This is a genomic window from Rhizobium sp. BK456 (genome assembly GCF_014194045.1).
Classification (GTDB): domain Bacteria; phylum Pseudomonadota; class Alphaproteobacteria; order Rhizobiales; family Rhizobiaceae; genus Rhizobium; species Rhizobium redzepovicii.
The window spans coordinates 658,677-772,080 of sequence record NZ_JACIAO010000001.1; the positions used below are offsets into that span (position 1 = coordinate 658,677).

Below are 113,404 nucleotides of genomic sequence, written 5' to 3' on the forward strand. Positions count from 1 at the left end.
GAGGACGCCGGTCTCGCCGAGGATGCGGAGCCGGAAAGCGACGGCGGCGCGATCGACGGCAGCGCGGATGAGTCCCACGAGCCTGCTGCGATCATCGAGGACGACCTTGCCTCCGTCACGCAGACGGTGGAAACGGCGACGACGGCGGAACCGCCTGTTGAAGCCGGCGAAACGCCGGTCGAAGAGGCGCCGGAAGCCGTTCACGAAGAGCCCGTCGTTGCACCGCCTATGGTCGCCGACGCCTCCCCTGCTCCTGAGCTTGCGGCTGCGCCAGGCTTCGTCTTCAGGCCGAACAGCCGCGCCACGCGCTTCGTCTGGAAGATCGACGCCGAGGGCCGGTTCAACGAGGTCAGCCATGAATTTGCCGAGGCCGTCGGTCCGCATGCCTCCGAGATTATCGGCTCTGCCTTCGGCGATGTCGCCGCCCTCTTCAATCTCGATCCCGACGGCAAGCTTGCCGAAGCGCTCGCCCGCCGCGACACTTGGTCGGGCAAAACCATCCTCTGGCCGGTCGAAGGCACAAGCCTCGTCGTTCCCGTCGATCTGGCGGCCCTGCCGACCTATACCCGCAACCGCGACTTCGATGGCTTCCGCGGTTTCGGCGTCGTCCGGCTTTCCGATGCGCAGGAAGATCCGCTGGCGCTCGGCCTGACGCTCGGCCCGGATGGCGTCGGCCATGATGCGGCAAGCCTCGGTCCGGTGACCGAGACCGTCGCCGAGGCGGTACACGAGATGCCGGCAGTGCAGGAAGAGGTCGCGAGCGAACCCGCCCTGACGCAAGAGGTCGAGGAGCAGGCGCCTGCGGCAAGCGAGCCGCAGCCGGAGACGGAGCTGGCGTCTGAGGAGATTGCAGCCGAGCAGGCGTCCGACGAACCGCCTTTCCAGCAAAACGCTTCGGAAAAAGCAGACGATAGCGCCGATGCCGGCGATATCTCCGCCGCCGAACCGGCAACGAAAACGTCGAACGAGCCGCCGGCGCTTCGCATTTCGGAAACGCCCAACCGCCGCTTCTCCGACAAGATCGTTCAGCTCCATAACAGCGGCGCCGCACTGACGGCCGCCGAACAGGCCAATTTCCGCGAGATCGCCAAGCGTCTCGAGGCCTTCGGCGCCAGCAAGGACGAAGCTGCTGCGCCGGCGCGGAGCGAACCCGCCGCCACGGAAACGGCCAGCTTCGAAGAGGCTTCCGGGGCCGAAGAGTTCAAGGCCGAAACACCCATTGACGACGACACGGAAGCGCCATCGCTCGAGGAGATCGTGCCACAGGAGGCGATTTTCGAGAATGCCGCCGACGCCCAGCGCGACGACGATGGTGCCGAGGAGCCCGATGTCATCGATGAGGACGAGGTGACGGAAGGGCTGGGGGAGACGGTCAGCCAGATCGAGGTTCTGACAAGCTTCATCCCGCCGCGCGTCAAGATGACGGACGGGCTTTCGCTGGGAACGGTCGACCAGCTGCCGGTCGCCGTGCTTATCCATGTCGGCGATGCGCTGATCCATGCCAATCCGGAATTCATGCGGCTGACCGGCTACGCGTCGCTCGATGCTTTGCGCGAGGTCGGCGGCATCGAAGCCCTGCTGCAACGCCGCGAACTCGAGGAAAAAGCCGCCGGCTCCGGCACCATGATGCTCGTCAAGGCAGACGATAGCCTAGTTCCGGTGACGGCGCGGCTGCAATCGGTGCGCTGGGAAGACGCCAACGCGCTGATGCTGGCGCTCATGCCGGTGGAAGGCAAGGAAGACGGCCGCGGCGACGCAAGCCGCTCCGAGGGCCGGACAGAAGCGCGGCCCGAGCGGATGGTCGAGAAGGTCGCCAAGCTTCAGGTCGAAGTGGAGGAATTGCGCTCCATCCTGGAAACGGCGACCGACGGCGTCGTCGTCATCGGCACCGAGGGCGACATCCGCTCGATGAACCGGTCGGCGAGCGCGCTTTTCAATTACGACGAGCAGGAGACGCGCGGCAAACCCTTCGTCATGCTGTTTGCCCATGAGAGCCAGAAGGCGGTGCTCGACTATCTGAACGGCCTCTCCGGCCATGGCGTCGCCAGCGTGTTGAACGACGGGCGCGAAGTGATCGGCCGCGAGGCCGCCGGCGGCTTCGTGCCGCTGTTCATGACGATGGGCCAGCTCACCTCCTCCAACGGCTATTGCGCCGTGATCCGCGATATCACCCAGTGGAAGCGCACCGAGGACGAACTGCGCAACGCCAAGGGCGCGGCCGAAACCGCCAATGCCCACAAGACCGATTTCCTCGCCCGCGTCAGCCACGAAATCCGGACGCCGCTCAACGCCATCATCGGCTTTTCCGACATGATGGCCGGCGAGCGCTTCGGGCCGATCGGCCATCCGCGTTATATCGAATATGCCAACGACATCGGCCGTTCCGGCCGGCATGTGCTGGATATCGTCAACGACCTGCTCGACATTTCGAAGATCGAGGCGGGCGAGATGGATCTCGATTTTGCCGCCGTCGGCCTCAACGAGGCGGTCTCCGAGGCGGTCGCCCTGGTCCAGCCGCAAGCGAACGGCCAGCGCGTCATCATCCGCACGGCGCTGTCGCATGCGGTGCCTGAGGTCGTGGCGGATCTGCGCTCGATCAAGCAGATCGCGCTCAACATCCTGTCGAACGCCATCCGCTTCACTCCGTCAGGCGGGCAGATCGTCGTTTCCACTTCCTATGAGGCGAATGGCAGTGTCGTGCTGAGGGTCCGCGATACCGGCATCGGCATGACGCGCAGCGAACTCGATCAGGCGATGAAACCGTTCCGGCAGGTTTCCTCGACCCAATCGCGCCATCGCGGCGACGGCACTGGGCTCGGCCTGCCGCTGACCAAGGCGATGGTCGATGCCAACCGCGCGGTGTTCTCGATCAATTCGGCGCCGAACGAGGGCACGCTCGTCGAGATCACCTTTCCATCGCAGCGGGTGCTGGCCGGCTGAGCCATAAAGAAAAGGCAGCCGAGGCTGCCTTGAATTTGGTGCTGTTCAACAAGAGCTCAGTCGATCACCATCATGTATCGAAAGCCCTGCTGCATGATTGCGCGTCTAAGACGCGCGGCGCTGTAGGGCTCCAGGCCGCCTCGTTCATACACGGCCCCCAAGTTGGCTTTTAGATTTGACAAACCTTTCTTAACGAAAGGTTTCCATGACAGTGCATCGATGAGTGATAAAAGATTGTAGCTTCCAATCCGCTATCAATCCTTGAGCTCCGCCAGCCCGGCAAAGAGCCGCAGCGCCTCGGGATTGGCGAGCGCTTCCTGGTTTTTCACCGGCCTGTTGTGAACGACCTCGCGCACCGCAAGCTCGACGATCTTGCCGGACTTAGTGCGGGGAATGTCCGCAACCGCGATGATCTTTGCCGGCACGTGCCGCGGCGAGGCGCCGGTGCGTATCCGCGTCTTGATCGCCTTGACGAGATCGTCCGTCAGCGTCACGCCTGATGCAAGGCGGACGAAGAGGATGACACGGACGTCGTCGTCCCACTCCTGGCCGATGCACAGTGCCTCGGCCACCTCCTCCATCTGCTCTACCTGATTATAAATCTCGGCCGTGCCGATGCGCACGCCGCCGGGATTGAGCGTTGCATCCGAACGGCCGTGGATGACAAGGCCGCCATGCTCGGTCCATTCGGCAAAATCGCCATGGCACCAGACATTGTCGAACCGGTCGAAATAGGCGGCACGATATTTGGCGCCGTCGGGATCGTTCCAGAACATCACCGGCATCGACGGGAAGGCCTTGGTGCAGACGAGTTCACCCTTCTCGCCGCGCACCGGCTTGCCGTCGTCGTTCCAGACATCGACCGCAAGGCCGAGGCCGGCCCCCTGGATCTCGCCGCGCCAGACCGGCTGCAGCGGATTGCCGAGCACGAAGCAGGAGACGATATCGGTGCCGCCGGAGATCGAGGCAAGCTGCACATCTTGCTTGATGCCCTCGTAGACGAAGGTGAAGCCCTCAGGCGACAGCGGCGAGCCGGTCGAGGTCATCAGCCGCAGGCTGGAAAGATCGTGGCTGTTGCGCGGCGTCAGCCCGCTTTTGCGCACCGCATCGATATATTTTGCCGAGGTGCCGAAGATCGCGAAGTTCTCGGCCGCGGCATAATCGAACAGCACGTTGCCGTCGGGCGCAAAGGGCGAACCGTCGAACAGGCAGAGCGTGGCGCCGCTGGCAAGGCCGCTGACCAGCCAGTTCCACATCATCCAGCCGCAGGTGGTGAAGTAGAACAGCTTCTCGCCGGCCTCCAGGCCGCAATGCAGCCGCTGCTCCTTGAGGTGCTGCAAGAGCGTGCCGCCGGCCGAATGGACGATACATTTCGGCACGCCCGTGGTGCCGGAGGAAAACAGGATGTAGAGCGGATGGGCAAAGGCGAGCGGCTTAAACTCGACCTCTTTTACCTGATAGGGCGCGACGAAGGCCTCCAGCGTCGAAGCATCAGGCGTTTGCCGCGCGACCGCCTCGGCATCGCCGGCATAGTGGACGACGATCGCCGGCACGCCTAAGCTTTTCGCCACCGCGGCGACCTTGGGGCCGACATCCTGCAGCTTGCCGGAATACCAATAGGCATCGCAGGAGATGAACAGTTTCGGGCCGATCTGGCCGAAACGGTCGAGCACGCCCTGTTCGCCGAAATCTGGGGAGCAGGACGACCAGATGGCGCCGATCGAGGCGGCCGCCAGCATGGCGGCGACGGTCTCCGGCATGTTCGGCATCATCGCGGCAATGCGGTCGCCCTCACCGATGCCCTGCGCCTTGAAAGCCTGCTGCAGCTTCGAGACCAGCGCCCGCAGCCGGTCCCACGACCAGCGGTCGTCGGCTTTGTCCTCGCCACGGAAGATGATGGCATCCCCCTCACCGCGCCCCGACAACAAGTTCTCGGCAAAGTTCAGCGTGGCATTCGGAAAGAAGCGAGCCTCCAGCATCCGGTCGCCATCGATGAGCACCTCTGCGCCGCGCTCTCCCTTCACGCCGCAGAAATCCCAGACGGCCGACCAAAAATTCTCGCGCTCGGCCACCGACCAGGCATGCAGATCTTCAAAGCCGGAAAGCGAAAGCCCGAAATCGGCATTGCAGCGCGCCATGAAGGCGTGGATCGGGCTTTTTGCGACGGCTTCCGCCGAGGGCACCCAAAGTGGTCTGTTATCCTGCATTCAATCCTCCTCCCAATCCCGCCTTTATATCATGCTGCATTGCATTATAAAGTGCGGAACCGACGCGATCCCAGCCTATGCATTCAGAAGGTCGATGCGTCGCTTCGAAGGTCTGCAGCATGCCTCGGCGCGTCTGAATAGGGGCGCGGTGCTGCAGGGGATTTGCATATGCCCGATATTTCCTATATCCGGCGAAATCAGCGCTTAACGGGATAACCGGCGGAATTGCCGGCGGAGATCATGAGCACGTCAAGACATCGCAGGTGGCGCAGGAAGATCGGACCCGTTTCGCGCTGGCTTCCGGCCTTCGCCCGTCTGTCGACGGTGTTTCTGCTGATCGCGCTGGGGCTGTTCGTAGCGCTAAGGGTCGCCGCACCCTATCTCATCACCACCGGCTTCGTGCGCTCGGGTATCGAGGATGCGCTGTCAAAATGGACAGGCTACCATGCCGAGATCAAGGGCAGTCCGGTTCTCGAATTCTGGCCGACGCCGCGCATCACGCTGAACCAGATCACCATCCGCCAGCCGCGCGAAAGCGGCGACAAGCTGCTCGGCAGCATTGACAGCCTGTCGGCCGATTTCAGCCTCATCGACGCGCTGAGAGGCCGCACCAGCTTCCACGAATTCCACCTGGTGCGCCCCAACCTGGCGCTGACGCGCGACGAGAATGGCCTGATCGACTGGAGTTATGCCGGCCTGCTTGCCCGCGCGATCAGCGGCGTGCGCACCGAAAACGGCGCCGAGGTGCTCGATCCCGATCTCGACGCCGAGATCGGCGCGGTGACGGTCGAGGACGGCACGCTTGCGGTGACCGACATCAAGACCGCCAAAACCTATCGTTTCGACAGCGTCACCGCAGATATCGCCTGGCCGAGACTGTCCGGCGCGATCTCGGCTGTTGTCATCGCCCGCATCAACGGCGAAGACCTGAAGGTCGATTTCGCCTCGCGCCAGCCGCTGCTCGTCTTTGCCGGCCGGAATGCCGAGACGCGGACGTCGCTGACATCGAACCTCTTGACGGCGCACTTCCAGGGAATTGCCAACATCGCCAGCCTTTTGGCGCTTTCCGGCAATATCACCGCCAGCATTCCCGATATGCCGGCGCTTCTTACATGGTCGGGCAAATCCATCCCCGGCATCGCCACGCTGAAGAGCGCCTCGCTGGAATCCGACATCATGTCGTCGGGCAACGGTCTGCGCTTCAACAATCTCAGCCTGTCGCTGAACGAAGCGAGCGCCACCGGGGTGATGGACCTTCTCACCCAACCCGGCAAACGGCCGAAGATCGGCGGCACGCTCGCCTTCGACCAGATGAACCTCAAGCCGTTCCTCGACGCTTTCGCGCTGAGACTCGCCGCCGGCGAGGCGGAGGAAATCTCCGCCGGGATAAACGGGCCGCTGCGGCTGCTCGATGTCGATGTCAGGCTTTCGGCGCGGCGCGCCCAGATGGGTCTCTTCGAGCTTTCCGATGTCGGCGCCAGCATGATCGTTGCCGGCGGGGAAGCGAAATTCGACATCGGCGACAGCCGGTTCGAAGGCGGCGAGATGACCGCGCATCTGGAAGCGACCCAGCGCGACTTCGACGGCGGCGGCAAGCTGCAGCTGTCGATCCGCGATGCCGATTTCGCAGCCCTTGCCGAGCGCCTGCAGCTGAAGGGACCGCTGCCGCTGGCGACCGGATCGCTCGATCTCGACCTGCAGTCGCCGAAGGCGATCTGGACGACCGGTCTTGCCGACGTCACCGGCAGGCTGCACTTCTGGACAAGGGAAGGCACGATCCCCGGCATCGATGCCGCGGCACTGAGGACCCAGGCAGCCCAAAAGCCATTCTTTCCGCTGAGTGCTGCGGCAGGCGGCGCCTTCGCTTTCAACCAGTTGAACCTGCAGGCCGATTTTGCCAACGGATCCGCCGAGATGCACGATGCCCGGATCGCCGGCACGGCCGAGACGCTGACGCTATCCGGCGTCATCACCTATCAGTCGAACGGGCTGGCGCTGTCTGGATCGCTCGAAGCGACCGATCCGGCCAAGGCGGCGGATCTGCCGCTTCTGCCGTTCTTCATCGGCGGATCCTGGCCGAACCCGGTGATCTCGCCGGTGCCGCTCTTGGGCACCACCCCTCACGCGCAGTAGGATCAAGCGCCGGCGGCGGCCGCGCGTTCGTCCCGTTGGCGCTGGATTTCGCGGCGCTTGGTGACGATCGAGGCGCAGATGACGCCGACCGCGACGATGCCGATCAGGATGGTGCATACCGCGTTGATCTCGGGCGTCACGCCGAGGCGCACCTGGCTGTAGATCCGCATCGGCAGCGTGGTGGCGCCCGGCCCCGAGGTGAAGCTGGCGATCACCAGATCGTCGAGCGACAGGGTGAAGGCCAGGATCCAGCCTGAGACCACGGCCGGCGCGATGATCGGCAGAGTGATCTCGAAAAAGGTGCGCACCGGCGGCGCGCCCAGATCCTGCGCCGCTTCCTCGATCGAGCGATCGAAGCTTAAGAGGCGCGACTGCACGACGACGGCGACGAAGCACATGGTCAGCGTCGTATGCGCCAGCGTGATCGTCCAGAAACCGCGATCGAAGCCGATCGCGACGAAGAGCAGCAGCAGCGACAGGCCGGTGATGACGTCGGGCATGACGAGCGGCGCGTAGATCATGCCCGAAAACAGCATGCGGCCGCGAAAGCGGGTGTAGCGCACCAGCGTCAGCGCCGCCATCGTGCCGAGGATGGTGGCGAGCGTCGCCGACAGCAGGCCGACACGGATCGTCACCCAGGCGGCGTCGAGCAGGCCCTGGTTCGAGAGCAGCGAGACATACCATTTGGTTGAGAAGCCGCCCCAGACGGTGACGAGCTTCGATTCGTTGAAGGAGAAGATCACCAGAAGCACGATCGGCAGGTAGAGGAAGGCAAAGCCGAGCGTGACGGAGACAATGTTGAAACGGGTCCATTTCAGCATGGCTTATTTCCCCCGCTCTTCGGCCTTGGCCTGGGCGTTCTGAAAGAAGACGATCGGGATCACCAGGATCATCAGCAGGATCGTCGCCACCGCCGAGGAGACCGGCCAGTCGCGGTTGGCGTTGAACTCGTTCCAGAGCGTCTTGCCGATCATCAGCGTCTGCGAACCGCCGAGCAGGTCGGGAATGACGAACTCACCGACAGCGGGAATGAAGACCAGCATGCAGCCGGCCACCACACCGGGGATCGACAGTGGAAAGGTGACGCGCCAGAAAGCCCGGATCGGCGTGCAACCGAGATCCTGTGCGGCCTCGATCAGCGTACCATCCATCTTTTCCAGCGCCGAATAGAGCGGCAGCACCATGAACGGCAGATAGGAATAGACGATGCCGATATAGACGGCGGTCGTGGTGTTGAGGATGATCAGCGGGCTGTCGATGATTTGCAGCGACTGGAGAAGCTGGTTGAGAAGCCCTTCCGGCTTCAGGATCGCGATCCAGGAATAAACCCGGATCAGGAAGCTCGTCCAGAACGGCAGGATGACCAGCATCACCAGCGTCGGGCGGATCGTGCGCGGCGCCTGCGCCATGCCATAGGCGATCGGATAGGCGATCAGCAATGTGAGGAAAGTGGCGATCCCGGCAATCACCACGCTTGAGATATAGGCATTGAAATAGAGCGCGTCGTCGGTGAGGTAGGCGTAATTGTCGAAGGACAGTTCTCCGATCTTGCTCCAGAGCCCCGCCCAGCCGTCGGCAAGCGAGAAGACCGGCTCGTAAGGCGGCATGGCGATTGCCGTCGTCGACAGCGAAATGCGGAAGACGATGAAGAACGGCGCCAGGAAGAAGAGCAGCAGCCAGGCATAAGGGATGGTGATGACGAGCCGGTTGTAGAGGCCGGAGGTGAGCTTGCCCATGATCTCAATCCTTCAAGAGAACGCCGGCGTTCTCGTCGAACGAGATCCAGACTTCCTGGTCGTAGGTGAAGGGGTCGTCGACGGAGCGCTGCGCATTGAGGGACGATGCTTTGACGATCTTGCCGCTCTGCAATTTCACGTGGAAGACGGTCATATCGCCGAGATAGGCGATATCCCAGAGTTCCCCGCTGGCGGCGTTGACCGAAGCGTTGGCGGGCGCTTGACGCAAGACCCGCATCTTTTCCGGCCGGATGGCGAAGCCGACGGCGCTGCCTGACGGCGGTGCCTCCGGCGCGGCGACGCGCACGCTGAAGCCGCTGTCGACCGATATCTCGACGGTGCCGTTGCCGGATGAGGCGACCTTGCCGTCGAAGATGTTGACGTCGCCGATGAAATCCGCAACGAAACGGGAATTCGGCGCCTCGTAGATCTCGGCCGGTGTGGCCACCTGCACGACCTTGCCGTGGCTCATGACGGCGATGCGGTCTGCCATGGTCATCGCCTCTTCCTGGTCGTGGGTGACGACGACGAAGGTGAGGCCGAGGCTCTGCTGCAGATCCATCAGTTCGAACTGGGTTTCCTCGCGCAGCTTCTTGTCAAGCGCGCCGAGCGGTTCGTCGAGCAGCAGCACCTTCGGGCGCTTGGCGAGCGAGCGGGCCAGCGCCACGCGCTGGCGCTGGCCGCCGGAAAGCTGGTTCGGCTTGCGTGAGGCGAACTGCTCGAGCTTGACGAGCTTCAGCATCTGCGCGACGCGGTCGGTCATCTCATCCTTCGCCATGCCGTCCTGTTTCAGGCCGAAGGCAATATTCTTCTCGACCGTCATGTGCGGGAAAAGCGCATAGGACTGGAACATCATGTTGACCGGTCGCTTATAGGGCGGCGTGCCGGCCATGTCGGTGCCATCCAGCACGATCTCGCCCGCGGTCGGCTGCTCGAAGCCGGCGAGCATGCGCAGCAGCGTGGACTTGCCGCAGCCCGAAGCGCCGAGCAGCGCGAAAAACTCGCGGTGATAGATATTCAGCGACAGATTGTCGACGGCGGTAAAATCGCCGAAGCGCTTGGTGACATTCTTGAAAGCGATGAAGGGTTTTGCAGAGGGATCGGTCCAGGGCGCGAAAGCGCGGCGGATATTGCCGAGAGACTTCATATTATTCCCCGAATACAGGTTTTTTCCGGCCTCCACCCGGGCCGGTAATTGAAAGGCCCGGACGTTTCCGTCCGGGCCTAAGGCTGCATTACTGGCCGGTGACGACCTTCGTCCAGAGGCGCGTCCCCAGGCGCTGCGTTTTCGGATCCCACGGCTTGACCGTGAAGAGGTTCTTCATCACCGCCTCTGTGGGATAGACGGCCGGATCTTCCAGAATGTCCTTGCTGACGAACTGCTGCGAGGCCTTGTTGCCGTTAGCATAGAAGGTGTGGTCGCTCGCCTTGGCGATGACCTCAGGCTTCATCATGTAGTTGAGGAATTCGTGGGCTTCGGCGACGTGGGGCGCATCGGCGGGGATGGCCATCATGTCGAACCACATCTGGGCGCCCTGCGGGGGAACCGAGTAATTGACCTCGACACCATTCTTGGCTTCGGCCGCGCGGTCGCGCGCCTGCAGCATGTCGCCGGAATAGCCGAAGGCGATGCAGATGTCGCCGTTGGCAAGCGCATTGATGTATTCGGAGGAATGGAACTTGCGGACATAGGGGCGCATAGCCGTCAGCAGTTCTTCGGCCTTCTTGAAATCCTCAGCCTTCGTGGAGTTCGGGTCGAGGCCGAGATAACGAAACGCCGTGGTGATGACGTCCTTCGGCGTGTCGAGCACGTAGATGCCGCAATCCTTGAATTTTGCGGCGACCTTCGGATCGAAGATCACTTCGAGGCCGGGCTTGGCATCGGGACCGAGGATTTCGGCGACCTTCTTGACGTTATAGCCGATGCCGTCGGTGCCCCACATGTAATCGACCGCGTGTTCGTTGCCCGGGTCGTATTCGGCGGTCCGCTGCTGGATCAGATCCCACATGTTGGACAGGTTCGGCAGTTTCGACTTGTCGAGCTTCTGGAAGACGCCGGCCTGGATCTGGCGCTGCAGGAAGTCGGCTGTGGGAACGACGACGTCATAACCGGTGCCGCCGGCCAGCAGCTTGGTTTCCACGGTCTCGTTGGAATCGAAGGTGTCGTAGACGACCTTGATGCCGGTTTCCTTGGTGAAGTCGGCAAGGATGCTGTCGTCGATATAATCCGACCAGTTGTAGACGTTGACCACGCGCTCCTGCGCAAAGGCCGGCGCGGCGGCGAGCAGCGCGGCAACGGCGGCGGCCGTCACACTTGCAATGATTGACCTCATGACTTCTCCTGTTTGTTCAAAGAGCCCGCATCCCCGGACATCTTTTCCCTCTGGTTTTGCCAGCAGACTAAGAAGGAATTTCACAGCCCACAAGCGCAAAATCCTGCGCCTTCAATGATTTCACAATCACTGGAAATCGAAGGCGCTGAGCCCGGCCACCATCTCGTCGAGCCCGAGCGGCCGCGTCACCGGCGGCTCGGCCCGGGAAAGGCAGCCGCGCCGCTCGCAGAGGCGACAGGCAGGGCCGATCGCCACCGGCTCGAGCGCTGTCGCCTGGCCATAGATCAGCGCCTCGCCAAGCGCGGCGTCGCAGCCGATCAGCATCGCCGTGCGCCGCAGCCTTTCACCGAATTCGACGCTAGGCCCCTCCAATGTGCGGGCGACCGTCAGGAACGAGGCGCCATCCGGCATGACCACCGTCTCTGCCAGGACCTGGCCCGGCTGCAGGAAGGCGGCGTGGAGATTGAGCTTCGGACAGCCGCCGCCGAAGCGCGCCTGTGGAAAACCCTGGGCGCCTGCCCGGCGCAGCCGATGGCCCGCCGCATCGATCTCGATCAGGAAGAAGGGAATGGCGGCGGCACCTGGGCGCTGCAGCATCGTCAGGCGTGCGGCGGCATGGCCGAAGGAGACGCCGAAGCGGGCGCGCAGAATGTCGATATCGTAGCGCGTCGACTTCGCCGCGGACAGAAAGGCTTCGTAGGGCATGGCCAGCGCCAGGGCGGCGATGCGGGCAAGCTCGAAGCGGGCGATGCGGCGCGCCTCGGCGGAGGAGAGCGAGAGATCGTCGAGTTCGGCGTCGATGGCAGGCAGCAAGGCAAGCGTCGCTGCCTCAACTGATATCTCGTGGGCGCGGTCGGCCGGCGACAGGCGCTCCGAGATGAAAAGCCGCATCGAATGGCGATCGAAACGGCGGCGCAGATCCGGCATGACGTGCACCGGCAGGACCCGTACCGCGATGCCGCGCTCGGCGCGCAGCCAATCCTTCAGGCCGACAGCAAGATCGAGGCCGCCGGGAAGCGTTGCGGCAAAGGCTTCCGCCGCCGTCTCGATCCGCCCGAAATAGGCGGAGCGGCGTTCTAGCGTCTCGCGCACCTCGTCGAGCGGCAACCGGCCGGCGGCGACGGGCGCATGGCCTTCGGCGGCCATCAGCGCCGTCAGATCGGACAGTCTTGCCGCCTGCTCGCGATAGGCGCGGTAGAGCTTGATCATGCCGCTTGCCGCATTGGGCGCGGCTTCGGCCACCTCGACCAATTCCTGGTCGCCGGGCAATTCGCCCGCAAGCAGCGGATCGGCGAAGACCTCCTTGAGCTGGCCGAGACTGCCGCCGGTCTGCCCGCGCAACTCCTCCAGATCAACCCGGTAGACGGCGGCGAGCTTCAAGAGGAGCTGCACCGTCAGCGGCCGCTGGTTGCGCTCGATGAGGTTCAGGTAGGAGGGCGAGATCTCCAGCGCCTCGGCCATGGCGGTCTGGGTCAGCGCCAGCGCATTGCGAATGCGCCGCAATTTCGGGCCTGCGAATATCTTGCGTTCCGCCATTGTCACACCCTTTGACAGGCCCGCGGCGTCAACATTTACAAAATTTTACAAATTCACAGCGCCGCTCTGTCAATCCTCGTCATCTTAACCTCTTTCCCACCTGGAAATCAAAGGTTTTCCTGGTCATGCCGGGAGATATTGTCAATCTTGTCATCAACACCCGCAATATCGTTTTTTCGTGAGGAGATCAGCATGACCGATTTTTACAAACTTGTTCCCAATGCGCCGGCAGGCCGCTTCGACGGCATCGACAGGCCCTATTCGGCCGATGACGTGCGGCGGCTCAGGGGCTCGGTGGCGCTGACCCATACGCTGGCCGAAATGGGGGCGGACCGGTTGTGGCGGCTGCTGCGCCAGGAGGATTTCGTCAATGCGCTCGGTGCGCTTTCCGGCAACCAGGCGATGCAGATGGTGCGCGCCGGGCTGAAGGCGATCTATCTCTCCGGCTGGCAGGTGGCGGCCGACGCCAATACGGCATCGGCAATGTATCCCGATCAGTCGCTCTACCCCGCCAATGCCGGGCCGGAGCTTGCCAAGCGCATCAACCGCACGCTGCAGCGCGCCGATCAGATCGAGACCTCGGAGGGCCAGGGGCTTTCCGTCGACACCTGGTTCGCGCCGATCGTCGCCGATGCCGAAGCCGGCTTCGGCGGGCCGCTCAACGCCTTCGAGATCATGAAGGCCTATATCGAGGCGGGGGCGGCCGGCGTCCACTTCGAGGACCAGCTTGCCTCGGAGAAGAAATGCGGCCATCTCGGCGGCAAGGTATTGATCCCGACCGCCGCCCATATCCGCAATCTCAACGCCGCCCGGCTTGCCGCCGACGTCATGGGGGTCGCGACGCTGGTGATTGCCCGCACCGATGCGGAAGCAGCAAAGCTGCTGACCTCCGATATCGACGAACGCGACCAGCCCTTCGTCGATTATGATGCCGGGCGCACCGTCGAAGGCTTCTATCAGGTCAGAAACGGCATCGAACCCTGCATCGCCCGGGCCGTCGCCTATGCGCCCTATTGCGACCTCATCTGGTGCGAGACCTCGAAGCCGGACCTCGATCAGGCGCGGCGTTTTGCCGAGGGCGTGCACAAGGTCCATCCCGGCAAGCTGCTCGCCTATAATTGCTCGCCGTCCTTCAATTGGAAGAAGAACCTCGACGAGGCGACGATTGCAAAGTTCCAGCGCGAACTCGGCGCGATGGGCTACAAGTTCCAGTTCATCACGCTCGCCGGCTTCCACCAGTTGAATTACGGCATGTACGAACTGGCGCGCGGCTACCGGCAGCGGCAGATGTCGGCCTATTCAGAGCTGCAGCAGGCGGAATTCGACGCCGAGGTCAACGGCTATACCGCCACCAAGCATCAGCGCGAGGTCGGCACCGGCTATTTCGACGCCGTGTCGCTCGCCATCACCGGCGGCCGGTCATCGACCACGGCAATGCACGATTCAACCGAACATGCGCAGTTCAAACCGGCTGCGGAATAGAGCGAAGAAGAGGAGAAAGTCATGGCATCCATTTCACGCGTCAGGGAACGGGCCGAGGAACAATCGACCAGCATGAGCGAGGATCAGCAGACGACGATCCGCATGCTCGCCAATGACCTGCATCGGCTGAACCAATCGGTCATGAAGGCCGTCGAGGCCGGCGTCTCGGTCGAGCTGGTGCGCTCGGCCCGCCATCACGGCGGCGACGGCAACTGGGGCGACCTGCTGATCCCCGTCGTCGTCACCAACCGGCATTGAAGAGAACGCCCGCGCATCTTAAGAAATGCGCGGGCGCTTCATCGTAATTTCAGCCGCGGCTCGGCCGTTTTCCGGCAAAGAGATCGGCATAACTTCTGATCAGCTTGGTCATGCGGTCGGCGACGGTGCGGATCTCCGGGCGATGGCGGTCCTCGGCGTTCATCACGATCCATTGCGCATGGCGCAATTCCGGCAGCTCGCCGCCAAGGCGCTGCAAATCGGGATGGAGATCGCCGACAAAACAGGGAAGCACCGCCTTGCCCGCGCCGGCGCGCACCAGATCGGGCAGCGACCGCGGCCGGTTGACGCTGGCGACGATCGCGGCTGCGGCATTGGCGTGCGGCCAGCGCAGATAGGCGGAGATCGCCTCCTCCTCGGCAACGGCAATCCAGCGCTCATCGGTCTCGGCGGCGTTGCGTCTGATATAGACGGCATAGGCCACCTCGCCGAGCCGGCGGGCGGCAAGATTGGCCTCTTCCGGCTCGAAGGCGCGAATGCCGATATCGCTCTCGCGATAGGCAAGGCTTGCGCGCGCCTCGCCGATCGTCAGCGAAATGGCAAAACCATCGCCCGGCATGCGGATGGCGGCGAAATTCTCCGTCAGCAGCCAGGCGACCCAGGTGCCGGCGGCGATCCTGACGGTCGTGCCGCCCTCGCCCGATTGCCGCCATGCCTCCACCTTGCGGGCGGCGGCCTCCATCTCCTGAAGGTGATCGAGCAGTGCCTGGCCGTCCTGGGTCAGGCGATAGCCGGTCTGGCTGCGTGAAAACAGGGCGCGACCGACCTCCTGTTCGAGATCGAGCATGCGCCGGCCAACCGTCGCGGGGCTGAGCCCGCTTGCGGTGCTTGCCCCCGTCAGGCCACCGAGACGGGCGACCTGCAGGAACAACTGGTAGGAATCCCAATTCGCGTTTTTCATCAATGAAAAACATAGCGGGGTTTTCCCTGTTTATGAAGAGATATTCGATGCCTAAATCAGGAGATGTCTTCTACAGAAAGGACATCGCCATGATCGATCTGATCACCATCGCAGCGACCCAGGGATATCGACACACTTGCAGGCCGGGCAGAGGCAAGACCGACGAGGATCGGTTCTATGCCGAGTTCGGCGACAGCGGTCTCGTCAATTTCGCCGCCTGGCTGACCTCGCTCGATCTCAGTCTCAGACGACGCCGCAAAGCTGCAGCGCAATCCAGCGGCGGCTGCGCGCCTCAAGCGACCTTCCTGGCCCCAAGATGAGCGGCGGCGGGCTCGGCAATGATCCGGAACCGCTCGATCAGCGCCATCAGCGTATCGGCCTCGCCGGCAAGCAGGCGGCTTGCCTGCGTGGTCTCGGCCACCATCGAGGCGTTTTTCTGGGTCATCTGGTCCATGGCGTTTACCGAACCGTTGACCTCCTGAAGTGCTGCCGACTGATCGCGGCTTGCGGTGGCGATGGTCTCGACATGGCCGCTAATCGCGATGATCTCATGGCTGATCGCTGCGAGGACGCTGCCGGTCTTCTGAACCAATTCGGAGCCCACCGTCACCTCGCGGCTGGATGTCTCGATCAGCGATTTGATCTCGCGCGCTGCATCGGCCGAACGCTGGGCGAGTTCGCGGACTTCCTGGGCGACGACGGCAAAACCCTTGCCCGCCTCGCCGGCGCGCGCCGCCTCGATGCCGGCGTTGAGTGCCAGCAGATTGGTCTGGAAGGCGATGTCGTCGATCACCTCGATGATCTGCTCGATGCGCTGCGAGGCCTCTTCGATGCGCTCCATCGCGGCGATGGCATCGCCGACGACGGCGCCGGAATTGTCGGCGGTCTTCTTGGTCGCGGCGACGACGCTGTTGGCTTCGCGGGCGCGCTCGGCGGAAGAGCGAACCGTGACGGTGATCTCCTCCACCGCCGCGGCGGTCTCTTCGAGGCTTGCCGCCTGCGCCTCGGTGCGTTTCGAAAGCTCACTTGCTGAAACCGAGACGGCGCCGCTGTTGCGCTGGATGGTCGAGGCGCTGTCACGGATACCGGAGAGCGTATCCTGGAGCCGCAGCAGCGAAGCGTTGAAATCGACGCGCAGCTGCTCCAGCCGGCCGACGAAGGGCGTGCCTATCGTTTCCGAGACATCGCCCTGCGACAGGCGTCCGAGGCCGGCGGCAAGCTGGTTGACGGCAAAGTCGATCTGGCTGTCGAGCGAGCGCTTGTCAGCATCGTTCCTGGCGCGTTCGGCATCGCTCAAGGCGCGCTGTTCGGCGGCCTGGGTTTCCAGATCGCGCCTGGCACGGGCGCTGTCGCGGAACAGCGCCAAGGCCCGGCCGATATCGCCGAACTCATTCTTCTTCGCGACGCAGGGGATCGCGCCGTCGAGATCGCCCGAGGAAATCGCGTGAACGCTCGCGGTCAGCGCCTGCAACGGCTTCACCGACAGGCGGATTGCATAGAAGGCGAGAACGCCGACGATGAGCATGACGATGGCGCCGACGCCGAGGACCAGCATCTGCAGCTCATACATGCGCTGGTAATAGACCTCCATCGGAATGCCGATGAAGAGAATGCCGACATTGGCATTCGATGCATTCTTGACCGGGAAATAACCGGTCATGAACTTGCGGCCGAAAAGCTCGGCCTGGCCATAATAGGCTTCGCCCCTGGCGAGAACCGGCTGGGCGGGGTGCTCGGCGACCAGCTTGGTGCCGACGGCGCGGTCGCCGTTTTCCTTCTTCACGTTGGTGGAGATGCGGACGTAGTCGCCGCCCTGCTTCTGGAAGATGGTCGCGACGCCGGCGATCGACTGCGCCGTGCGGTCGACCAGCGAATGATCGGCAAGGGCGGGGATGGCGTCTTCCGTTACGGTCGCGAGTTGGTTGTCCTTAAGCTCGACCCTGGCGCCTTGATCAGCTGCACCGTAAAGGACAGCCATGGCGCGGGTGGCATCCCTGGCATCGGAGACTGCCCCGTCCATGACATAGCGGCTCAGATTGTAGTAGGTCGCGCCGACGATGGCGGCCGTGCTGACGGCCAGCAGACAAAGCGTGATCGCAACGATCTGGCGGACGATTGACGTAGAAAAAAGGCGCAGCATCAAAAACCCCCGGCAGAAAACAAGGGTTAAATTAGACGAAAAGCGTTAAGGAAAATTTTCCGTATATCAGGGCCGCAGGCAGCGCGATTTGAACGCAAAACGGCCCCGGAATAAAACCGGGGCCGTTCGATTGAGGGCAAATCGGGCGGCGATCAGGCGGCGCGGTAGACCGGGCTGGCTGCCGCCTCGCCGTCGATCTTGAACTGCTGGATCAGTCTGCGCAGGGAATCGGCCTCGTCGGCCAGTTCGCGGCTGGCGGCAGTCGTTTCCTCGACCATGGCGGCGTTCTGCTGCGTCATCTGGTCCATCTGATTGACCGTCGCGTTGACGCTCTGCAGCGCGTTGGACTGGTCGTGGCTGGCGCGGGCGATCATCTCGACATGCTGGCTGATCGTGACGATCTGGGCGCTGATCTTGGCAAGCACCGTGCCGGTCTCCTGCACAAATTGCGAGCCGGAGCTGACCTCGTGGGTCGACTTGTTGATCAGGCCCTTGATTTCCTGCGCCGCGGCTGCGGAGCGCTGAGCGAGTTCGCGGACTTCCATCGCCACCACCGCAAAGCCCTTGCCGGCTTCACCGGCGCGCGCCGCCTCGATGCCGGCGTTCAGCGCCAGCAGGTTGGTCTGGAAGGCGATCTCGTCGATGACGCCGATGATCTGCTCAATCTGGCGCGAGGCATCCTCGATGCGACCCATCGCATCGATCGCATTGCTGACGACGACGGCAGAATCGTCGGCGCTGCGCTTGGCCTGGCGGACGATCTGGTCGGCATCCTTGGCGCGTTCTGCCGAAGAGCGGACGGTGACGGTGATCTCATCGACGGCGGCCGCGGTCTCTTCGAGCGAGGCAGCCTGCTGTTCGGTGCGCTTGGACAGATCCTCTGCCGACTGGGCCATCTGGTTGCCGTTGCCCTGAATCAGTTCGACATTGTCGCGGATCTGGCTCATTGTCGCCTGCAGGCGCACCATCGACCCGTTGAAATCCTGGCGCAGCTGTTCGAGGCGGCCAATGAAGGGCGTTTCGATCGTCGTCGAGATATCGCCCTGCGACATGCGTTCGAGGCCGGCGGCGAGCGCATTGACGGCGAATTCGATCTGGCGATCCATCTCGCGCTTTTCGGCGTCGTTGCGCTGGCGCTCGTGTTCGGCGGCGGCGCGCTCCTCGTCGCTCTGCTCCTCGATGCGGATCTTCGAGATGGCATTTTCCTTGAAGATGCCGAGCGCGCGGGCCATGTCGCCGATTTCATCGTGGCGCTGCTCGCCGGAGATATTGGTCTCCAGCGCGCCTTCGGCGATACGGCGCATAGCCCCGGTGATCTGGCTGATCGGGCGCTGCAGCGTCAGCACCAGGGCAATGCCGCCGAGGATCGACAGGAGAATGCCGAGACCGGTGGTCATGACGGAGATGCTGTTCGCCTGGGTGCGCTCGGTGCCAGCCGTCTGCTTCTGCAGCTCGGCGAAATCGGTCAGCTTCGTCCAGATCTGGTCAAGCTCCTGGCGGGCTGCGGCATAGGCCGTGACGCGCTCGGCGATCGTGTCGACGATCTTCGAGCCGCCGCCGGAGATGGCGTCGAGCGCGGGCTGGATCGCGCCCGATATGCCTTCGGCAAAGCCCATGCCCTTGGCGCTGGTGATCAGCACCTGCATGTCCTTGCCAAGTGTGCCGGCCTGCTGCTGCAGGCGCACGAGGTTGTCCTTGCTTGAATTGGCGAGGAAATCGGAAAGCACGATCTGCAGCGCATAGACGGAATTTTCCAGACGCCTGGTATCCTGAAGGACGGAGTTGGTCTGGCCGATGCGGCCCTCGAGGTCGGCGAAACGCTGTGTCGCCTCGCGCATCTTCTGGGTTGCGGTCAGCTGCGTATAGGTCGAGGTCTGGCGGAAGCGCGACACGAGCCGGCCGAGTTCGGCAATGTTCTCATCGGTCGGAGCGGGCATCGCCGCGATCGCCTTGATGCTGTCGATGGTCGCGGCCAGTGCGTCGATGACGTTCTTCTGGTTGGTCGGAACCGAAATGGCGATCAGGCGCTGGGATTTGATGATCGCAGGCATCTGTTCGTTGATGTAGGCGATCTTTTCCTGCGGCGTCTGCGGCTTGCTGTAGCCGCTGGCAACGGTGCCGAGGAAGTCGCCGCCCTTCAACAGGCGGTCGGCCGTGCGAAGCGTGATGGTGGCGGCGCCCTCGTCCTGCTGAAGCGCGGTCTGCAATTCCTCGGCCTGATAGGAGACCGTGAAGCGAGTGCTGATCAGGCTCTTTTGCGCTGCGTCGATCTGCTCATGCAGTGCCTGCTCCTGCTCATGCAGGCCCCAGAGCTTGTCGACGACGCCGGATATATCCTTGGTGCGGCGCGATGCTTCGGCCAGGCTATCGCGGCCGGCAGCCTCTTCACCGACCTGGTTCAACGTCGCATCGAGTACGCCCTGCTGGGTCTTCAGATCCGCAAGCAGCTTGTCGCGCGCCTGCTGGCTGGTGATGCGCAGGAAATCGTCCATCGAACCGTAGAGATCCTTGAACCCGCTCAACGACTGCAAGACGCTGTTGGATATTTCCATACGCCCCTGCAGCAGTCCCGAAGCGTAAAGGCCCGTCAGGCCGACCGCCGAAATGGTGACGACGAAAGGCAGAACGAAGATCAGGACCTTCGTCTTGATCCTGAAGCGGGAAAGAATCTTGTCAATCAACATGGCGTTCCGGGCCTTTCATACACCACTCCTCCCGCAGGCGGCCATCTGGCGCCAGCCGGGTACACATCGAGCTGTTCGTAATTTACATTGGGGAACCCGGAAGCCAGGCGGCAGTCATTGCCAGTTCATGTCCAAACAACTTTGGAGACGCCCAAATAATCGCGGGCAATTGTGTCAGATTAGATATTAATTTTCGGATAAGCGGTTGCGGCGAATGAAGCCAAGGCAGTGAAATAGTTGCAATTTTGTAGGCCGTGGTGCAGCGGGGCGGCGCAATTGCACCGCGACCTTCGTTGCGGGCCTGAAGACAGGATCAGAGGACGTGCGAAAGAAGCAGCGCGAGGCTGGCGGCGGTAGCGCCGGCTGCGAGCATCAGATAACGCAGGGCGACCATGCGGGCGTTCGGCTTCGCCTCGGCAATTGCGATGGCGCGGGCGCGTCGTGTGTTTCCGGTCATGCTCGAAACCTCACTTCTGTCTGACACGACAATCCAACAAAACGGCTTGCTGGTAAAGCTTATTTAGGAAGAGCTTTGCAGATCGCCAATTGAGACAGGATGGCGCACCTCTCTTAAGAAGTCTTGAATCGGTATTACCTAAAGAGCCTCGCATCGAATTTGATTCAAGCGATGCGCCACAGACCTTGTTTTATGCATGTCGTTGTTCCGGAACCGCTGCACACTTCCGGGCGACATGCATTGGATTTACGCATATTCGCCGGCGGCAAATCCGGAGGCCCAGGCCCATTGGAAATTATAGCCGCCGAGCCAGCCGGTGACGTCGACGCATTCGCCGATGAAATAAAGCCCGGGCACGGCCTTGGCCTCCATGCTGCGGGAATCTAGCGCTGCCGTATCGATACCGCCGAGCGTCACTTCAGCGGTGCGGTAGCCTTCCGAGCCGGACGGCTTGACCGTAAAGTTCTGCGCCGCCGCGGCAAGGCGCAGCAGGGCCTTGTCGGGCAGGTCGGCCATGTTGCCGGCGATCTTTTCGCGCTCGACGAGAAATTGGGCCAACCGCTTCGGCAGGATGTCGCCGAGTGCCGTCTGCGGCGACTGGCGGCCATTCAGCTGCTTTGCCGTCTTCAGATGTGCTCCGATGTCGATATCCGGTTCGATCGAAACGACGATCTCGTCGCCTTCGCGCCAATAGGAGGAGATCTGCAGGATGGCGGGGCCGCTGACGCCGCGATGGGTGAACAGCAGCGCTTCGCGAAAGGCGGTCTTGCCATGACGGATTTCGGCCGGGGCGGAAATGCCGGCAAGCGGAGCGATGGCCTCGAGCAGGCCGGGATCGAGCGTCAGCGGCACGAGGCCGGGGCGGGTTTCGAGCACGGGAAGACCGAACTGCTCGGCCAGGCGATAGGCAAAGCCGGTGGCGCCCATCTTCGGGATCGACTTGCCGCCGGTGGCGACGATCAGCGCAGAGGCTTCAAAAGCATCTTCACCGGTCGAGACGCGAAAACCCGCCTCCACCTTTTCGACACCTGTTATCTCGGTGCCGAGATGCAGTTGCGCGCCGGCGCTGCGCATCTCCGTCAGCAGCATGCGGATGACGTCTTTGGCGCTATCGTCGCAGAAAAGCTGGCCGAGCGTCTTTTCATGCCAGGCGATGCCGTGCCGGTCGACCATGGCGATGAAATCGGCCGGCGTGAAACGGGCAAGCGCCGACTTGCAGAAATGCGGATTGGCGGAAAGGAAGTTCTTCGGCCCGGCATGGATATTGGTAAAATTGCAGCGGCCGCCGCCCGAGATGCGGATCTTCTCGCCGGGCGCCCTTGCATGGTCGAGGACCACGACGGAGCGGCCGCGATTCCCCGCCCGGATGGCCGCCATCATGCCCGCCGCCCCGGCGCCGATGACGATGACGTCGCTTTTGCGCTGCAAACCCGTTTCCCCGATCAAGACAGCGCCTTCTTTTTCCATCAAAGGGCGAAAGTCAACGTTCTCAACCTCTCGCCAATTGGCAAAGTCCGGTTATGATGGCGCCACGATCAACCAAACCGGTGTGTCATGTCTCCAAAAAAGACGACGCTGAAGCCTGCCAGAAACGTGCCCGCCTCGAAGAAAACTCCCCCGGACCCCGGGTCTCTGCGCGGCGTTGCGAACTGGAAGGAAGCAGCGCGGTGGCTGAGGGACAGGGGCATCGAAGACATCGAATGCATCACGCCGGACCTTGCCGGCGTTCCGCGCGGCAAGATGATGCCGAGCTCGAAATTCACCTCGAACACCTCGCTGGCGTTGCCGTCGGCGATCTACCGGCACACGATTTCGGGCGAGTATCCGGAGGAGACCGAAAGCTTCCGCTACGAGCCGCGCGACAGCGATCTGAAGCTGATGCCCGATCTTTCCACGCTTTCGGTCGTGCCCTGGGAGACCGACCCGACGGCACAGGTGATCTGCGACATCGTCGATTCCGACGGCGGCGAAGTGCCCTATACGCCGCGCAACGTGCTGAAACGCATCCTGAGCCTCTATCACGACCGCGGCTGGAAGCCGATCGTGGCGCCGGAGATCGAATTCTACCTGGTCGCCAAGAATGACGACCCCGACTATCCGCTGCACCCGCCCAAGGGCCGGTCCGGCCGCTCGATCCTCGGCGGCCAAGGCTATTCGATTGCCGGGATCAACGAATTCGACGAACTGATCGACGACATCTACCATTTCTCGGAGAAACAGGGCCTCGAGATAGATACGCTGATCCACGAAGAGGGACCGGCGCAGCTCGAGATCAACCTGCGCCACGGCAATCCGATCGAACTTGCCGACCAGGTGTTCCTGTTCAAACGCACGATCCGCGAGGCGGCGCTGAAGCACGACATCTATGCGACCTTCATGGCCAAGCCGATGCAGGCCCAGCCGGGTTCGGCGATGCATATCCATCAGTCGGTTGTCAATATCGAGACGGGCAAGAACGTCTTCTCTAATGCGGACGGATCGGCCTCGAAGGAATTCTTCCATTTCATCGGCGGCATGCAGAAATTCGTGCCGAGCGCGATGGCGATGCTGGCGCCCTATGTGAATTCCTACCGGCGCCTGCAGCCTGATATGTCCTGCCCGGTCAACAATGCCTGGGGTTACGACAACCGGACGACGGCCTTCCGCGTTCCGGTATCCGATCCGCAGGCCAGGCGCGTCGAAAACCGGCTGCCGAGCTCGGACGCCAATCCTTATCTGGCGCTTGCAGCCTCGCTTGCCGCCGGCCTGCTCGGCATCATGAAGCAGATCGAGCCGACGGCGCCGACCGAGGATTCGGCCAATGAAGGCTCGATCGACCTGCCGCGGGGCCTGTTGGAAGCCGTGGCGCTGCTCGAGGACGAGCCGGCTTTCGAGGAGATTTTCGGCAAACAGTTCATCGGTCTCTACGCCGGCGTCAAGCGCGGCGAGTTCGAGACCTTCATGCAGGTGATCAGCCCCTGGGAGCGGGAATTCCTTCTGCTCAACGTGTGAGGCAGCGCCATGGCATCGCAGGAGACGTGGCAGAGCCCGATCTCGCCGGGCCTATCCTGGTATCAGGCAACCGTCGGGGAGCGGCCGAGCTATGCCGCTCTCGACGGCTCGAGAACATGTGATGTCGCCATCATCGGCGGCGGCTATACCGGCCTGCAGGCCGCCTACAATCTGGCCAAATCGGGCGTCTCCGTGGTGCTGATCGAGGCCTGCCGCTTCGGCGACGGGGCGTCCGGGCGCAATGGCGGCCAGCTCGGCACCGGCCAGCGATGGTGGCCGGAAGAGCTCGAGGAGAAGATCGGCTACGAGCGCTCGAAGGCGCTGTTCGATCTTGCCGAGGCGGCCAAGCGCCATCTCCTCGATTTCGCCAGGGAGCATCAGATCGAGATCGATTATGTGCCCGGCCAGCTCAACGTCGCGCACAAGGCGAGCTATGAACGCGACTTTCGTGAGAACGCCGAAATCGCCGCGCAGCGCTACGGCTATCCGCATATCAGCTTCATGGACGAGACGGAAACGCAGGAGCGGCTCGGCTCCAAGCGTTTTTATTGCGGCGTGCGCGATGTCGGCACCGGCCATATCCATCCGCTGAAGCTATTGATCGGCCTGGCGCGGGTCGCAGCCAACGCCGGTGCTGCGATCTTCGAGATGACAAAAGCAAAGGCGATCCGCCAGGGCGGCGGCAAGGTGACGATCGAAACGGACAAGGGAACGATCACCGCCAGCCGCGCCCTGATCGCCTGCAACGGCCATATCGGCAATCTGGAGCCGGTGACGGCAAGTCATGTCATGCCGATCCGCTCCTTCATCGGCGCCACAGCTCCGCTCGACCGGCATCCCGACGTGCTGCCGGGGGGCGAGGCTGTGGCCGATTCGCGCTTCGTCGTGCGTTACTTCCGCCGATTCGAAGGCCGGCTGCTGTTTGGCGGGCGCGAGGCCTATACTGCAGACAATCCGCGGGACATTTCGCAGCATATCCGCCGGCAGATCGCCGAGATCTATCCTGAACTGAAAGACATCGAGATCACCCACGCCTGGGGCGGCACTGTCGGCATCACCATGCCGCGCCAGCTGTTCGTGCGCGAGGTGATGCCCGGCGTCACCTCGATCGGCGGTTATTCCGGCCATGGCGTCATGCTGTCAAACTACTGTGGCAAGCTCTACGCGGAAACAGTGCTTGGAAAAGCCGGCGATCTCGATCTCTTCGCGTCGCTCGATATTCCCGCCTTTCCCGGCGGGCCCAGAATGCGAGCGCCGCTGCTTTTCCTCGCCTTGTCGTGGTTTGCGCTTCGCGACAAGTTTTAGTCTGATTGCGGATTTCCTCTTCCGGAAATTCGCACTAAAACCGGTGCCTGACAGATTCATTGCACTGCACACTGGCTTTTTTAAATCGATTAGATTAAAAGGGCCGCCAACCAGCCTGATTGAGAGACAAGCTCATGAGCAGCCAGATTATTCCCGTTGAGCCTTTTGATTACGTCGTCTTCGGCGGCAGCGGCGACCTTGCCGAACGCAAGCTTCTGCCCGCGCTCTACCATCGCCAGATCGAGGGCCAGTTCTCCGAACCGACCCGGGTGATCGGCGCTTCGCGCAGCCCGCTTTCCCATGAGGAATACCGCAAATTCGCCAAGGATGCGTTGAACGAGCACCTGAAGAAGGGCGAATATGACGAAGCTGAGGTGGAGAAGTTCTGCGCCCGCCTCTACTACGTCTCGGTCGACGCCCGCACGGACACCGGCTGGGACCAGCTGAAGAAGCTGCTCGACGAAGGCAAGGAGCGCGTGCGCGCCTTCTACCTCGCGGTCGCGCCCGGCATCTTCGGGGATATTTCGCAGAAGATCCACGACCACAAGCTGATCACCAAGTCGACCCGCATCGTCGTCGAGAAGCCGATCGGTCGCGACCTCGCCTCGGCACTGCAGCTCAACGACACGATCGGCCGCGCCTTCAAGGAAGAACAGATCTTCCGCATCGATCACTATCTCGGCAAGGAGACGGTGCAGAACCTGATGGCGCTGCGCTTCGCCAACGCGCTCTATGAGCCGCTGTGGAACGCCAACTATATCGATCACGTGCAGATCACGGTGGCTGAAGCGGTCGGCCTCGAAGGCCGCGCCGGCTATTACGATACGGCCGGCGCGCTCCGCGACATGGTGCAGAACCACATTCTGCAGCTGCTTTGCCTGACGGCGATGGAAGTGCCCTCTTCGATGGATTCGGAAGCCGTCCGCGACGAGAAGCTGAAGGTGCTGCGCGCGCTGAAGCCGCTCAATGCCTCCAATGTCGAGCAGGCGACGGTCCGCGGCCAGTATCGCGCCGGCGCCTCGGGCAGCGGCCCGGTCAAGGGCTATCTCGAAGAGCTCGAAGGCGGCGTCTCCAACACCGAGACCTTCGTCGCCATCAAGGCGGAGATCAACAACTGGCGCTGGGCCGGCGTTCCCTTCTATATCCGCACCGGCAAGCGCCTGACCGGACGCATGTCCGAGATCGTCATCACCTTCAAGCCAATCCCGCATGCGATCTTCGACCAGGCAGCCGGGCGTATCGTCGCCAACCAGCTGATCATCCGGCTGCAGCCGGATGAGGGCGTCAAGCAGTCGCTGATGATCAAGGATCCGGGGCCTGGCGGCATGCGCCTGCGCAACGTCTCGCTCGACATGAGCTTCGCCCAGGCCTTCAACGTCCGCAACCCCGACGCCTACGAGCGCCTGCTGATGGACGTGATCCGCTCTAACCAGACCCTGTTCATGCGCCGCGACGAAGTCGAAGCCGCATGGAAATGGGTGGATCCGATCCTGAAAGGTTGGGAAACCACCGGCCAGCAGGTGCAGGGCTATACCGCCGGCACCTGGGGCCCGAGCCAGGCCATTGCGCTGATCGAGCGCGACGGCCGCACCTGGCATGACGATATCTAAGGGGAAACCGATGGCATCGACCCTGCATTCCTTCGCCAGCCCCGCAGATCTCGCCGGCAGCCTCGCCGACAAGGTTGCCGATACGCTTTCGGCGGCGATCTCAGCCCGTGGAACGGCGTCCATCGCAGTTTCCGGCGGCTCGACCCCGAAGGCCTTCTTCCAGGTGCTGTCGACGCGCGACATCGCCTGGGACAAGGTGACGATCACGCTTGTCGACGAACGTTTCGTGCCGGCCGACAATGCGCGCTCGAACCATATGCTGGTCGATGCCAATCTCTTGCAGAACAAGGCGAAGTCGGCGCGTTTCGTGCCACTTTACCAGCCGGCCGCCGCCGTCGAGGAAGCCGCGCGGCTTGCGACGGAAAAGAGCGCCGAAATCGGCATTCCCTTCGATGTCGTCATCCTCGGCATGGGCGGCGACGGCCACACCGCCTCGTTCTTTCCCGGCGGCAGCAATCTTGCCACGGCGCTCGACGCATCGACGCCGCGCGGCGTCATCACCATGGAAGCGGAGGGGGCCGGCGAGCCGCGGCTGACCTTTACCTTCTCCAGTCTTCAGGATGCCGCACTCCTGGTTCTCCATATTGAGGGCGAAGGCAAAAAAGACGTTCTCGCCAAGGCAGAAGGCAGCGGTGAGGAGGCAGACATGCCGATCCGCGCCATTCTGCGCCGGGCCACTTCCCCGGTCGAGATCTACTGGGCTCCCTGATACGGCCTCACAGCCGCCGGAGCCGGCGAACACATTGAGACGAACCAGAACAAGGCAGGGATCTTCCATGTCCTCTCACGCACGCATTTCTGCGATCACCGATCGCATTGTCGAACGCTCGAAACCAACCCGCGAGCGGTATCTGGAGCGCCTGCGCGCCGCCGCTTCCAAGGGCGTCCAGCGCTCGGTGCTCGGCTGCGCCAACCTGGCTCACGGCTTTGCGGTCTGTTCCCCCGCCGATAAGGATGCGCTCGCCGGCGACCACATCCCCAATCTCGGCATCATCACCGCCTATAACGACATGCTCTCGGCCCACCAGCCGTTCGAGACCTATCCGGCGATCATCCGCGAGGCGGCCGCAGAGGCAGGCGGCGTGGCGCAGGTGGCGGGCGGCGTGCCGGCGATGTGCGACGGCGTCACTCAGGGACAGCCGGGCATGGAGCTTTCGCTCTTCTCTCGCGATCTGATCGCCATGTCGGCGGGCGTCGGCCTGTCGCACAACATGTTCGATGCCGCCCTCTTCCTCGGCGTCTGCGACAAGATCGTGCCGGGCCTCGTCATCGCAGCCTTGTCCTTCGGGCACCTGCCGTCGATCTTCGTTCCGGCCGGTCCGATGACGACAGGCCTGCCGAACGACGAAAAGTCGCGCGTACGCCAGCTCTTCGCCGAGGGCAAAGTCGGTCGCGCCGAGCTGCTGGAGGCTGAATCGAAGTCCTACCACGGCCCCGGCACTTGCACCTTCTACGGCACCGCCAATTCTAACCAGATGCTGATGGAGATCATGGGATTCCACCTGCCGGGCTCCTCCTTCATCAATCCCGGCACGCCGCTGCGCGAAGCGCTGACGCGCGAAGCCGCCAAGCGGGCGTTGGCTATCACCGCGCTCGGCAATGAATTCACCCCGGCCGGCGAGATGATCGACGAGCGCTCGGTCGTCAACGGCGTCGTCGGCCTGCATGCGACCGGCGGCTCGACCAATCATACGCTGCACCTCGTCGCCATGGCGCGCGCGGCCGGCATTCAGCTCACCTGGCAGGACATCGCCGAGCTTTCGGAAGTGGTGCCGCTGCTTGCCCGCGTCTATCCAAACGGGCTTGCCGACGTAAACCATTTCCAGGCGGCCGGCGGCATGGGCTTCCTCATCAAGGAACTCCTGAAGCATGGCCTGGTGCATGACGACGTGCGCACCGTCTTCGGCCAGGGTCTCGAAGCCTATACGGTCGATGCGCGGCTCGGCGAAAACGGCACAGTCCAGCGCGAGCCGTCGCCGGAGAAGAGCCATGATCCGAAGGTTCTCTCCAGCATCGAAACGCCGTTCCAGGCCAATGGCGGGCTGAAGATGCTGCGTGGCAATCTCGGCAAGGCGGTCATCAAGATTTCAGCCGTCAAGCCGGAGCGCCACATCATCGAGGCGCCGGCAATCATCTTCCACAGCCAGCAGGAGCTGCAGGACGCCTTCAAGGAAGGCAAGCTCAACCGCGATTTCATCGCCGTCGTGCGCTTCCAGGGACCGAAGGCGAACGGCATGCCGGAGTTGCACAAGCTGACGCCGCCGCTCGGCGTGCTGCAGGACCGCGGTTTCCGCGTGGCGCTGTTGACCGACGGGCGCATGTCGGGGGCCTCGGGCAAGGTGCCGGCGGCAATCCACGTGACGCCTGAGGCGGTCGACGGCGGCCCGATCGCCCGCATCCGCGGGGGCGACATCATCCGCCTGGACGCGATCAAGGGCACGCTCGAGCTGCTCGTCGATGCGGCCGATCTGGCCGAGCGCGAGCCGGTGACCGTCGATCTCTCCGACAATGAATTCGGCATGGGCCGCGAACTCTTCGCGCCGTTCCGCCGCGCCGTCGGCGCTTCGGATCAGGGTGCGAGCGTGCTCTTCCACCACTGAGCGTGGTCGCTGGAGACAAACAAAAACCCGCGGGCGCGCGAAGCACCCGCGGGTTTTGCTATCCAGTCTTTATCCGTCAGGCGCGGATATCGAGCACGTAGTCGCGATGCGCCGGATGGGTGCTGTAGACGAAAATCTTGTTCAGCTCCTTTTGCGTCAGCAGACGCAGGAAGCGGACTTCGATCGTATTGTTGGCGTTGACCTTCATCAGTATGCAACCGACCTTGGTGATGCGGGCATCCGGAATATCCAGATAGAACTGCTTCGGCAGGTTGAACTGGGTGAGGATCGCGAGTGTGGCGCTGCTCATCGAGATCCGGACGATATCGCAGCGGCGCGAAGCCGCGTGCATGACACCCTTTTCCGTATATTCGATGCGCGCGGCATTCATCGTGTCCTCCATCTTGAACCGCTGCTCGCGGTCATACATGAAGGATTCTTCCTTGCTCAGGAAATGAGATTTTGGCTGTGACGGATTGGAAGCGGCCACGTGCTTATCCCCCTCATAAATTGACCGGGAAAAGGTAGCAGCCGATCTTTAACAGAAAGTAAGAATCCGGTCCGTCAAGTATAATTCTCGGGATTATTACCCCAAAAATGGCTCTCTCATCTCCGGTAGCTATGGCCGGTCGCATCAAACAGATGCAACTTCTGCCTGTCGGCGGCAAAACGCATCCTCTGGCCCTTCTTCACATCGTAGATGCCGGGCAGCTTGACGACGATCGGCTCGCCCGGAACCAGGCCTTCGATATAAAGCAGCGTGACTTCGCCGAGCGCTTCGACGATCGACACCTCGCCCTCGAAAAGATAGTCGGCGCCGTCGGCGATCCTCAGATCCTCCGGACGAACGCCGAAGCTTGCCTGCTTGCCGGCTTCGGAAGCGCCGGTCGCTACATCGAGGGTCACCGACATGCCGCCGGTCAGCGTCACTGTCGTCTGGTTTCCGGTCGCAGCGACCGTCGCCGGGATGATGTTCATCGCCGGCGAGCCGATGAATTTCGCGACGAAGAGGTTGGCCGGGCGCTCGTAGAGTTCCAGCGGCGCGCCGACCTGCTCGATATTGCCGGCGGAGAGAACGACGATGCGGTCGGCAAGCGTCATCGCCTCGACCTGGTCGTGGGTGACGTAGATCATCGTCGTATCGGCCATCTGTTCGTTCAGGCGGGCGATCTCGATGCGGGTGGCGACGCGCAGCGCGGCGTCGAGGTTGGAGAGCGGCTCGTCGAACAGGAAGACCTTCGGATCCCGGCAGATGGCGCGGCCGATCGCCACGCGCTGACGCTGGCCACCGGAAAGCGCCTTCGGCAGGCGGTCGAGATATTTGGTTAGCTGCAGGCTCTCGGCCGCCGCCTTGACGCGGCGGTCGATCTCCTGCTTGCTTTCGCCGGCGATCTTCATGCCGAAAGCCATGTTGTCGAAGACGGTCATGTGGGGATAAAGCGCATAGGACTGGAAGACCATGGCGATGCCGCGCTTGGAGGGCGGCACGTCATTGACGAGATGGCCATCAATATACATCTCGCCGCCGGTGATCGCCTCGAGACCGGCGATCATGCGCAGTAGCGTGGACTTGCCGCAGCCGGACGGGCCGACGAAGACGATGAATTCGCCTTGCTTGATATCGAGGTCGATGCCGTGGAGAACGTCCACGGAACCGTAGGATTTGCGGATATCCTTCAGCGTCAGTCCAGTCATGTCTCTCTCCCCTGCTGATCCTTAAGCGAGACGGGCGAAATACGCCCCCCAGGCCGGAATATCGATCTTGTCGCCATAGTTGTTGCTGATAAAGCCATGCCCCGTCAACGCCTGCCATTCTCCCGCAGGCAAAGTGACCCCGGTTTCGGCCGGGCTCATGTTGAAGATGCAGAGCAGCTTCTCATTGCCGTATTCGCGGGTGAAGACCAGCGCGTCGCCCTGCGGCTCCTCGAATTCGATCTCGCCCTTGGCAAAGGCCGGGTGCAGCTTGCGGAAAGCGATGAAGCGGCGATAGTGCTCCAGCACCGAAGCCTCGTCGCCCTGCTGGACGCTGACGGCGCGCAGGATATGCTCGACCGGCACTGGCAGCCAGGGTTTCACCGTCGAAAAGCCGCCCTGGGCGACCTGGCTGTCCCAGACCATCGGCGTGCGGCAGCCGTCGCGGCCCTTGAACTCCGGCCAGAACTGGATGCCGTAGGGATCCTGCAGATCCTGGTAGGCGAGATCAGCTTCAGTTAGCGCCAGTTCCTCACCCTGATAGAGGCAGACGGAACCGCGCAGCGTCATCAGCAGCGAGGCATAGAGCTTGGCGAAGGCGTCGTGATCGGCGACCAGCCCGCCCCAGCGGCTGACATGGCGCATGACGTCGTGATTGGAGAAAGCCCAGCAGGCCCAGCCATCGGGTGCTGCGGCTTCGAAATCCTCCATCACCTCCTCGACGCGCTCGGCGGTGAGCGGATCGGGGGCGAGGAATTCGAAGGCATAACACATATGCATCTTGTCATTGCCGGAGGTGTATTCGCCGACGATTTCGAGGCCGCGCTGGCTGTCGCCGACTTCGCCGACGGCGGCAATCGCCGGAAATTCTTCCAGAACGGCGCGGAAGCGCTTCAGGAAGGCAAGGTTTTCCGGCCGGTTCTTGTCGTAGACATGCTCCTGGAAATTATAGGGATTGACCGCCGGCGCCGTCGAGGCGTTGCGGCGCTCAGGCGCAAGTGCCGGATTGTCGCGCAACAGCGGGTCGTGGAAATAGAAATTGATGGTGTCGAGGCGGAAGCCGTCGACGCCGCGATTGAGCCAGAAGCGCACGACGTCGAGCAGACGGTCCTGCACCTCAGGATTATGCAGGTTCATATCCGGCTGCGAGGTCAGGAAGTTGTGCAGGTAATATTGCATGCGCGTCGGATCCCACGCCCATGCCGAGCCGCCGAAGATCGACAGCCAGTTGTTCGGCGGCGTGCCATCCGGCTTGGCATCGGCCCAGACATACCAATCGGCCTTGGCATTGGTCTTGCTGGAACGGCTCTGCACGAACCAGGGATGCTGATCCGAGCTGTGGGAGATGACCAGATCGATCATCACCCGGATGCCGAGGCGATGGGCCTCAGCGATCATCGTGTCGAAATCCACCAGCGTGCCGAAGATCGAATCGACATTCTCGTAGTCGGAAACGTCGTAACCGAAATCGCGCATCGGCGAGGTGAAGAAGGGCGAAATCCAGATCGCATCGACGCCGAGGCTTGCCACATGCGGCAGGCGGGCGGTGATGCCCTTCAGGTCGCCGATGCCGTCGCCGTTCGAATCCTGGTAGGAGCGCGGGTAGATCTGATAGATCACCGCGCCGCGCCACCAGTCTTTATCGGGGGTCGAGATCGATTGGGGAGCCACGGTCATGGAATATCCTGTCTGAAGTCACGTTTGGAAATTGTCAGCCTCCCTTGACCGAACCCGCCAGCAGGCCACGCACCAGATAACGCTGCAGCCCGAAGAAGACGAGCAGCGGCACGATGATGGTGACGAAGGCCGAGGCCGTCAAAATCTCCCAATTGCCGCCGCGCGAGCCGAGCAGCGCGTTCAGGCTGCCTGTGAGAACGAGGTGGTCCTTGTCGGTGCCGAGGAAGACCATAGCGACGAGCAGGTCGTTCCACACCCACAGGAACTGGAAGATGGCGAAGGAGGCGAGTGCCGGGAAGGACAAAGGCAATACGATGCGGGTGAAGATCTCGAAGTCGCTGGCGCCGTCGACGCGGGCGGATTCGATGATCTCCTTCGGCAGGCCGGCGATATAAGCCCGCAGGAGATAAATGGCGAGCGGCATGCCGAAGGCGGTGTGGGCGAGCCAAATGCCGGGATAGGTCTTGGACGGCTGGCCGAGCAGGTTGCCGATTTCGTTATAGAGGCGCAGCAGCGGGATCAGCGACATCTGCAGCGGCACGACAATGAGGCCGACGACGAGCGCAATCAGCAGCGCGCGGCCAGGAAATTCCATCCAGCTCAGCGCATAGGCGGCAAAGGCGGCGATCAGGATCGGGATAATCGTTGCCGGGATCGTCACGGTCAGCGAGTTGATGAAGGACTGGCCGATGCCTTCGCCCCGCAGAACCGTGTTGTAGTTCTGCAGCGTGAACTCTGGCGGCGCGGAAACCGACGCATAGATGCGCCGCGGCCTTTCGTCGGGCGAAAAGGCGGCGTTCTTCATGTAGCGATAGCTGCCGTCGCTGTTGATCAGCAGGCTTTCGCCGTCGCCGAGATCGGCGGTCTCGCCTGCCTTGAAGGCGGCCGGCTGCTGGACGCGGTTGCCGAAGGCCTTCACCGAACGGCCGGTCTGTCCCTCAAGCACGTTGCCTGTGATGACATAGGTTGCGCCTTCCTGCTGCTGTTGGTCCGGCGTGCCCAGGCGGACGGCGACGGTCTGCGTCGAGCCGACAAAGGCTGTCCACCAGCCGGAGACGACGATCTGGTCCTTGTCGCGGAGCGCGCTGACGAAGATGCCGAGCGTCGGGATCAGCCAGACGATGACGATCAACAGAACAGCGGCGTGAACGAAGAGACGGGCGGGGCCGATCTTGAAGTAGCTTCCGACAGCGGTCATCTCAGTGGCCCTTCAGTTCGCGGTTGGCGCGGCGGACGTTCCAGACCATGATCGGCGTGACGGCGAGCATGATGATGATGGCGATGACAGCACTTCGGCCGGAATCGCCGCCGCCGCGGAACAGCCAGTTGAACATCAGGTTCGCCAGCACCATCGACTGCCACTGGCCGTTCGTCATGGTCAGCACGATATCGAAGACCTTAAGGACGAGGATGGTGATCGTCGTCCAGACGACCGCGATCGAGCCCCAGACTTGCGGCACCATGATGCGCCAGAAGATCTGCCAGCCGTTGGCGCCGTCGATGACGGCGGCCTCGATGGTCTCCTCGGGAATGCCGCGCAGGGCGGCCGACAGGATGACCATGGCAAAACCGGTCTGGATCCAGATCAGGATGACCATCAGGAAGAAATTGTTCCAGAAGGGAACGGAGATCCACACCTCGGGCGTGCCGCCGAACGTCTGGACGATGGCGTTCAGCAGGCCGATCTGGACGTCGTTGCCGCCGCGATACTCATAGATGAATTTCCAGATGACCGATGCGCCGACGAAGGAAATCGCCATCGGCATGAAGACGATGCTTTTGGCGATATTGCCCCACCAGATGCGGTCGGTCATCACGGCGATCACGAGGCCGAAAAAGGTGCAGGCGGCCGGCACGACGGCGAGCCAGAGGATGTTGTTGAAGATCGACTGGCGGAATTCGCGGTCGCCGAGTGCCCATTGATAGTTGGCGACGCCGACGAACTGCTGGCCGGCGCGGTCGTAGAAGGAGAGGATGAAGGTCGCAACGACCGGATAGACGAGATAGACGACGAGCAGGAAGAGCGCCGGACCGACGAACAACCACGGCCGCACGAGGGCACGGCGGTTGAGATTGCGCGAGGCGGCGCGGATGTCGCCATCCTTGACCGGCAAAGCGAGATCCAGGATCTTGTTCGAAAAATAGAAATAGGCCGAGCACGCGAAAACGGCGACGACCACGACGCCCAAAGCGGACACTATCTGCGACAGCATTTCGTCCCTCCCCTGCTTCCCCTGATCTTATTGCGACCGGTTGTTATTCTGACGGGTCAGCGCCGGTCATCGTCAATCTGTTGTATTGCCCAATCACAATATATCCTGCGATGGCCGGGCTCTTTGCGAACCCGGCCAGCCATGCAGGCCATGCCGCCGGCAAGCCGGCGGCATCATTTTGGAAATTACTTGATGCCGTCCCAGGCGCTCTGGATTTCGCCAGCAGCCTCCTGAGCCGACTTGCCGCCGACGAAATCAACCATGCCCGTCCAGAAGGCGCCGGCGCCAATCTTGCCCGGCATCAGGTCGGAACCGTCGAAGCGGAAAGTGGTGGCGGAGGTCAGGATCTCGCCTTCCTTCTTCATCTGCGGGTTGGCATAGGCCTCGGTGCTGACGCCCTTATATGGCGTCAGGAAGCTCGACTGTGCCATCCAGACCTCATGCGCGATTGGGGTCTTCAGGAAGTCGATGAAGGCGCGAGCCGTCTTCGAGTCCTTGGCGATCGAGACGAGCGTGCCGGCGCCGAGAACCGGCTTGCCGAGTTCGGGATGCGACGCATAGGTCGGCATATAGAAGAAGTCGGCATCCTGGCCGAGCTTCGTGCCCTCAGGGAAGAAGGACGGAATGAACGAGGCCTGATGGTGCATGTAGCACTTCGGTGGAACGGAGAAGAGACCCTTCGGGCTGTCGCGGAAGTCGGTCGAGGCCACGGCCGCGACGCCGCCATTGACGTATTTCTCGTTCTTGGCGAACTTGCCGAATTCGTCGATCGCGGCAACTACGGCCGGATCGGTGAACTTCAGCTCGTTGGTCGTCCACTTATCATAGGCCTCAGGCGGCTGCATGCGCAGCATGAGGTCCTCGACCCAGTCGGTCGCCGGCCAGCCGGTGGCACCGCCGGAACCGAGACCGATGCACCAGGGAACGCCGCCATCCTTGACGATCTGATCGGTCAGGGCATGCAGCTCTTCCATGGTCGTCGGGATCTTGTAGCCGGCTTCCTCGAAGTTCTCAGGAACATACCAGACGAGCGACTTGACGTCGGCCTTATAGGGGAAGGCGTAGAAGGCTTCCTTGCCGTCCTTGCCCTTATAGGTGCCGTACCCGACCCAGCTGTCGCCGGCGCCGTAATTGTCCTTGATCCACTTGGAGTTTTCGTCGCCGAGCGGCGTCAGGAAGCCCTTGCTGGCGAGATCGGCAAGGAGGCCCGGCTGCGGCAGAACGGCGATGTTCGGCGGCGAGCCCGCCTGCGTGTCGATGACGATCTGCTGTTCGTAGTTTTCGGAAGAGGAGTATTTGACATCGATGCCGGTGGCTTCGGTGAAATAGGCCAGAACGCTCTGGAAGAACGCCTCGTCCTCGCCGCGCCACGGCCCGAAGATCGTCAGCGGCTGACCCTTCAGATCGGCATGAGCGGCCTTGAATTCGTCATAGCTCTTCCAGTTGAACTTGGAATCCTGTCCCGGGGCAAATTTCAGATCGGCCGCGGATGCAGCACCGGCAAAAAGCGCTGCCACGGCAACGCCCATCAAAAATGACTTTTTCATGTGATCAACCTCCCATCACAATCCCAACCGCGCCGAATTCCCTTTAAAAGAAATTTCAAAGCGCTTTGACACCCAACTCATTCCACTTTCGGTGGAATGGAGTCAAGTCATTTCACGAAAACCCGCCGTGAACCTGGCCATTATCACGGTGCAGCAGCGGCTATCGGGAAATATGGAGCGATTTTTCTTGAGTCAAGCGCGCCAGATGCTACATAATTGAAAGCGCTTTGGATGCCACTGGGAGGCGGCAGGCCTTTAAGAAACGGCCGACGGGCGGGCCGGGAGGAAGCATAGCAGGTGAATCTCAAACAGCTATCGGAAATGCTGGGGCTGTCGCAGACGACGGTGAGCCGAGCGCTCAACGGTTATCCCGAGGTCAATGAGGCCACCCGGGAGCGCGTGCTTCAAGCCGTCAAGGAAACCGGGTATCGCCCGAACAAGGCGGCGCAGCGGCTTGCGACCGGCAAGGCCGGCTCGATCGGCCTTGTCATGCCGACGGCGCCCGGCCACCAGTCCGACGTGCATTTCGGCGAATTCCTGGCCGGGCTCGGCGAAGAGGCCGTGCGCCACGACTTCCACTTCGTCATCATGCCGGCCGACCCGGATGACGAAGTTGCAGCGCTCAGACGCCTGGCGATCAGCGGCAATGTCGATGCGCTGTTCGTCGCCTATATGCGCGGCCACGACCCGCGGCTTCCCATGTTGAAATCGCTCTCCATGCCCTATGTCGTACACGGGCGATCCTTCGGTTCCGAGCCGGACTATCCCTATCTCGACATCGACAATGAAGGCGCCTTCTACGATGCGACGCGGCTGCTGCTGCAGCTCGGCCATACGCGCTTTGCGCTGATGAACGGGCCGATGCATCTCGATTTCGCCATCCGGAGGAAGAACGGCGTCATATCGGCGCTGGCCGAGCGCGGGCTGGCGCTCCACGAGGATTGCATCAGCCATGCGCTGATGACGGATGAGCAAGGGTTGCTGGCAATGGAACATTTCCTGCAGCTGCCGGCGAGGCCGACGGCGATCCTCTGCGCCAGCACGGTGCTGGCGCTCGGCGCGATCCGCGCGGTCAACCAGGCGGGATTGCGGCTCGGCGAGGACATCTCGCTGATCGCCCATGACGACGTGCTGCCGCTGTTGAAGCCGGAAAACTTCTCCGTGCCGCTGACGACGACGCGCTCTTCGCTGAGAGCCGCCGGCGTTCGCATCGCACAGCGGCTGATCGGCACGGTGAAGCAGGCAGGCCCCTTTCCCGAACAGGAACTCTGGAAAACCGAACTGATCGTCAGAGCCTCGACCGGCCCTGCCCCGCAGCAGCTCTAAAGCGCGTCGCGATCTTTCAGATTCGCTCCTCGCGCTTTAGCCTTTTTTGAGCATGTCGTTTGCGGCAAAAGCGCTTAGCGCTTTGCCTGGGCAAAACCGCCCCACACTTTGGTGCGACGCGCTTTAGCTCTTTATTTTATGCATGTCCTTATCCGGAACGGCTGCACACTTCCGGGCGACATGCATTGATCAAAACTGCGGCGGGGTCTGCCCTGCGGCGCGATGGGCGGCGATGACCGTGTTGGCCATCAGCATGGCGATGGTCATCGGCCCGACGCCGCCGGGAACCGGGGTGATGGCGCTGGCGACTTCGGAGACCTCAGCGAAGGCGACGTCGCCGACGAGCCGGGTCTTGCCCTCGCCCCTTTCGGGGGCTGGCACGCGGTTGATGCCGACATCGATGACCGTTGCGCCCGGCTTGACCCAGTCCGCTTTGACCATTTCCGGCCGGCCGACGGCGGCGACCAGAATATCGGCGTTGCGGCAGACCTCGGCGAGGTTCTTGGTTCTGGAATGCGCGATCGTCACCGTCGCATTGGCATTGAGCAGCAATTGCGCCATCGGCTTGCCGAACAGGTTGGAGCGGCCGATGACGACGGCGTTGAGGCCGGAGAGATCCTCGCCATGGGTGCGGCGGACGAAGACCATGGCGCCTGCCGGCGTGCAGGAGACCAGTCCGGTCTTCAGGTCGCCGATGGCGAGCTTGCCGGCATTGGCAATGCTCAAGCCGTCGACATCCTTTTCCGGCAGGATCGCCTGGATGATCGGCTCGCTGTCGAGCGGCTTCGGCAGCGGCAGTTGCACCAGGATGCCGTGGATCGACGGATCGGCGTTGAGGGTGGCGACGAGGGCTGCCAGATCCTCCTGGCTGGTCTCTGCCGGCAGCGTGTGCTGGACGGATTTGAAGCCGCATTCCTTGGCCATGCGGCCCTTGGAGCCGACATAGGCGTGACTTGCCGGATCGTCGCCGACGATGACGACCGCAAGACCGGTGGTGACGCCGCTGCTCTTTTCCAGCGCTGCCGTCGCACTCTTGACCGTCTGAATGACCGATGCAGCTACGTTCTTGCCGTCGATTACTGTCGTCACGCGTCTCTCCGCCCTGTTTCGCGCCAATCTATGGATAATCGGCGAGCGTCAAATGCCCGCTAACGCCCTATCCTGTCGGAAAGCAGCAAGGCAATATCAAAAATGCAAGGAAATGACCGTTCAGCGCAGCGGCTGCCGCGCCTCGAGGCCATGAACAAGAAGCCGGTCGCGCAGGCCGGAGATTTCGGAGCGCAGCGCCTCCATCTCGTCGACCTCGGCCGGGACCGGCTGCGGTAAAGATAGCGGTTGAGACAGCGGCATTTCCTCTTCGGCTGCGGCCACGGGTTTACGCAGGCGCAACAGGAAGGCCGCAGCAAGACCGGCGGCGAGACCCGCGGCAGCACCGGCCAGCGAGCGGCTGGTCAGGCCCTCGGGCGCCGATACCGCCGTCGCCAGCGCCGGCTTCATCAGAGTGATATGGCCGTCGGCGGCCGTTCCCACCGAGGCGGAGGCCGCATCGTCCAGACGCGAACGCGCGGCGGCCGCCTTCTCGCTGAGCTCGGTCAGCCGGGCAAGATCGACGCCGGTATCCCGGCTTTGCGCAATCAGAGTGTTGCGCCGGTCGTTCAGGCCCTTGCGCGCATCGACGGCGGCCTTGGCGGCGACGTTGGCGGCCTGGGCAAGGCGGGTAAGCTCCTTGCCCATGTTCTCCTTCAGACCATCGATTTCGGCCTGCTGCTGCAACAGCCGCGGATGGCGCGGGCCGAGTTCGGCTGAAAGCTGCGCCAGCGCCGTCCTGGCGACCGCATATTTATCGCGCCAGTCCTGCAGCGCCGGCGAGAGCACATCGGAGGGGAGAGAACCATCGAGCACGCTGGCGAGTTTTGCGGCTTTCAACCGATCGGTCGGCGCCTTGGCCTCCAGAATAGTCTGGTCGGCCTGTTTTAGATCGGCATCGAGCCTGTCGATCTGGCGGCGAAGATCGACCGCCACCTTGACGTTGCCCTCGCCGCTCTTTGCCGTGAAGGCTGCAAGTTCCGCTTTCGCCTCGTCATAGGCCTTGCGCAAGGCGGCGTCGCTTTCGGTGTTGCCGCCGGTACCGTTCGCCGGGGAAACCGCTTCGGCAAGCCTTGCGGCGATACGCATGGATTTGCCGCTGTCGCCGGTCGTCACCCGCACGAGGATCGTGCCGGCAGCGGCATCGGGCAGGATCTCGACCGAACGCTTCAAGCTTGCCTCGGCGCGCGAGGCCGGGTCGGCAGCAGCCCCGGTCGCCGACAGCAGATCGAGCGCAACCCCGAGCGCATTGGCCTTCTGACCGGCAAATTCTGGATCGTGATCGAGTTTCAGAGCGGCGACCGTCGAAGCAACCACCCGTGCCGACATCAGTCCTTTCGCCGCAGCTTCGGTGAAGGCGGCCCGGCTTGCGGCATCGGTCTTCACCGCAAGCGTTGCTTCGGCACGGTAGAGGGCCGGCGAAGCCGGCATCAGCATCGGCAGACCGGCGCCGATCATCGTCGCTGCGGCGACCGTCATCACAAGTGCGCTGCCGCCGACGCGCCGCCGCGGCGCTGCTGTGCGAGGCTCCGCCGGTTCCTCACGGATCGCTGCCAGCGGTTCGGGCGAGATCATCGGCTCGATGGCCGGAGCAGCCGGTTCCTCACGGCGCGGATGTTCCTGCGGAAGCGGATGGCCGATGTCGTTGGCGGCCCGCAGGTGATTGCCAAGGATGGTTTCGATGCGATCGACCAACGGTGGCGTGCGCGCGGCTTTGGCGCGTTGCTCTTCCAGCGCGCGACCGATGGCGCGCAGCAGTTCGGCCTCGGGCGGTGCGATATCGGCCCGGTTCGACCGGGGCACGCCGCCAGGCAGTCCATAACCATCGCCATGGGCGCGCGCCGGTGCGGCCGCCGCCGGCCGGGTGGCTGCGCGATCGTGAAAGCTGCTTCTGGCCCTGATATCGTACATTTGCGCCACATCTCATGCACATGATGGCCGAATTCGCTCATCCGCACGGATGCAGATGATTAAGCCAGTCTAAATATTCATGGCAAAGAAATGGTTAACCGCAGCGTGTCAGAACTATGCATAGCTCCTCAAATCGGAATCGATCCAAGGATACATTCCAAAGTCCTATAATGTCTCGGAAAGACGCGAGGGTCAGCTTGCCTTCTTGTGTTCCGACCGTGGCTGCAGCGGGGTGTTGTGTTCTTCCGGATGGCTGAGGATTCGCTCGCGCCGGCGGAAGCGGTAGCGCAGGACATGGAAAAGGAAGACCGGGATGCCAACGACGTAGCGGCGCCAGAGGCGCGTCGGCTCCTGCAGCAGGCGATAGGCCCATTCCAGCCGCATCATCCGCACCGTCCTCGGCGCACGCGGGACGGCGCCGGAGACGAAGTCGAAGAGAGCGCCCACCGTCAGCACCAGGCGCGCATGATCGGCACGGATATTGTCGTGGACCCATTTTTCCTGCAGCGGCGTTCCCATGCCGACGATCAGAATGTCGAGCTTCTGGCGCTCGATCTCCTCGGTGACCTCAGTGGAATCGACCTTGTCGAAATAACCGTCGGAAACCACGACGAATTCATGCCAGGGCGTATGCCTACGGAAATTTTCAGCCGCCGCCTCGACGACCGAACGCGTGCCGCCGATCAGACCGATGCGGCGCGGAGCCTCCATGAAGGTGAGGAAGGCCGGCACAAAATCGGTGCCGTTCAAATTGGCGGGAAAGGGCGAACCATGGGCGATCTGCGATGCGATGTTGAGACCGATGCCATCCGGCAGCACCAAATTGTGCGACATGATCCGGTAGTAGTCGTCATCGTGAAGCGCGGTCAGCATGTTGTGGGCGTTGACGAAGCAAACCACGGTCTGGCCGACGGGAATGGAGGCCAGCTCGTTGATGAAAACGAGGGCATCGTCCCAGCCGAGATCGCAGACCGGCAGATCGAAGATCGTCCGCCGCGATGCGAGCACCGCGAAGTTCGCAATCAGATTCATTCCTACCTCCTGCCTAGGATGCTTCATGCGCCCGACATCCCGGAAAACAAGCCCACACCTCCGCACCGGGCCTCGAAAGCCCCGGTCGCGTCCCGCGTGACGGCGTCGCCCCGATTTCGGAAGCGGCACATGTCAAGCTGTGACAGCTGGTATAACAGGACGGTTTCAAACAACCCTTAGGAAAATTCCTTGAATTTCCCTGCTCGCATAAGTGGTTTGTTAACCACCAGCGCCAATGGAAAACGGCGCCTTCCGGCGCCGTTGTTCGTCGATATCATTGTCGTGCTTAGTGAGCGGCTGGCGCCGGCGCTTCACCCGCCGGTGCGGTCTCGACGATCTTGACGGGCGTGCCCACCTTCTTCGGCGCCCCGGCCGAGCTTTCCTTGACATCTTCCTTGGAGAGATAGTCGAGCTGCTCCAGCATCACGTCGGCGACATATTCGCCGCCGAGGCGCTCGTTCATGCCCTTCTTGATCTCTTCGCGGAAGGCCTTCGGATCGAAGGATTTGATGTGGGCGATATCGACCATCTTGTTGCCGACGAGCAGGCTGAAAAGCTCGTCGGTGGTCATTTCGGCCAGCGGCAGCGTCACGCCTTTCAGCATCTCCTTGTTCATCATGAAGGAAACGCGGCCGAGGAAGTAGCCGGTGATCGCACCATTGCCGATGATGGGTACCGTGATGGTTTCACCCTTCACCAGTTCAAGCGCGCTCTGTTTGGAATCCGTTGCCGCGGGCGCCGGCGCGGTCGCCAGGTACACGGAGAAATAGACCGATGCCAAGGTGATGGCGCAAACCCAGACACCGGTGAGGACGAGCTTGATCATCAGTTTCCACGCGCGGCAAATTGTTCTTGGGAATAGGTCCCGTCGGCATCGGCGTCCTGAACGGCGTTCTTCAGCAGATCGGCGACAGCGCGGACCGCTTCGAGATGCGCCTCGACCCGACGGGCGTTGAGAACCAGCTTCTTCTTCAGCCCGTGCAACTGATCGAGATGGGCAGCGGCAAGCTCGGCCGGATCGGTGTCGCGGAAAAGCATCGACAGCTCATAGAGGCAGCGGCTTTTATGCGCATTGGAGACCTTGAGATCGAACTGCGGATCGCTGCCGATCCGGGTGTTCTCATTGTCGATGATCATTTCGAGGCGTCCGAGAACGGATTTGATTCTGTATTCGTTCGAAACTATTTCCATTGTACCCTCGATTATGCGTCGCTTGGAGCACCATGCCGAAAACTGTGCGCGGATTTCGCGCGACATGACGCTCTAACTATTTCATTGAGAACAAGATTCAGGTTTTAGGCCAACGGGCCTCAAATCATCCTGTTCTGTCGGCCTTGGCTTCAGCGGTGGGCGTGCCGAATGTCTTGCGCTGGAAGTCGTCGATCATGCTGAGCGCAGTGTTGCGGTCATCATTATCGGTTGAGGCATTGACGATCTTGCCTTCCTGTCGGCGCAGCTGCTCGGCGTACATCTGCTTGGCGATGCCGATGCCGTCGCCCTTGGCCATGGTGTTGCCGAGCTGTTCGGCCATCATGCCCTTCCAGATATCGCCGGTCGCGCCCTTGCCGTAGACGTCTTCGCTTTCGCTCGGCAGCATGGACTTGACGAAATTCTGCAGCACCATGGCCTCGAATTTCCGGTAGCTTTCCGGCACTTCCTCGGCCTTCGTGCGGTTCTGGATGTTGTTAAGGCCGCTTTTCTGGCTGATATGGTCGAGGACGTCGACCGTATTGGAGAAGCCCTTGCCATTTTCGGCGAGGCTCGTTGCGGCAAAGGCCGCACGATTTGCCTTCAATTTTTCCTGGGCCGCCTGAACCTCCATGGGGTCGGCAGCTTTGACAACGTCCAGGACCAGATCACTGGGAGGCGAAATAGCCACGTTACAATCCTCTAATTTAAGATCGTAACGACTATGGGTTTCGAAGCTTGCTGGAGGCTGGCGTTGCGAATTGCTGATCGATGACATCGTAGACGGCATTGTCGTCGGCCTCGCGGCGCTCGGCCTCGAGGGCTTCTTTCATGCCTTCTTCGAAACGGTCGCCCTTGGCGCGCTCACGCGCCAGCCGCATTTCGTGAACCTCCTGCATGCCGGTCAGCTGCAGGTCCTTGATCGAAAGCCTGCCGAATCGGTCGGCGTAATTCTGCGAAAAGGCATGGTGGACCGGGTCCATCGAGCCGAGTGCAAGGATCACGTCATCCATCGCCGCATTGACCTCGACGCGCTGGCGGCTGGTTTCGGCCAGATCGTTCTCGGCCATCCTTTCGATATGCCGTTGCACCGAGAGCAGTCGCTTAAGCTTCTGGGAGCGGTTCTTATCGATCATCGCCTCATCGCCCGATATAGATCGAGCCGAAGGACTGGCCGAACTGGCTGACCAAGGCCGCAATCGAGAAGTAGATCAGGAAGAGCCCGCCCATCAGCAGATAGGGCGTCGAGATGAAGTAGACCGGGATCTGCGGCGCCAACTTGTTGATGAAGCCGATCGAGACGTTGAAGATCAGGCCGTAGATCAGAAAGGGGCTCGACAGCCGCAGCATGATGTAGGTGGTCTGCTCCAGCGTGTCGCTAAAGGAGATCAGCGTCGCCCGCATCTGCATCAGGCCGCCGAAAGGCATGGTCGTGTAGGAATCGATCAGCGCCCGAAAGACGATGTGATGGAAGTCCATGATGAAGAGGATCATGATGCCGGCAAAGGTGATGAAGCCGGAAAGGCTGCTCTCCGGCGTGTCTTCGATGATATCGGCCGAGCCCGGCTGGGTATAACCAACCATGGTGGCAATGATCGTCGCGGCGAACTGCATGCCGAGCGTGTAGATCCGCGCCAGCATGCCGTACATCACGCCGATCAGCGATTCGCTGACGATCAGGCCGATATAGGTTCCGGAACCGGTGTGGACGGCCGGATAGACCGTGTCCCACAGCAGCGGCATGACGGCGATCGACAGCGCGACGGCGATGAAGACGCGCAGCTGTTCGGGCACGCGCGCCGAGGAAAAACCCGGAAGAGCCAGCACACAGCCACCGATCCGGCAGAAAACCAGAAACAGTGCGAGAACGGTCCCTTGCGGGTCTGTTATCATGAAATAGAGCCCAAAATCTTTATCTCGATGCCCTTGGCCAGTTCGACATGCGACAGGACCGGCAGCGTGGCGAACAGGCGTTCGATGATCATGCGCACATAGGAGCGTGTTTCCGGCGAGGTGACAAGTGCGAATGGCAGACCGCGATCCATGAACTCACGGATAACTTTGGTGGCCTGTTCGCTGAATTCTTCCAGGTTACGCGGATCGATGTCGAATTCGATCACCTCGCCCTTGGCGTCGCGCTTCAGCGCCTGGTGGAAAGCGAGATCCCATTTGCTGCCCAGCCTGAGGACGCGCAGCACGCCGTTGTCGGCAAGGTCGCCGCAGAGCTGCTGGGCCATGCGGATGCGGACATGCTCGACGATCTGCTCGGTCTTCCTGACATGCGGGGCGAGTTCGGCCACCGCTTCGAGAATGAGGTGCAGGTTGCGGATCGAGACGCGTTCGGCAAGCAGGAGCTTGAGCACCGCCTGCAGGCCCGAATAGGACATATGCGACGAGCAGATCTCGTCGGCGAGCTTCTTGTATTCGGGGTCGAGCCGGTCGATCAGCACCTTGACGTCCTTGTAAGACAGAAGCTGCGGCAGATTGTTGCGGATGACCTCGCTCATATGGGTGAGCACGACGGAAACGTTGTCGATCGGCTGGAAGCCCTCGCGTTTCAGATCGTCGGCAAAGTTTTCGAGGATCGAGACGGCCGGCATGCCGAAGGCGGGTTCGCGGATTTCATCGCCGGGGATGCTCGGCCGGCGGCCGGCGCCGGTGACGACGAGGACTTCGCCGACGCGCAGCAGGTTGGAGGCGACCGTCGTGCCGTGGATGCGGATCTGGTAGGACTTCTCGGCGATGGCAATGTCGTCGGTGACCTTGATCTCGGGCACGACGAAACCGTATTGGGTGGCGAACTTCTTGCGCATCTTGCCGACGCGGAAGGCGAGTTCCTGGTGGGCGCCGAGTAGACGGGTCGAGACCATCTTGCCGAGCGCAAGCTCGATCTCGGAGGTCCGCAGCACCGACTTGACCGAATCCTTTTCCAGCTCCTTGCTCTGGACGACCTTCTTTTCCTCCTGCTCGCGGCGAAGCTTGTTTTCAGCCTCGACCTGACGCGGGATAAACCAGGCGCCGAAGGCAAGAAGACTGCCGAGGATCACGAAGGGGACGAAGGGCAGTCCCGGCATCAGCGCCAGGACGAACATCAGCACGGCCGAGACCGAGAGTGCGCGGGGGTAACCGCTCAACTGGTTGACGACCGCCTGGTCGGTGGAGCCGGTCGTGCCGCCGCGCGAGACGAGAAGGCCGGCGGCGAGCGAGACGATGAGGGCCGGCATCTGCGAGACGAGGCCGTCGCCGACGGAGAGCTTGACGAAGACGTCGGCTGCTTCGCCGATCGGCATGCCGTGGCGGAAATAGCCGATGATGATGCCGCCGAAGACGTTGATGGCGGTGATGATCAGGCCGGCGACGGCATCGCCGCGCACGAATTTCGAGGCACCGTCCATCGCACCGAAGAACGAGCTTTCCTCTTCGAGTTCCCGGCGCCGGCGCTGGGCTTCCCTTTCATCGATGATGCCGGCCGAAAGATCGGCGTCGATCGACATCTGCTTGCCGGGGATGGCATCCAGCGTGAAGCGCGCGCCGACTTCGGCGATACGCGTGGCGCCCTTGGTGATGACGATGAAGTTGATGGTGATGAGGATCAGGAAGACGATCAGACCGATGACGAAGTCGCCGGACATCACCAGGCTTGCGAAACCGGCGATGACGCCGCCGGCCGCGTCATGGCCTTCATTGCCGTGGGACAGGATGACGCGCGTCGTCGCGATGTTCAGCGCCAGACGGGTCATCGTCGCGATCAGCAGAATGGTCGGGAAAGACGAAAAATCGAGCGGTTTCTGGATCCACAGCGCAACCATCAGGATAAGCACCGAGAAGGCGATCGAGAAGGCCAGCCCCATGTCGATCAGAAATGGCGGGATCGGCAGGAAGAGAATGCAGATGATGCCGATGATGCCGAGGGCAAAACCGACATCGCGCAGGCTCGGGGCGACTTTCGGAAGGGGGATTGCAGGTGGTTGCGCCATATCAGTTCCGTCTCTTCATGAGAGGAGGCGGACTCGGTCCGCCCAATTCGGATCGAGAGTTAAATGGCGAAGCTTGCGCGAAGGTGGCTCAGAAACCGGACTGGATGCGCGAAAAGACGAGATTGGTGAAAATCGAGATCTGCGAGCCGACGAAGGGTGCTGTGACGCCGACGGTGATCAGCACGGCGACGATCTTCGGCACGAAGGTCAGCGTCGCTTCCTGCACCTGGGTCAAGGCCTGGATCAGGGCGATGACGAGACCCACGACCATCGCAGCAATGACGGCCGGACCGGCGGCAATCAGGACGGTCCAGATCGCAGCCTGGAACAGATCCAATGCATCAGCTTCATTCATCTGAAGGCAACCTCATATCGCCTCGAAGCAGCCCGCCGTGGCCGGGCCGCTATTGATTGGTGTCCCCCGGCGCGTCGGCGCCGTGGTATCAGGTATCGCTGTCGCTGGTCGGCGCCTTGTCGGCAACAGTGATTCCCGCCTGGACGAGTATATTACCGCCATCGGTGGTCGTCGCAATGATGCCGTCGGAATAAACCTTGACGGATTCGATGGTGCCTTTGACGGTGCCGTCTGCGCTTTCCATGTATTTGCCGACGTAGCTGCTGGCCTGGGTGAGGCTTGAGCTTGCCAGCAGCGTATCCAGCTTGGTGTTGGTCTGGATCGTCTGCTCGACCTGCGAGAAGCTTGCCAGCTGCGACATCTGCTCGCTGGCATCGACCGGATCGGTCGGATCCTGGTTCTTCATCTGCGCAATGAGCAGCTGAAGGAAATTGTCGTAGTTCAGCGTCGCCTTGCTCTGGGCCGAACTGGTCGAGCTCGTCGTACTCGTCGTGCTGACGCTTGATGTCGCATCTACCGCCATGGTGCAATCTCCCTGCGAATCTGCTCGACCATTGTCGGCGGCATCTCGTGGTTGTTGAGGATATTGTCTTCGATCGCGTAGAGGCCACGGATCGCCTTCAGCGCATCGAAAGCGCGGCCGGTCGAGACGAGCGCATCGATGCGCTTCAGTTCGGCGAGGATTTCCTCGTTTTTGAAGCAGCTGAGCAGCATGGTGATCGACTTGCGGAACATCGCCGTCGAGTGGTCCTTGCCCTCGGGATTGATGAGGATCATCTGTGCGATGAAATACAGCTGACGCAGGGGCGTGGTGGCGCCTTCGGGCTGGAGGACGTGGTTTTCGAGAAGGAACGTCACATCATTCAGGAATTCCAGCGCGACCTTGCGGTCGACACGCAGGACGGCGCCGTTGATGAAGATTCTTTCTCCGGCTTTCAGAGAAATGCGAAGTGTACTTTTCATTTAAGTCCATCCCTGATGATGGTGGTAACGTCGATGATGCCCTGGTAGTTATTCGACAGACGTTTTCGGATCCTGTCGCATTCCTTCAAAATCCAGATCGCGATCGAGATGAGGTTGGCCCTGAGCTCGATCTCCAGCTGGTTGTCGGGATGCTTCAGATCCTCGATGAAGCTGATCCATACCCTGCGCGTATAAAACAGGGCTTCGATGGCTTCCCGGCCGTATTTTTCCTTTTCGCGCGCCAGCGACAGCAGATCTATGGACCGGTCAAGAACCTGCCATTCCCGCTCTTTCGCGTCGGCCACCGAGTCCTGCATGACTTCGGCATAAGAGAACTGATACATTCATGCATCCTTCTTAGTCTTGCGCGCCTTTGCTCATCAAAGGTAGTTTACGAGACTCAACTGCTGGATCTTCGAGACGATCGTGTAAGCCGTTTCAAGCTGCGTTTCCAAGGTCTTGACGAGGGTCGAAGCCTCGTAGGGATCGACGCCCTGAAGGTCGACGAGCTTGTTCTTGATGATGTTCGACTGGGCGTCGAGGGCGTCGTTGGACTTCTTGACGCGCTCCTGGGAAAGACCGAGCTGGCTTGCCTGCGTCACGAGGCCGCTGGTCGCCTTCGTCGTGTAGCTGATTGCCTGCTTCGACACCGTGCTCATCGCGTCGCTGCTCAGGTCCTGGCCAAGCAGCGCCGAGGTCATCACCGAGGCGAGCGCCATGTAGCGCATGCCTTCGGAATTGGCGTTGGTCGAGGATTCGATGACTTCCGAATTGCTGATGCGGCTCGTCATGTTCTGGCTCGATGCCTGCGACCAGCCGGTCGTCGCATTGGTCCAGTTTGCCTCGCTGAACATCGGCTCGACCATCGTCGTAATGAAGGTCTCCATTTCGTCGCCGGTGAGATCGCTGACGCCCTTGCCGAGGCCCGTCGCATATGTATTCAGCGCGGTGACGATATCCGCGCTCGTCGCCGTCGTCTGGTCAGTCAGCGGCTGCACATCGGTGTTGATGCCGGAGAACAAGTATTCGCCGTTCACCATGGTATTGGCCGTGTCCATCATAGTGGACAGCGCGCTGGTCGCCGACTGGATGGCGACGGTAATGCTGCCGGGATCGTGGCTGCCCTGGAGCGCCGTCAGCTTCGAAACGAGACCGTCGCCGACGTCCTTCATCTTGGACAGGCCGAGTTGCGAGGATTCCATGCGCGCGGTGACGAGCGAATTGCTCGATTTGATCGTGTCGATCCTGTCGACCTCGCGGCTGAAGTCGACGCTTCTGGCGGCGTTGCCGCCGAGCGAGACACCGATGTCGGCATAGACACCCGTCGTTGCCTCCATCGTCGCCTTCGTCATCTGGTTCTGCCCCTGACGAATGGTCAAGCGCATCGCATTCTGAATGGCTGAACTTGAAATAAATGAGCTCTTCATGGCTTAACTCGCAATATCCAGCAATGACTTCAACATTTCGTCGACAGCGTTCAGGATTTTGGTCGCCGCCTTGTAAGATTGCTCTATGTCAAGGAGCAGCGTCAGTTCCTCGTCGAGGTTGACACCCGTCTCGTTGGAATAGGCTTCGTCCGAGCGCGACAGCGCCGCCGAGGTGTTTTCCGCCGCGGTCGTGGCATTGCTGCGATACTGCTCGAGCCAACCGAGGGAATTCGTGGCGTATTCCATGATGCTGACGTTCGAATCGATGCCCGTCGAGGTGTCGAATCCGGCCGTCGTCCCCGTTGCCGGATCGAAATCGATATCGGAGCCCAAGGCATTATAAAGACTATCGAGGTCCGTCGTATAACCACTGAGGTGGGTAGGATTGTTGACGACGCCGTCAGCGTTGACGCCGCCATCGCGCAGGCGCATCGGGTCGCCGCCCTGCGAGGTGATGACGGTGCTGCTGACGGTGATGGTCGACGCCATACCGGCAACCGCGGTGCTGCCGGCCTCGACCGTGTCGCCGCTCCAGGTGAAGAGACCTGTCACATAGGCCGGGGTCCCCGACGTGCTCTGCTCCTTGAAGAGCGATACCAGGCCGCGGGCGATTTCATCGAGCTGCTTCTGGAAGTTGGGAGCGATCTCGTCACGGACCTGCAGGAGCGACTGAAGGCTTCCCTGCCCCGTCGCCGTCGATCCGCTGCCACGCGGAAGCGCGACACCGTCGATATAGACCGAATTGCCGGCGATGGTGGCATTGTAGGCATCCTTGGCCTGGAACGTCACCGTGCGCGGGATCGTCTCGAAGAGAATCGTCCCGTCAGACGTGCTCAGCACCATGTCGTTGTTGTCGCGCGTCGTGGCGCTGACGCCGACGATCTGCGAAATCTGCTTGAGGGCCTTCTCGCGTTCGTCGAGAGCGCTGGAGGGATCCGCGCCCGTGGCCGTGGCGGTCTTCACCGCATTGTTGGCGGTCTCGAACTGGCTGAGCAGCGTATTCAGCGTATCGACCGCGGTAGCGATCTGCTTGTCGGCGCTGGCGCGGACATCCTGTACGGAAGTCGACGCATTGTTCAGCGAGTTGGCGACGTCCTGGGCGGCGGTGATCGCGCCCTGGGCGGCGACGGTGCTGCCGGGCGTCGTGCGGAAGGCCTGAAGTTTCTGCTGGAAAACACCGAGATAGGTGGATGGCGACGTCTCGTAGTCGTTGCCACCCATGATCGACTTGAGGTCCTCGAGACCGCTGAGCAGGGTTTGCTGGGCGCTGTCCTGGGAGGACGACTTCAGATATTGGCGCAGCAGCGCATCTTCCTGCGCCCGGTCGATCTTGACGACCTGCGCGCCGTTCAGGGACGTGGTGAGCATCGCCTGCCGGCGCACGTAATCCTTGTTGCCGGCATTTGAAATATTGTTCGATACGACACTGCTCTGCGTGCCGGTATTGTTGAATATTCCCTGCGCGGTATTAAGTGCGGACGTGAGCGACATGGCTTACCCGTTACCCTGATTATCTCTTGAGGTTGACGAGGACGTCCATGATGTCGGACCCCGTCTGGAACACCTTGGAATTGGCGGTATAGCTGCGTTGGGATTCGATCATCTCGGTGAGTTCGCCGGCAAGGTCGACGTTCGAACCTTCGAGAGCACCCGACTTGATCGTGCCGAGGCCGTTGGTCTGCGGGAAACCGGTGACAGTGACGCCCGACTGGCCGTTGGCGCTGTAGACGTTTCCGCTCATCAGCGTCAGCTTGTCCGGACTTGCGACATTCGCGAGCGGAATGCGGTAGAGCGGCTTGGTACTGCCGTCCTCGTATTTGGCGTAGACGATGCCGTCGCCGTCGATCGTTACGTCCTTGACCGGGCTTGCGGCTTGACCGTTCGGCGTGCCGGTGCCGGCAAACTCGGCGCCGAGCTGCGTGAAGCCCGTGAGATCCATGTCGATATCCAAACCAGTTACCGGATCGGAGATCGTGACGGTGCCCGTTGAGTTGGTGATCTTGCCGGTTGAGTCGAACTCGAGCGTGGTCTCTGCCACGGTGCCGCCGGTGGGGGTGGTGGTACTGTAGGGGAAGGAGGTCGTTCCGCCGGTTGCCGCATCGGCGTTGCGGAAGATCGCAACCTCCCAAGTGCTGGCGGTGCCGGTTGCCGGCGGTGGTGTAGTAACCGAGGTCTTGGTGAAGTAGAAGTCGTACATCACCTTGTTGCCGAGCGTGTCGTAGGCGACCATCGAGAACTTCTTGGTGTCGGTTGTCGGGGTGCCGGTTGCGCCGTTGTCGCTCGGAAGCGTCGCAGGAGCGACCGGAGCAACGTTAGCGTTGGAATTAAGGTTGCCCTTGAAGACGCCTGACGTCGAGGCGATGGCAGTTAATCCTTCCTGGTTGACATTGACGGGAACGAGGCCGTCGAAGCCGTTGACGACGACGGCGGGAGCGCCGGAGTCGTAGGAATAACCCATCAGGCCGAAGCCGGCGGCGTTGACGAGATTGCCTTCGTCGTCCTTCGTGAAGTCGCCGGCGCGGGTCAGGACAGGCGTGCCGTCGGCGCCCTGGACGATGAAGAAGCCGTCGCCCGAGATCGCAAGGTCGGTGGTGGAGGTGGTGTAGGAAATATCGCCCTGGTCGGAGACGGCCTGGCGGACGGAGGTCTGAACGCCGCCGGAATTGTAGTTGCCGCCCGAGGATGGCAGAACCAGCGACGAGAAGCTCGTCGACACGGCCTTGTAACCGGTCGTGTTAACGTTGGCGATATTGTCGGAGACCGTGCTGAGGCGGTTCGCCTGCGCATTCATGCCCGATACCGCCGTCTTCATGCTGCCGAAAATGCTCATCTGAAAACCTCGTTTTACCTGTTAAGCTCGAGAGTATTTGTCGGGCCTTGCGTGAAGCTGTCTGTGATGGCGCGCTGCGAGGCCAATATCGAGGTTCAGCCGGGCGTCGCCGCCCGGCCGGAAAAATCAGGCCCAATCGATGCAGTAGCCAAGGAAGCGCTTGGAATCGACCGGATCGACGCCGAGCTTCTTGCGCAGCTTCTTGCGCAGCTTCGAGATATGGCTTTCGACGACATTCTCCTCGACCTCCTCATCGAAGATGCCGTAGATGGCGTTGAAGATCTGGGTCTTGGTGACCCGGCGACCGCGATTGGCGATCAGATATTCGAGGATGCGGCGCTCGCGCCGGGGAAGCGCGAAGACTTCGCCGTTGATCTCAGGGTCGCGGCCGTCCGAGAAGACGCGGATCCCGCCGATTTCGGTGTAGTTGGCAATCGCCTTCAGCCGGCGCCGGATCGCAGCCGCCCTTGCCAGGATTTCGCGCGGATGCACCGGTTTGCGCACCACATCGTCGACGCCACAATCGAATAGCGCAAGGGTGTTTTCGAGCGAGGGCTGGTCGCTGACCGCAATTACCGGCGCCATCGACCGGTCCCGGATCGCCCGGGGGAGTTCGAGGCTGCGCTGGCCCTGACCGATCAGGAAGGCCTCGACTGCCGCAATATCGGAATCGGCGGCGGTCTGTACCCACTCGCCAAATTCCGCTGGATCAAAGCCGGTGGAGGGAATGCCCTCACGACCAAACAGAGATGTGTATCCATCTTTCACGAGCTCACGCTCATCAACCACGACGATCATTCGTCCGCCTCCGAATCAGTGTGGCACTTCGATGATCTATGGGTACGAATCGCACGAATCGGCGACAACTCGTTAAAGTTAATGGCAGAAACTAATAATTGATTAAGATCTGGGTAGCGATTTGATCTATATCTAGTGGGTCTAGCTGTTTATGCACACCAAAATTTCGTGGAAAAGTTAACGGCCCCTTAATTATGACTTGCGCAGGGGATTCATGCCGGATTCCTGCCATATTGTGACACAGTTTCGTCACAATGGGCCCATTCCATCTTTGGTTGAATTAATTTCGGCAAAAGTTACTCGCATTGGGAGTCCACTTGCCGTAGCCCGTGGCGACCAGATTGGCGATGACGCGGCAGACATATTGCTTCTGCGCGGGGTCATTGTTGGGGCCAGCATGGTATCTGGCTACCGCCATCGTCCAAGTCTCGTGACGGTCATGCAGGTCGCGGAGGAATTTTGCTGCATACTCGACGTTGCGATGCGGGTCGAACATATCCTCGGCCGAGCCAAAATTTTCGCCATGATAGTAATGGTTGATCTGCATGCAGCCGATGTCGATGAGCTTGGCGCCGCTGCTGCGGGCGACATCGAACTGCCGCATCGCGTCCTGTTCGGAGGGCGGAAAGATCGCCTTGCCTTCGACGTTCATTGCATAGGGATAGAGCGAGCCCTTGCGGCCGGTCTCCGTCAGGCCGACCGAATAGAGGATGCCTTCCGGGATACCGTATTTGGCAGCTGCCGAGTGGATCTCACGCTCGCAGGCGCCGGTGGAGGCTTTGACCTCAGAGGTAAACGCCGCCAGTGCCGCCGCTGCGGCCAGCATTAGCGTCTTCAATACCGGTCTCGCCTGCACCATTGAAGCCTCCGTCCGCCCGCTGTGCCGTCTGATTGTGACGCTCGCGCGCCTCGCCGCCCTGCCCCTGCTGGGCGAGCGACTGCTGCTGGGAGGCCTGGCCTTGACTGCCTGCCTGGTTGCCGGCGTCGCTACGCTCGACCGGCGCCATGCTGATGGTAACGTTGTCGACGGCGTAGCCCTGGCTGCGCAGTGCTTCGAGAATCTTGCCGTGATCTTCCTTCATCTGACGGTAGGCCGCGCCGGTTTCGACCTTGAGGTCGACATTCAGGGCGTCGCCGGACAGGCGCATGGTCGCCGTCACCATGCCGAGATCGAGCGGATTCATCTGGATCTTCAGCGTATTAACCACCTTGCCGGTGCTTGTCCATTCCGCCGCATTGGAGAGCGCCGAGCTCGGTTCCATGGCGCGCGCCCATTCTGAATCGCCGGAGAGAGCGGCAGTGAGGGCGGCGGAATTCGAATTCTGCATCAGGCCGATATAGCGGCGCGACTCGAGAACCGAAACGTTTTCGACATCGGCTTTCTTGGCGCTGTCCTTAGGCCCGGCCTGATCGGTGCCGAGGTGAACATCCATCGACACGCCACGGCCATCGGCGCGGCTGATCCTGAACGTCCTGCCGTCGGCGGCTTCGGCATTCTCCGATCCCGGCACCTTGACGTCACCTACCATGCCACTGTCGACGTTGCCGCTGACGGCCGCCAAGGCGTCGGACGCATGGCCGCCTGCCTTGGCTTCGATATCCTCGATCTTCTTGTCGGCTTCATCGGCTTTGGCGGACGCATGATGGACGCCTGCGGTCACCGGCAAACCAACGGCGCCGTCGGCAGGTCCCTGCTTCAGCAGGCCGAGGACATCGGAAATGCCGCCGTCATTATCCTCACTGTCCTTGTCCGTATCGGTATCCAACGCGTCGGCTTTGGCATGCTTGCCGCCTTTGGCCGCCTCGGTCGAGCGGTCTTTCGGGTCGACCTTGCCGAAGGCGATATCCGCCTGCACCTTGACTGCAGCCTTTGCGGGCTTTGCCGCGACGACATTTGCGATGGTCTCCGGCGGCCCTTCAGCCTGCGCCTTCAAAGCGGCATCGCCGAGATCGATCAACGGCTTTGCGCCATTGCGGCTGCGGATGGTCCGCGCCACTTTCTCGGCGCCGGCATCGGCAACTGCACCCTGATCCGGCTGCGCATCGTCGGCGTCGTCATTGACGGCGCCGTTGCTTGCCTTGGCAAGCGCGTCGGAAAAGCCGTTCTTTTGGCCGCCAGCATCGTCTTTGCCCATCGGCCGTGCAGATTTCACAGCCGCGGCAGAATCAGGACCGGCGGCTCCGCCCAAGACGCTCATATCCATCATTGTTCGTTGCCTTCCTGCGCCAGAAGACCGTCGATCTCGTCGAGCTTAGACCGATTGGTCGTCACAAATGCGTTGAATGAGGGGTCGGTACCCTGGCTCTGGCCAGTCGATGCCACACCTCCCGGAACAGGCTCGGAAAGCGCGCCTGGCGCTCCCGGTTGCGGAGCTATAGCCGCAGCCTTTTCAGAAGTGATTTCTTGATCAGAAGTGTTAGGGCCCGAGGCTTGCGTCAGGCTTGCCGGGTCGGGAGCGCGCAGGATCTGCTCGGCAACCGATCGTGCCGCCTCCTGCAACGCCTGATCCCGCGGCGAAAGCGTGTCACCGGCGATGCCGCTGACATTCTTCGCTGCCCGGTCGATATCCTCTGTGGTAAGGCCGGCCATGCCGCCATAGAAATCCGCAAGAGGACCGAAGGCATTGTCAGTGCCGGCGCCAAGCGACTGCACACGGTCGACCGCCATATGGGCCAGCTGCGGCTTTCCCGCGATCGCCGCAGCGCGGGCGATGCGCAGATAGACCTCGCGCTGGCGCGGCGCGTCCATGAAGGACAGGATGTCGATGACATCCTGCGGCTTCACGTCGTGATCATGGCCGACGACGAGTGTCACGAAAAGGTCGGCGAACTGGCTGGCATAAGGCGAATGCAGGAAGCGCCTGATATAGCGCTGCGAATAGGCCATGCCCCTGTCGAGCATCCCCTTGTCGACGCAGATGGCGACGGAGCGGCGCAACGCCGCTTCCTCGACGATCGTGCCGGGTGCCGCAAGGCGCGCCTGGTCGTAGAGATCCAGTGCGTCTGTCGGCTTCGTCGCGATCAGCACATTGCCGCCGATCAACGCAAGGTATGGGCCGATCTTCTTGTCGCGGTATTCCCTGGCCGTCTCCTCCAGGGTCTTGGCGACGAGCAGCCCCTTACCGCTCAGATATTTTCTGAGCACATCGGTGACACGGTTGTCGAAATAGCCGTTGACGTCGTGGGCGATCAGATATTCGAGCGTCTGCGGATTGCCGCCGCTCATCGCGTAGATCAGCGCTGCATCGACGTTGCGGTCGTCATCGAAGACCGAAGTATCGACGCTGCGCAGCCGCTCGTCGATCGTTCCCAGCATGAAGCGCTGCATCTCTCCGGCCGAATGATCCCCGGAGACGACGGAATCCTGCACAAACTGCAGCGACCGCAGCATCTTGTACGGTGCAAGATCGTCCGGATCCTGCGCCTTGGCTGCGGCCGGCGAAAGCATCGCCAGACCGAGAGCCACAAATCCGACATAGCGATGCTGCCGACGCGCCATCCTGTTATCCTCGATCCGCCTCCACCAGGATCTCGATCCGGCGGTTGGTCGCGTTGAACGGGTCGGACGGCAGCTTCAGCCGGCGGTCGGCAAAGCCCGAAACCTGGGAGATGCGTTTTTCGTCGAGCCCGCCGCGCACAAGCATATAATAAGCGCTCTGGGCGCGGTCCATCGAAAGCCGCCAGTTTTCATTCTGCGCGCCCTTATACTGGCGCCCGTCCGTATGGCCGCGGATGGCGACCGCGCCGCCCCTTTCCTTCAGGATCGCGCCGATCTTTTCCATGGCGAGCACCATCTCCTGGCGGGGAACCGCGGAACCGATATTGAACATCGAGTCGTCGCTCTGGTCGGAGATGCTGACGAGCAATCCGCCTTCGGATGCCGTTACGGTCAGGCCTTCGGCAAGCTTGCCGGCAATGCCGCCGATCTGCTGAGCGATCTGCTCCTGCAGTTGCTCGGCTTGTTTCTGCTGCTGCTGTTCGGTCTCGGCCGCGCTCTTGTCCGCATCCTTCTGATGATCGGCGTCCTTCTGCGCTGCATCCTTTTGCGCTGGGGCCTTCTTGTCCTCAGCCTTCTTATCGCCAGACTTCTTGTCATCCGGCGCCTTGCCATCCTTGGCCTCGGCCGCGCCCTTGGCTTCCTGAGCGGCCTTCTGATCGGTGGTCAGCGGTGTCGGCTTCATATCCTCGACCTTGGCCATCTCGGTTGTCGCGCTTTCGGCCGCCTGCTCGTCGCTCTTGCCGGGAGGCGCGGACTTGCCGGCTGTCGTGACCTCAACCTGCTTCGTCCAGAAATCCGGATCGAAGGGATCACGATAGGCTTCGCCGCCATCGGCGCCGGTGGCCGGGCCGGAATCGGCGGCACCGCCATCGCCCTTGGCGCTGACATTGGCCTGCTGGCCGACTTCCTGCGCGATCTCGGCCAGAACCGAATACGGATTTTCGAAGAAATCGGCCTCGGAATAATTGGTCTGGTCGCCTGATGTCGATGTCTGGTCGTCACCATCCGCCGAAGCCTTGCCGTCGTTCGGATTTTCTTCCTTCTGTTTCGACTTCTCCTGCTTCTCCTCGCCTTCGGCGTTGTCGACGGGCTTCTTCAATCCCTTCTCGGTCGGCTTTTCGTCGGAAAGCTTGATCGGATTGAAATAGGTCGCGACCGAGGCCTTGGTCTCCTCGTTGGCGGCATTGACCAGCCACATGACCAGGAAGAACGCCATCATCGCCGTCATGAAGTCGGCATAGGCAATTTTCCACGCACCGCCATGGGAGCCATCGTGATCACCGCCGCCATGTCTCTTGACGATGATGATCTCGTTCTTGCCGTGGTGGTGGTTTTCGCCTTCGCTCATTCGAGAACTTTCTTCAAGCTGGCTGCCCAGGCGGACATACGGGTGACGATGACGGAGTCGCCGATTTCGACGGCAAGATCGATATCGTCAGTCTCAATGTGTCGAACCGCCTCGGCATGTTCACCGAGCTCGGCGGCTAAGAGTTCGAAAAGCCGGCTTGGCCCGCGGACGACGATCGGTCCGGCAGCGCCCTCGAGGATCGAGTCGCGCAGCAGCACGGCGAGGCTTTCGGCTGCCCTGGCGGCAAGCGCTTCGGTCATCACGGGCGCGATGGCGATAGAGGCACCGGCACTGACCAGCTGCGCGACCTCTTCGGCAATATCGCGGACGCGGGATGCAATGACCGCTGCCGCCTCGACTTCGTAGCGAAGCCTCAGCTCGGCGAGCTCACGCGCGTGAGCCTCGGCCAGCGTCCGCGTCTCGCGTTCGTATTTTTCGGTCAAATCAGCGGTCGCTGCGGCATGACCTTGCGCATAGGCATTGCGGCGCTCCGCCTCGACGTCGATTACCGGTTCGCTCGGCATTTCGGGAAAACCGTCGCCGCCGAAATCGTCCATCTCGATGATCGGCGCTGACGGTTCCGGTTCACCGAAATCCTTCAAATACCGGGAAAGCGTAATGCTCATAAAAAACCATCCAGCATTCGGGAGGCATGCAGCATATCCACCCCCGCTCAAAACGAACTTGCGCGCCGGCACGTCGCTTCGAACGGGCAAGGGCTTCACCTTGCACCGGCACGGATTCGGACGATGCCTTCATGCCGGAAACTAGGAAGTCAAACTTGCGCGAGGATGAATGGCACCGCCATCCGCGATCGCGCCCACCTTTATTCCAGCAGGATCAAAATCTTGCTCGAAGCCGTGTTGAGGATCGAGATCGCTTCGACGGCCATCTGCTTCTGGGTTTCGATCGCCTTTTGCCGGATCGAAGCCTCGTCCATGTCGGTATCGACGAGCGCGCCGACGCTCTTGTCGATCGAATCGGAGAGATCGGCCGTATAGTCCATCTGATCGTCGATACGCGTTTTCATCACACCGATGGAAGCGGCCGTCGTCGTCAGCGAGGAAAGCAGCGAGTCGGTCACATCGAGCATATCGGTGAGTTGCGCATCGGTCGTATTCTTGTCGATCGCAATTTCCGTGCCCGTCGCCGGCGTGGTCGAGCTGGCGTCCAAAAGGTAATAGTTGCGCGCCGTCGCGCCGCTGTTGTTGATCGCATTGGCATCGACCGCCTTGGTAAACAGTCCGCCGCTCGCATCGTTCTTATCGATGAGGATGGTTTGCGACGAGGGGAAATCGATGGTCTGAGCTTGATATTCGCCAGTCGGCGCGCGCACGAAACTCGAAATCACCGACCATGTCGGCGGCGCGGCGGTGTCGCCGTTCAGCAGCCAGTTTTCGCCGGCAAACGACGTCGATTCAACGACGGTCTTCAGCTGCTCCTTATATTCGCTGATCTCAGCATTGATCTTGTCCTTGTCGGTGCCGGGCTCTTTTGCCGCAACCAGCTTGGCGCGAATCTGGCCCATAAGATCAATCGCCGAGGTCATCGCCGTGTAGGTCGCATCCACCTTGGCAGCGCCGAGTCCAAGCGCATCTCCGATCGTGCCCAGATTGGTGCTGTCTGAGCGCATGACGGTTGCGATCGACCAGTAGGACGCATCGTCGGAGGCCGTCTCGATACGGTAACCCGAGGAAACTTGCTGCTGTGTCTGGTTGGCTTCTTTGTTGATGCTGCGTAGCACCGCAAGCGCATTCACCGCGGCCGCGCTGGTAATCTTAACGGTCATCGACAGGTCTCGGAATAAGGTCAAGGGGCAGGCCGGAATGCCGGCGGCGACTGAAGTGGCGTCATGCCTCCGGTAGAGTTTCTACCGGCGTGTCGCAAAAGCAAATCAACTGAAAGCGAAGGTAACTCGATATCAACCCGTTGGGCAAGAGCGCAGCGCCGAACGCGCCGCGTCGATCGCGACGCAATTCAAGCCATTGATATAAAAGAAAAAACCGCGCCGTTTCGGACGCGGTTCGTAGGCTTTTCGCTTGTTGCCGGACGAAGGCGCAAGATTCGGTCCAGCTTCAGCGCCCGATTTAGCTGCGGAACAGCGTGAGAATGTTCTGAGCGCTGGAGTTGGCGATCGACAGCGACTGGATCGCCAGTTGCTGCTGCGTTTGCAACGCCGTCAGCTTACTCGATTCCTCCTCCATATCGGCATCGACAAGGCGGCCGACGCCCGAGTCGATCGAGTCGCTGAGCGCGCCGACGAAATTTTCCTGCAGTTCGATTCGCGTGGAAATCGAGCCGAGCTGCGATGCGGCCTTGGTCATCGCGTCCAAGCCGGCCTCGATCGAGGTCAGGGCCATGGAGATCTCAACCGAGCCGAAGGTGCTGATGTCCATCGAGTAGATCGAGCCGATCGTACCGTATGATGTGCCAATAATGCCGGAGCTCGTCTCGATCGAGCCGACCGAGTCCATGCCGAAGAGGACGTTGCCCGTGGAGCTTGAGTCCAGGATGTAGTCCGTCGTCTTGACGGAGACATTGCCGTTGCCATCGCGCACGAAGGTGGAAACCACGCTCTTGGTGCCGTCAGCGCCGGCAACCCAGTTTTCACCGGAAAAGGAAGCCGATTGGGCAATGCTGAGCAACTGCTGCTGCAACTGGCCGATTTCTTCCTGGACCTTGGTCTTGTCGACGCCCTTTTCGGTCGCGGCGACGATCTTCGCCTTGATTTCGCTGATGACGTCGATAGCGCTGTCCATGGCGGAATAAGCGGTATCGACCTTGGCGGCACCGAGGCCGAGAGCGTCGGAGACGGCGGAAAGTGCCTTGTTGTCCGAACGCATGGTCGTTGCGATCGACCAGTAGGCGGCGTTGTCGGACGCTTTTTCGACGCGATAACCCGACGATACGCGGTTCTGCGTAGCCTCGAGGCCGTCATTGATTCCGCGGAGTGTCTGAAGGGCGGCCATCGCCGCAACGTTCGTCAAAATGCTGGTCATGAAATGATTGCCCCTTGTCGGCAGTTGATAAAAAGGGACATTCCGGAAGCTACCGGGAACGGGGACCAGCCTCATGCCTGTTAACCGGTTCTTAAATTTGGTTAACCCGCCGTCTCGTTGACCTGAGAAAACAGCATTATGGTTAATCAACCGTTAACAGACATTAAAAAAAAGCCGCGCTCCATTGAAGCGCGGCTCGTTTCCGAAGTCCCGCCGGAGACCGGCGGGCCGATATTTCCGAGGGTTATTAGCCGCGGAACAGCGTGAGGATGGTCTGCGAGGAGGAGTTCGCGATCGACAGTGACTGGACGGCCAGCTGCTGCTGGGTCTGCAGAGCGCTGAGCTTGGAGGATTCTTCTTCCATGTCGGCGTCGACGAGACGGCCGACACCGGAGTCGATCGAGTCGCTGAGAGCGGATACGAAGTTTTCCTGCAGTTCGATGCGCTTGGAGATCGAGCCGAGAGCAGCGCCGGCGCTGGTCATGGACTTCAGAGCCGCTTCGACATTGGTCAGAGCCGTCTGGATCTCGCCGAGGGTGAAGTTGGTGATGTCCATCGCGTAGACAGAACCGGTGGCGCCGTTCGACGTGCCGAGGATACCCGTGGAGGTTTCAACAGCGCCGCCGCTCATGCCGAACAGAACATTGCCTGCGGAGCCGTCGTCGAGAACGTAGTCGGTCATCACGACCGAGACAGCGTTGGAGCCGTCACGAACGAAGGAGGCAACGACGTTCTTGGTGCCGTCGGCGCCGGCAACCCAGTTTTCACCGGAGAAGGAAGCCGACTGAGCGACGCTCAGGAGCTGCTGCTGCAGCTGGCTGATTTCTTCCTGGACCTTGGCCTTGTCAACGCCGTTTTCAGTGGCGGCAACCAGCTTGGCCTTGATGTTCCCGACGACATCGATGGCGCTGTCCATGGCGGAATAAGCGGTATCAACCTTGGCGGCGCCGAGGCCGAGAGCGTCGGAGACGGCGGAAAGCGCCTTGTTGTCCGAACGCATGGTCGTTGCGATCGACCAGTAAGCAGCATTGTCGGAAGCCTGGCCAACGCGATAGCCGGACGAAACGTGAGCCTGGGTTGTCTGGAGACCCTGGTTGATGCCACGGAGAGTCTGGAGGGCTGCCATCGCAGCGTTATTGGTGTTGATGCTCGTCATAGTTTGTTTGCCCCTTGTTGGCAGATTTTAAAAAGGGACATTCCGGATTTTCGGCCGGCCCACAGCGATCAGCATCATGCCTGTTAACCAGTCTCGTTAAGGTTAACTCGCCGTTTCGATGGGCCTAGAAAACAGCAAGATGGTTAAGGAAAGCTAAATTCAAAATGGAAATAGCGTAAAAATATCTGACACTTAGAAGGTTTTTCATTAACCTTATGTTAAAACATTTCGCGGCCGGGAATGACCCGGCCGCGAAACTTGAAAACCTTTGCCGACCGCTCTTAGCGGAAGAGCGACAAGATGTTCTGCGAAGAGGAATTCGCAATCGACAGCGACTGGATCGCCAGCTGCTGCTGGGTCTGCAGGGCGCTGAGCTTGGAGGATTCTTCTTCCATGTTGGCGTCGACGAGACGGCCGACACCGGAGTCGATCGAGTCGCTGAGAGCGTTGACGAAATCGTCCTGGTTGTCGATACGCTTGGAGAGCGAGCCGAGAGCAGCACCGGCGCTGGTCATGGACTTCAGAGCCGCTTCGACGTTGGTCAGAGCCGTCTGGATCTGGCCGGCGGTGAAGTTGGTGATGTCCATCCCGTAGATTGAACCGGTGGCGCCGTTCGACGTGCCGAGGATACCCGTGGAGGTTTCGACCGAGCCGCCGCTCATGCCGAACAGAACGTTGCCTGCAGAGCCGTCGTCGAGAACGTAGTCGGTGGTGGTGACCGACACGGCGTTGGAGCCGTCGCGGACGAACGAGGAAACGACGCTCTTGGTGCCGTCGGCGCCGGCAACCCAGTTTTCACCGTTGAACGAAGCCGACTGAGCGATGCTCTTCAGCTGTTCCTGCAGCTGGCTGATTTCTTCCTGGACCTTGGCCTTGTCAACGCCGTTTTCAGTGGCGGCAACCAGCTTGGCCTTGATGTCGCCGACGACGTCAATGGCGCTGTCCATGGCGGTGTAAGCGGTGTCGACCTTGGCAGCGCCCATGCCGAGAGCGTCGGAAACGGCAGAAAGCGCCTTGTTGTCCGAACGCATGGTCGTTGCGATCGACCAGTAAGCAGCGTTGTCGGAAGCCTTTTCGACGCGGTAGCCCGACGAAACGTGGTTCTGCGTGCTGTTCAGGTTCTGGTTGACGCTGCGTAGCGTCTGGAGAGCGGCCTGTGCGGAAGAATTGGTGTTAATGCTTGTCATAAATCTGTCCCCTGGAAACTAGATACAAAAAGGAGGACATACCGGACTATAGTACCGGCGATGACGGACCAGCTTCATGCTACTCGGCGCCTTTTTTTGTTTGGCCCAAACCCGTCATGTCCAGGGCAATCTCGCAGCCAATGCTTGCCAACTTCTTAAAAACAGAGGCCCCGTGCCGGCTCCTTACATCGCATAGTTAATGCCGGCTGAATCTATTCCTTCGCATGCTAACATGCCGAGAAAGAAACCGTTTTCTCTCATGAAGGAAGCGCCTTCATGCGGCACACCGGTTTCAAGCAAGGTTCACCTGGCAGTGTGGCAGGCGCCGGGATAGCATCATCGGATCGATCCGCCCGTTTTCGGGGAGGACGGCTCGGGCGTGCGTCGGCGATCGACAGAAATGCCAGAACATTTCCTTCACGGAGTTGGGTTTTGAACAGCAAAGTTTCGTTCTCTGCGGCATCCAGAGATTACCAGGCGGGCCGCTACACACAGTCCCTGGCGACGCTCAACCAGCTCATGGATATCCAGCAGGACGCCAAGACCTATGCGCTGCTGGCCAAGAACCTCCTGCAGCTCGGTTTCAAGGCCGATGCCGCGAAAGCCTATGGCTTGGCCGGCAACTGCGAAGGACCGAATGCCTACGAATACCAGAAGCAGGCTGCCAAGCTGCATTATGAGATCGGCAACGAGGATGATGCTCTGCTGATCGCCATGCGAAACCTCGCCAAGGCCAAGGACGACGCAGAACTCGCCTTCATCATCACGGCGATCTATCTGAAGCGCCAGCAGCGGGATATCATTCGCCCGTTCAAGACGGTGCTGTCACAGAGTGCCAATCCCGATCATATGCGCCTGGCGGCCCTGCTGCTGAGCGACGATCTGAACGACGCAACCAACCAGAGCCTCTCGCGCAACCTCTTCAAGCGGTTTCCGGGCAATCTCGCATTCCGCTTCCTGCATCTGGTTTTCGCCCGCGAATTCAACGAGTTCGAAGAGGCCAGCAAACATCAGGCGGTGATCGACGCTGCACTCGCAAAGGGCGATATCGAGATCCTGCGCAAGGACAACCCGTTCTATCATCTGCACTGGTGCGGCAACGAGGATTTCAACCGCTATGCCACGATCGGCACCACCCCCCTCAACCCCGAACGGGTGGCCTTCCGCCGCAACCAGCCGCACACGTGGTCCGACAAGATCCGGATCGGCTACATGTCATCGGACTTCTGGGATCGCCATGCGACGATGAAGCTCCTGCAGCGGATCCTGGAACTGCACGACAGGGACCGGTTCGAGGTGACGCTGTTCTGCCATACGGGTCCGGAATACCTGAAGCACAACGTTACCGACCGCAGCCGCTGGGGCCGGATCGTCGACGTTCACGGCTTCTCCGATCAGGCGGTGCTGGCAGTCGTGCGCGAGCATAATATCGACATCATGGTCGACCTGAAGGGCCATACCTCCGGCAGTCGCGCGACAGCCTTCAACCTGCCGCTGGCGCCAGTACACGTCGGCTGGCTTGGTTTCCCCGGCAGCACCGTCAATATCGATCTCGACTACGTCATCGGCGACCATTCGGTACTGCCCGAGGTGGCCAAGCCCTTCTACCATGAGAAATTCTGCCGGTTGCCGGAAAGCTATCAGCCGAACGACCCGATGCATCGCCCGAAGCCGCGCCCCGTCACCCGCGAGCAGCTCGGCCTGCCGAAAGAGGCCTTTATCTTCGCCTCGTTCAACGGCAACCGCAAGATCACGCCGGAGACGATCGACAGCTGGTGCCGCATTCTCAAGCGGGCGCCGAACAGCGTGCTCTGGCTGATGGCGAACACGCCGCGCAACCAGGCGAATCTGTTGAAGCACTTCCAGACGGCAGGCATTTCGCCCAAGCGGATCATTTTCTGCCCGCGCGCGCCCTACGAACAACATATCGACCGTCAGCAGGCGGCCGACCTCGGCATCGATACCTTCCCCGTCAACGGCCATACGACCACCTCGGAGCAGCTCTGGGGCGGCCTGCCGGTTCTGACCTTCAAGGGCACCAACTTCGCCTCACGCGTCAGCGAGAGCCTGCTGCGGGCCATCGACCTGCCCGACCTCGTCGCAAGCGACCTGCAGGCCTATGAAGATATGGCCGTCGAACTGGCGCAGAACCCCGGAAGGATCGCCGAATACAAGGCGCATCTGAAAGAGAAGCGCTATATCGCACCGCTCTTCGACGCCGAACGTTTCTGCAATCATCTGGAGCAGGCCTACGAAATCATGGCCGAGCGCGGCAAGCAGCGTCTCGCCCCCGAGCACATGGACATTGCGGCGCTGCCGCCGCGCACGGTGCCGTTCGGCGCCGAGTGAGCCTTTCAATCGTCACGAAAACCCGCCGGAGCGATCCGGCGGGTTTTCTCGTTGGCGAAGATGGGAACGGGCGAAGATAGGAGCGGCGGCGGGTCAGTTGAACGAGCGCACCAGACTGCCCACCAGCAGGTTCCAGCCGTCGATCAGCACGAAGAAGAGAATCTTGAACGGCAGCGAGATCGACGTCGGCGGCAGCATCATCATGCCCATCGCCATGGTAATGGTGGCGACGATGAGGTCGATGACGAGGAACGGCAGGACGACGAGGAAGCCGATCTCGAAGCCGCGGCGAATTTCCGAAATCATGAAGGCCGGGATCAGCACGCGATAGTCGATCGGATCCGTCGTCTGGATAGTCTGGCCGCGTTCACGCGCCAGATCGACGAATAGCGCCAGATCCTTGTCACGGGTGTTGGCCGCCATGAAGGTGCGGAAGGGTTCGGCAATCCGCTGGACGGCCTCGGTCTCGTTGATCTGATTGGCAAGCAGCGGCTGCACGCCGTTCTGCCAGGCCTGATCGAAGGTCGGCGACATGACGTAGAAGGTCATGAACAGCGACAGCGACAGGAGGATCATGTTCGAAGGCGTCGACGAAAGGCCCATCCCCGAGCGCAGGATCGAGAAGGCGATGATGAAGCGCGGGAAGCTTGTCACCATGATCAGGATGCCCGGCGCGACCGAAAGGATGGTCAGCAGGCCGAACGTGCGGATGATCCAGGCGGCGACGGAGCCATCGACGGGTACGTTCAACAAGTCAGTCGGCAGCTGCTGTGCCACCGCCAGTTCCGGTACCGCCATCATGGCGGCAAGGAAAACTATGAGACGAATCATTCGATGACAAATGTCCTGAACATGACCTTCGATACCCGCCCTTGCGAGCGAAGGTCAACACGTTCCTGTATGTCATCCTTGAGATATTGAAAGCCCCGCGGCCCCTCGATCTGCTGCAGGGAAACGGTCCTGATATAGGCGAGGATATCCTGGTGGATATCCTCGGAAACCTTGACATCCGGCGGTCCGTTGAACAGCAGCGCGACTTCGAGTCGGACCCAGTTTTCCGAGGGGTAGGCGAGGTTCGAGGTGATCGGCTCGAGCTGGACAACGTTGTTTGCCTCGGTCGAGATGTGGGCCAGGCCTTCCTCGGCCTTTTTCTTGGCCTCGGCGTCCTTGGCCTGCTCGGCCTCCTTGGCGCCCTTGATGTTGGGCGCGACGATCGTGCCGACCGCCCAGCCGCCGCCGGCGCCGAGCAGCGTCAGGACAGCGATACCGATGATCGTCATCAGCGTGGCGGATTTCTTCTTTGGTTGACCTGTGCTTGCGTCTGGCTCTGCCATCGTCGTTCAGCCTCAAAGCGGCGAGAAAAGATCGACGGCCTGCTGGCCGCGCGGAGGCTGCTGCACTTCCATCAGGCGGCCGCGGCCACCGTAGGAGATGCGGGCCTCGGCGATCTTGTCGTAGGAAATCTGGTTGTCGGCATTGACGTCCTGCGGGCGAACGATACCGGCGACGTTCAGGATCCGCAGTTCCTGGTTCAGACGGACTTCCTGCGAGCCCGAGATGACGAGGTTACCGTTTTCGAGAATGCCGGTGACGACGGCGGCGACCAGAAGGGTGATCTTGTCGGTGCGCTCGATCTTGCCCTTGCCGTCGGTGCTGGTGTCGGAACCATAGGTGAGGTCGGTCTTGGACTCAGGCGTCCAGCCGAAGATCTGGGCGTTGACGTCCCAGTTCATGCCGCTCGAATTGGTGCGGCTGCGGTTGGTCTCGTTGTCGAAGGAGGCCTTGTCGTTGATCTGGATGTCGACGGTCAGGATGTCGCCGACATTGAGCGCACGCGCATCCTTGAAGAGCGCCGCCTGCGAATCGCTCCACAGGGAATAACCCTGCGCCACGGCGCGCGGCTGCTTCGGATAAAGCGCCATCTGCGGCGTCTGGCCATAGGCCAGGCCGCTGCCGATCGGGCTCATGGCCGGCGCGCGGCCGATCTCGCTGACTGCCGTCGGAGACTGGCAACCTGCAAGGAGTGCGAGGGCGGCGATCGCGGCCGGGAAACGCATATTCATGAAGGATCCTTCGACGTATTGGGATCGGACGCACTGGCGATGACGCTGGCGATGGCCGCGGCCTTCTTCGGGTCCATCTCGTTGAGGATGAGGCTCGACTGACGCGGGCCGAGCCGCATGATCACGGCGGAGGCCACCTCGATCTTCATGTCCTGCAGTTGCAGTGCGGCCGAATCCGGCTTCATCTTCTTGTAGATCTCAGTGAGGCCGGCTTCCGCCTGCTTCAGGAAATCGTCGCGCCGCTTCAGCCAGTCCTGGTACTCGGCCTTGCGCTTATCCATTTCCGCCATGCGGGCGTCGATGTCGGCGCGAAGCTTTTCCAGCTCCTGCTTCTGCAGGAGGTAACGCTGGTCGCGGGCGGGGTCGGCAATGTTGGTGCAGAACTGCTTGACTTCGTCCTGGGAGGTGATGTCGCCCGCCGGCGCATGCTCCTGCGCGAAGGCGCCCGGGATCGACAGAAGAACGAGGCCTGCTGCCGGCAGCGCCAGCCGGCGCGCCAATTGCGGGACCGTCATGTCTTTGATGATCTTTATCATTGCAGCACAAGCTCCGCCTGCAGGGCGCCCGCCGACTTGATGCCCTGGAGAATGGCGATGATGCCATCCGGCTTCACGCCGATATTGTTGAGGCCGGCAACGAGGGTCCTGAGGTCGGGACCGTCGATGATCGCGACGCGCCCGCCGGTCTGCTCAGCCGCGATATCGGTCTGCGGCTGGACCGCGGTGCGGCCACGCGAGAAAGGTTCGGGCTGGATGATCTGCGGCGTCTCGGTGACCTGAACCGTCAGGGTGCCGTAGCTGACGGCGACCGGCGAGACGCGGACGTCGGAGCCGATGACGATCGTTCCGGTACGCTCGTTGATGACAACCTTGGCCGGCGTATCGGTTTCGACGATGAGATTTTCGATGTCGGCCATCAGCCGGGTGAGATCGGCCGTGCGCGGCTTCTGAATCACCACTTCCTGCGAATCCTTGGCTTCGGCGACCGGGCCGCCGAAACGTGCTGAGGCATAACCATTGACGATGTCGGCGATGCGGATCGCCGTCGAGAAGTCGGGATTGCGCAGCTGCAGGACGAGATTGACCGAGTCCTTGAAGCGGGACGGCAGTTCGCGTTCGATGATCGCGCCGCCGGGCACGCGGCCGGCGGTGGTCACACCTTCGGTCACGGTCGCCGCCTGGCCCTGGGCCTGGAAGCCGGTGACGATGGCAGCGCCCTGGGCGACAGCGTAGATCTGGCCGTCGGCCCCGGAAAGCGAGGTCATGACGAGTGTGCCGCCGCGCAGCGATGTTGCGTCGCCGAGCGAGCTTACCGTTACGTCGATGCGGCTGCCGGGGCTTGCGAAGGGCGGCAGGTTGGCGGTGACCATGACGGCCGCCGTGTTCTTGGCGTTGGACTGGCCGCCCTGCGTCGAGATGCCGAGATTCTGCAGCATAGCCCGCATCGACTGCTCGGTGAAAGGCGAAGCACGGAAGCCGTCGCCGGTTCCTTGCAGTCCGACGATCAGGCCGTAGCCGATCAACTGGTTGTCGCGTCCGGCCTGAAGGGAGGCGATATCCTTGATGCGGGATGTCAGCGCCCAGGCGGGCGCGACGTCGACGAGGCTCATGGCAAGCACCGCGACAAGGGTCAAGAACCGGAAGAACAATTTCATTTTGCCCTCACATGGACCGTGCCGTCCGCAAGCACCGTGCCGCTGACGATGACGCCGGAATCCATATTGCGCGCGCGGATCAGCTGCCCTGTGGCGCCGTCTTCGAGCGGCGAGCCGGCGGCTGAGATGGTCATCGCGCCGAGCGAGAAGACCAGGCGGATCGAAGAACCGCGGGTCACCGTATAGGGCTCACGCAGACCCGAAACCGAAATCGTGCGGCCCGGCAAAAGCGTGCGCTTGGAGACCAGGCCTTCGACCTGGGAGATGGATTTGGCGAAATCGCCGGAAAGGTTGGGGTTGGTGACCTCGACCTCCTGAAGCTGGCTGGCCGACAATGTGTCGCCGGGGTAGATGATCGTCGTCGGGACGACGGCATAACCCATGCCGGCATCCACGTCCGCGGGCAAGAAAATGCCCGTGACTGCGATCGTGGCTGCCGCCACCCATCCTGAGATGTGTCCTGCCCGGCAAAACATCATGTTTCGGCCCTTCCCTTTACTTCAGGTTCTTGCTGACGATGGAGGCCATTTCATCAGCGGTGGTGATCACCTTGGAATTCATCTCGTAAGCGCGCTGGGCCGAGATCAGCTCGGTGATTTCCTTCACCGGATCGACGTTCGACGATTCCAGATAGCCCTGCTTCATGTAGGCGAAACCTTCCTCGTCAGGATTGCCCACGACGGCTTCGCCGGAGGCTGCCGTTTCCTGGAAGAGATTGTCGCCGAGCGGCTGGAGACCAGCCTCGTTGACGAAGTCGGCAAGCGTCAACTGGCCGAGCACGGTCGCATCCGCCGCACCCGGCAATTTGGCCGAAACCTGGCCGGAGCGGCTGATCGTCAGCTCGGTCGAGCCCGTCGGGATGGTGATGCCGGGCAGGACCTCGTAGCCGTCGATGGTGACGAGCTGGCCCTGGTCGTTCTTGTTGAAGGCGCCGGCGCGGGTGTAAAGCGTCGTCCCGTCGGTCGACTGGATCTGGAAGAAGCCCTTGCCGATCAGCGCCACGTCGAGGTCGTTGCCGGTCTGGGTCAGTTCGCCTTGGAGATGCAGGTTGCGGACCGCCGATGTCTGGACGCCGAGGCCGATATTGGCGCCTTCGGGAACGACGGCCTGGTTGGCGCGGTTGGCGACGCCCTTGGCGCGTTCGGTCTGGTAGAGAAGATCGGAGAATTCGGCGCGGGCGCGCTTGAAACCCGTCGTATTGATGTTGGCGATATTGTTCGCGATGACTTCCAGATTGGTCTGCTGGGCATCCATGCCCGTTGCTGCAATGGCGAGCGCTCTCATGTGTTCGTCCTCAAATCAGTTACATCTGCATCTTGGTGACTTCGAGAAAGGCCGAGACGACCTTGTCGCGGATGGCGATCGCCGTCTGCAGCGTCTGCTCGGCCTGGAGCATGGAATCGACGACTTCACGCGTCGTCGCCGTGCCTTTGATCCCGGCAAACGACATGCTTTCCGCACCCTTCAGGCTGCTGACCGCGTCGCTTGCCATGTTGCCCATGACGGAGGCGAAGCTCATATTATTGGCCGCACCTGCGGTGCCTGGCATGGTGGCGGCAGACGACGAGGCCGAATTTTCGGTGTCGACGGCGCCGAGCGCACGGGTCATCGAAAGGTTGCTGACATTCTGGACGCTGCTGATCATTATTATTGGCTCTTCAGGAGATCGATCGTGGAGGAGATGAGATCGCGGGTCTGCTTGATGGTCTGCAGATTGGCGTCATACGAGCGGTTGGCTTCGCGCATGTCGGCCATCTCGACCAGGATGTTGACGTTCGGCAGCTTGACAACGCCCTTCTGGTCCGCAGCCGGATTGCTGGGGTCGAATTCGGTGCTGAAGTCGCCTTCGTCGACGCCGACCTTCTTGACGTCGACCGTCTCGACGCCGCTCACACGATCCATCTGCTGGCCGAAGGTGATGGTCTTGCGGCGATAGGGGTCGGCACCGGGCGTGTCACCGGTCGAGCGGGCGTTGGCGATGTTTTCCGAAACGATGCGCAGGCGCGTCGACTGCGCCTCGAGCCCGGAACCGGCGATTTTCATTGCTGCTGAAAGCGGATCCATGACTTTTACTTCCTGACGGTCATCAGCATCATGCGGTTGAAGGAACTGACCAGCGAGGTATTCAGATCGTATTGGCGCTTGATATCGCCGGACTTGGAAAGCTCCTCGGCCAGACCGACCGTGTTGCCGGATTCCTGGACGCCGATTTCCTGGTCGAGTGAGGCGTCCTTGACGTCGATATCGCCGCTGGCGCTGAAATCATTGCCGCTGAGATGGGCCGGATTGGTGCGCGCCATGGTGATGTCTGATTTGTCGAGCACGGCGTCGAAGGGCGTGACGTCCTTGGCGCGGAACTTCGGAGTATTGGCATTCGCGATGTTGCCGGCAACAACCTGCTGACGGATCGTCAGCCATTCCGCCTGTCGCGAAGCCAAGTCGAAAAGTTGGATCGGTTGCATGAGACTCTCCGTTTTTACTGTCCCCAACCTATTGCGGTAATCTTGCGTGGGACTTACGGGAGTTCAGGTTTCAAGGCGCTTTTCGGCGAGCGGGGGGGCCAAAAAAACCGAGGCCCCGGCCGGTTCGCGGCGGAGCCTCCATTGCCTCCGGCGTTGGCCGACAGGTTCAGTTGTTCTGGTAGGTCTCACCCTTGGAGGTGACGATCATCCACTTGCCCCCGCGCTGTTCGATTGTCGCAAGGCGGCTCTGATCCGGCAGTATCGAGCCGACGCGCACCACATACATGCCGGAGGTATCCTCGATCAGCGCCCGCCCATTGGAGACGTGCAGCAGGCGGAAGGACGACTTGCCGGGAAAGGGCTGATCCTCCAGGATGGGGCGGCCCTCGCGCTCCTTGCCGAGGTCGGAGACCGTTGCCGTCGTCAGCGGATCGATCGGCGGCGCCTTCTTGTCCGGCTCGTTCTTGTTGACCATGGCCAGCGGCGAGACGCTGAAGACATTGCGCGCCGGCCAATCCGGCAGTTCGCGCGAATTGTCGCTGGCGGCGACATTGATGCCGAATTTGTCTTCATTGAAGAAAACATACCAGGGAAAGAACGCAGAGGCGCCGGCAAGCGCCAGGCCGGCAAAGGTCAGAAACCGATCCAAGCGGGCGGCCTTCCCGCGCTGCTTCGGGGAAGCGATGCGTTCGTCGTCGAATTCAGTCACATCTATCTCCTCTGGATGGCTCCGCCCTGATTGCCGACACCGGCTGCAGCCTTGAGGGCGCCGGCGAGATCGGCAAAGGCATCGGGCGAGTTGCGATCGCCCGGCGACTGTTTCAGGACGTCGTAAATGATCGGGACCTGCTTGACCGCCATGTCGAGATCGGGATCGGCGCCCTGGCGGTAACCGCCGATCAGGCGCAGGTCGCGCGTTTCCTCGAAGCGGTGGATCAGCACCTTCAGCCGCGACACCAGCTTTTCCTGGTCCGGCGTCCAGGCCTTGCGGGCAAGACGCGAGATCGAGGCGAGCGGATCGATCGGCGGATAACGCCCTTCTTCGGCGAGACTGCGCTGCAGGACGATATGACCATCGAGAATGCCGCGCGTCGAATCGGCGATCGGGTCGTTGTGGTTGTCGCCGTCGACGAGGATCGAGATGATCGCGGTGATTGTGCCGGCGCCCTCGGGGCCGGGACCGGCGCGCTCCAACAGGCGCGGCAGCTCGGTGAAGACGGAAGCCGGGTAGCCGCGGGCAATCGGCGGCTCGCCGGAGGCGGTCGCCACCTCGCGGATCGCATGGGCGAAACGCGTGACGCTGTCGACGATGAACAGGACGTTCTCACCCTTGTCGCGGAAATGCTCGGCGATGGTGACCGCCGTCAGCGGCGCCATCTTGCGCAGCATCGGGCTCTCGTCGCTGGTGGCGACGACGGCGATCGCCTTCTTCATATTGCTGCCGAGCGTATCCTCGATGAATTCGCGCACCTCGCGGCCGCGCTCGCCGACAAGCGCAATGACGACCTTGTCGAAGGCATCGGCGCGGGCGAGCATGGACAGAAGCGTCGACTTACCGACGCCGGAGCCGGCGAAGATGCCGAGGCGCTGCCCGAGGCAGAGCGGCGAAAAGATGTCGATGGCGCGCACGCCGGTCTTGAAGCCGGCCTCGACACGCTTACGGGTCATCGAGGGCGGCGCGGTATTGGAGATCGAGCGGCGGTCGAGGCCCTCGGCGATCGGGCCCAGTCCGTCGATCGGCTCGCAGAGCGAGTTGACGGTGCGCCCGCACCAGCTGTCCGACGGGGAGATGCGGAAGGCGCCCTTGCGGATGACGGTATCGCGGATGCCGATCGGCTCGCCTGGCTCGATCGGGCAGACATAGATCAGATCAGGCTCGACGCGAACGACCTCGCCCAAATGGATGCCGGTTGCCGATTTATGGGCGACGAACTCGCCGAGGCGAACATGGCGGGAAAGACCGCGAACCGTGTAGTGACCGGCAGCGATGGTCTGCACGCGACCGCCATGGGCAACCGAAAACTCCGGCGATGCGTATCGCTCGACGAGGCCTGCCAGATGCGCCAGCTTCGGGGAAAGACCGTCCTCGGACAGCAGCGTGGTGTTCATGCTTCAATCCCACCCGAAAATACGACGCATTTTCGATCTCTGTTCTTATGCATGTCGTCCTCCCAAAACCGCTGCACACTTTTGGGCGACATGCATTAGCGGCTACCCCCAAGCGTTTGGACGGCTTCCTTGAAGGAATCCTCGCTGTCGCGCATCAACGACGAGACGCTTTCGAAGGCGCGGTTGACTTCGATCAGCTGGGTAATCTCGCGCATGGCGTTGACGTTCGAGTTTTCGAGATAACCCTGCTCGACACCGACATTGAAGCGGTCAACGACGGCGCGCGGCTGGTCGGTGGTCATGATGCCGCTGTTTTCGTAGCGCAGATAACCCTTGCTGATATCGGCCTCGAACAGGCCGAGCGATCCAACCTGGCGGTCACCCTGATAGATGATGCCGTCGGTGCCGACGGCCGGCTCGCCGCCTTTGGAGTTGAGCTGGATCGGCGCGCCGCCGGCGTCGAGAACGGGATATCCGCGGATCGAAACCAGTTCGCCGGTATCCTTTAGGGTGAAGCGGCCGTCCCTCGTCAGCACGCGGCCAGCGGGCGTATCGAGCGAGAACCAGGCATCACCCTTGATGGCGAAATCAAGCATGTTGCCGGTGTGCTGCAGCTCGCCGTTTGACTCGTTCAGATAGTCATTGCCTTGGGAAACGAAGGCGACCTTGGTGTTCAGCTTGTTCTTGGTTGCCGCCACCATCTCGTCGAACTTCACCTCGGTGGCGCGAAAACCGGTCGTGTTCACGTTCGCCATGTTGTCTGCGATGGTGTTCAGGCGCTTTTCGAGAGCCATCTGCGACGACAGAGAAACATAAAGACCGGATTGCATGTCGGTAGGCTCCAAGCATTGGCGATGAACGGAACGAAAAACCGGGCGTCGTCTTATGAGGTTCGGCCGGGATTTCGCTGAGGCGGCATCTCAGAAACGGGTGCAGGCACCCATTCGTCTCCTTAAGACTGACGCCAGATGCTTGCGCGAAGCTGGCACGCGGAAATGCCTGGCGCGCGGCCCGTTCATCAGCCTCACGCAAGGCAGAAACCCTAACCGTCTTAGAGAAAAGTAACGTTCAGATTGGGCTGACGATGAATATCATTATCGGATTTATAGTGACTTGCGGCTGTGTCATCGGCAGCTTCATGGCAATGGGCGGCCACGTGGACGCGCTGTTCCAGCCCTTCGAATTCGTGATCATCGGCGGCGCCGGTCTCGGCAGCTTCATCATGGCGAACCCGATGAAGGTGGTGAAGGATTCCGGCAAAGCGCTCGGCGAAGCCTTCAAGCACGCCGTGCCGAAGGAACGCAATTATCTCGATACGCTCGGCGTGCTCTATTCCTTGATGCGCGACCTGCGCACCAAGTCGCGAAACGAAATCGAAGCCCATATCGACAATCCGGCAGAATCGACGATCTTCCAGTCGGCCCCCACCGTTCTGAAGAACAAGGAATTGACGGCCTTCATCTGCGACTATGTGCGCCTGATCATCATCGGCAACGCCCGCAGCCACGAAATCGAAGCGCTGATGGACGAAGAGCTCAACACCATCATGCACGACAAGATGAAGCCCTACCACGCGATCCAGATCATGGGCGATTCCTTCCCGGCGATCGGTATCGTCGCGGCGGTTCTCGGCGTCATCAAGGCGATGGCTCACATCAACGATTCGCCCGAAGTGCTCGGTCACCTGATCGGCTCGGCGCTGGTCGGCACCTTCCTCGGCATCCTCCTGTCCTACTGCGTCTGCTCGCCGCTGGTCTCCCAGATCAAGATCGTGCGCAACAAGCAGCATCGCCTTTACGTCATCGTCAAGCAGACGCTGCTTGCCTACATGAACGGCTCAGTTCCGCAGGTCGCTCTCGAATACGGCCGCAAGACGATCTCGGCTTACGAGCGTCCATCCATCGATGCGGTCGAACAGGAAATGATGAACCCAGGCGGCGAAAACAAGGCGGCTTAAATGACCATGAGCAATGCTTCGCACGACAAACCGGCAATGGATCCTGCCCTTCTCGCCAAGCTGACCGGCGGGCTCGGCGACAAAGGCAGGGTCGCCAAGATCTGCAGTTCCTTCGGGGAAGTCTACAGCGAATTCTTTCCCGACGTCATCAAGAGCGAGACCGGCCTCGACGTGACGGTCAATTATCTCGGCTGCGAGATCGGCTACAAGAACCACCTGATCGACGACCTGAACTCGAACATCACGCTCGTCGACGTGACTCTGCGAAACTGGTCGCAGAACATCACGCTTGCCTGCGGCAACGGTTTCGTCATCACCCTGATGGAGCACCTGCTCGGCGCCACGGCCGATACGATCGAGGAGCCGGCCGACCGGCTGCTGTCGATCATCGAAATGGACCTGGCGGTGATGGTCTTCGACAAGATCGCCAAGGTGCTGCGCTCAGCCGTCAACGCGCCCGGCGGTTTCGAACCGAGCCTCTCGGTCCCGCACGCCCTTGAGATGCGCGCCCGGCCGCCGGAGGACCGCCCGGACGAATTCGCCGCCGCCATCAATATGTCGATCACGCTTGCCGGCATCGTGTCGGAATTTTCGCTGATGGTTCCGCAGACGGCGCTGCTGAAAACCAAAGTGACGCCGCCGAAGCCGAAGCGCCAGTCAGGCGGCAGCTCAGCGGAATGGACAGAACAGCTCGGCGATCAGGTCCGCCGCTCGCAGGTCACGCTCGAGGCCAAGATCAGGCTGCAGGACCTGACATTGCGCACGATCTCGAAGCTGATGGTCGGCGATGTCATTCCGTTCCGTGACCATGGCGACGTGCGCGTCGAGGTCAGCGCCAACAGCAAGGAATTGTATGTGTGCGAGTTCGGGCGTTCAGGCGAAAACTACATGGTCCGCGTCAAGGATACGATGAACTCGGATGACGAACTCATCCGTCATTTAATGAATTAATCGGTTCTCTGGCTTTCGGGCTGCAAAGGCAGTTTGAGGCAAGTTTCAACTGGAATAGTGATTTCATGGCTACGAAGAAAACACAGCAGAACAGCGACCTCTCCCTGGATATGCCGGGCAGCGAAGCGGATCTCGATCAGGCGATCGACGATCTGCGCGGCGTGCTGAAGCAGGATGCCGATGGCGACCTGCCGCAGTTTGGCGACGACCTGCAGAACGACGCCTTCGCAGCAGGAACCGATCTGGCGGCTTTCGGCGGCGAGATTTCGGACAGCCCGTTCGGCGGCGACGATTTCGGCGGCGATTTCGGTGCCGGCAATGCCGGCGCGGCTGCCGGCATGGATTTCGGCAGCAGCCCTTCCTTCGAGGCTTCGCCGGCTCCGCTCGGCAGCGCTTTGAATTCCAATTTCGAACTGATCATGGACATTCCGATCGATGTCCAGATCATGCTCGGCACCAGCCGCATGCAGGTCTCCGGCCTGATGAACCTCAATGAAGGGGCGACGATCGCCCTCGACAAGAAAATCGGCGAGCCGGTCGAGATCATGGTGAACGGCCGCAGGATTGCCCGCGGCGAGATTACGGTGCTTGATAACGACGACACCCGATTCGGTGTGAAACTGATAGAAGTTTTGAGTACGAAAAAAGCCTGATCCCTGTGTGGGACGGAGAGGTTAGACCATGATGGACTTTGACGATTTCGGCGGCGCGCTAGCCGGGAAACCGTTGACCCAGGCTGAAAAGGCGGCGGCTGTTCTTCTCGCTATGGGAAAGGGCGTCGCCGGCCGGCTGTTGAAATATTTCACCCAGGCCGAATTGCAGACCATTATCTCATCCGCCCAGTCGCTGCGCGCCATTCCGCCGGACGAACTCTTGATGCTCGTCTCCGAGTTCGAAGACCTCTTCACCGAGGGCGCCGGACTGATGGACAACGCCAAGGCGATCGAAGCCATTCTGGAAGAAGGCCTGACGCCCGACGAGGTCGACAGCCTGCTCGGCCGCCGCACGGCGTTCCAGGCCTACGAAACCTCGATCTGGGATCGCCTCAGCGAGGCGGAGCCGACATTCGTCGCCCAGTTCCTACTGCGCGAACATCCGCAGACCGTTGCCTATATTCTTTCGATGATGCCTTCCAACTTCGGCGCCAAGGTGCTGCTGCAGCTCCCCGACAACCGCCGCGCCGACATCATGAACCGAACCGTCAACATGAAGACCGTCAGCCCGAAGGCTGCGCAGATCATCGAGAACCAGGTGATGACGCTGCTTGCCGAGGTCGAGGCAGAGCGCAATGCCGCCGGCTCGACGAAGGTCGCCGATCTGATGAACGAGCTCGACAAGCCGCAGGTCGACACGCTGCTCACCTCGCTTGAATCGATCAGCCGCGAATCCGTCAACAAGGTCCGCCCGAAGATCTTCCTGTTCGAGGATCTCATGTACATGCCGCAGCGCAGCCGCGTCTTGCTGCTCAACGATATTTCGACGGATGTGCTGACCGTCTCGCTGCGCGGTTCGCCGCCCGAGATCCGCGAATCGGTTCTCTCCGCCATCAGCCCGCGCCAGCGCCGCATGATCGAATCGGATCTGCAGAGCGGCATGGGGGGCGTCAATCCGCGCGAGATCGCCATTGCCCGGCGCGCCGTGGCGCAGGAAGCGATTCGCCTGGCCAATTCAGGCCAGATCGAACTCAAGGAAAAGGAAGGCGACGCTTCGGCAGCCGCCTAATTCTGCGAGACTGTTGACAAATCCAGCCGCCCGCAAGGCGGCTGTTGATCGCCATGCCACAGGCGACTACCCTTCCAGCAATAGGCCGCGCTCTAAAGCGCGTCGCAGGGAACCCGGATTCCGCGACGCGCTTTAGCTCTTTGTTTTGATGCATGTCGTCATCCAAAACCGCTGCACGTGTTTGGGCGACATGCATTCGCTGCGCTCTATATCTTTGACGGAGGGCCGCGACTTGGCAGATGATGACAAGGACAGCAAAACAGAAGCCCCGACCGCGAAAAAGCAAACCGACGCCGCCGAGAAAGGCAACGTGCCGTTTTCGCGCGAACTGTCGATCTTCGCGACCATCCTTGCCACCTATATCTACCTGGTGTTCTTCCTCCCCGACAGCGTCGGGCGCATGGCTGAAACGCTGCGCGACATCTTCGATCAGCCCGACCAATGGAAGATCGAGACGGGGCCTGACGTCCTTTCGCTGTTCGTCAAGCTCGGCTGGGCCACTGCGGCGCTGCTGGCGCCCGCTTTCATCCTGTTCATGGTGTTCGGCATCGCCTCCTCCATCTTCCAGAACCTGCCGACGCCGGTGCTCGAACGCATCCGGCCGCAGGCCTCGCGCATCTCTCCCGTCAAAGGCTGGGAACGGCTCTTCAGCCTGCCAGGCCTCATCGAGTTCGGAAAATCGCTGTTCAAGGTCGTCGTCGTCGGGGTCATCCTGTTTTTCGTGCTGAGGAGCGAATATTTCAGCTCGATCGACGCAATGTTCTCCGACCCGCAGACGATCCTGGTGCGGATATCGACGGCGATGCGCAAGATCATCATCGTCGTGCTGATCGCCACCGCGATTGTGGCGATCGTCGATGTCTTCTGGACGCGTCATCACTGGTTCACCGAGCTGAAGATGACGCGGCACGAGATCAAGGAAGAAAATAAGCAGGCGCAGGGCGACCCCTTCGTCAAGGGCCGGCAGCGCTCGCTGATGCGCGACCGCGCACGCCGGCGTATGATTTCCAATGTGCACCGGGCGACGCTCGTCATCGCCAACCCGACGCACTATGCGGTGGCGCTGCGCTACGCGCGCGAAGAAAACGACGCGCCGGTGGTGCTGGCCAAGGGCCAGGACCTCATCGCGCTCAAAATCAGGGAGATTGCCGAGAAAAACGGCATCCCGGTGTTCGAGGATCCGCCACTTGCGCGCTCCATGTTTGCGCAAGTCTCGGTCGATACTGTCATCCCGTCAGTCTTCTATAAGGCCGTTGCGGAGCTGATCCACCGGGTTTACGCCGCAGACGCCAAGAACAAACGGGTAAGATAAGCCGAATGAAAAAATGCCCTCACTCTACCCAGCGTGAAAAAATCCTCGCAGTTGCGATCAGCCCGGTCGCCACGGAACTGCGCCTTCTGGATGCTTCTGACCTTATTTCGCTGCTGCGCTTCGAGTATTACGGCAATCTTTCCGATCTCGTCGCTTCGGCGGCAGAGCTTTTCTTTCATCCGGGCACTGTGAATTTCGGCCTCGGCGGCAACTATACGCTGGAGTGGGGCGGCAAGCCCGAAGTCGTTCTCGATCTGGAAATTAAGCCGCGCGGCGTCACCGTCTATGCGCAGCTGACGCTTGCCGAAGATCACGCCGGCATCGAGATCAACCATATCGCGTTCCAGGATCCCTCGGCCGATCCCGATGAAAACACCCGCTTCCTCGAAAAGAGCCTTCGAGAATCGCGCTACAGCGTCAGCCAGGCGCCGCGTGCGCTGGCCAGCTGATTTGTCATCGAGACATGAGAGCTTTCATCCGCTCAGCTGAGCTGAGCGGGGTTCAGCTGATATAGCCGAGCCGGATCGCCTTGGCGATCGCCTGGATGCGATTGACGGAATCGAGCTTGATCGTCGCCGAGCCGAGATAGGCGTTGACGGTATGCACCGACAGGCCGAGCTTGTCGGCAATCTCTTCGCTGATGCGACCGTCGCCGGCAAGCTGGAGACAGGCGATCTCGCGTTCGCTGAGGGCTTCGGCGGCCGCCGTGCGGCGTTCGTCGAGCGAGAGCAGATCCATCATGATATGGCAGCAGCGACCGTGCAGCTCGACGATGGTATCACTCGAGGGATCGATCTCATCGCCGGTGAAAACGATAAAACCGTTGCCGACGGCGCCGAGCCGCACCGGAAAGGCAAGGCCGGAAAAGGGCACGATCCCATCCTGCAGCCGCGTCATGAACGGCGCGAAGTCGGCAGGACCGGGGGCGGCACGGTCGCAACCGCCGGCCCATGAGAGCGGCAACAATGACTTCTCGATATGCTCGAGAAGGACATCGCCGTAGGCATCCGTGAAAGCCTTGCCGAAACCGGCATTGGAAGACCCCCAGTTTTCGAGCTCGCAGACAAGGCGCTGCTTTGCCGGAATACCCGAGCCGCTGACGCGGAAGATCGCGAAGCCGTGAGCATCGGCGAGTTTCTGCATGGCAATCAGCCGCGGAAAAAGATCGGACCGGCTGGAAATCCTGTTCACACGCACCATGCGCGACTGCTCGGCACTGCTCATCGTCCTGGCTGATGGATGCGCCATGGCTCCCCCTATACGAGATTGTTGCGGACGGCGAAGGCAATGGCCTCGGAGCGGGTCTTGGTCGCCGTCTTGCGCATCACGCTGGTAATGTAGTTGTTGATGGTATTGCGGGAGATGCCGAGGATCATCGCGATCTCGTCGCTCGTCTTGCCCTCGGCGATCCAGAACAGGCATTCGAGCTCGCGGTCGGTCAATTCGAAATCGCGATCGACCCTGGTACCGCCGCAGCGCAGGAAACTCGCGACGTAACCTGCAAGCAGGCCGACATCCCGCAGGCGCTCCGGCGACAGGATGAACCCCTCGCCGAACAGGAACATCAGGGCGAGCCGCGACCGGCCGACATTGAAGGTCACGGAGCAATATTGGCGGCTGGCGCCGTCCGGCACGTCGGCATTGTCAGGCATAAGAGCAAAATTCGGCTGGAAGACCTGCATGCATTTTTCCAGCTCCGTCGAACGGGCGTAGCCGCGAACCAGATCGTTGGCGATATCCCTGACCAGATCAAAAGGCCAATCCGACGAGACGATGAAATCGAGGCCGCTTTCCTGGAGGAGATCGCAGCGCGCCAGAAGGTAGTGCGAAGCACCGACATACTCCGTCAGCGCGCGCAGACCGGACTGCAACCTGCCAGTGTTGGCGACACCGTGCAGGCGCTGGAGCAGTTGATCGCGTGGCAACAGATCCGGCACCACAGCGCTCGCAAAATTCGACATTTGCCTCTCGCCTTTGCTCGCCTGAATTACATCCATATCCATTGGCAATGTCCTGCGGCTGAGAAACGATCAAACTCGGTGCAACAGCAATTTTTCTATAAGGGATTCAATTCGAGTCCCGCTCGAATCCCATTTCGAATCACCCAAGGGTAAGCCAGCCGATGCAAATCACCATCTCCGACTTCTAGGGATTTACTTCCACTGCCGCGCATGCACTGATTCGATGATCAATTCCAGCCCTCAAGACAAGGAGAGGCTAAGGTGATTCTGGCTGTATCGCAACTTCATTCGCGTTTTACGCGAGTCCAGGATCAGACAACTATCCTTTACAGAAACGACACTGGGCATCGACATGAAAAAAGGCCGGTTGCCCGGCCCTTTTCTTACGCTGCTTCGTCGATCGCCCATTTCCGGAGGATTTTCGCAGCGCGTTCCTCGTTGATCTCGACCATGCGGGACAGCTTGCGTTCCGGGCCTTCCTTGACGCGGCGGTTGAAGTTGCCGTCGTCGTCGCCGAGGCTGAGCAGATCCTCGGTGCTGTCGAAGCCGAAGTCGGATCCGAAACCGTCCATGAGGGCTCCTCCGGAAGCGCCGGCTGCCGGCGCGAAGTCCGGAAGCTCGAGGCCGGCCGCCTCCGGCGTGGCGTCGCCGAGAACCGAAGAGCTGCCGTTGCCGCTGACGCTGCGCACCAGAGGCCGCAGGCCCATCCAGACCACCACAAAGGCGACCGCGACAAAGGCTAGCGAGTTGATGATGCCGGCCAGGTTGCGGCTCAGCATATCCATGACGCGAACACCACCGGTGGCGTCTTCGAGCAGCTGGTTCTCGAGGAAGTCCATCGCCGTAACGGTGACGACGTCGCCGCGCTTGGCGTCGATGCCGGACGCCGAAGCAACGATCTTCTGCATTTCCGCAAGATAGGCGTCGATCTTGGCCTGGTCGGCCGGCTCGCCCACCATCTTGGCGATGCGGCCCTTATTGACCACGACGGCGATCGAAAGCTTCTCGACCTTGTAGCTGTTGCGGGTGGTCGCCGTCGTCCGGCTGTTGATTTCGTAGTTGGTCTGCTCTTCACGCTTGTCGGACTTATCCTGCGATTCCGGTCCGGCCGAACCACCGGCCTCGGGAGCTGCCTGCGGAATGTTCTGCTCGACCGTCGTCGCGCTGTCGGACTGCTTCTGCTGCGACTGCTGGGCTTCCTTGGTGGAGCGGACCGAGCGTTCGACCTTGGATTCGGGATCGTAGGTGGTTTCCTGGATCTGCTGGGCGTCGGTGTTGAGATCGGCGGTGACGCTGGAGCGGAAGTTGTCCATGCCGAGGAAGGGTGCGAGCGCCTTGTCGATGTTGGATTCGACTTCCTGTTGGACGTTCTGGACGATGTTGAGCGAGCGGTTCAGCGAGCTGTTGCTGGCTTCGTCGCCGGACGCGAGCAGCTGACCGGCCGAATCGAGGATGGTCACGTCATCGACGTCAAGCCCCGGCACGGCCGAGGCGACGAGGTGGCGGATCGAGGTCGCAGCACTGCGCCCGGTGGTGGCGCTGGCGCGAATCATGACGGAGGCGGTCGGCTTCTGCTCCGCCTTCCGGAAGTTTCCGACCTCCGGCATGACGATATGCACACGCGCGGCTGTTATGCCCGAGATCGACTGGATGGTGCGGGCGATTTCGCCTTCCAGCGCGCGAACCCGCGTCACCTCCTGCATGAAGGAGGTCAGGCCCAGCGAGCCGACATTGTCGAAGAGTTCGTAACCGGCATTGGCGCTGTTCGGCAGGCCGCGCTCGGCAAGCAACAGGCGGGCCTTGCCCGTCATCCCCGCGGGGACGCTGATGCTGGTGCCGTCCGTGCCGACCTGGAAATCGACGTTGGCTTCGGCAAGCGCCATGCTGATCTGGTTGAGATCGGGCGAATCCAGACCGACATACAAAGTTTCCTGTGCCGGCTTGTTGACGAAAAGAGCGGCCGCAAGGACGATTGCGATGGAGACGGCACCGACGCCTCCGAGAATCATCAGGCGTGTTCGGCCAAGGGAACCGAAGTTCTTAAAGATCTGAACTAATTGATTTAACAGATTCATTCTGTTCTCGCACGATTCGTCAAAGACAAAGCAGGCTTATTGCCTCATCTGACGAATAATCGGCGAAACTTGCGCGAGCGTTTCGTAAAGGGCGCGCAGCCCCTGAAGGGCTAGAAGAAATCGAAGTCGCCGGCTGCCTTGCTCAGGGGCTGGGAATGGCCGTGGCGCGTGGCGCCGCCCAATGCCTTCTGCATCTCCGCCAGCTTGACGAGGCTGAGCGCGGTCGCAACGTCGACGGCCCAGCCGTGCGGGATTTCGCCGGTGATGGTGTCGATGAACTCGGCAAGGCCGCGCGATTTCTGCACGGCGAGATCGATGCCCTGCATGACCTTCATGGCATCCGGCGAATTCAGAATTTCGGCGCCGCCGAGATCGAGAAGCTGCGGCTCGATGCGCTCGATGAGATAGGCAACGTCGTGCAGTTCGGAAACGATGCGCATCAGGATGTCGCTCAACGCTTCAACTGGCGCAGGCGGCTCCATGACCGAATTAAACGTCATATAAAAATCCTCGCCATCAAAAAAATTCGATACTGGTTTCGACGGGCTTCGGCGGAGCGGCGGGGCGCTGCTCGAGAGCAACGGTTCTCTGCGTTTCGGCGCCGGTCAGCGGGTATTGCCGGGCACGGCCGGAGACGGGCCAAAATTCAAGCTTGCGTCCATGATCTCCGCCTGTGGAGGAGCCGACCACCGGAATGCCTTCATCGCGCAGGAACTGCATGGCAAAGGCCGCGTTCTGCTCACCGACATTGGAGAATGTCGAGATCGTTTTCGCACCGCCGAAGATCTTGGCCTCCAGCCGGTCGCGCCGGGCGCCCTGCTTGAGGAGACCGTTGATCAGCAGCTCCATCAGATGCACGCCGTAGCGCGTCGCATCGCCGCCTGACGTCGGCGAGGTCGCCGAGCCCGGCAGCAAGAAGTGGTTCATGCCGCCGATACCGGCGACAGGGTCTCTGAGACACGCAGCCACGCACGAGCCGAGAATGGTCGAGAGGACCGCATTCGGATCGCTCAGAACCTTGTACTCGCCCTGAATGATGTGCACGCGGCGGGCTGCCCCCTCAGTCATCATTTCAAGGCTCCAAACACGGCTTCGATAGCCGCTTTCATCTTCTCGATCGTGAACGGCTTGGCGAGCACGTTGTTGGCGCCGAGCTGGGCTGCCTTCTGTACCAATGCGCGGTCGCCTTGGGCGGTGAGGATGATAAAGGCCGCCTTTTTGGTGTTCGGGTTGGTGCGCACGGCCTGAAGGAAGCCGATGCCATCCATCTTCGGCATGTTGAAGTCCGAGATCACCAGGTGGTGCGGTTGCTCGGCCATGATCTTCATGCCCTGCTCGCCGTCGCCTGCAGACGTGATCTGCTTGAAACCGAGCTGGGTCAGCGCGTCGCTGAGCAGCAACCGGCTCGTCACCTGATCGTCGACGATCAGAACTTTGATTTTCTCCGCGATCGACATTTTATTCGGTCCCTTCCTTTCGGGCGGCTGTCATTTTCAATATTTCTTCACCGATGGCAGACAGGGGCAACTGCTGCTCCACGGCGCCAAGTTCATGAGCAACCCTTGGCATTCCGTAAACGACACAGGTTTTTTCGTTCTGGCCGAGTGTTCTGGCGCCGGCGTGGCGCATTTTCAACAATCCGGCGGCGCCATCGCGGCCCATGCCGGTCAAGATCACGCCGACGGCGTTGCGGCCAGCCAGCTCGGCGACCGAATCGAATAGCACGTCCACCGATGGGCGGTGACCGTTGACCGGCGCCCGGTCGACGAGACGGCAGCACGGCGCCGAGGCGTTGCTGACCTGGAGATGACGCTCGCCGCCCGGCGCCAGATAGATCTTGCCGATTTCGAGGCGGGCACCATCGGTCGCTTCCTGCACCACCGGCGCACAGAGGCGGTTCAGGCGTTCGGCGAAGCTCTTGGTGAAGGTCGGCGGCATATGCTGGGTGATGACGGTCGGCGGGCAATTGGCCGGAAACTTCTGCAGCACGGCGATGAGCGCCTCGACGCCGCCTGTGGACGAGCCGATCGCGACGATCTTGCGGCCGACGCGGAAATCGGCGACGGCGGGCGGAGGTGCCGGGGCGGCCACCGGCTGGGAAAACTGGCGCTGCGTGCGGGCGGCTGCCTTGACCTTCTCGGCGAGATCGCCGAAGGGCCTGAGTTCGCCCGGCGCCGGCTTGCCGACGCAATCGAAGGCGCCGATCTCGAGCGCTGCAAGCGACGCCTCGGCGCCGCGATGGGTCATTGTCGATACCATGATGACGGGCATCGGACGCAGGGTCATGATCTTTTCGAGGAAATCGAGACCGTTCATGTTCGGCATCTCGATGTCGAGCGTCACGACGTCGGGGTTCAGCCGCTTGATGGCCTCGCGCGCTTCCAGCGCATCGCCGGCCTGGCCGATGACATTGACCTCGGGGTCGGAACTGAGGACGGCGGTGATCAGCCCCCGCATTGTCGGGGAGTCGTCAACGACGAGAACCCTTGCCGGAGCGCTCATGCCTTCCTCCCGAGACCTTTGGCCGTGTAGCGATAGGTTGTGATGCCGATATTGTCGAAGACGTGTTTCGCTTCGCCGGACACACGCTCGGAATGGCCGATATAAAGATGACCGCCTTCCGGCAGCAGGCCGGCGAAACGCTGCCAGATCTTCATCTGCGTCGGTTCATCGAAATAGATGACGACGTTGCGGCAGAAGATGACGTCGAACTTGCCCTTGAACGGCCATTGCGCCATCAGGTTCAGTTCGTTGTAGGTGATCAGCCGCTTGACGCGGTCATCGACCTGGAACTTTCTGCGGCCCTGGATCTCGACTTCGCTGAACCATTGCTTGCGCATGGCGGGCGAAACGGTTTCGAGCGCGTTTTCGTCATAGGCGCCAGCCCGGGCGATCGCCAGGATCTTCGGGTCGATGTCGGTTGCCAGGATCTTGAAGTCGTAATCGGCGACATTCGGCATCAGCGACAGCACGGTCAGCGCGATCGAATAGGGCTCCTGCCCGTCCGAAGAGGCGGCCGACCAGATGCGCACCCTGCCGCCCGATTTCGCCCGCTGCAGAAGCTCCGGCAGGACATGGTCGCGCAGGTGGTCGAAATGATGGTTTTCGCGGAAGAAGCGGGTAAAATTGGTCGTCAGATGCGACAGCATCTCGCGGCGCGGCGCCGCACCCGCCGGCGAAGCGACGAGGTCGCAATATTCCCGGAAACCGGACAGGCCGAGATTGCGGATATGCTTCGACAGGCGCGAATAGACCAGAGACGCCTTCGTCTCGTTGAGGAAGATGCCGGCATCCGAATAGATCATCGCGGCGATCTCCGTGAGGTCGCGGCGCGTCAGCGGATATTCTCCGCTCGCCAGGACCTCGTCGGACCCCTGTCTCTGATCTTTTGCGCCCATTGCGTTCATGCGGCTTCGCTTTCGGTCTCGGGAAAGAGGGATTCGAGTTCGATCAGGCAGATCATGCGCTTCTCGATGGCAAGAATGCCGCGGGCAAATTGACGTTCGAGCTCGGAGGAAATCTCGGGCGTCGGCTGGATGGTTTCGTCGGTCACCGTCAGGATATCGGACACGGCGTCGACCAGGAGGCCGACCACCTTGCGCCGCACCTGGGCGACGATGATGACATGACGGGCCGTCGGATCGGCCGGCTTCATGCCGAGGCGGGCGGCAAGGTCGATGATCGGCAGCACCGCACCGCGCAGGTTGATGACACCGAGCATATAGCCAGGCGAGTGCGGCATCGCGGTCGCCGGGGTCCAGCCGCGGATCTCACGAACCGACATGATGTTCACGCAAAATTCCTGATCCCCGATGCGGAACGCGATCAGCTCGCGATCCCCCTCGTTCAGATTTTTTACGGCGTACGACATTCCCTTACCCTACCGCTGCTAACGACATTTCTGCTTTGAGCGACTGGCCGCGCGAGGCGCCGACAACCGCGTCGACATCGAGAATGAGAGCGACGCGCCCGTCACCGAGAATGGTGGCGGCGGCAATGCCCGGCACATGGGTGTAGTTGGCTTCCAGGCTTTTGATGACCACCTGGCGCTGGCCCTGGATGGCGTCGACCATCAGGGCGCGCTGGCCGCCGCCTTCGGATTCCACCAGAAGCGCCACGCCCTCGACCGGGTTGGCCTGGGTCGCGCGGAAGTTCAGGATGCGGCCGACATCGACCAGCGGGCAGAAGCTGTTGCGGATCGAGATCAGCCGGTGGTTCGCACCGAAGGAGTGGATCGCGGAGGCTTCCGGCTGCAGGGTTTCGACGATCGCGGTCAGCGGCACGACCAGCGTCTGGCCGGCGACGGTGACCACCATGCCGTCGAGGACGGCGAGCGTCAGCGGCAGGCTCATGGTGAAGACCGAGCCGTGGCCGGGCTTCGAGGTGATGTTGATACGGCCGCCGAGCGCCTGGATCGAACGCTTGACGACGTCCATGCCGACGCCGCGGCCGGAGATGTCGGAGATCTTGTCGGCCGTCGAGAAGCCCGGCAGGAAGATCAAGTTGTCGATTTCCTCGTCCGACAGGTTGGAATCGGCCGGGATGAGGTCGTTGTCGATCGCCTTCTGGCGGACCTTCTCGCGGTTGATGCCGGCGCCGTCGTCGGCAAGCTCGATCAGGATGCGTCCCGAACGGTGCTTGGCTGTCAGGCGAACCGTGCCTTCGGTGTTCTTGCCGGCGGCTGCGCGCTTTTCCGGCGTTTCGATGCCGTGGTCGACGGCATTGCGGATCATGTGGGTCAGCGGCTCGGCCAGCTTGTCGATAACCGTCTTGTCGACTTCGGTGTTTTCACCTTCGGTGATCAGACGGATCGACTTGCCGGTCATGTCGGCGATTTCGCGGACGATACGCGACATGCGCTGGAAGACCGGCTTCACCGGCTGGGCGCGGATCGCCATGACCGAGTCCTGGATCTCGCGGGTGAGCTGCTGCAGCTCTTCCAGGCCCATGTTGATCGAGGAGGTGCCGGTCGTGTCGTTCTCGATGACGCTCTGTGACAACATCGCCTGGTTGATGACCAGCTCGCCGACGAGGTTGATCAGGCGGTCGACACGGTCGAGATCGACGCGGATCGTCTGGCCGGCGCCGGCGGCATTGTTCTGGGCGGCAGCAGCACTTGCGGCGGCTGCTGCGGCGGCTGCCGATTCCTTCTTTTCGACGCGGGCGGCAGCGGCGGCCATCTGCGTGACGTTGGAAGCGGTCTCGGCGGCGGCAACGGCAGCGGCGGCCTCGGCTGCCGCAGTGCCGGAAACGTCTTCCGCAGCACCCGCTTCGTCCAGGATCGACAGATCGAAGGGAACCGGCACCATCGGCAGTTCGTCGTTGCTGGTCGCCTCAGCCCTTGCTTCCTCGACCGGCTTCACCGTCAGTTCGCAATCCCATTCGGCGAATTCGAAGACGGTGCGAATGGCGTCTTCGCCCTTGTCCGTCTTGATCGTGACGTTCCAGAAGAAATAAGCGCCTTCCGGATCGAGTTCATCGAGGCCCGGCAACTCATCGCTATTGCAATAGATGGTCATCTCGCCGAGGCGCGAGAGGTCGCGCAGCAGCAGCGTGGCGTCATTGCCCTTGGAATAGAGTTCGTAGCGCGGCTTGAAGATGACTTCATAGGCCGGCATGCCGGAGCCTGCATCGCCTTCGCCGCCAAAATCGTCGAAGGAAAAGGGGACCGGCTGGAAGCCGCTGTCGTCGGTCGGCTTGGGAGCCGGCGCCGGAGCGGCGGCGGCGGGCTTTGCGGCGGCCTTGGGCGCCGGTGCCTCGGCCAATGCCGAGGGAGACGGCAATTCACCGTTGGCCAGCGCCTCGAGCTCCTTGACGAGACCGCGGCTGCGGCTTTCATCGACACTGCCGCCGTCGCGCGCAGCATTCGTCAGGTCGGCGAGCACGTCGGCCGACTTCAGCATCACCTTCAGGACGTCCTGGGTCGGCTCAAGCTTATTGGATCGAACGCAATCGAGAGTGGTCTCGAAAACATGGGCGAAGGCGACCAGATCATCAAGGCCGAAGGCGCCGGCGCCACCCTTGATCGAATGCACGGCACGGAACACCGCATTGACGGTTTCCGGATCGCGATCGCCATCATTCATTTTCAGAAGACCGGATTCCAGCTCGGCGAGCTGTTCCTCGCACTCCTGGAAAAAGATCTCTTTGATTTCGTTCATATCCATAGGAGCAAATCCTGGGTTTAAGCGGTTACACGCTCAATGGCATCGATCAGCTTGGCCGGGTCGAAAGGCTTGACGATCCAGCCGGTGGCGCCAGCCTGGCGGGCGCGGTTCTTCTTTTCCGCGTCGCTTTCGGTGGTCAGGACCAGGATCGGGATCGCCCGATATTTCTCGTTGCGGCGGACACCTTCGATGAAGCCGAAGCCGTCGAGGCGCGGCATGTTGATGTCGGTCACGATGACGTCAGGATTGGACTCTTCGAGAACCTCAAGACCCTCGACGCCGTCTTCCGCCTGAATCGTCTCGAAGCCGGCATTGTTAAGCGTCACGAGAAGCATGTTTCGGATGGTGCGGGAATCATCCACGGTAAGAACTTTTTTCTTCATTGCCGAATCTCCTTGGCAAGCAGGTGATCAATATTGACGCCCACCAGCTGCATGGTTTTCTGAAATGCGTCGGACACCTTGGAAAAGGTGAATGGCTGCTTGTCCTGCTCCCAGGTCTTCTCGGCGGACATCAGAACCTGGGCGCACAGAGCACCGATCCGTTCAACGCCGGAAGCGTCGATCGACAGACCGCTGCCCCTGAGGGAGAGGAGTTTATCGCGCAAGGCGGAAGCCTCGTTGAGGTCGAGCACCGCTGTCAGATCCAGCGTCTTGCCACTCTTCTTTGCTACCATCAGCTTTTCCTTGTCCCCTTGTCCCCGGCTCGAGCAGACGAGCTGAGGCAATCATCCGATAGGTTAGTAAACATTCCGCCCACCTCCGACGCCTGCGAAAGGCTGCGGAAGGCTAAAATCATCATTTTCGTAGTCGTCCTCGGCCACTGCCGGACGGGCGGCGGCTTCGATGGCGCGCGGCGGGGTCACACGAACCGGCGCCGGGCGCCCGGCATTGGCGTTTTCCCGGGCGATGCGGAATTCGCGAATCGTCTGGCCGAGCTCGACAATGACGGTATGGAGGTGGTCGGCGCCTTCGGCCGAGCGCTCCGCAAGGCCGGCGCTGCCTGCCACTTCGCCGCCCAGACCCTTGACGTCTGAAGTCACGCTATCCAGGCTCGCGGCATGTTCGCCGGTACGGGTGGCGATGCCGGCGATGGCGGCATTGATGTCGGTAACCTGGCGCACGATGCTGCCGATGGAATCCTGTGTGCGGCCGACCATCTGCACTCCGGCATCGACCTGCGATTTGGTCGTCGTCACCAGCGTCTTGATCTCGCGGGCGGCTTCGGCCGAACGCTGGGCGAGCGCGCGGACCTCCTGGGCGACGACGGCAAAACCGCGGCCGGAATCGCCGGCGCGGGCGGCCTCGATGCCCGCATTCAGCGCCAGCAGATTGGTCTGGAAAGCGATCTCGTCGATCGCGCCGATGATCTGGCCGATCTTTTCGGCCGACTGCTCGATATCGGCCATGGCGCTGATCGCGCGGCCGACGACCTCACCGCTTTCCTCGACGGCGGCGCGCGTCGAGGCGGCGGCCTGCTCGGCGGCGCGGCTGTCGGCGGCCCCGTCGCGAACGCTGGCGGCGATGCCGGCAAGCGCGGCGGCGGAAAGCTGCAGCCGGTCGGCTTGGCCGGACGCCGTGCCGGCGAACTGCCTGGACAGGCCGGCAAGCGAACCCGTCGCCGCTTCGGCCTTCAACGTGCGTTCGGTGATGGCAGTAAACTCTGCCTGGAGACCATCCAGTGCGCAGTTCAGCGCGGCGGCAGTCGCCGCATGGGCGCCGTCGACCGGCGCGCGCCGCGTCAAGTCGCGGGCGGAAAGGCCTTCGATGACATCGCCGAAGATCCTGACGATCTCGGCTTCGTTGTCGGCGCGCTGATCGGCGAGCGCACGGCTCTCGGCGGCGCGTTGAGCATTGAAGCGCAGCGAGACGGCAATTTCCACATCGACCATGACGAGGCGGATGATCGCCGTCATCAGATCGGAGATTTCGCGGGTGCGGCGCTTGGCCGACGGCAGCAGCGGACGGCCGGCAATTTCCTCGGCGAGACCGGAAACGACATGCTCCAGCATGACGCCGTGGCCGGCCACGTGCCAGCGCGGATCGAGGCCGATCTTGCTTTCGGTATCGGAGAGAACTTTGACGCGTTCGGCATAGAGGCTATCGAACCGTGCATCCGTCAGCACGTCCCAATGCGAGGACTGCAGATCATGCAGGCGCTCGACCTGGCGCTCGCTGTCGAAATTGCGCGCCGCGTCGGGGAAAGACTGGAACCTGTGGAAGAGATCTCTGAGGCCTGCCTTCAGATGCGCTTCGAGGGACGGCCGGTTGCGGCGCACCAGCTCGCACTGGTCGGCATCGAGGCCGGCAAAGCGCAGGCGGTCGCGCAAGCTGCCTGCCTGTGCTCCACGAGCCTGTTCTGATGGCATGTCCTGCCTCAACGCCTGTCCCCGACCCACTGTCCAGGCGAATGCCTGGTTAAAAACTTTCGCAGCATCCAGAGAACGCAAAGCCTCGAGACGGTTCTCACCACCGGTTACAACCGGCGGGTCGAAGCCCCCTGATCAGCTATGTTTCGGAGCTGTCTGAAGAGATGGATACCGGATCAACCCGGTACGGCGGGACGGCGTCATGCCTGGTGGGAACGAGTGCATCTTCCCATTCCGACGTGTAAACCAATGTTTATGGTTAATTCCTTGCTTGAAGGTTAATAAGCCCTTCGCATTGCCGGCTTTTGAAGCAATTCAAGGCCGCTTGCAGCAAATACTGCGGCGGAGTTGCACGGCTGCTACAAGGCACACGCAAGCTCCATGTTATAGGCCGGTCGATAACCAAGACATGACGTCGACAAGGACAGAGCAATGATTGTTCTCGGATTGGGTGCCTGCTTGATTGCAATGACGCTGCTTGCCGCCGTCGCCCGCCTCGATTCTCTCGCCGCAAACCGCGATATCAGCGCGCTTCGGGTTTTCTAAACCCCTCCCTGCCCGTTGGCAGTCCGGCACCTTTGGTGTATCGCACTGGCGCCTTTCATGTCAGCGGAACACGTGGTTCATGTCCCCCAGATCTGGTCTTCTCATCGTTCTCGGCTTCACGCTCTGGCGCGTCGTCACGCTAGTTTTCGACCGGACGGACCTTTTCGTCGATGAGGCGCAGTACTGGTTCTGGGCGCAGAATCTTGATCTCGGCTATTATTCCAAGCCGCCGATGATCGCCTGGGTAATCCGGGCGATGACCGCGCTTTCCGGCTCCGACGCCATCTACTGGATCAGGCTCTCCGGGCCGCTCATCCACATGGCGGCGGCACTTGTTTTGATGAAGGTTGCAAAGCGTTTCGTCGGCCCGGAGATCGAAGGCTGGACGGGCGCCGCCTATATTACCCTCCCGGGTGTGGCGCTTTCTTCGGTGTTTTTCTCGACCGATGTCATCCTGCTGTTCTTCATCGCGATCACCCTGCTTGCCTATTTCGGCCTGACACAGCGGCGCTCGGTCGGGCTGGCGCTGGTCATGGGCCTCGGCGTCGGCCTCGCCTTCCTGACGAAATATGCGGTGCTGTTCGTTGTTCCGGGCGGCGCGCTTGCCCTCCTCCTCATTCCGGCGGCGCGCATCGCCATCCGGGATTTCATCGTCGCAGTTGCGGTCGCGGCGGTCGTCGCCCTGCCCAACCTCTGGTGGAACCTGCAGCACAACAATACGACGGTGCGGCATACGCAGGATATCGCCCATTGGAGCGATCTCGGCATCAATCTCCGTCGCGGGCTTGAATTCTTCTCCGCCCAGTTCGGCGTCGTCGGGCCGATCATCTTCTTTGCGATGCTTTGGGCGGTCTATCGGATGATCAGGGGCAGGAGCGACGACCGGGAAAAGATGCTGGTCTGGCTGTCGATGCCGGTGGTGGTGCTGATCACGCTGCAGGCAACGGTCGCCAAGGCCTATGCCAACTGGGCCGTGACCGCCTATGTCGCCGGCACCATCCTCGCCGTCTGGCTGCTTTACCGGATGTGGCCGAAGGGCCTGCGGCTGTCGCTCGGCATCAACGGCATCGCCAGCCTGCTCTTTCCGCTGGCGACGATCTTTCCGCAGCAGTTGCTGCTGCCGAACGGCGACGAAGTGATGAAGCGCTATCTCGGCCGCGCCGAGGTCAGCCGCGAGACCGCCGCACTCGCGGCTCAGGCCGGCACCGACATCATCGTCACCGACGATCGCGACATGGTCGCCGATCTTTTCTACACGCTGCGCGATGCGCCCTACAGAATCTATGCACGGGCGCCCGCCGGCCTTCCGGAGAGCTATTACGAACAGGAATTCGCGTTGCCGGCCGACATCCCCGGAAAGGTGCTTTACCTGACGATCGGGCCCTTCAGCTGCGCCTCCGAGACGCCCGAGGTGCTGAAGAACTGGCAGCCGACCGAGGGCTATTACAAGGGCAAGTCGCTCTCCGTCTACAAGGTCGCCGCAGCCTGCTTGGCACCCTGAGCCAATCGATTCCGATTTAAAGCCTGTCGCGCAAACCCGTGCCGCGGTTTTCCCAGGCAAAGCGCGAAGCGCCTTTGCCGCAACGACATGCGTAAAAACGAACAACTAAAGCGCAAGGAGCGAATCTGAAAATCGCGACGCGCTTTAGGAAATTATGCCGTGGGCAGGCAGAGGCCGGTGCCCGCCCCTTCGATCTCGACGAATCTGACGCCGCCTTCCTCGAAGGCGAGGCGCAGCTGCGCCTCCGTCGCGCGGTGGATGTCGTGGTGGCGCCCCTCATAATCGCGGATGGTGCTGCGGGAGACGGCCGCCCTTTCGGCAAGATCGGTCTGGGTCCAGTCGAGCAGGCCGCGCGCCGCCCGGCAGAGAGCCGGGGTCAGAATTGTTTCCCTTGCGCCTTGACCCATGATTACAACTTGCCCATATTGGTCGATATAAACCATATATGTCACATTATAAACGGGATTTCCAGATCGGGAGACAGCAATGCCGCACGATACGCCCTTGATTTCGACAATCGTCGGCGGCCTCGTGCTGGCTTTCATCTTCGGCGCGTTTGCCCATCGGCTGCGCATGCCGCCGCTGGTGGGCTATCTGATTGCCGGCGTTCTGGTAGGCCCGCATACGCCGGGTTATGTGGCGGATCAGAGCCTGGCTCCGGAGCTTGCCGAAATCGGCGTCATCCTGCTGATGTTCGGCGTCGGGCTGCATTTCTCGCTCAAGGACTTGCTGTCGGTGCGCGGCATCGCCGTGCCCGGCGCGATCGCCCAGATCGCCTTTGCGACACTGCTCGGCTGGGGGCTCGGTGCCTTCCTGGGCTGGCCGACCGGCGGCAGCCTGGTCTTCGGCCTGGCGCTTTCGGTCGCTTCCACAGTGGTGCTGTTGAAAGCGCTGCAGGAGCGGCGCCTGGTCGAGACGGAGCGCGGCAGGATCGCCGTCGGTTGGCTGATTGTCGAGGATCTCGCCATGGTGCTGGCGCTGGTGCTGATCCCGGCCGCAGCCAGCATCGGCGGTGAGGGTCACGCGCCGGTCGAGCCGCTCTCGGCCGGACTGAACCGGCTGTTCGGGCTCGATCTCGGCATCGGCGGCATGATCGCCATGACGCTGGTGAAAGTGGCGCTGTTCGTGGCGCTGATGCTGGTCTTCGGCCGCAAGCTCATTCCCTGGACGATGCACCGCATCGCCCATACCGGGTCGCGCGAGCTCTTTCGGCTCGGCGTGCTGGCGATCGCGCTCGGCGTCGCTTTCGGCGCGGCCAAGCTTTTCGGCGTGTCGCTGGCGCTCGGCGCTTTCTTTGCCGGCATGGTGCTTGCCGAAAGCGAACTCAGCCATCGCGCCGCCCAGGAAAGCCTGCCGCTGCGTGACGCCTTCGCCGTGCTCTTCTTCGTCTCGGTCGGCATGTTGTTCGATCCGAACATCCTGATCGACAGGCCGCTGCCGATCCTCGCCACCATCTTCATCATCGTCATCGGCAAATCCGTCGCCGCCCTGCTGATCGTGCTCGCCTTCAAGAAGCCGCTCGGCACGGCGCTGACGATTTCGGCCAGCCTTGGCCAGATCGGCGAATTCTCCTTCATTCTCGCCGCCCTCGGCGTCGAACTCGGGCTGCTGCCGGAGGAAGGCCGCGATCTGATCCTGGCCGGCGCCATCATCTCGATCATCCTCAATCCGCTGCTGTTCTTCCTCTGCGACCGCATGCGGCCGATGCTAGAAGGCGCAAAAAGAGAGGAAGCCGTGGTGGAATCCGCCCCCTCCGCGGATGCGGCGGTCGCTCATGAAGAGGTGCAGCCCGAAGACGACGAGGTGCACCCGACTGCACTCCGCGGCCACGCCATTCTCGTCGGCTACGGGCGGGTCGGCAGCATCGTCGGACAGAATCTCAAATCGTCAGCCACACCTTTTCTCGTCATCGAGGATTCCGACAAGCGCATCGGCGAGCTGAGGGTGCAAGGGGTCGAAACCCTGATGGGCAATGCGGTGATGCGGGAAACCCTCGACCTCGCCAATCTTTCCGGCGCCCGCAGCATCGCCATCGCCATCCCGAACGCCTTCGAGGCCTGCCGCATCGCCGAGCAGGCGCGCAGCGTCAATCCGTCGATCCTCATCGTCGCCCGCGCCCATTCCGATGCCGAGGTCGATGAATTGAAGCACTATGGCGCCGACACCGTCATCATGGGCGAGCGTGAAATCGCGCTTGGCATGGTTGACCGGCTCGCTCAAGTGCATCATGACAGTGTGCCCTATGAAGACGGGCATGGGCCTGATACAATTATTGCGGCGGATGAGCCTCCGCCGCCAAAAGAATGAGAGATTGGCGCGCTTTTGAGCCGATACGGGAGTAACATCGCCGGGACGGAGAAGGTGGAGCTGGATCAGCACCATCTGACCAGCCGTGTCGCCGCTTCCCTGCTTGTCGCCATCCTTGCCTATATCGGCCTGCTCGTCGGCGGCAATCTGGTCATTTCGCCGGCTGCCGCCGTCAATACGCTTTCCTCTTCCGGCCGGGATACACAGCCGCCGCAGCTGACCGCGCGCGATGCCGTGCGTGGCGTGCTTGCCACCGAGCGCCGGCTTGCGCCGAAGCAGGCGGCCCATGACGGCGGATCGCCCATGCTTGCCGCTGCCCCGGTTGTCGATCTCGCCGGCTGGACCATTGCAGCCGCCTTTCCGGCATTTGATGCTCCGCGTCATGCCGCGATCTCCAGGACCCATCAGCCGCGCGGACCGCCGGCTGCTGCCTGACGTTTGCGCCGAGGCGCTTCCGACATCTGACGACATGCCGCCAGCGCCCGAGCGCCGGCCCTCGATTATCTAAGGAATACAACATGCGTACTTCACCATGGCTGGTGTTCACCTATACGGTGATCATCCTGATCGGCCTATTGATCGCCCTGCCTAACGTCCTGCCGCAATCTGTCCTTCAGCGCGTGCCGGCATGGCTGCCGCATGAACAGGTGTCGCTCGGTCTCGACCTTCGCGGCGGCTCGCATCTCGTTCTGGAAGTCGACGAGGCGGATCTGACCAAGGAGCGGCTGCAATCGCTGCTTCAGGATGCGCGTCGCGTGCTGCGCGAAAAGGGCATCCAGCCGAAGGCCGTCGTCCGCAGCCAGAACCAAATCGTCGTGACGCTGACCGATGCCACGCAGAGCGATGCTGCCGTCACCGACCTCAAGACGCTCGCCAACCCGATCAGCACCGGCCTCAGCGCCGGCCAGTCGGATCTTGATGTCATAGCGAACGGAGCGACCATTACCATCGGCTTCTCCAAGGCCGGCATCTCCGCCAATGTCGACAACGCCGTCCAGCAGAGCCTTGAAGTCATCCGCCAGCGCGTCGACCAGGTCGGCGTTTCCGAGCCGACCATTCAGCGCATCGGCGCCAATCGCGTGCTCGTGCAGCTGCCGGGCGCACAGGATCCGACGCGGCTGCGCCAGCTTCTCGGCTCCACGGCGAAGATGTCGTTCCATATGCTGTCGCCGAACAACCAGCCCGGCCCGGGCGTGACCATGCTGAAGGACGATGAAGGCCGGACCTATCCGGTGCTTGACCGCGTCGAACTCTCCGGCGACCGGCTTTCCGACGCCCGCGTCAGCTTCGACCCGAACACGCATGAGCCGATCGTCAGCTTCCGCTTCGACAGCGCCGGCGCCAGCCGTTTTGCCGATATCACCCGTCAGAATGTCGGCAATCCCTTCGCTATCGTCCTCGACGACAAGGTGCTGAGCGCGCCCGTCATCCGCGAGCCGATCACCGGCGGTTCCGGCCAGATCTCCGGCAACTTCTCGGCCGACAGCGCAACGACGCTTGCCGCCATGCTGCGCGCCGGCGCCCTGCCCGCCAAGCTGACGGTCATCGAGGAACGCACCGTCGGCGCCGACCTCGGCGCCGATGCCATCAAGATGGGTATTTATTCCGGCATCGTCGGCTTTATCCTCGTTGCAGTCTTCATTTTCGTTCTCTATGGCACCTGGGGCGTGCTGGCGAATATCGCGCTGCTGATCCACACGATCCTGACCTTCTCGGCCCTGACGCTGGTCGGTGCGACGCTGACGCTGCCGGGCATTGCCGGTATCGTTCTCGGCATCGGCCTTGCGGTCGATGCGAACGTCCTCATCAACGAGCGTATTCGTGAAGAGACCCGCAAGGGCAAGGGCGCCTTCGCCGCCATCGATACCGGCTTCAATCGTGCCTATTCGACGATCATCGACGGCAATATGACGGCCCTGATCGCTGCGGCCATCCTGTTCTTTTTCGGTTCCGGCCCGGTTCGCGGCTTTGCCGTGACCATGGCGCTCGGCCTGATCATCTCGATGTTCACCTCGGTCGCCTTCGTTCGCGTTGCGATGATCGAGATCACCCGCCGTCGGAAGTTCAAGGTGCTGAATATCCGGCCGTTGATCCCGTTCAGCCCTTATGACAAGCACATCGAGTTCATGAAGGCACGCTTCTTCGGCGTCACCGTGTCGGCGCTGCTTTCGATCGCCTCCGTCGTGCTCTTCATTCACCCCGGCCTCAACTACGGCGTCGATTTCCGCGGCGGCATCCAGATGTCCGTCAAGACCCAAGGGGTCGCCGATCTGGCAAAGTTCCGCGAAGGTCTTGATAGTCTCGGCCTCGGCGAAATCACGCTGCAGTCCTTCGGCGACAAAAGCAGCATTCTGGTTCGCGCCCAGCGGCAGGAAGGCGGCGAAGAGGCGCAGACGGCAGCGGTGACCAAGCTGAAGGCCGAAGTCGCCAAGATCGATCCGACCGCCACCGTCGAAGGCACGGATGTCATCGGGCCGAAGGTCAGCGGCGAGCTTGCCTGGGCCGGCATCCTGTCGGTGGTGATCGCCAGCCTCGCGATGCTCATCTATATCTGGGTGCGGTTCGAATGGCCGTTTGCCGTCGGCGCCATCGTCACGCTGGTGCTCGACGTCACCAAGGCGATCGGCTTCTTTGCGATCACCGGCCTCGACTTCAACCTGACGGCCATCGCCGCCATCCTGACGCTCGTCGGTTACTCGGTGAACGACAAGGTCGTCGTCTATGACCGCATGCGTGAAAACATGCGGCTCTACAAGTCGATGCCGCTGCGCGAGATCATCGACAAGTCGATCAACGAGACCCTGGCACGAAGCCTCTACACCAATGCGACGGCCTTCCTCGCCCTGGTGCCGATGGCGATCTGGGGCGGCAGCGCCGTCTCGAGCTTCGCAATCCCGATGGTCTTCGGCATTCTCGTGGCCGGCGCCTCGTCGATCTTCATCGCGGCACCGATCCTGCTCTTCCTCGGCGACTGGCGCCGCCGCCATGCCAAGGCGGCAGCGGCAACCGATGGCGCCGTCGAAATCATCCCGCCGGAACAGGGCCGCCCGCGCAAGTCGGCGAGCTAAAATCCGCCTGTTAACACATCCTTGAAGAGGGCGCCGGTTGCAGAGCCGGCGCCCTCTTTCTATTGTCGATGACTGCAAGGATAAAATCCTGCAGCGATTCAAAGGATTACCGCGCCCGTGGCGCGTCTGATAGGATGTGGGGCGCTAGCAGCAGAGATCGGGGAAACCGCCAAATGTCATCAAACCCGACGAGACGACCGGAAGAGGACGATAGCAGCGAGGAGCGCATCAAGCGTTTTCTCGCAACCGCCTCGCACGATTTGCAATCGCCGCTGCGCCATATCGCCATGTATGCCGAACTGCTGCTCGACGATCTCGAGGGAACGCTCGACGGCGAACAGCTTCAGAGCCTCCGGATGATCATGGAAAAGGCGCAAGCCGCGCAGCGCCTGACCAAGGCATTGATGAGCCTTGCCGGTGGAGCACCTCAGGTGACGCCCGAAGAAGTCGATCTGCAGGCGCTGGCCGAAAATGTCTGGGGCGAACTGACCGATGAAACCGCGGTTTCCGATGCGACACTGGAAAGCCAGGGTCTGCCCTCGCTCCGGAGCGATCCCGCCCTGCTCGGCCTAGTGCTGCAGCATCTGCTGATCAATGCGCTGACCTATCGCAGCGAAGCGCCGCTTCATGTGGTCATCAGCGCGGAGCGGGAGGTGGCGAATTGGTTCATCCGGATTTCCGACAATGGGGCGGGCATTGATCCGGCCTATCGGGAGCGGATCTTCGAGCCGTTCTGGAAATTGCCGAAGGCGGGAACGGTGCCGGGCGCCGGCCTCGGACTGACGACGGCGCGAGAGTTTCTGGCAGCGCTTGGCGGCGATCTCAGCCTCGAACATTCGGATCAAAGCGGCAGCCGCTTCCTCATCCGCCTTCCGGTCGCCTGAGCTTAAAGCGCGCCGCGTCAAACTTGATTCATGCGACGCGCTTTAGTTCTTTGTTTTGATGCATGTCGTTATCCCGGAACCGCTGCACACTACCAGGCGACATGCATCTGAAAGCGTGCGTCTTTTCAGATGCTGTAATCGTCCTTCCAGAAATCCGGGACGTCATAATTCACATATTCGCGGATGATGTGCTGCAGCGTCTGGGCGTCGATTTCGTCCTTGCCGATGCGGAAATCGACGCCGTAATCGGGGAATTCCTGGAAATAGCCGCCCGATATGTCGGTCGAGACGACGCCGATCGGGCCGGTGAAGCCGATGCCGCGCAGTTCCGGCACCGTTTCGCGGAAATCGGCGTTCGGCAGCAGGCGGTTGTCGAGCAGGATGAGATCGAAACGCGCCAAGCGGATCTTTTCCAGCGCGTCACCGATCGATGGCGAATATTCAACCTCGACGGCCGGCTCGGAGAGATCGGCGATCTTCTTCTTGAGCGCACGGAATTCGATGAATTCGTCGTCGACGAAGAGAACCTTCACGGCATTCTTTCGCACAGTTTCGGTGATCATCGACTTAATTTCCCCAATCCCGAAACCGGCTTCACGTGACCAAGCCGTTCCGCAAGGCGATCGCCACCATGTGAACGCGGTTGACGGCGTCAAGTTTGCGCGCAGCCGCGGTGATGTGCGAATTGACCGTATGTTCGGAAAGACCGAGAATGATGGCGATCTCAGCCGACGTCTTGCCTTCGCTCGTCCATTTGACGATTTCCTGCTCGCGCTGGGTGAGCCGCCCGGACATTTCCTGTGTCAGGATTTCCTCATAAAGCTTGTCGAAAATCCGCATCGCGTCGAGAAGCATATCGGCGATCTCGCTCTGATCCGGCTCCTGACGCTCGCCGCTGAGGACGAGGCAATAGCGCCGCCCTTCGGGGGTGAACAACGGGATGAACAGAAAGACGCCGCTCAGGAACTCATTGAAAACGAGATCCGAGCGATAATCTTCCGGCCGTACGCTCCTGCCATGAACCGGCGTTGCCAGAAACTGGGCGGACTTTGCCCGGACGGTCCCGAGCGCTTCCTTCAACGTCGTGATGAAAAGGCCGACACGCCGTTCGGCGACATTGGTGATGACGATATCGCGTTCCCCGAAAGGGGCAGACGCCTCGGAAATACGGGCAAGCGCGAAATTGTCGAAGTTGTAGTGCTGTGCCGCCGACTTCAGCAGCCGGAAAAAATCGGTGCGGTTGATCGCCCGGCTCAGCTCCGGTCCGGCATGAAAGGGAATTGCCGGGGCGTTGTTCATTCCCACTCTTCCTCTCCTCGATGCCTCCGATCCCGAAATCTTGGGATATACGTCTTAAACGCGAAGAGCTACAAAAATTGCGAGACAGTTGATGACGAATATCGAAACGGGGACTTTCGGCATTCAAAGGCGGAAATCATCAATTATCTCAGCTACAGGTGATGCACGGGCAGATTTTACTGAGCGCAGTAGTTCTTACCTGGGTATCGTTTTCTTCCTGCATTCAACATCCAAGAATGCAGGAAGGCAGTGCCAGACGTAAGCGCGAGAGAGCCGACAGACCCATTTGGCTAAGGGGTTGGCTGATGTTCGTGGCGGCGAACGCGGGTCGATCGGTTCTCTCAGCGCTTATTTTGCCAATCATTTGCTTCGCTTCGGTTGCATCTTGTGGTGCGGCCTCGACCTTGTCAATTGCGCTTTGTCAAATGGTTGGGACATGGGACGGGGAACAGGTTACCGGGCCTTCGCCGCTTCCTACAGCTCAAGATTGAGAATAATCCCGGCAAGATCAAGCGGCTTTTCCAGATAGGCGTCGGCGCCGGCCTCAAGCGAGCGCGCGCGGTCCTCGGCAGCATCCGAGCCGCTGCAGATGGCAAGCCGCATCGCCTTGAAACGGTCGTCCCGGCGCAGCCTTGTTACCAGGGCGATGCCGCTGTCGAGCGGCATGTACAGATCGGCAACCAGCAGTTCCGGCAGCGCCCAGCCTTCCGCCGCGCGCTGCTCCAGCGCCGCCAGTGCCGTCTCGGCGGTCGAAAAACAGAATAGATCGACATCTATCTGCTGCTTCCTGCGGATATAGTCGAGATAGAAGAGATCATCCCTGCTGTCGTCGACGTAAATTATGGTTGGCATTCAGCACCATGATTTGGATATTGTTCGATGAACCTTGCTGTCCTTCGACCTCACGATATCGCGATTTCGCGAAAATTCGATCCATCTTGTCGAAAAATCGTTTCGGAAAAAGCGCGGCGTCGTTCTCCCCTGCCTATTGAGTATTCCTCGATTTCGGAAAAAATGGCCGCGCGAACCGAGGAGGACATGACGGGTGCAGGATAGTGGCAACGTGGACCTGCAGGACCAGCGGCAGCGGCAGCGCTACCGTGGCTTTGCGATTGCGGTCGGCTGCCTGATGTTCCTTCTCGGAATGAGCGCCCTTGCCGGCTGGCTATTGCAGATCCAGGTGATCATTTCGCTGGTTCCCGGCTTTCCGTCGATGGCCTTCAACACCGCGCTCTGCTTCGTGCTGTCCGGCCTTGGGCTTGCCGCCTCGACGCTGGCTGCCCGTCGCTTTCTGATTGCCGCAACGGTCATGACAGGGATTGCGGCGGCGATCGCTGCGGCCCGGCTCTTGGAAATCGTCACCATCGGCCGGACGTTCCACAATATCGACCTGCTGATCACCCGCTTCGTCATTCCGCCGGATTTCATCGCGCAGATCGGCGGCGGCATGGGCCCAAACACGGCCCTGGTCTTCCTGATCGCCAATCTTTCGCTGCTGTTCTCTCTCTACGTCGAGAGGAGAAGCCAGGTGGTGCAGGAGCTGACGAGCTACATCGTTATCACCCTGGGCATGATCGCGCTCGCCAGCTATGTCACCGATGCCGAACAGGGTTACCGCTGGGGGCCTTATGCGGCGATGGCGCTGCATACGGCGGTCGGCATGGTGATCTTCGGCTCAGGCCTGCTGGCGCGCTCCTGGTGGATGCAGCCGGCAAACCGCGCACAGATTCCGCTCTGGATCCCGGCTGCGGTCTGCTTCACCGGCCTCCTCGTCGATCTCTACACGCCGCTCGGCGTTGCCAACGGCATTCTCTATGTGCCGCTGGTGCTGACGGCGCTCTGGTTCGGCAACAGGAATGCGCCGCTTTTCTTCGCGTTTGCCTGCACCGTGCTGTTGATGCTCGGCTTCTTCGCCGTCAGGCACAACGAGGCGGCATTCTGGCAGGAGATCGCCAACCGCACGATTACGGCTGCGACGCTCTGGCTGATCGCGATCCTCGTCTTTTATTTCATGCGCAACAATCATAACCTCGAAACCGAGCGCGTCCGTTTCGGCGCGCTGGTGCGCGGCACGCCCGATGCCGTCATCGTCATCGACGAGAGCGGAACGATCAGGAGCTTCAACCCGGCGGCTGAAAGCATGTTCGGTTACACCCCGCAGGAGACGATCGGCCGGAATATCAAGATGCTGATGCCCGAACCCTACCACTCCGAGCACGACGGCTATCTCGCCCATTACCGGAAGACCGGTGAGGAGCGCATCATCGGCACGACGCGGATGGTTTCCGGACGACGCAGGAACGGCATCGTCTTTCCGATCGACGTTTCCATCAGCGCCGTTTCCACCGGCGATGCGAAGATCTTCGTCGGCATCGTGCGCGATATCAGCGAGCGGGCCCGGCAGGAAGAGCGGATGAAAACGACGCTTGCCCAGCTCGAGGCCTATACGGCCGAACTCGAGCGCAGCAATCACGACCTCGACGAATTCGCCTATATCGCCTCGCATGATCTCAAGGAACCGCTGCGCGGCCTGCATAACCACTCCCGATTCCTGCTAGAGGACTACGAAGACAAACTCGACGACGACGGCGTGCGCCGACTGAACCGGCTGGTGCGCCTCAGCCAGCGCATGGAAAAACTCGTCAACGACCTGCTGTATTTCTCCCGGCTCGGGCGGCAGCAGCTGGCGGTTAAGCGCAGCGATATCGGCCTGATCGTCAAGGATGTCGTCGCGACCATGGAGCTGCTGCTGGAGGAACGCCATGCCAAGGTCATCATCGATGGCCAGTTGCCGGATGTGGTCTGCGACGCGCCGCGGCTGACCGAAGTGTTCCGCAATCTCATCACCAATGCGATCAAATACAACGACAAACCGGCGCCGCTGGTGTCGATCGGCTATCTCGATCGGTTCGTCGGCCAGGACGGCACGATTGCCCGCAACGTGTTTTTCGTCAGGGATAACGGCAAGGGCATACCCCAGGAATTCCATGAGGATATTTTCCGCATTTTCAAACGGCTGGAAAAATCGCAGGATTCCGACGACGGCACCGGAGCAGGCCTCACCTTCGTCCGCAAGATCATCGCGCGGCACAATGGCGATATCTGGCTGGAATCCGAGGTCGGCGCCGGCACCACATTCTACTTCACTCTGGGAAAAAAGCGCGAGGGGCAGAATGCAGCAGCGTGACACGCAACCGATCCTGATCGTCGAGGACAGCGAAGACGATTTCGAAGCGACGATGCGCGCGTTCAAACGCACCAATCTGCGCAACTCGATCCGTTGGGCAGCCTCGGGGCAGGAAGCGCTCGACATGCTCGCCGTGATGGTGCCGAAACCGGGGCTGATCCTGCTCGATCTCAACATGCCGGGCCTTGACGGCCGCAAGACGCTGGAGGCGATTAAATCGAACGCCGGCTGGCGCAAGATCCCGGTGGTGATCCTCACCACGTCCGACGACGAACGGGATATCGAAGGCTGCTATGCGCTCGGCGCCAATACCTATGTCCAGAAGCCGGTCGATCTCGACGGGCTCTTCGCGGCGATCCAGCGACTGAAGGAATACTGGTTCGAAATCGCCATCCTGCCGCTCGAGGACTGACAGATTGGCGGAAGAGTGCAGCATTCTCATCATCGACGACAATATTGACGATCGCGAGGTCTATCGCCGCATATTGGGCCGCGTCTCCAGCACCGCCTATAGCGTCCTGGAGGCGGAGACGGGCGAAGAGGGCCTTGCGCTGAACGGCCGCAAACGGCCGAACTGCATCCTGCTCGACTATTCGCTGCCGGGCCGCAACGGGCTCGGCGTTCTTGCCGATATTCTGGAGAACGATCCCGCCGCCAACGTCATCATGTTGACCGGCCAAGGCAGTGAAACCGTCGCCGTCGAGGTGATGAAGGCCGGCGCACGCGACTATCTCACCAAGGATTCGCTGTCGCCGGAAACGCTGCATCGCTGCATCCAGAACGCCATCATGCACGGCATGCTGGAAGCGCAGTTGGAACAGAAGCGGCAATCGCTCGAGATTTTCACACGCGCCATGGCCCATGATCTGAAGGAGCCGCTCAGGACGATCAAGTCCTTCAGCCGCATCCTGCACGGTTCTGCAGCGCTTCCGGCCGACGACCGGGAACTGCTCGATTACGTGCTGAGCGCCGCCGACCATATGGAAGACCTGATCGTCAAGGTCTCGGGCTTCACCAGGCTCGAAGCCTCCGGCGGGCCGGAGCTCACGCCGGTTTCGCTCTCTGCCGTACTCGACCAGGTGGAGGACAATCTGCGCCAGCAGACCGAAAGCCGCGGCGCGATCATCATCCGCGGCGCGCTGCCGGAGGTCATGGGCGATGCGACGCTGCTGACCCAGCTGTTGCAGAACCTCGTGTCGAATGCCATCCGCTATTGCGAGCAGAAGGTTCCGGAGGTCACGATCTCAGGCGAAGCCCATGGCGATTTCTGCCGCCTCACCGTACGCGACAACGGGCCCGGCATCGATCCTCAGCATCGCGAATTGATCTTCCAGCCGTTCAAACGGCTCGTCGGCCGCGGCATCGAGGGCACCGGGCTTGGCCTTGCCATCTGCCGCCGCATCGCACAACTGCATGGCGGCTCGATCTGGTGCGAGGCGGAGGATGGCCCGGGTGCCACTTTCGTTCTCGACGTGCCGCTCGCCGAGACGAGGCCCGAGCCGCTGCCGGCAGCGGCCATCCCGCATAGCGGCAAGCCTGCGGAGCAGCCGGGTGAAGGCGAAGGCAGGCTTGCCGAAGTGCTGTTGGTGGAGGACAGCCCGGCCGATATCCAGCTTCTGAAGATCAAGCTGATGCGGCGGGAGAAGGTGAATTTCAATCTGCATGTCGCCACCAACGGGCGCGAGGCGATGCGGCTGCTCGAAGAACGGGCCTGTATTGCCGAGGTGCCGCAGATCGACCTGATGCTGCTCGATATCAACATGCCGATCATGGACGGCTTCGAGGTGCTGCGTGCGCTTTCCACCGATGTCCGCCTCAACCAGATTCCCGTCTGCATTCTCAGCACGTCAAGCGATGAGACCGACCGGCAACGGGCCAGAAATCTCGGTGCGCGCGCCTATATGGTCAAGCCGCCGACCCTGCAGCAACTCGAAGAGGCACTCGAATATGTCGATCATCTGGAATTGCTGCAGCGCGGCGATTCGCTTGCGCTTTGTGCGGAACAAAACTAAGCGGTGGTCATTGGCAACGGTATGACCTTCGCAGCTCTCATACTCGCGCTCCTGACGACTCCGCTTCAATCAGGACTGCTTCCGATGGTATCAGGCATACATCACGTCACGGCCGTCACCCGAAAGGTGCAGGCGAACGTGGACTTTTACGCAGGTTTTCTCGGCCTGCGGCTGGTCAAGCAGACGGCCGGCTACGAGGACGCGACGCAACTCCATCTGTTTTACGGCGATGCGGCAGGGACGCCGGGTTCGCTGCTTACCTTCCTCGCATGGGAAGACGGTGCGCCCGGCCGGGCCGGCTACGGCCAGATCAGTGAAATATCGCTGTCGATCGACCCGGCGAGCATCGGTTACTGGCTGACGCGCGCCATGAGCTTCGGCCTGCGCTCGGAAGGACCGGCGGACGAATTCGGCGAGCCCGTGCTCCGGCTGAAGGATCCCGACAACATCATCCTCAAGCTCGCCGGTGCAAAGCACGTCACATCGCCGGCGGCCTGGCACGGCGCCTCGATCCCCGCGGAGCACGCCATCCAGCGCGTGCGCGGCGCGACCATGCTGACGGAAAAGCCGACTGAAAGCCGCAGCTTCCTCGAGAGCCATTTTGGCTACCGCTTCCATGCCAATCGCGGCACGATCGACAGACTGGTTTCGCAGTCCGGCGACGTCATCGACGTGCGCGATGCCCGCGGCTTCTGGTCCGGCGCGCCGGGCACCGGGACCGTCGATCACGTCGCCTTCCGCGCTGCCGACGAGGAGACGCTGCATTCCGTCCGCAAGGCCCTGGAAGCCACCGACGCATCGCCGACCAACATGCACGACCGCAAATATTTCCGCTCACTCTATGCCCGTGAGCCCGGCGGCACGTTGATAGAGCTTGCGACCGACAAGCCGGGCATGATCGTGGATGAAGAGCAGGCCGCTCTCGGGACGAAGCTGTTTGCGCCGCCCGAAGCGATCACCAATCTCCATGACCTGAAGGTCGTGCTGCCGCAGTTTGCAATGCCCGGCCAACCGCGCATCAATTACCGCGAGCTGCCTTTCGTCCACCGTTTCTATACGCCGCCGGATCCCGACGGCAGCGTCTTCGTGCTGCTGCACGGCTCCGGCGGCAACGAGACGACGCTGATGCCGCTGCTGAACAAGGCGGCACCGCGGGCGACTCTGCTCGGCGTGCGCGGCAGGGCGACCGAGGAAGGGTTTCCGCGCTGGTACAAGCGCATTACTCCCTTCTCCTTCGACCAGAACGACATCAAGACCGAGGCGGAGGCCTTCGCCGCCTTCATCGAGGGCGCCGTCAAATCCTACGGGCTCGATCCCCAGAAGGTCGTCTATGTCGGCTACTCCAACGGCGCCAACCTGTTGAACTCGCTGCTCTACCTGCATCCGAACCTGGTTCACAAGGCGGTGCTGCTGCGCTCCATGCCGGTGCTCAGCGACTATCCGCATGCCGACCTGAAGGGCACCGACCTGCTCGTCATCAGCGGCAAGACGGATGCCTACGGCAAATATGCGAGCGAGCTGGAAGATCGGCTGAAGAGTTCGGGCGCCACGGTCGATTCCGACGTCATTCCCGGCGGCCATGATCTCGGCGATGCCGATGTGCCGATCATCCAGAAATGGCTGCTGCAGGAAAACCGCTAAAGCATGTCGCGCAAAACTGCGCAGCGGTTTTGCGGCAACGACATGCGCAAAAACAAAGAGCTAAGGCGCGGGGAGCGAATCTGAAAGATCGCGACCGCTTTAGGCGCCGGTTCCGAAATGCTTAAACCTGAACGCGGGAAGCGCGGGCAACCATGATGCCGGCGAGCACGACGGCAGCGCCGAGCGCCTGCATCGTGCCGATCGCTTCGTTCAGCAGCCCCCAGGCAAGGATAGCCGCGATGACCGGCTGCAGCAGCAGCGTCAAAGAGGAAAAGGCCGGCGGCAGATAGGCCAGCGCATAGGTGATCGCCACCTGCCCGCCGGCATGGCTGATAAAGGCGAGACCGAAAAGGATCGACCAGCCATAGAGGCTCGCGGGCAGCATCTGACCTTCGTAAAAGAAGCCGATCGGGAAGATGAAAATGGCAGCGGACGCCGTGCTCCACATCATGATTCTGATCGTATCGAACCGGCTGCGCAGCCTGCCGATCGCCAGGATATAACAAGCGTAGAAGAAGGCCGCGATCATCGCGATGCCATCGCCGCTGAGATCGCCATTGCCGATGGCTGCCGGCCCGCCCTTCAGAACGACGACGCCTGCCAAGGCCAAGGCAAGCCCGAACAGGAAAACGCCGCTGATCCTCGCTCCGAAAAAGACGAAGGCGATCATCGTGACGAAGACCGGTGCGAGGTTGGCCAGCAGCGTCGCATTGGCAACCGAAGTCATGGTGAGCGAAAGGTGCCAGGCGGCGAGATCGAGCGACAGCATGACGCCCGGCAGGATCAGCATGCCGTAATCGGAAAGGCTTTGCGGCCTCGCCCCCGCATCCTTCTTCATGAGCGAGACGATGAAGATCGGGATCAGTGCCAGCGCCACGCGCCAGAAGGCCGTCGCCATCGGCCCGACCTCGGAGAGCCGGACGAAGATCGGCGAGCCGCCGATTGCCGCCCCGCCGAGAATGAGGGCTGCAAGGGCGAGGCGATTGGAAGGCGAGGCTTCGGAAAGGGTGGAGGCAGCCTGCAACATGATCTCGATATTTCTGGTCGCCGGAAAGCAGGGCGATGGGATGTTGGCTGCCGTGAGTATCAGAAGTCGATCATGAACGACAGCCGCCAAGCGACATAGGAATGTAAAATCAGGGGGAATGTAAAATCAGGGGAATGTAAAATCAGGCCGGATGCGTGTGTGTCGTGTTCACCCGCAGCTTTCCGGCAATCTCGTTTGCGACGAAGAAGGCATGCTCGGTCACCTGCGGCAGGCCCATCAGCTCCCCGAAGGTGCCGCGCGCGAGCGGGCCGGAGATCAGCAGCGACGGATCCGCCTCTCCTGACCGGCCGATCGCCTCCGAATGCCCGGTGCAGGCAAGGCCGAGGCCAGTGGGATCGAGCGACAGGTGGCCGTTTGCCGCAAGGGCTGCAAGCCAGGGCTGAGTTTCGAGAATGCCGCCATGGGCCGGGCCGGTGGTGACGATGACGGCGTCATAACTCCGCTCCAGCGGCTGGCGGTGCTGCCGCGGCTGCAAGGTGCACAGGATGAACTCGCCCTCGATGCGCGCATCGGCGACGGAGCCGGCAAGGATCTCGAGCCGGCCGGTAGCAATCGCCGCGTCGAGCACGGCCTCGACCTGCGGAGCGATGCGGAACCGGTGCACGTCCCAATAGGGACGAAGATGGCGGACGAGGCGGCGGCGTTCGGCAACCGGCAGCGCCTGCCAGAGATCATATCCCTGCGCCCGCACCTGATCGATCACGCCGTGCCAACTGATCCCTTCCGCTTTTGCCGCATCGATGGCGGCGCGGATCCTTGCCAGCAGCGAGCCGGCGGAATGGGCCGCATCGGCGAGGAAATCGCCGAAGAGCGGCTGCGGCACCGGCGCATGCCCGCGCGAACGCAGGCCACGGCGCGAGATCGCGGTCACCGGCCCCTCATGTCCGTGCTCGGCAAGCGAGGCGATGACGTCGGCCGCCGTCAGGCCGTTGCCGATGACCAACACCCGGTCATGCGGGCGGATGACCTGGAGCGCGCCGGGTTTGGTGGTATCGGCGACGAAACGCGGATGGTCAGCGAGCCGGCTCGCCAGCCGGCCGGGGGCTGCGGGCGGCGGATGGCTGGTGGCGATCGCGATGATATCGGCCTCGGTCACGCCGCCTCTATCGTCGCGGATCGTCCAGCGGCCGGCACGACGCTCGACGCCGGTGACCGCGGCGTGGCAATGACGCACGCGACCGTCTTCCAGCAGTGGTTTCACCAGCGAGGCGACATATTCGCCGAACAGCTGGCGCCGCGGGAAAAGCGAGCCATCGGGCTGTTTGGCCTTGCTGTCGCCGGCAACGGCATCGCGCGCTTCGATCCAGGCCTGGAATTCGCCCAGATCGTCCGGCTGCAGGCTCATCTTAGCAGCCGGGACATTGATGCGGTGCGCCGGATCATCCGTGTCATAGGCAAGGCCGCGGCCGAGTTCGGCGCGCGGCTCGAAGACCAGGATCACGGGAGCTTCGCCGCAATTCGCCCGGGCGAGATGATAGGCGACGCCGGCGCCGGAGACGCCGCCGCCGATAATGGCGACGACAGGCCGTTCGGATTTCGGGAAAGGCTTGGACTGCATGGTGGCCGTATCATCGCTTTAGATGCCCAAGCATAGGAGCCGGGCATGGGCCGCGCAATCCTCTGCCGGCAATTGTCTATAAATATTATATAGATCGAACCTATGCCGATATCGTCGTCGAAAAATCGGGGTTGCCGCGGATCGTATTGCTCACCGTGCAGATCTCGTCTTCGGCCGCATGGACGATTCTCTGCCGGGTCTCCTCATCGATATCGCCTCTGATCGAGAAGGCGATATTGAACCTCGCAACGCGCGAAAGGCCTTCCGTCGCCTTCTCGCCGGTGACCTCGGCGGTGATGCCGCTGATCCTGTCGAGAACGCCCATCTGGCTGGCGGCCATGCGGGCGCTGAGCACGAGGCAGGCCGAGAGCGAGGCATAGAGCAGGTCGAGCGGATTGAAACCCGGCTGCGACGGCGCGGTGACGATATCGATCTCGCCTTTGGTGGCGGAGGTGACATGCGGAAAACCGGTGCGGCCGAGAGCGGCGGTGGCGCCGGTCGGGCGGGGGCGGGCCTTGAGATCGACCATGGTGAAATCCTTTGACGAACATTCTGCAGATGGCAATCGCCGCCCGGCGCCGCAAGAGGCAAGTGCCACCCATCGGTTTCGGAACCTTTCCATCCGTCATCAGTTGATTACACCTGAACGAAATCGGTGCCAAAGGTGGATTGCGATGCCTGATGTCCGCAGTATGGGTCGCCAAGGCCGGCGCATGGACGCCCGCGATCGGCTGATCGTCGCGCTTTATGCGCAGCTGAAGGCCGAGCGCGAAACACGCGAGACGCTGGAATGGGCGATTCGCAACGGCGCCGTCTCACAAGAGGTGCTGGAGGCGATCGCGGCCGATCCGGTGCCTGTCGTCACCAGCGAGGATATCGCCTCCGTGGAGAAGATCATCGCCCTCGACGAGCGGCGCAAACCAAATCGGAACTAAAGAGGAGATCCGAAATGGCCGATATCACCTACCAGGTCGTGCCGCATGACAATGGCTGGGCTTACAAGCTCGGGGACACGCTTTCTGAAACCTATGCCACGGCCGATGAAGCGATCGTTCACGCCAGGGACGCCGCGTCGCGCCAGAAGATCGGCGATGGCGACGCGCTGCTCGCCTATCCCGCGCCTGACGGCCGCGGCTGGGCCTTTCAGGAACTCGAAACCGACAAGAGCAACAGTCGGCTCTGATTTGCGACGGAGGATGGAATGGCCGCGCGGGCAAGCTGGAAAGGTCATCTGAAAGTGGGCGACCTTGCCTGCGCCGTCGGGCTTTACACCGCCATTTCCTCCTCCGACCGCGTCTCCTTCAACATCATCAATCGCAGGACCGGCCACCGGGTGGAGCGGCAATTCATCGACAGCGAGACCGGCAAACCGGTCGAGCGGGACGACCAGGTCAAGGGCTACCAGTTGGAGAATGGCGATTACATCGTCATCGAGGGCGACGAGATCGCCGCACTCATGCCGGAAAGCGACAAGGTGCTGAATATCAAGGCTTTCATCGCCTATGACGGCATCGACAAGCTCTATTTCGACCGTCCGTACTATCTCGCGCCCGTAGACGAACATGATGAAGAGGCGCTGTCGCTGATTGTCAGGAGCATGCTTGACGGCAAAGTCGCAGCACTTGCCGAAGCCGTGCTTTTCCGACGGAACCGGACGCTGC

106 protein-coding genes (2 of these 106 only partly in view) are annotated in these 113,404 nt (G+C 61.6%); 30 read left to right on the forward strand and 76 right to left on the reverse strand.

Annotation, left to right across the window (positions count from 1 at the left end; translation table 11 throughout):
- Positions 1-2,940 carry the 3' portion of an ATP-binding protein gene (locus FHX03_RS03580; protein ID WP_097623917.1) on the forward strand. It extends 924 nt beyond the left edge of the window, so only the last 2,940 of its 3,864 coding nucleotides appear in the window; the start codon falls outside the window, past its left edge; the stop codon is at positions 2,938-2,940.
- Between the two features lie 254 nt (positions 2,941-3,194).
- Here the strand turns inward: FHX03_RS03580 and FHX03_RS03585 are convergent, their stop codons facing one another.
- Complete coding sequence (locus tag FHX03_RS03585; protein WP_097623916.1) at positions 3,195-5,147, reverse strand: acetoacetate--CoA ligase; 1,953 nt, start codon at positions 5,145-5,147, stop codon at positions 3,195-3,197.
- A gap of 240 nt (positions 5,148-5,387) precedes the next feature.
- Between FHX03_RS03585 and FHX03_RS03590 the strand changes: the two genes are divergently transcribed.
- Positions 5,388-7,280: an AsmA-like C-terminal region-containing protein gene (locus FHX03_RS03590; RefSeq protein WP_183852603.1), complete on the forward strand. Its 1,893-nt coding sequence runs from the start codon at positions 5,388-5,390 to the stop codon at positions 7,278-7,280.
- A 2-nt stretch (positions 7,281-7,282) separates the two neighbouring features.
- Here FHX03_RS03590 and FHX03_RS03595 read toward each other — a convergent pair whose 3' ends face one another.
- From FHX03_RS03595 to FHX03_RS03615, 5 genes are all read right to left on the reverse strand, one after another.
- Positions 7,283-8,101, reverse strand: coding sequence for an ABC transporter permease (locus tag FHX03_RS03595; protein ID WP_003588469.1), 819 nt, complete (start codon positions 8,099-8,101; stop codon positions 7,283-7,285).
- 3 nt (positions 8,102-8,104) lie between these two features.
- A complete protein-coding gene (locus tag FHX03_RS03600; protein ID WP_183852605.1) occupies positions 8,105-9,016 on the reverse strand; it encodes an ABC transporter permease subunit in 912 nt (303 codons plus the stop codon).
- A 4-nt stretch (positions 9,017-9,020) separates the two neighbouring features.
- Positions 9,021-10,163: an ABC transporter ATP-binding protein gene (locus tag FHX03_RS03605; RefSeq protein WP_183852607.1), complete on the reverse strand. Its 1,143-nt coding sequence runs from the start codon at positions 10,161-10,163 to the stop codon at positions 9,021-9,023.
- 88 nt (positions 10,164-10,251) lie between these two features.
- Positions 10,252-11,349, reverse strand: coding sequence for a polyamine ABC transporter substrate-binding protein (locus FHX03_RS03610; RefSeq protein ID WP_183777221.1), 1,098 nt, complete (start codon positions 11,347-11,349; stop codon positions 10,252-10,254).
- 126 nt (positions 11,350-11,475) lie between these two features.
- Positions 11,476-12,885, reverse strand: coding sequence for a short-chain fatty acyl-CoA regulator family protein (locus FHX03_RS03615; protein ID WP_097623911.1), 1,410 nt, complete (start codon positions 12,883-12,885; stop codon positions 11,476-11,478).
- Between the two features lie 192 nt (positions 12,886-13,077).
- On the opposite strand from FHX03_RS03615, the gene aceA reads away from it, so the two are divergent.
- Together aceA and FHX03_RS03625 are read left to right on the forward strand one after the other, a co-directional pair.
- Positions 13,078-14,367, forward strand: coding sequence for an isocitrate lyase (gene aceA / locus FHX03_RS03620; RefSeq protein ID WP_183777220.1), 1,290 nt, complete (start codon positions 13,078-13,080; stop codon positions 14,365-14,367).
- 21 nt (positions 14,368-14,388) lie between these two features.
- Complete coding sequence (locus tag FHX03_RS03625) at positions 14,389-14,625, forward strand: hypothetical protein (protein ID WP_003584324.1); 237 nt, start codon at positions 14,389-14,391, stop codon at positions 14,623-14,625.
- A gap of 49 nt (positions 14,626-14,674) precedes the next feature.
- Here the strand turns inward: FHX03_RS03625 and FHX03_RS03630 are convergent, their stop codons facing one another.
- Complete coding sequence (locus FHX03_RS03630) at positions 14,675-15,544, reverse strand: LysR family transcriptional regulator (protein WP_097623909.1); 870 nt, start codon at positions 15,542-15,544, stop codon at positions 14,675-14,677.
- 89 nt (positions 15,545-15,633) lie between these two features.
- Between FHX03_RS03630 and FHX03_RS03635 the strand changes: the two genes are divergently transcribed.
- Complete coding sequence (locus FHX03_RS03635; protein WP_097624168.1) at positions 15,634-15,864, forward strand: hypothetical protein; 231 nt, start codon at positions 15,634-15,636, stop codon at positions 15,862-15,864.
- Here FHX03_RS03635 and FHX03_RS03640 read toward each other — a convergent pair.
- The 4 genes from FHX03_RS03640 to FHX03_RS03655 form a co-directional block, all read right to left on the reverse strand.
- Complete coding sequence (locus tag FHX03_RS03640; protein WP_183852609.1) at positions 15,837-17,684, reverse strand: methyl-accepting chemotaxis protein; 1,848 nt, start codon at positions 17,682-17,684, stop codon at positions 15,837-15,839. The genes FHX03_RS03635 and FHX03_RS03640 overlap by 28 nt on opposite strands.
- Positions 17,685-17,836: 152 nt before the next feature.
- Positions 17,837-20,368: a methyl-accepting chemotaxis protein gene (locus FHX03_RS03645; RefSeq protein ID WP_183852610.1), complete on the reverse strand. Its 2,532-nt coding sequence runs from the start codon at positions 20,366-20,368 to the stop codon at positions 17,837-17,839.
- A gap of 313 nt (positions 20,369-20,681) precedes the next feature.
- The gene (locus FHX03_RS03650) at positions 20,682-20,825 is read right to left on the reverse strand and encodes a hypothetical protein (protein ID WP_183777218.1); all 144 of its coding nucleotides are present in this window, start codon (positions 20,823-20,825) and stop codon (positions 20,682-20,684) included.
- 246 nt (positions 20,826-21,071) lie between these two features.
- Positions 21,072-22,292 (reverse strand): NAD(P)/FAD-dependent oxidoreductase, encoded by a 1,221-nt coding sequence (locus tag FHX03_RS03655; protein ID WP_131711074.1) that lies wholly within the window; start codon positions 22,290-22,292, stop codon positions 21,072-21,074.
- Between the two features lie 87 nt (positions 22,293-22,379).
- On the opposite strand from FHX03_RS03655, the gene FHX03_RS03660 reads away from it, so the two are divergent.
- The 5 genes from FHX03_RS03660 to edd all read left to right on the forward strand — a co-directional run bounded on the left by FHX03_RS03660 (position 22,380) and on the right by edd (position 29,331).
- Complete coding sequence (locus FHX03_RS03660; protein ID WP_097623906.1) at positions 22,380-23,816, forward strand: glutamine synthetase family protein; 1,437 nt, start codon at positions 22,380-22,382, stop codon at positions 23,814-23,816.
- Positions 23,817-23,825: 9 nt separating this feature from the next.
- The gene (locus FHX03_RS03665) at positions 23,826-25,121 is read left to right on the forward strand and encodes an NAD(P)/FAD-dependent oxidoreductase (protein ID WP_097623905.1); all 1,296 of its coding nucleotides are present in this window, start codon (positions 23,826-23,828) and stop codon (positions 25,119-25,121) included.
- A 134-nt stretch (positions 25,122-25,255) separates the two neighbouring features.
- Entirely contained in the window at positions 25,256-26,731 is a 1,476-nt protein-coding gene (gene zwf, locus FHX03_RS03670) for a glucose-6-phosphate dehydrogenase (RefSeq protein ID WP_003570253.1), read from the forward strand.
- Positions 26,732-26,741: 10 nt separating this feature from the next.
- Positions 26,742-27,440 carry a 6-phosphogluconolactonase gene (gene pgl, locus FHX03_RS03675; protein WP_097623904.1) on the forward strand — a complete coding sequence of 233 codons (699 nt, stop codon included), beginning with the start codon at positions 26,742-26,744 and terminating at the stop codon, positions 27,438-27,440.
- A gap of 67 nt (positions 27,441-27,507) precedes the next feature.
- Positions 27,508-29,331 (forward strand): phosphogluconate dehydratase, encoded by a 1,824-nt coding sequence (edd, locus tag FHX03_RS03680; RefSeq protein WP_183852612.1) that lies wholly within the window; start codon positions 27,508-27,510, stop codon positions 29,329-29,331.
- A 76-nt stretch (positions 29,332-29,407) separates the two neighbouring features.
- Here the strand turns inward: edd and FHX03_RS03685 are convergent, their stop codons facing one another.
- The 6 genes from FHX03_RS03685 to FHX03_RS03710 form a co-directional block, all read right to left on the reverse strand.
- The gene (locus FHX03_RS03685; protein WP_003588490.1) at positions 29,408-29,761 is read right to left on the reverse strand and encodes a hypothetical protein; all 354 of its coding nucleotides are present in this window, start codon (positions 29,759-29,761) and stop codon (positions 29,408-29,410) included.
- A 176-nt stretch (positions 29,762-29,937) separates the two neighbouring features.
- The gene (locus FHX03_RS03690) at positions 29,938-31,026 is read right to left on the reverse strand and encodes an ABC transporter ATP-binding protein (protein ID WP_097623902.1); all 1,089 of its coding nucleotides are present in this window, start codon (positions 31,024-31,026) and stop codon (positions 29,938-29,940) included.
- 21 nt (positions 31,027-31,047) lie between these two features.
- Positions 31,048-32,700 carry an alpha-glucosidase gene (locus FHX03_RS03695; protein ID WP_097623901.1) on the reverse strand — a complete coding sequence of 551 codons (1,653 nt, stop codon included), beginning with the start codon at positions 32,698-32,700 and terminating at the stop codon, positions 31,048-31,050.
- Between the two features lie 34 nt (positions 32,701-32,734).
- Positions 32,735-33,898 (reverse strand): carbohydrate ABC transporter permease, encoded by a 1,164-nt coding sequence (locus FHX03_RS03700; protein ID WP_097623900.1) that lies wholly within the window; start codon positions 33,896-33,898, stop codon positions 32,735-32,737.
- 1 nt (position 33,899) lies between these two features.
- Complete coding sequence (locus tag FHX03_RS03705) at positions 33,900-34,913, reverse strand: carbohydrate ABC transporter permease (RefSeq protein WP_097623899.1); 1,014 nt, start codon at positions 34,911-34,913, stop codon at positions 33,900-33,902.
- Positions 34,914-35,098: 185 nt separating this feature from the next.
- Positions 35,099-36,460, reverse strand: coding sequence for an ABC transporter substrate-binding protein (locus FHX03_RS03710; RefSeq protein WP_097623898.1), 1,362 nt, complete (start codon positions 36,458-36,460; stop codon positions 35,099-35,101).
- A 297-nt stretch (positions 36,461-36,757) separates the two neighbouring features.
- Between FHX03_RS03710 and FHX03_RS03715 the strand changes: the two genes are divergently transcribed.
- Complete coding sequence (locus tag FHX03_RS03715) at positions 36,758-37,786, forward strand: LacI family DNA-binding transcriptional regulator (RefSeq protein ID WP_097623897.1); 1,029 nt, start codon at positions 36,758-36,760, stop codon at positions 37,784-37,786.
- A 189-nt stretch (positions 37,787-37,975) separates the two neighbouring features.
- Here FHX03_RS03715 and folD read toward each other — a convergent pair whose 3' ends face one another.
- From folD to FHX03_RS03845, 26 genes are all read right to left on the reverse strand, one after another.
- Positions 37,976-38,875 (reverse strand): bifunctional methylenetetrahydrofolate dehydrogenase/methenyltetrahydrofolate cyclohydrolase FolD, encoded by a 900-nt coding sequence (folD, locus tag FHX03_RS03720; protein ID WP_183852614.1) that lies wholly within the window; start codon positions 38,873-38,875, stop codon positions 37,976-37,978.
- Positions 38,876-38,995: 120 nt separating this feature from the next.
- Entirely contained in the window at positions 38,996-40,783 is a 1,788-nt protein-coding gene (locus FHX03_RS03725) for a succinoglycan biosynthesis protein exop (protein WP_183852616.1), read from the reverse strand.
- Positions 40,784-40,975: 192 nt separating this feature from the next.
- The gene (locus tag FHX03_RS03730; RefSeq protein ID WP_183852618.1) at positions 40,976-41,815 is read right to left on the reverse strand and encodes a WecB/TagA/CpsF family glycosyltransferase; all 840 of its coding nucleotides are present in this window, start codon (positions 41,813-41,815) and stop codon (positions 40,976-40,978) included.
- 286 nt (positions 41,816-42,101) lie between these two features.
- Positions 42,102-42,641: a hypothetical protein gene (locus FHX03_RS03735; RefSeq protein WP_003588510.1), complete on the reverse strand. Its 540-nt coding sequence runs from the start codon at positions 42,639-42,641 to the stop codon at positions 42,102-42,104.
- Positions 42,641-43,006 carry a hypothetical protein gene (locus FHX03_RS03740; protein WP_003570277.1) on the reverse strand — a complete coding sequence of 122 codons (366 nt, stop codon included), beginning with the start codon at positions 43,004-43,006 and terminating at the stop codon, positions 42,641-42,643. Before FHX03_RS03740 ends, FHX03_RS03735 begins: the two co-directional genes overlap by 1 nt.
- A gap of 124 nt (positions 43,007-43,130) precedes the next feature.
- Positions 43,131-43,694: a rod-binding protein gene (locus FHX03_RS03745; protein WP_183852620.1), complete on the reverse strand. Its 564-nt coding sequence runs from the start codon at positions 43,692-43,694 to the stop codon at positions 43,131-43,133.
- 31 nt (positions 43,695-43,725) lie between these two features.
- On the reverse strand, positions 43,726-44,139 hold the full coding sequence (locus FHX03_RS03750; RefSeq protein ID WP_003588513.1) for a hypothetical protein: 414 nt from the start codon (positions 44,137-44,139) through the stop codon (positions 43,726-43,728).
- 4 nt (positions 44,140-44,143) lie between these two features.
- Entirely contained in the window at positions 44,144-44,896 is a 753-nt protein-coding gene (locus tag FHX03_RS03755) for a flagellar biosynthetic protein FliR (protein ID WP_097623892.1), read from the reverse strand.
- Positions 44,893-46,980: a flagellar biosynthesis protein FlhA gene (gene flhA / locus FHX03_RS03760; protein WP_183852622.1), complete on the reverse strand. Its 2,088-nt coding sequence runs from the start codon at positions 46,978-46,980 to the stop codon at positions 44,893-44,895. The genes FHX03_RS03755 and flhA overlap by 4 nt, the downstream gene beginning before the upstream one ends.
- An 88-nt stretch (positions 46,981-47,068) precedes the next feature.
- Positions 47,069-47,335 (reverse strand): flagellar biosynthesis protein FliQ, encoded by a 267-nt coding sequence (fliQ, locus tag FHX03_RS03765; RefSeq protein WP_009992823.1) that lies wholly within the window; start codon positions 47,333-47,335, stop codon positions 47,069-47,071.
- Positions 47,336-47,423: 88 nt separating this feature from the next.
- The gene (gene flgD, locus FHX03_RS03770) at positions 47,424-47,858 is read right to left on the reverse strand and encodes a flagellar hook assembly protein FlgD (protein WP_097623890.1); all 435 of its coding nucleotides are present in this window, start codon (positions 47,856-47,858) and stop codon (positions 47,424-47,426) included.
- Positions 47,849-48,298 carry a flagellar biosynthesis repressor FlbT gene (flbT, locus tag FHX03_RS03775; RefSeq protein ID WP_003584285.1) on the reverse strand — a complete coding sequence of 150 codons (450 nt, stop codon included), beginning with the start codon at positions 48,296-48,298 and terminating at the stop codon, positions 47,849-47,851. The genes flgD and flbT overlap by 10 nt, the downstream gene beginning before the upstream one ends.
- On the reverse strand, positions 48,295-48,642 hold the full coding sequence (gene flaF, locus FHX03_RS03780; RefSeq protein ID WP_012556615.1) for a flagellar biosynthesis regulator FlaF: 348 nt from the start codon (positions 48,640-48,642) through the stop codon (positions 48,295-48,297). Before flaF ends, flbT begins: the two co-directional genes overlap by 4 nt.
- A 36-nt stretch (positions 48,643-48,678) precedes the next feature.
- Positions 48,679-49,725 (reverse strand): flagellar hook-associated family protein, encoded by a 1,047-nt coding sequence (locus tag FHX03_RS03785; protein ID WP_097623889.1) that lies wholly within the window; start codon positions 49,723-49,725, stop codon positions 48,679-48,681.
- A gap of 3 nt (positions 49,726-49,728) precedes the next feature.
- Positions 49,729-51,216 (reverse strand): flagellar hook-associated protein FlgK, encoded by a 1,488-nt coding sequence (gene flgK / locus FHX03_RS03790; RefSeq protein WP_183852624.1) that lies wholly within the window; start codon positions 51,214-51,216, stop codon positions 49,729-49,731.
- Between the two features lie 19 nt (positions 51,217-51,235).
- Positions 51,236-52,555 carry a flagellar hook protein FlgE gene (locus FHX03_RS03795; RefSeq protein WP_097623887.1) on the reverse strand — a complete coding sequence of 440 codons (1,320 nt, stop codon included), beginning with the start codon at positions 52,553-52,555 and terminating at the stop codon, positions 51,236-51,238.
- A 126-nt stretch (positions 52,556-52,681) separates the two neighbouring features.
- On the reverse strand, positions 52,682-53,353 hold the full coding sequence (rem, locus tag FHX03_RS03800) for a transcriptional activator Rem (RefSeq protein WP_003588527.1): 672 nt from the start codon (positions 53,351-53,353) through the stop codon (positions 52,682-52,684).
- 280 nt (positions 53,354-53,633) lie between these two features.
- The gene (locus tag FHX03_RS03805; RefSeq protein WP_183852954.1) at positions 53,634-54,191 is read right to left on the reverse strand and encodes a lytic transglycosylase domain-containing protein; all 558 of its coding nucleotides are present in this window, start codon (positions 54,189-54,191) and stop codon (positions 53,634-53,636) included.
- Entirely contained in the window at positions 54,139-55,560 is a 1,422-nt protein-coding gene (locus FHX03_RS03810) for a flagellar hook-length control protein FliK (RefSeq protein WP_097623885.1), read from the reverse strand. The genes FHX03_RS03805 and FHX03_RS03810 overlap by 53 nt, the downstream gene beginning before the upstream one ends.
- Positions 55,557-56,852: a chemotaxis protein MotC gene (motC, locus tag FHX03_RS03815; RefSeq protein ID WP_097623884.1), complete on the reverse strand. Its 1,296-nt coding sequence runs from the start codon at positions 56,850-56,852 to the stop codon at positions 55,557-55,559. The genes FHX03_RS03810 and motC overlap by 4 nt, the downstream gene beginning before the upstream one ends.
- A gap of 4 nt (positions 56,853-56,856) precedes the next feature.
- Positions 56,857-58,200 carry a MotB family protein gene (locus FHX03_RS03820; protein ID WP_183852626.1) on the reverse strand — a complete coding sequence of 448 codons (1,344 nt, stop codon included), beginning with the start codon at positions 58,198-58,200 and terminating at the stop codon, positions 56,857-56,859.
- Positions 58,197-58,826, reverse strand: a complete 630-nt coding sequence (locus tag FHX03_RS03825) for a hypothetical protein (RefSeq protein ID WP_097623882.1) — start codon at positions 58,824-58,826, stop codon at positions 58,197-58,199. Before FHX03_RS03825 ends, FHX03_RS03820 begins: the two co-directional genes overlap by 4 nt.
- A gap of 200 nt (positions 58,827-59,026) precedes the next feature.
- Entirely contained in the window at positions 59,027-59,989 is a 963-nt protein-coding gene (locus FHX03_RS03830; protein ID WP_183852628.1) for a flagellin, read from the reverse strand.
- A gap of 298 nt (positions 59,990-60,287) precedes the next feature.
- A complete protein-coding gene (locus tag FHX03_RS03835) occupies positions 60,288-61,199 on the reverse strand; it encodes a flagellin (protein ID WP_097623880.1) in 912 nt (303 codons plus the stop codon).
- A 247-nt stretch (positions 61,200-61,446) separates the two neighbouring features.
- A complete protein-coding gene (locus FHX03_RS03840) occupies positions 61,447-62,355 on the reverse strand; it encodes a flagellin (RefSeq protein ID WP_097623879.1) in 909 nt (302 codons plus the stop codon).
- Between the two features lie 281 nt (positions 62,356-62,636).
- On the reverse strand, positions 62,637-63,542 hold the full coding sequence (locus FHX03_RS03845) for a flagellin (protein WP_097623878.1): 906 nt from the start codon (positions 63,540-63,542) through the stop codon (positions 62,637-62,639).
- 432 nt (positions 63,543-63,974) lie between these two features.
- Between FHX03_RS03845 and FHX03_RS03850 the strand changes: the two genes are divergently transcribed.
- On the forward strand, positions 63,975-65,891 hold the full coding sequence (locus FHX03_RS03850; RefSeq protein WP_183852630.1) for a glycosyl transferase: 1,917 nt from the start codon (positions 63,975-63,977) through the stop codon (positions 65,889-65,891).
- A gap of 93 nt (positions 65,892-65,984) precedes the next feature.
- Here the strand turns inward: FHX03_RS03850 and fliP are convergent, their stop codons facing one another.
- The 13 genes from fliP to flgF all read right to left on the reverse strand — a co-directional run bounded on the left by fliP (position 65,985) and on the right by flgF (position 75,009).
- Positions 65,985-66,722, reverse strand: coding sequence for a flagellar type III secretion system pore protein FliP (fliP, locus tag FHX03_RS03855; protein ID WP_003584259.1), 738 nt, complete (start codon positions 66,720-66,722; stop codon positions 65,985-65,987).
- On the reverse strand, positions 66,719-67,225 hold the full coding sequence (locus tag FHX03_RS03860) for a flagellar basal body-associated FliL family protein (RefSeq protein ID WP_183852632.1): 507 nt from the start codon (positions 67,223-67,225) through the stop codon (positions 66,719-66,721). Before FHX03_RS03860 ends, fliP begins: the two co-directional genes overlap by 4 nt.
- A gap of 12 nt (positions 67,226-67,237) precedes the next feature.
- The gene (flgH, locus tag FHX03_RS03865) at positions 67,238-67,954 is read right to left on the reverse strand and encodes a flagellar basal body L-ring protein FlgH (protein WP_097623875.1); all 717 of its coding nucleotides are present in this window, start codon (positions 67,952-67,954) and stop codon (positions 67,238-67,240) included.
- Positions 67,951-68,490: a MotE family protein gene (locus FHX03_RS03870; protein WP_183852634.1), complete on the reverse strand. Its 540-nt coding sequence runs from the start codon at positions 68,488-68,490 to the stop codon at positions 67,951-67,953. Before FHX03_RS03870 ends, flgH begins: the two co-directional genes overlap by 4 nt.
- Positions 68,487-69,608 carry a flagellar basal body P-ring protein FlgI gene (locus FHX03_RS03875; protein ID WP_183852636.1) on the reverse strand — a complete coding sequence of 374 codons (1,122 nt, stop codon included), beginning with the start codon at positions 69,606-69,608 and terminating at the stop codon, positions 68,487-68,489. The genes FHX03_RS03870 and FHX03_RS03875 overlap by 4 nt, the downstream gene beginning before the upstream one ends.
- Positions 69,605-70,087 (reverse strand): flagellar basal body P-ring formation chaperone FlgA, encoded by a 483-nt coding sequence (gene flgA / locus FHX03_RS03880; protein WP_097623872.1) that lies wholly within the window; start codon positions 70,085-70,087, stop codon positions 69,605-69,607. Before flgA ends, FHX03_RS03875 begins: the two co-directional genes overlap by 4 nt.
- A 16-nt stretch (positions 70,088-70,103) precedes the next feature.
- Positions 70,104-70,892, reverse strand: a complete 789-nt coding sequence (gene flgG / locus FHX03_RS03885; protein ID WP_012556600.1) for a flagellar basal-body rod protein FlgG — start codon at positions 70,890-70,892, stop codon at positions 70,104-70,106.
- Positions 70,893-70,911: 19 nt separating this feature from the next.
- Positions 70,912-71,253 carry a flagellar hook-basal body complex protein FliE gene (locus FHX03_RS03890; protein WP_003588549.1) on the reverse strand — a complete coding sequence of 114 codons (342 nt, stop codon included), beginning with the start codon at positions 71,251-71,253 and terminating at the stop codon, positions 70,912-70,914.
- Positions 71,254-71,255: 2 nt separating this feature from the next.
- On the reverse strand, positions 71,256-71,672 hold the full coding sequence (gene flgC / locus FHX03_RS03895) for a flagellar basal body rod protein FlgC (protein WP_003570338.1): 417 nt from the start codon (positions 71,670-71,672) through the stop codon (positions 71,256-71,258).
- Positions 71,673-71,677: 5 nt separating this feature from the next.
- Entirely contained in the window at positions 71,678-72,070 is a 393-nt protein-coding gene (gene flgB / locus FHX03_RS03900; RefSeq protein WP_003588551.1) for a flagellar basal body rod protein FlgB, read from the reverse strand.
- Between the two features lie 166 nt (positions 72,071-72,236).
- A complete protein-coding gene (locus FHX03_RS03905; RefSeq protein WP_183852638.1) occupies positions 72,237-72,779 on the reverse strand; it encodes a flagellar protein in 543 nt (180 codons plus the stop codon).
- Between the two features lie 2 nt (positions 72,780-72,781).
- A complete protein-coding gene (gene fliI / locus FHX03_RS03910) occupies positions 72,782-74,179 on the reverse strand; it encodes a flagellar protein export ATPase FliI (protein WP_183852640.1) in 1,398 nt (465 codons plus the stop codon).
- A 95-nt stretch (positions 74,180-74,274) separates the two neighbouring features.
- On the reverse strand, positions 74,275-75,009 hold the full coding sequence (gene flgF / locus FHX03_RS03915) for a flagellar basal-body rod protein FlgF (protein WP_003588556.1): 735 nt from the start codon (positions 75,007-75,009) through the stop codon (positions 74,275-74,277).
- 254 nt (positions 75,010-75,263) lie between these two features.
- Here flgF and motA point away from each other — a divergent pair, with 254 nt between their 5' ends.
- From motA to FHX03_RS03945, 6 genes are all read left to right on the forward strand, one after another.
- Positions 75,264-76,136, forward strand: coding sequence for a flagellar motor stator protein MotA (gene motA, locus FHX03_RS03920; protein WP_012556597.1), 873 nt, complete (start codon positions 75,264-75,266; stop codon positions 76,134-76,136).
- Positions 76,137-77,087, forward strand: a complete 951-nt coding sequence (locus tag FHX03_RS03925) for a FliM/FliN family flagellar motor switch protein (protein WP_183852642.1) — start codon at positions 76,137-76,139, stop codon at positions 77,085-77,087.
- 65 nt (positions 77,088-77,152) lie between these two features.
- Positions 77,153-77,740: a flagellar motor switch protein FliN gene (gene fliN / locus FHX03_RS03930; RefSeq protein ID WP_097623868.1), complete on the forward strand. Its 588-nt coding sequence runs from the start codon at positions 77,153-77,155 to the stop codon at positions 77,738-77,740.
- 28 nt (positions 77,741-77,768) lie between these two features.
- Positions 77,769-78,809, forward strand: coding sequence for a flagellar motor switch protein FliG (fliG, locus tag FHX03_RS03935; protein ID WP_097623867.1), 1,041 nt, complete (start codon positions 77,769-77,771; stop codon positions 78,807-78,809).
- 232 nt (positions 78,810-79,041) lie between these two features.
- Complete coding sequence (flhB, locus tag FHX03_RS03940) at positions 79,042-80,121, forward strand: flagellar biosynthesis protein FlhB (RefSeq protein ID WP_054183728.1); 1,080 nt, start codon at positions 79,042-79,044, stop codon at positions 80,119-80,121.
- Between the two features lie 5 nt (positions 80,122-80,126).
- Entirely contained in the window at positions 80,127-80,570 is a 444-nt protein-coding gene (locus tag FHX03_RS03945; RefSeq protein WP_003588567.1) for a hypothetical protein, read from the forward strand.
- 52 nt (positions 80,571-80,622) lie between these two features.
- Here the strand turns inward: FHX03_RS03945 and visR are convergent, their stop codons facing one another.
- The 13 genes from visR to FHX03_RS04010 form a co-directional block, all read right to left on the reverse strand.
- On the reverse strand, positions 80,623-81,369 hold the full coding sequence (visR, locus tag FHX03_RS03950) for a transcriptional regulator VisR (RefSeq protein WP_003588568.1): 747 nt from the start codon (positions 81,367-81,369) through the stop codon (positions 80,623-80,625).
- Positions 81,370-81,377: 8 nt separating this feature from the next.
- Positions 81,378-82,124, reverse strand: coding sequence for a transcriptional regulator VisN (visN, locus tag FHX03_RS03955; protein WP_003584236.1), 747 nt, complete (start codon positions 82,122-82,124; stop codon positions 81,378-81,380).
- Positions 82,125-82,465: 341 nt separating this feature from the next.
- A complete protein-coding gene (gene fliF / locus FHX03_RS03960; protein ID WP_003588571.1) occupies positions 82,466-84,157 on the reverse strand; it encodes a flagellar basal-body MS-ring/collar protein FliF in 1,692 nt (563 codons plus the stop codon).
- Between the two features lie 110 nt (positions 84,158-84,267).
- Complete coding sequence (locus FHX03_RS03965) at positions 84,268-84,657, reverse strand: hypothetical protein (protein ID WP_003588573.1); 390 nt, start codon at positions 84,655-84,657, stop codon at positions 84,268-84,270.
- A gap of 16 nt (positions 84,658-84,673) precedes the next feature.
- Entirely contained in the window at positions 84,674-85,228 is a 555-nt protein-coding gene (gene cheD, locus FHX03_RS03970) for a chemoreceptor glutamine deamidase CheD (protein WP_003588575.1), read from the reverse strand.
- Positions 85,225-85,614 carry a response regulator gene (locus FHX03_RS03975; protein WP_003556488.1) on the reverse strand — a complete coding sequence of 130 codons (390 nt, stop codon included), beginning with the start codon at positions 85,612-85,614 and terminating at the stop codon, positions 85,225-85,227. Before FHX03_RS03975 ends, cheD begins: the two co-directional genes overlap by 4 nt.
- Before the next feature lies 1 nt (position 85,615).
- The gene (gene cheB, locus FHX03_RS03980) at positions 85,616-86,659 is read right to left on the reverse strand and encodes a protein-glutamate O-methylesterase CheB (protein ID WP_131711073.1); all 1,044 of its coding nucleotides are present in this window, start codon (positions 86,657-86,659) and stop codon (positions 85,616-85,618) included.
- On the reverse strand, positions 86,656-87,564 hold the full coding sequence (gene cheR, locus FHX03_RS03985; RefSeq protein WP_097623865.1) for a protein-glutamate O-methyltransferase CheR: 909 nt from the start codon (positions 87,562-87,564) through the stop codon (positions 86,656-86,658). Before cheR ends, cheB begins: the two co-directional genes overlap by 4 nt.
- The gene (locus tag FHX03_RS03990; protein ID WP_088937874.1) at positions 87,561-88,028 is read right to left on the reverse strand and encodes a chemotaxis protein CheW; all 468 of its coding nucleotides are present in this window, start codon (positions 88,026-88,028) and stop codon (positions 87,561-87,563) included. The genes cheR and FHX03_RS03990 overlap by 4 nt, the downstream gene beginning before the upstream one ends.
- A gap of 4 nt (positions 88,029-88,032) precedes the next feature.
- A complete protein-coding gene (locus tag FHX03_RS03995) occupies positions 88,033-90,324 on the reverse strand; it encodes a chemotaxis protein CheA (RefSeq protein ID WP_183852644.1) in 2,292 nt (763 codons plus the stop codon).
- 17 nt (positions 90,325-90,341) lie between these two features.
- Positions 90,342-90,707 (reverse strand): chemotaxis response regulator CheY1, encoded by a 366-nt coding sequence (cheY1, locus tag FHX03_RS04000; RefSeq protein WP_003570362.1) that lies wholly within the window; start codon positions 90,705-90,707, stop codon positions 90,342-90,344.
- The gene (locus tag FHX03_RS04005) at positions 90,704-91,000 is read right to left on the reverse strand and encodes an STAS domain-containing protein (protein WP_003588585.1); all 297 of its coding nucleotides are present in this window, start codon (positions 90,998-91,000) and stop codon (positions 90,704-90,706) included. Before FHX03_RS04005 ends, cheY1 begins: the two co-directional genes overlap by 4 nt.
- Positions 91,001-91,063: 63 nt before the next feature.
- A complete protein-coding gene (locus FHX03_RS04010) occupies positions 91,064-92,692 on the reverse strand; it encodes a globin-coupled sensor protein (protein WP_183852646.1) in 1,629 nt (542 codons plus the stop codon).
- A 625-nt stretch (positions 92,693-93,317) separates the two neighbouring features.
- Between FHX03_RS04010 and FHX03_RS04015 the strand changes: the two genes are divergently transcribed.
- Complete coding sequence (locus FHX03_RS04015; protein ID WP_183852648.1) at positions 93,318-94,739, forward strand: ArnT family glycosyltransferase; 1,422 nt, start codon at positions 93,318-93,320, stop codon at positions 94,737-94,739.
- Positions 94,740-94,891: 152 nt separating this feature from the next.
- On the opposite strand, the gene FHX03_RS04020 is transcribed toward FHX03_RS04015, so the two are convergent.
- Positions 94,892-95,191: a helix-turn-helix transcriptional regulator gene (locus FHX03_RS04020; RefSeq protein WP_183777205.1), complete on the reverse strand. Its 300-nt coding sequence runs from the start codon at positions 95,189-95,191 to the stop codon at positions 94,892-94,894.
- Between the two features lie 34 nt (positions 95,192-95,225).
- Between FHX03_RS04020 and ybaL the strand changes: the two genes are divergently transcribed.
- The 4 genes from ybaL to FHX03_RS04040 all read left to right on the forward strand — a co-directional run bounded on the left by ybaL (position 95,226) and on the right by FHX03_RS04040 (position 100,998).
- Positions 95,226-97,046 (forward strand): YbaL family putative K(+) efflux transporter, encoded by a 1,821-nt coding sequence (ybaL, locus tag FHX03_RS04025; RefSeq protein ID WP_183852650.1) that lies wholly within the window; start codon positions 95,226-95,228, stop codon positions 97,044-97,046.
- Positions 97,047-97,100: 54 nt separating this feature from the next.
- Positions 97,101-97,481, forward strand: a complete 381-nt coding sequence (locus tag FHX03_RS04030) for a hypothetical protein (RefSeq protein WP_183852651.1) — start codon at positions 97,101-97,103, stop codon at positions 97,479-97,481.
- Between the two features lie 83 nt (positions 97,482-97,564).
- Positions 97,565-100,114 carry a protein translocase subunit SecD gene (gene secD / locus FHX03_RS04035; protein ID WP_097623859.1) on the forward strand — a complete coding sequence of 850 codons (2,550 nt, stop codon included), beginning with the start codon at positions 97,565-97,567 and terminating at the stop codon, positions 100,112-100,114.
- Positions 100,115-100,287: 173 nt separating this feature from the next.
- Positions 100,288-100,998, forward strand: coding sequence for a sensor histidine kinase (locus FHX03_RS04040; RefSeq protein WP_183777202.1), 711 nt, complete (start codon positions 100,288-100,290; stop codon positions 100,996-100,998).
- A 125-nt stretch (positions 100,999-101,123) separates the two neighbouring features.
- Here FHX03_RS04040 and FHX03_RS04045 read toward each other — a convergent pair whose 3' ends face one another.
- From FHX03_RS04045 to FHX03_RS04055, 3 genes are all read right to left on the reverse strand, one after another.
- The gene (locus tag FHX03_RS04045) at positions 101,124-101,561 is read right to left on the reverse strand and encodes a response regulator (RefSeq protein WP_097623857.1); all 438 of its coding nucleotides are present in this window, start codon (positions 101,559-101,561) and stop codon (positions 101,124-101,126) included.
- Positions 101,562-101,592: 31 nt separating this feature from the next.
- Positions 101,593-102,297: a helix-turn-helix transcriptional regulator gene (locus FHX03_RS04050; protein ID WP_097623856.1), complete on the reverse strand. Its 705-nt coding sequence runs from the start codon at positions 102,295-102,297 to the stop codon at positions 101,593-101,595.
- Between the two features lie 474 nt (positions 102,298-102,771).
- Positions 102,772-103,149 carry a response regulator gene (locus tag FHX03_RS04055; protein ID WP_097623855.1) on the reverse strand — a complete coding sequence of 126 codons (378 nt, stop codon included), beginning with the start codon at positions 103,147-103,149 and terminating at the stop codon, positions 102,772-102,774.
- A gap of 193 nt (positions 103,150-103,342) precedes the next feature.
- On the opposite strand from FHX03_RS04055, the gene FHX03_RS04060 reads away from it, so the two are divergent.
- From FHX03_RS04060 to FHX03_RS04075, 4 genes are read left to right on the forward strand one after another with little or no spacing between them, the layout of a single operon-like run.
- Positions 103,343-105,484: a sensor histidine kinase gene (locus tag FHX03_RS04060; RefSeq protein ID WP_097623854.1), complete on the forward strand. Its 2,142-nt coding sequence runs from the start codon at positions 103,343-103,345 to the stop codon at positions 105,482-105,484.
- Positions 105,471-105,896 carry a response regulator gene (locus tag FHX03_RS04065; protein WP_003584210.1) on the forward strand — a complete coding sequence of 142 codons (426 nt, stop codon included), beginning with the start codon at positions 105,471-105,473 and terminating at the stop codon, positions 105,894-105,896. Before FHX03_RS04060 ends, FHX03_RS04065 begins: the two co-directional genes overlap by 14 nt.
- A 4-nt stretch (positions 105,897-105,900) precedes the next feature.
- Positions 105,901-107,496 (forward strand): response regulator, encoded by a 1,596-nt coding sequence (locus FHX03_RS04070; RefSeq protein WP_097623853.1) that lies wholly within the window; start codon positions 105,901-105,903, stop codon positions 107,494-107,496.
- Positions 107,497-107,517: 21 nt separating this feature from the next.
- Positions 107,518-109,137, forward strand: a complete 1,620-nt coding sequence (locus FHX03_RS04075; RefSeq protein ID WP_183777201.1) for a VOC family protein — start codon at positions 107,518-107,520, stop codon at positions 109,135-109,137.
- Between the two features lie 121 nt (positions 109,138-109,258).
- Here the strand turns inward: FHX03_RS04075 and FHX03_RS04080 are convergent, their stop codons facing one another.
- The 3 genes from FHX03_RS04080 to FHX03_RS04090 all read right to left on the reverse strand — a co-directional run bounded on the left by FHX03_RS04080 (position 109,259) and on the right by FHX03_RS04090 (position 112,272).
- Positions 109,259-110,164 (reverse strand): DMT family transporter, encoded by a 906-nt coding sequence (locus FHX03_RS04080; protein WP_183852653.1) that lies wholly within the window; start codon positions 110,162-110,164, stop codon positions 109,259-109,261.
- 142 nt (positions 110,165-110,306) lie between these two features.
- Positions 110,307-111,743 carry an FAD/NAD(P)-binding protein gene (locus FHX03_RS04085; protein ID WP_183852655.1) on the reverse strand — a complete coding sequence of 479 codons (1,437 nt, stop codon included), beginning with the start codon at positions 111,741-111,743 and terminating at the stop codon, positions 110,307-110,309.
- A gap of 100 nt (positions 111,744-111,843) precedes the next feature.
- Positions 111,844-112,272, reverse strand: a complete 429-nt coding sequence (locus tag FHX03_RS04090; RefSeq protein ID WP_097623850.1) for an OsmC family protein — start codon at positions 112,270-112,272, stop codon at positions 111,844-111,846.
- A 145-nt stretch (positions 112,273-112,417) separates the two neighbouring features.
- On the opposite strand from FHX03_RS04090, the gene FHX03_RS04095 reads away from it, so the two are divergent.
- The 3 genes in view from FHX03_RS04095 to FHX03_RS04105 are tightly spaced (at most 18 nt apart) and all read left to right on the forward strand, a layout consistent with a single transcriptional unit that may run on beyond the window.
- On the forward strand, positions 112,418-112,678 hold the full coding sequence (locus FHX03_RS04095) for a hypothetical protein (protein WP_183852658.1): 261 nt from the start codon (positions 112,418-112,420) through the stop codon (positions 112,676-112,678).
- A 14-nt stretch (positions 112,679-112,692) separates the two neighbouring features.
- Positions 112,693-112,926 (forward strand): DUF2188 domain-containing protein, encoded by a 234-nt coding sequence (locus FHX03_RS04100; protein WP_003570400.1) that lies wholly within the window; start codon positions 112,693-112,695, stop codon positions 112,924-112,926.
- An 18-nt stretch (positions 112,927-112,944) separates the two neighbouring features.
- A protein-coding gene (locus tag FHX03_RS04105) for a Ku protein (protein ID WP_183852660.1) crosses the window boundary here: on the forward strand, positions 112,945-113,404 show its 5' portion. 392 nt of this gene lie beyond the right edge of the window; the window shows 460 of its 852 coding nt (coding positions 1-460); its start codon is at positions 112,945-112,947; its stop codon lies off the right edge, out of view.

What these genes read in the sequence shown, in the direction of transcription:
- FHX03_RS03725 (WP_183852616.1), bottom strand. Translation starts at nt 40,783, where the DNA reads ATGTACGATATCAGGGCCAGAAGCAGCTTTCACGATCGCGCAGCCACC.
- edd (WP_183852612.1), top strand. Translation starts at nt 27,508, where the DNA reads ATGTCCTCTCACGCACGCATTTCTGCGATCACCGATCGCATTGTCGAA.
- FHX03_RS03605 (WP_183852607.1), bottom strand. Translation starts at nt 10,163, where the DNA reads ATGAAGTCTCTCGGCAATATCCGCCGCGCTTTCGCGCCCTGGACCGAT.
- FHX03_RS03870 (WP_183852634.1), bottom strand. Translation starts at nt 68,490, where the DNA reads ATGATAAAGATCATCAAAGACATGACGGTCCCGCAATTGGCGCGCCGG.
- cheR (WP_097623865.1), bottom strand. Translation starts at nt 87,564, where the DNA reads ATGAACGCAATGGGCGCAAAAGATCAGAGACAGGGGTCCGACGAGGTC.
- zwf (WP_003570253.1), top strand. Translation starts at nt 25,256, where the DNA reads ATGAGCAGCCAGATTATTCCCGTTGAGCCTTTTGATTACGTCGTCTTC.
- FHX03_RS03635 (WP_097624168.1), top strand. Translation starts at nt 15,634, where the DNA reads ATGATCGATCTGATCACCATCGCAGCGACCCAGGGATATCGACACACT.
- FHX03_RS03625 (WP_003584324.1), top strand. Translation starts at nt 14,389, where the DNA reads ATGGCATCCATTTCACGCGTCAGGGAACGGGCCGAGGAACAATCGACC.
- fliI (WP_183852640.1), bottom strand. Translation starts at nt 74,179, where the DNA reads ATGAACACCACGCTGCTGTCCGAGGACGGTCTTTCCCCGAAGCTGGCG.
- FHX03_RS04040 (WP_183777202.1), top strand. Translation starts at nt 100,288, where the DNA reads ATGTCATCAAACCCGACGAGACGACCGGAAGAGGACGATAGCAGCGAG.
- FHX03_RS03645 (WP_183852610.1), bottom strand. Translation starts at nt 20,368, where the DNA reads ATGTTGATTGACAAGATTCTTTCCCGCTTCAGGATCAAGACGAAGGTC.
- FHX03_RS04055 (WP_097623855.1), bottom strand. Translation starts at nt 103,149, where the DNA reads ATGCCAACCATAATTTACGTCGACGACAGCAGGGATGATCTCTTCTAT.
- FHX03_RS04065 (WP_003584210.1), top strand. Translation starts at nt 105,471, where the DNA reads ATGCAGCAGCGTGACACGCAACCGATCCTGATCGTCGAGGACAGCGAA.
- FHX03_RS04080 (WP_183852653.1), bottom strand. Translation starts at nt 110,164, where the DNA reads ATGTTGCAGGCTGCCTCCACCCTTTCCGAAGCCTCGCCTTCCAATCGC.
- FHX03_RS03590 (WP_183852603.1), top strand. Translation starts at nt 5,388, where the DNA reads ATGAGCACGTCAAGACATCGCAGGTGGCGCAGGAAGATCGGACCCGTT.
- secD (WP_097623859.1), top strand. Translation starts at nt 97,565, where the DNA reads ATGCGTACTTCACCATGGCTGGTGTTCACCTATACGGTGATCATCCTG.
- fliP (WP_003584259.1), bottom strand. Translation starts at nt 66,722, where the DNA reads ATGATTCGTCTCATAGTTTTCCTTGCCGCCATGATGGCGGTACCGGAA.
- FHX03_RS03925 (WP_183852642.1), top strand. Translation starts at nt 76,137, where the DNA reads ATGACCATGAGCAATGCTTCGCACGACAAACCGGCAATGGATCCTGCC.
- FHX03_RS03630 (WP_097623909.1), bottom strand. Translation starts at nt 15,544, where the DNA reads ATGAAAAACGCGAATTGGGATTCCTACCAGTTGTTCCTGCAGGTCGCC.
- FHX03_RS03730 (WP_183852618.1), bottom strand. Translation starts at nt 41,815, where the DNA reads ATGAATCTGATTGCGAACTTCGCGGTGCTCGCATCGCGGCGGACGATC.
- FHX03_RS03685 (WP_003588490.1), bottom strand. Translation starts at nt 29,761, where the DNA reads ATGTATGACCGCGAGCAGCGGTTCAAGATGGAGGACACGATGAATGCC.
- rem (WP_003588527.1), bottom strand. Translation starts at nt 53,353, where the DNA reads ATGATCGTCGTGGTTGATGAGCGTGAGCTCGTGAAAGATGGATACACA.
- FHX03_RS03990 (WP_088937874.1), bottom strand. Translation starts at nt 88,028, where the DNA reads ATGTCGTACGCCGTAAAAAATCTGAACGAGGGGGATCGCGAGCTGATC.
- FHX03_RS03695 (WP_097623901.1), bottom strand. Translation starts at nt 32,700, where the DNA reads ATGACCGTGGCTCCCCAATCGATCTCGACCCCCGATAAAGACTGGTGG.
- cheD (WP_003588575.1), bottom strand. Translation starts at nt 85,228, where the DNA reads ATGATGACTGAGGGGGCAGCCCGCCGCGTGCACATCATTCAGGGCGAG.
- motA (WP_012556597.1), top strand. Translation starts at nt 75,264, where the DNA reads ATGAATATCATTATCGGATTTATAGTGACTTGCGGCTGTGTCATCGGC.
- FHX03_RS04085 (WP_183852655.1), bottom strand. Translation starts at nt 111,743, where the DNA reads ATGCAGTCCAAGCCTTTCCCGAAATCCGAACGGCCTGTCGTCGCCATT.
- flaF (WP_012556615.1), bottom strand. Translation starts at nt 48,642, where the DNA reads ATGTATCAGTTCTCTTATGCCGAAGTCATGCAGGACTCGGTGGCCGAC.
- cheB (WP_131711073.1), bottom strand. Translation starts at nt 86,659, where the DNA reads ATGAGCGCTCCGGCAAGGGTTCTCGTCGTTGACGACTCCCCGACAATG.
- FHX03_RS03890 (WP_003588549.1), bottom strand. Translation starts at nt 71,253, where the DNA reads ATGATCAGCAGCGTCCAGAATGTCAGCAACCTTTCGATGACCCGTGCG.
- pgl (WP_097623904.1), top strand. Translation starts at nt 26,742, where the DNA reads ATGGCATCGACCCTGCATTCCTTCGCCAGCCCCGCAGATCTCGCCGGC.
- ybaL (WP_183852650.1), top strand. Translation starts at nt 95,226, where the DNA reads ATGCCGCACGATACGCCCTTGATTTCGACAATCGTCGGCGGCCTCGTG.
- FHX03_RS03810 (WP_097623885.1), bottom strand. Translation starts at nt 55,560, where the DNA reads ATGATGGATATGAGCGTCTTGGGCGGAGCCGCCGGTCCTGATTCTGCC.
- FHX03_RS03785 (WP_097623889.1), bottom strand. Translation starts at nt 49,725, where the DNA reads ATGAAGAGCTCATTTATTTCAAGTTCAGCCATTCAGAATGCGATGCGC.
- FHX03_RS03705 (WP_097623899.1), bottom strand. Translation starts at nt 34,913, where the DNA reads ATGCTGTCGCAGATAGTGTCCGCTTTGGGCGTCGTGGTCGTCGCCGTT.
- FHX03_RS03750 (WP_003588513.1), bottom strand. Translation starts at nt 44,139, where the DNA reads ATGATCGATAAGAACCGCTCCCAGAAGCTTAAGCGACTGCTCTCGGTG.
- FHX03_RS03600 (WP_183852605.1), bottom strand. Translation starts at nt 9,016, where the DNA reads ATGGGCAAGCTCACCTCCGGCCTCTACAACCGGCTCGTCATCACCATC.
- visR (WP_003588568.1), bottom strand. Translation starts at nt 81,369, where the DNA reads ATGGCGCATCCATCAGCCAGGACGATGAGCAGTGCCGAGCAGTCGCGC.
- FHX03_RS04050 (WP_097623856.1), bottom strand. Translation starts at nt 102,297, where the DNA reads ATGAACAACGCCCCGGCAATTCCCTTTCATGCCGGACCGGAGCTGAGC.
- flgD (WP_097623890.1), bottom strand. Translation starts at nt 47,858, where the DNA reads ATGGCGGTAGATGCGACATCAAGCGTCAGCACGACGAGTACGACGAGC.
- FHX03_RS03710 (WP_097623898.1), bottom strand. Translation starts at nt 36,460, where the DNA reads ATGAAAAAGTCATTTTTGATGGGCGTTGCCGTGGCAGCGCTTTTTGCC.
- flgA (WP_097623872.1), bottom strand. Translation starts at nt 70,087, where the DNA reads ATGATGTTTTGCCGGGCAGGACACATCTCAGGATGGGTGGCGGCAGCC.
- FHX03_RS03755 (WP_097623892.1), bottom strand. Translation starts at nt 44,896, where the DNA reads ATGATAACAGACCCGCAAGGGACCGTTCTCGCACTGTTTCTGGTTTTC.
- FHX03_RS03735 (WP_003588510.1), bottom strand. Translation starts at nt 42,641, where the DNA reads ATGATCAAGCTCGTCCTCACCGGTGTCTGGGTTTGCGCCATCACCTTG.
- FHX03_RS04075 (WP_183777201.1), top strand. Translation starts at nt 107,518, where the DNA reads ATGACCTTCGCAGCTCTCATACTCGCGCTCCTGACGACTCCGCTTCAA.
- FHX03_RS03820 (WP_183852626.1), bottom strand. Translation starts at nt 58,200, where the DNA reads ATGAGCGAAGGCGAAAACCACCACCACGGCAAGAACGAGATCATCATC.
- FHX03_RS03640 (WP_183852609.1), bottom strand. Translation starts at nt 17,684, where the DNA reads ATGCTGCGCCTTTTTTCTACGTCAATCGTCCGCCAGATCGTTGCGATC.
- flbT (WP_003584285.1), bottom strand. Translation starts at nt 48,298, where the DNA reads ATGAAAAGTACACTTCGCATTTCTCTGAAAGCCGGAGAAAGAATCTTC.
- flhA (WP_183852622.1), bottom strand. Translation starts at nt 46,980, where the DNA reads ATGGCGCAACCACCTGCAATCCCCCTTCCGAAAGTCGCCCCGAGCCTG.
- FHX03_RS03655 (WP_131711074.1), bottom strand. Translation starts at nt 22,292, where the DNA reads ATGGAAAAAGAAGGCGCTGTCTTGATCGGGGAAACGGGTTTGCAGCGC.
- FHX03_RS04100 (WP_003570400.1), top strand. Translation starts at nt 112,693, where the DNA reads ATGGCCGATATCACCTACCAGGTCGTGCCGCATGACAATGGCTGGGCT.
- FHX03_RS03595 (WP_003588469.1), bottom strand. Translation starts at nt 8,101, where the DNA reads ATGCTGAAATGGACCCGTTTCAACATTGTCTCCGTCACGCTCGGCTTT.
- FHX03_RS03795 (WP_097623887.1), bottom strand. Translation starts at nt 52,555, where the DNA reads ATGAGCATTTTCGGCAGCATGAAGACGGCGGTATCGGGCATGAATGCG.
- FHX03_RS03830 (WP_183852628.1), bottom strand. Translation starts at nt 59,989, where the DNA reads ATGACCGTTAAGATTACCAGCGCGGCCGCGGTGAATGCGCTTGCGGTG.
- FHX03_RS03585 (WP_097623916.1), bottom strand. Translation starts at nt 5,147, where the DNA reads ATGCAGGATAACAGACCACTTTGGGTGCCCTCGGCGGAAGCCGTCGCA.
- FHX03_RS03700 (WP_097623900.1), bottom strand. Translation starts at nt 33,898, where the DNA reads ATGACCGCTGTCGGAAGCTACTTCAAGATCGGCCCCGCCCGTCTCTTC.
- FHX03_RS03825 (WP_097623882.1), bottom strand. Translation starts at nt 58,826, where the DNA reads ATGAGCATTACGCTTTCCCGGTATTTGAAGGATTTCGGTGAACCGGAA.
- FHX03_RS03875 (WP_183852636.1), bottom strand. Translation starts at nt 69,608, where the DNA reads ATGAAATTGTTCTTCCGGTTCTTGACCCTTGTCGCGGTGCTTGCCATG.
- flgF (WP_003588556.1), bottom strand. Translation starts at nt 75,009, where the DNA reads ATGCAATCCGGTCTTTATGTTTCTCTGTCGTCGCAGATGGCTCTCGAA.
- FHX03_RS03845 (WP_097623878.1), bottom strand. Translation starts at nt 63,542, where the DNA reads ATGACAAGCATTAACACCAATTCTTCCGCACAGGCCGCTCTCCAGACG.
- flgB (WP_003588551.1), bottom strand. Translation starts at nt 72,070, where the DNA reads ATGCAACCGATCCAACTTTTCGACTTGGCTTCGCGACAGGCGGAATGG.
- fliG (WP_097623867.1), top strand. Translation starts at nt 77,769, where the DNA reads ATGATGGACTTTGACGATTTCGGCGGCGCGCTAGCCGGGAAACCGTTG.
- FHX03_RS03660 (WP_097623906.1), top strand. Translation starts at nt 22,380, where the DNA reads ATGTCTCCAAAAAAGACGACGCTGAAGCCTGCCAGAAACGTGCCCGCC.
- fliN (WP_097623868.1), top strand. Translation starts at nt 77,153, where the DNA reads ATGGCTACGAAGAAAACACAGCAGAACAGCGACCTCTCCCTGGATATG.
- flgH (WP_097623875.1), bottom strand. Translation starts at nt 67,954, where the DNA reads ATGAATATGCGTTTCCCGGCCGCGATCGCCGCCCTCGCACTCCTTGCA.
- FHX03_RS04095 (WP_183852658.1), top strand. Translation starts at nt 112,418, where the DNA reads ATGCCTGATGTCCGCAGTATGGGTCGCCAAGGCCGGCGCATGGACGCC.
- FHX03_RS03740 (WP_003570277.1), bottom strand. Translation starts at nt 43,006, where the DNA reads ATGGAAATAGTTTCGAACGAATACAGAATCAAATCCGTTCTCGGACGC.
- FHX03_RS03840 (WP_097623879.1), bottom strand. Translation starts at nt 62,355, where the DNA reads ATGACGAGCATCAACACCAATAACGCTGCGATGGCAGCCCTCCAGACT.
- FHX03_RS03665 (WP_097623905.1), top strand. Translation starts at nt 23,826, where the DNA reads ATGGCATCGCAGGAGACGTGGCAGAGCCCGATCTCGCCGGGCCTATCC.
- aceA (WP_183777220.1), top strand. Translation starts at nt 13,078, where the DNA reads ATGACCGATTTTTACAAACTTGTTCCCAATGCGCCGGCAGGCCGCTTC.
- flgK (WP_183852624.1), bottom strand. Translation starts at nt 51,216, where the DNA reads ATGTCGCTCACGTCCGCACTTAATACCGCGCAGGGAATATTCAACAAT.
- FHX03_RS04010 (WP_183852646.1), bottom strand. Translation starts at nt 92,692, where the DNA reads ATGCCATCAGAACAGGCTCGTGGAGCACAGGCAGGCAGCTTGCGCGAC.
- FHX03_RS03615 (WP_097623911.1), bottom strand. Translation starts at nt 12,885, where the DNA reads ATGGCGGAACGCAAGATATTCGCAGGCCCGAAATTGCGGCGCATTCGC.
- visN (WP_003584236.1), bottom strand. Translation starts at nt 82,124, where the DNA reads ATGGATATGGATGTAATTCAGGCGAGCAAAGGCGAGAGGCAAATGTCG.
- FHX03_RS03945 (WP_003588567.1), top strand. Translation starts at nt 80,127, where the DNA reads ATGAAAAAATGCCCTCACTCTACCCAGCGTGAAAAAATCCTCGCAGTT.
- FHX03_RS03860 (WP_183852632.1), bottom strand. Translation starts at nt 67,225, where the DNA reads ATGGCAGAGCCAGACGCAAGCACAGGTCAACCAAAGAAGAAATCCGCC.
- fliQ (WP_009992823.1), bottom strand. Translation starts at nt 47,335, where the DNA reads ATGAATGAAGCTGATGCATTGGATCTGTTCCAGGCTGCGATCTGGACC.
- fliF (WP_003588571.1), bottom strand. Translation starts at nt 84,157, where the DNA reads ATGAATCTGTTAAATCAATTAGTTCAGATCTTTAAGAACTTCGGTTCC.
- FHX03_RS03650 (WP_183777218.1), bottom strand. Translation starts at nt 20,825, where the DNA reads ATGACCGGAAACACACGACGCGCCCGCGCCATCGCAATTGCCGAGGCG.
- FHX03_RS03995 (WP_183852644.1), bottom strand. Translation starts at nt 90,324, where the DNA reads ATGGATATGAACGAAATCAAAGAGATCTTTTTCCAGGAGTGCGAGGAA.
- FHX03_RS03965 (WP_003588573.1), bottom strand. Translation starts at nt 84,657, where the DNA reads ATGACGTTTAATTCGGTCATGGAGCCGCCTGCGCCAGTTGAAGCGTTG.
- FHX03_RS04090 (WP_097623850.1), bottom strand. Translation starts at nt 112,272, where the DNA reads ATGGTCGATCTCAAGGCCCGCCCCCGCCCGACCGGCGCCACCGCCGCT.
- flgG (WP_012556600.1), bottom strand. Translation starts at nt 70,892, where the DNA reads ATGAGAGCGCTCGCCATTGCAGCAACGGGCATGGATGCCCAGCAGACC.
- FHX03_RS03835 (WP_097623880.1), bottom strand. Translation starts at nt 61,199, where the DNA reads ATGACCAGCATTTTGACGAACGTTGCGGCGATGGCCGCCCTTCAGACA.
- FHX03_RS03975 (WP_003556488.1), bottom strand. Translation starts at nt 85,614, where the DNA reads ATGTCGATCGCGGAGAAAATCAAAGTTCTGATCGTCGACGATCAGGTG.
- motC (WP_097623884.1), bottom strand. Translation starts at nt 56,852, where the DNA reads ATGGCGCGTCGGCAGCATCGCTATGTCGGATTTGTGGCTCTCGGTCTG.
- FHX03_RS03690 (WP_097623902.1), bottom strand. Translation starts at nt 31,026, where the DNA reads ATGACTGGACTGACGCTGAAGGATATCCGCAAATCCTACGGTTCCGTG.
- FHX03_RS04015 (WP_183852648.1), top strand. Translation starts at nt 93,318, where the DNA reads ATGTCCCCCAGATCTGGTCTTCTCATCGTTCTCGGCTTCACGCTCTGG.
- flgC (WP_003570338.1), bottom strand. Translation starts at nt 71,672, where the DNA reads ATGGATCCGCTTTCAGCAGCAATGAAAATCGCCGGTTCCGGGCTCGAG.
- FHX03_RS03610 (WP_183777221.1), bottom strand. Translation starts at nt 11,349, where the DNA reads ATGAGGTCAATCATTGCAAGTGTGACGGCCGCCGCCGTTGCCGCGCTG.
- cheY1 (WP_003570362.1), bottom strand. Translation starts at nt 90,707, where the DNA reads ATGAAGAAAAAAGTTCTTACCGTGGATGATTCCCGCACCATCCGAAAC.
- FHX03_RS04005 (WP_003588585.1), bottom strand. Translation starts at nt 91,000, where the DNA reads ATGGTAGCAAAGAAGAGTGGCAAGACGCTGGATCTGACAGCGGTGCTC.
- FHX03_RS04045 (WP_097623857.1), bottom strand. Translation starts at nt 101,561, where the DNA reads ATGATCACCGAAACTGTGCGAAAGAATGCCGTGAAGGTTCTCTTCGTC.